A 115,343-nucleotide genomic window follows, 5' to 3' on the forward strand; every position below is an offset into this window, starting at 1 on the left:
TAAGATGCTTTTTAAATACAGCGAATTTTTAATAGCTGCTATTCCCCAGGTATTATTGAAGAAAATAAATGAGGTTTGCGTGGTATTTTTAATCTTTTCAGCCAATGCATCCATAAAATCTTTACGATATTCTGATTTGTAAAGAACAGGTTTTCCATGAAGTCTATAATAAAGTATCTCCGAATGATTAATAATAAGGTCTTCGGGAAGATTGCCAGGAAAACTTACACCTGAGAAGACAATATTGTGCTTTTTTAAAAGATTAAATACTTCTTTTTGCCACCATGAGTTGTGTCGGAATTCAATGACATTCAGAAGTCTATGATCAATATTGTTGATGATTCGTTCTGTGTTCTCTGCGGAATTTGTAAAGGAAGGAGGAAGTTGATATAGAAATCCGGAAAGTTTATCCTTCAGATTACTTTGAATGTGATTACAGAATAGAGCAATTTCATCCTTGGAATTTTCAAGCCGGTTTTGATGGGTGATGGCTTTGGGAATTTTAATGAAGAATCTGAAATCATCAGGGGTTTCATCATACCACTTCAACAATGTTTTTGAGGTTGGTTTCCTATAAAAAGTAGAATTGATTTCTACGGCATTGAACGTTGTTGAATATAAAGAAAGAAAATCTTTACTTTGGGCATTCTCAGGATATAAAGACCCTTTCCAGTCATTATTGTAAAATCCCGAACATCCTATGTAAAGATTTTCTTTTGTCATGATATTATTTTATATCCAGATCCACGGAGTTGAGTCTCAATGAATTCAGTATCACAGACAGGGAACTGAAACTCATTGCTGCAGCTGCAATCATTGGTGATAAAAGAATTCCAAAGAATGGATACAATAATCCTGCCGCAACCGGAACTCCTAAAACATTATAAATGAAAGCAAAGAACAGGTTCTCTTTAATGTTTTTGAGAAGCTTTTCACTCAATAGTTTTGCTTTTGCAACACCTAAGATATCTCCTTTTAATAAAGTAATTTCAGCACTTTCAATCGCAACATCTGTTCCTGTTCCCATGGCAATTCCCACATCAGATTGGGCAAGGGCAGGAGAGTCATTGATCCCGTCTCCGGTCATCGCTACAATTTTACCTTGCTGTTGGAGTTTCTTTACCTCATTCAGCTTATCTTCAGGAAGACAGTTGGCTTTGAAATGTTTAATTCCTAATTCATCAGCAACAGCTTTGGCAGTATGTTCATTATCTCCTGTCATCATGATGATGTCTATTCCTTCACTCATCAACTGTTTAACAGCTTTTTTGGAGCTTTCTTTGATTTTATCTGTAAAACTTACGAATCCCAGCACCTGCTGATCCTGTGCGATATAGGAAATCGTATGGGCTTTAGACTGAACTTCTACTGCTTTCTGTTTTAAGCTGTCAGGAATCATAATCTGATGAGAGGTCAGGAGACTTTCATTTCCAAGATAAGTTGTCTTTCCGTTGATATTTCCTTTCACTCCTTTTCCTGAGATATTCTCAAACTGATCTACTTTTTCCGCCGTCAGATTCTCTTCTTTTGCTCTTTTTATTACGGCATTGGAAAGTGGGTGTTCAGAATTTTGATTCAAAGAAAAAGCCAGTTTTAAAATCTGATGCTGATCTCCGTTTATTGTTTCAATATGCTCTACTGAAGGTTTTCCTTCTGTTAAAGTTCCTGTTTTATCGGTAATCAAAACATTTACTTTATTCATCTGCTCAAGTGCTTCTGCATTTTTGATAAGGATTCCGTTTTTAGCACCTTTCCCGATTCCTACCATTAAGGACATCGGAGTTGCCAGCCCAAGAGCACAAGGACAAGCCACAATTAAAACGGCAACCGCATTTACGAAAGCAAATAAAGTTCTTTTTCCTTCCGGACCGAAAAACTGCCACAGTACAAAAGTAAGTACTGCAATAACAATTACCACAGGGACAAATACTTTTGATACTTTATCTGTAAGTTTCTGGATTGGAGCTTTGCTGCGGCTGGCTTCATTAACCATTTTAATAATTTGGGAAAGCAAGGTTTCATCACCTACCTTTTCTGCCTTCATAATAAATACCTGATTACCATTGATTGTGCCGGAAGATACTTTATCGTCTACATTTTTTTCAACAGGAATGGGTTCTCCGGTGATCATGCTTTCGTCAACAATAGAATTACCTTCGGTGATTTTTCCATCTACGGGAATTTTTTCACCAGGTTTTACTTTTAATAAGTCGCCTATTTTTACCTGAGAAAGCAGAACTTTCTTTTCTTCACCATTTACCATAAGGTTGGCTTCATCCGGTGAAAGGTTCATTAATTCTTTGATGGCATTTCCTGTTTTTTTATGAGCCGCTGCTTCCATCAGCTGACCTAAAATGACAAGGGTTAAAATCACACAGACTGCTTCAAAATACAACGGGATTTCATGATTATGTCCACGAATTTCATGTGGAATAATGTCTGGAAATATCAGAGCTACAATACTGAAAATAAAGGCTGCAGCCACTCCCAGTGCAATAAGACTGAACATATTGAGGTTCCATGTTTTAAAGGAAACCCAGCCTCTTTTCAATAGAAACCATCCTGAATAAAACATCACCGGAAGTGTTAAAGCAAGTTCGATAAATCCTTGAATCTGATGAGAGAAAGGGAAGTTGATCAACATTCCTCCCATTGAAAGAATGAAAACCGGAATAGTAAACGCCAGTGAAGTAATGAATTTTCTTTTTAATATAGTGTAGGTTTCATCTTCATCATCATCACTGCTGTCGGGCATTCTTATGAGATCCATTCCGCAGATCGGACAGTCTCCCGGTTCGTCACGAATGATTTCCGGGTGCATAGGACAGGTATATTTTGCGGTTTTCTTTTCAGGATATTTTACAAGATCCATTCCGCAAACCGGACATCCTACATTGGAGTCATAGGTTTTATCACCTTCACAATACATCGGACAGTAATATCTGCCTGCCATTTCATCAGTTACTTTAGGGGTTTCATGACTATGGCTGTGGTGGTGATCATGATGACTGTGAGAATGAGAATGATGCTGGTGAGAATTTGCTTTTTGGGCAAGTTCTTCCGTAATCGGTTCTAAATCCATATGACAAACAGGGCAACTGCCTTTTTCATCATATACTTTATCCCCTTCGCAAAACATCGGACAATAATGCTTCCCGGTACTATCTTTAAAGTTTTCAGGAAGGTTGGTTGATGAATAGGTTGGTTGATGATTAGGATCTTTAGCAAGCTTTTCTTCAATAGGAACCAGATACATTTTGCAGACAGGACATCTTTCGCCCTGTTTGAAATATACTTTATCTCCTTCACATTCCATTGGACAATAGTATACCGAAGACGGAGATACACGGTCCTGAGGTTTTATGAATGCTGTCTCAGGATGATTGGGATCTTCAAGTCTGTATTTTCCTATTTCTGCCAGGGCATCATTTAATGCCGAAAGTGTCACACCATAATCAGAAGTGATGGTTGCGGTATGAGTTTCCAGATTAACATCGGCTTTAACACCATCAACACTGTTCAGTTGATTGGAAATTTTTTTCTGGCAGCCGGAACAGGTCATTCCGAGTATTTTATACTGTTGTTCCATGATTCTTAAATTTATAGTACAAATTTCCAAAATGGAAACCTAAGGTTGTTATAAATTTAAGGATAATAGTTATAAAATTAGGTGGAGTGAAAGAGTTTGAGAGTAGGAGAGTATAAGAGTAAGAGGGTTTGAGAGTTGTAGGGTGGGAGCGTTTGAGCGTTTGTAAGTGAAATAGGAATGTTTAACTTCTTCACCCCTAAACGCTCAAACACTCAAACTTATAGATTGTCAAGCGCTTTGCGATTGTGTTCTTTGAGTTTTTTGAATTCAGTAGGAGTGAATCCGGTTATATTCCTGAACTGGGAAGAAAGATGCTGTACACTTTTATAACCAAGCTTTCCTGCAATTTCAGTAAGATTGAATTCGTTGTATAAAAGAAGTTCTTTTACCTTTTCTATTTTCTGAAGAATGAAGAATTGCTCTAATGTGATATTTTCGTTTTGAGAAAATGTTTTGGAAAGAGCACTGTAATCCTTGTGAAGTTTTGAACTTAAAAATTCGGAAAGCAGGAAGTCTTCCGAGATATCAAGGTCGCTTATTTTTACAATAATCAGGTTTTTGATTTTTTCCACAGTCTGATGAGCAGAATCCATAATCCTTTCAAAACCTGTATCAAGCAGTTCTTTTTCTATGATCTGCATTTTTTCAGGAGAAACATCAGCTTCCGTTTCTACTTCTCCCAGTAAGATATTAGCTGTTTTTATATCTGCATTACGGAAAATATTTTCTACTGCAGCAATGCATCTGTTGCAGACCATATTCTTTATGAAAATCTTCATAGGCTGTTGTTTAACCTGTCTTTTACGAATTCTATCTGGGTTTTGCCATGAGGAGCAGGATTGCCTTCTTCGTTAAGGTTTACCATAACAATTCTTTCTACAGTAATGATGGTTTGATGAGTCATTTTATTTCTTACATCACATCTTAAAGTAATAGAAGAGGATCCGAAATGAGTAGCTTCAATTCCTATTTCTATAATATCTCCTTGTTTGGCTGAGCTGACAAAGTTGATTTCAGAAATAAATTTTGTGACTACTTTTGTGTTTTCTAATTGAATAATAGCATAAAGTGCAGCTTCTTCATCAATCCATTGAAGAAGTCTTCCTCCGAAAAGTGAATGATTGGGGTTTAAGTCTTCGGGTTTCACCCATTTTCTGGTATGGTAGTTCATATCTTTTAATAATTTGCAGTACAAATTTAGTGTTAAAAGCTGATCTTTTCAAAAGAATAGTATTTATTGATCTGAAAAGAATCATTCATTTTCTCAATCATTTTCTTTTGGAACGCATGGCTTTCGTTTTTGCTATGGAAGAATCATTCAGCAATATTTGATATTCTTCACTTTCTATGGTAATCAGGGCGACTTTTCCTTCCTGATTATGATGAAATCCAAATCCATATTTTTTCGCCAAAGGAGAACACCGCAGACAAGGTTGGCCTTTGGAAAAGAACTTTTCCCTTTCATCCTCTTTCTCGTTTTCTGAAATTTCATTTTTAATGGCATAGCATTCAAAAATTAGATCATCAGAAGAATATTGATAAGGACTTTTTATAAGTTTCTCATATTGGAGATTAGCGAGTGTTTTTTCCTTTTTTTCCGGAGGAATCTGTGCACGGAAAACAGGACAATCTTCGGCAGCTTCAATGAGTGTGTTGGTATAATTTGTGGTGTATAGTTTCATATTTAGGTTCAGGTTTTAAAATTTTATTAAGAATAGGGCGGTAAGGAAACTGATAAATAGAATGTTGTATGTCATATTAACTTGATTTTGAGGGCTCAACGTTAGTATTTGTTTTAAATCTTTAACTAATTTTATAATAAAATTTATTTTTATCTAATTAATTGATTTTTAATTAATTACGCTTGTTTTGTATGCTTTTTTTGTTTTTAGATTCAACATAATGTGAGAAATATTTAAAAAAAGCTTTGATTTGAAATTTTTAATTGTATCTTGCATACGTTTATATTTGGAATCAATATTTGTTCATTAATTTATGTTGTTTTTCTTTTATATACCAAATTTTTATTAATTTTTTAATTTATTTAAAATGAACATTTTTGTTTCAAACATCAATTACGCAACTAAAGAGTATGAGTTGCACGATCTATTCGCAGAATTTGGTGATGTATCATCAGCTAAAATCGTTACAGACAGAGAAACTGGTCGTTCCAGAGGTTTCGGTTTCGTAGAAATGGGTGATGAAGAAGGAAAGCAAGCTATTGAAGCTCTTAACCAAAAAGAATTTAACGGAAAAACTCTAAACGTATCTGAAGCTAAGCCAAGAGAAGAGAAGCCAAGAAGAAGCTTCGATAACAACAGAGGTGGAGGTTATGGTAACAACAACAATAGAGGCGGAGGCTATGGTAACAACCGTGGCGGAGGCGGAAATCGTTGGTAAAAATATGAAGCGGCTTTTAAGCCGCTTTTTTTATGGAATTTAATTTCCAGTAAATCATTTAATTATAACTTGGGTTGAAATATTATGATGTTTTGGCATAATTTTAGAAAATTATCAATCAATCAAAAAGTAATTATAATGAAAAAACATTTATTAGTCGTAATGATGGTGTTTGGTGGATTATTAATTAATGCACAAAACATTTATACTGGGCAGAACATAGAACAAAACAGAAAATACTGGGCAAGTAACAACCGATACTATTTGACCTTTCAGAATGATGGTAATCTGGTTTTATATAACAGAGCCGGAGTTGCAATGTGGGATACAGGAACAAATAATAGAGGAGTGAGAGCTGTTTTTCAGGATGACGGGAACTTAGTAGTTTATACTCCCGGAAATGGGGTGGCTTTTAGTTCTAATACTAATGGAAGAAGAGCTGAAAGATTAACTATTCAGGATGACGGGAATCTTGTCATTTATAATGGTTCCAATCCGCTATGGGCCTCAAAAAGCGATTTGAAAAATAGTGGAAGAGACAATGGCTTTGGCCGTGGAAATGGGAATATAAGTACTGGGTACAAATTCCGTAAAGGAACAAAAGTATTCTCTCCTAATGGCAGCTATTATTTGACTTTCCAAAATGACGGAAATCTGGTTTTATCCTATGATAACGGAGATTCTATCTGGGCATCCGGAACAGATAATAAAGGAAGCAGAGCGGAGTTCCAGGCAGATGGAAATCTTGTTGTTTATGATTCTTACAATAAAGCAGTATGGAGCTCAAATACTTCCCGCAGAGGAGCCAACAAGCTTTCTGTGCAAAATGACGGAAACTTAGTAGTTTATAACGATTATACTCCATTGTGGAGTTCAGGAACTAATAGATAACAAACTATTTAGATAAAATAAAAAGAGACTATCCACAAGGTAGTCTCTTTTTTTATTTTAATGCTTATTTTAATTTGATAAGGATGTAAACATTTTCGTAATAAATACTGGCAGTGTCATTGTCAGAATACTTTTCTCTTGTAATTTCACTGAAAATAAGTTTAACGTGATACTTTCCTAAATCAGATTCCATAGCAATTTCGGGGATTACTACATTTCCTTTCTTGTTTTTATTTTTCTCAAATAATTTAATAATCTGTGGTCCGAAGTCTACTTCTTCTTTAGAATTTAAACTTAATTTTAACGAGGATTCTTCTGTCAGCTGATCTGTCAGCTCAAACTGGTCATCATTCAGTTTTTGAGGATCTCTGCTATAACGATGGAAAGAAATTAAATACTGATAATTCCCGAGTTCTACAGCCTGTTCTTCACGAACAAGAACGATTCTGTTCATTTCATATGCTCTGTTTTTTGCGGTGACATTCACATCTGAGAACTTACTCTGAATGTCGTAATTGATACTATAAAATGTACCTTTTTCAATATTATCTGCTAATTCAGCCTGATCTTTTTCGTTCAGGAGAGCTGATAGGAATTCACTTTGCCTTCTTTCAGCCAGAAATTCAAATTTATCAGCAATTTCATTACGAACAGTATCAGTAACTTTTTTCTGAAAATTTATCTTGCCGGCACTCATTAGCTGATGCTGGTTTAAAATATTCATCAATTCTGTTTTCTGACTTCTCTTAGCTACACTGAATGCATTAAGGTAAGGGAAAATCAATGCAAAAGCGCCAAATAAAAATAAGCTGACAGGAATGAACTTTATCGTAGCTTTTTTGTTGAAAATAAAGTAGACAACAATGCTTAACAGCCATAGAGCAAGCAGGAGAACGAAATACCTAGGTTCTGTATATCCATATTCTAAAATTCTGGTAAAAATAGCCGTGAAAAGCAGAATAATCAAAGGAACAATGGTATAATAGAATGCTTTTGAAAATATTCTGACCCAGGATTTTGCGTTTTCTTCTTTTAACGGGTGAACCAGAAGTAATGCAAGGATACCCACAATGCTATAGGCTAAAACAAGGTAAGAAACCCAGCCTCTTGGAAGCTGCCAGTTGATTAATATTTTAACAGAATAGAAATAAAGAATTGTTACATAGATAAGGAGTAACGGAATTAAAATAAACTGAGTGAAAAACTTCAAAACAACAGGGTAGGTGCCGTCTTTTTCAAGGTTATTTAATCCTTTATCATTAAATAAAAGGAAAATAAAACTGCTTCCAAAAATAGAGAGAACAAAGAATGTATCTCTGTAAATTCTGTCATGGAAGTTAAAGTCAAAAAGTTTGTCAACGGCTAAGATTGCTAATTCCATACCGCCTGTCAGAACTCCAGTAAATACGGCAGTGAGAAAGATATTGATAAAAAGATTTTTGTTGTACTGCCAGAATCTTAGCTCTCTGTCTTTCTCCAGAAACGGAACAAATGATACCAGTAGATGGGAGAGAAGAGCTGTAACAGCAATGATATAAGCATAGACTTCTGTAAAACTGTTTTTTTTATCAGGCAGAATGTAATAAAAACCTATAAGGAAAATTATACCGGATACGTGTAGTAGTAATTCTTTCCCGATTCTCTGTGACAACATTTTTAGTGCAAACATCAGAGAAATTCCGAGGCAGGAACAAATGGTGAACTTAATATAAGAAGTAATTTCACTACGCTCCGTTTCCACAATGCATATGGTGCCAATAGCAGCTAATAAAGCCATTGCCAAAATCATTGGATATCGAAAAATGACTTCATTGGCCCGGCTTAGAGTTTCCTGGAATTTTGTTTTCATGATTTGGTGTTTTTAAGGTTTAGATTAATCTTTTTTCTTTTTTTTCTTTTTATCCTTATCCTTGTCTTTTTCTTTTCCTTTGGTCTTCTTTTCTTTTTTAGGATTCAGGATTTCTTCAGCTACTTCAAACTTAGGTTCTTCGATTTTGGCTGGCTTTATCTCGATTTTAAGATCAAAATAACCTTTCATATCTTCCTGGGAGATTAATTTTTCACTTAACAGGAGCTCCAGAATTTCCTTCCCTGAATTATTAAAAAAGTTATGTGAAAGCTCTTTTAACAGGAATTTTTTATATTCTTCTAAAGGAACAAGCACGCTGTATTTGAAGATTCTTCCTTCTTTTACAGTGGAGAGATAACCTTTTTCAACTAATATTTTCAAATAAGTGGAAACCGTGTTCTGGTGTGGTTTCGGTTCCGGATGCTGCTCCATAACGTCCTTCAGATAGAAAGATTCCATTCTCCAAAACAGCTTCATAAAGTTTTCTTCTGCGGCAGTAAGATGATTTATTTTCATAGAGTATTCTAATGTTGAAATTGAATATTGCAATAAAGATAGATAAAAGATACCAGAAAAGCTATTCCAGCCCCCATAAATACTTCTTTTACGGTATGTCTTTTTAAAATAATACGGGTGATTCCGACTAAAATAGCGATTCCCAGCCACGCAAGACCCATTTTACAGTCAAGTGAGAAAAAGAGCGCTGCTACAAATACATTGAACGCTGTATGCATTGAGCTTTTTATAAAAAGATTGCTGATCTGAAGAGCGAAAAGAAGCACCAGGATAAATAGCATGACAAGATCTATATATCCGTTTCTGATATAATTAAAAAGAAGATAGGCGATCACACAGACTGCAATAAATATATATAACGTTTTCCTTTGGACACGGTTGGAAACATCCATATTGGTATATCTTCCCGTCTTTACATTCCACACCAGCCATATCACAACCGGGATAATGATCATTAATAATACAGGAAGAAAATAAAGGATAGAATCTTTAAGGGAATATTCTCTGATGCTCATATAGATAAAGAAAATGATCAGAGAGACCAAAGGATTAAAAAAATCAGAGATGACTTTTGAAATTTTGTGTAATAATGAAGATTGTTTTTCTTCCATAATCAAGTTTAAAAACCAAATATACTATTATAACCTCAAAAATCAAATGAAAACCATGAGATGGAATAGTTGATTTAATGGGTAAGTTGTTTGATTACCAGTTGATTTTAATGGAGTGAAATATTTTTGCGTCTTTAAATTAGTATTAAGTTTTGCAAGAAATGTTTAATTTTAATTGATCTGTTTTAATCATTATTATCATGAAATATCTATTCACATACTTATTTATATTATCAGGTTATTTAGTTTTTGGACAAAAGGTTTCAGGGGAAAATATTTCTACACCACAACCTGTCCATCAATTAAGAATCTATGAAATTCCAAAAGAAAATAAACAGGTTTTTCTGGATCGCTTCAGAGATCATGCCTTGAGAATCATGAAGAAATATGGATTTACCATTGTGTCGATCTGGGAATCGGAATTCAATGAAAAAACAGAATTTGTTTACCTGCTTGAGTGGAAAGATGAACATGCAATGAAAATGGCGTGGGAAGGATTTATGACAGATAAAGAATGGAAGGAAATTAAAGCCAGAACGGCAAAACAATATGGTAATTTCGTCAATGAAATTGAAGACAGAAGCCTGAAACTTACAGATTTTTCCCCCGAAAAGAAGTTGTTGAAATAACCAAAATATATATTAACAATAATTAAAGAGGAATGAAATAGGAGAACGAAATATAAAGAATCCTAATGTTTCCGAATTATATGTTGTTTCGGGAAAGTCTTATGGATAGGATGATTTCTAAGATTTGACGAAAAGAATGTAACGGATAAAACGTAGCTTTATCACTCTTCCAGGGGGTCGGAAATTAAGAATAATCCATACAGCCCGCAAATAGATTTTGCAGAAAAATCGAAAAGTTATCTATGTATAGAATAAAAACAAAGTTTTTTTCATAATTTTGCTCAACTATTTCATCATAAAAAAGCAAGAGCTAACACATGAAAGAATTTTCTAAAGAGGTATACCTGAAGTGGTATGAAGATATGACAATGTGGAGAAGGTTTGAAGACAAATGCCGTTCTCTTTACCTAAAACAAAAGATCAGAGGATTTTTACATTTGTATAACGGTCAGGAAGCTATCCCTGCCGGGTTTACACATGCAATGGATCTTACAAAGGATAGCATGATTACTGCTTACAGATGTCACATCCATCCAATGGCGATGGGAGTAGATCCTAAAAGAATCATGGCGGAACTTTGTGGTAAAGCTACCGGAACATCCGGAGGTATGGGTGGATCTATGCACATTTTCAGTAAAGAACACCGTTTTTACGGAGGACATGGTATCGTTGGAGGACAAATTCCATTAGGTGCAGGTATTGCTTTTGCAGATAAATATTTCGACAGAAAAGCAGTAAACATCTGTTTCTTTGGTGATGGTGCTGCAAGACAAGGTTCTTTACATGAGACCTTCAACATGGCAATGAACTGGAAACTTCCTGTAGTATTTGTTGTAGAAAACAACCAATATGCAATGGGTACTTCTGTAAAAAGAACAGCCAACCACGAAGATATCTATAAATTAGGATTAGGATACGAAATGCCTTGTCTTGCTGTAGATGCAATGGATCCTGAAAAAGTGGCAGAAGCGGCTTACGAAGCTATTGAAAGAGCAAGAAGAGGAGACGGACCTACTTTCATTGAAGCAAGAACTTACCGTTACAGAGGACATTCTATGTCTGATGCCGAGCCATATAGATCTAAAGAAGAAGTAGCTCTTCATAAAAATGATGACCCAATCGAATTGATAAAACATAGAATTTTAGAAAACGGATGGGCTACAGAAGCAGAACTGGAAGTTATGGATAACAAGTCCAGAGACTTTGTTGAAGAGTGTATCGAATTTATGGAAAACTCTCCGTATCCGGATGCAGAAAAAATCTATGAGTATGTATATGCTCAGGAAGATTATCCATTCTTAGACAAATTAGAAAACTAAAAGATAATGAGTTAATTTGACAATTTGAGAACTTGAAAATGTGATAGATTATGTCCTTTTTTAATTTTCAAATTTTCAGATTGCTAAATTTTCAAATTAAAATAAATTATGGCAGAAGTAATTACGATGCCCCGCCTGTCCGACACAATGACGGAAGGTAAGGTGGCAAAATGGCATAAAAAAGTAGGAGATAAAGTAAAAGAAGGAGATATTTTAGCTGAAATTGAAACTGATAAAGCAGTTCAGGATTTCGAATCTGAAATAGAAGGTACCCTTTTATACGTAGGTGTAGAAGAAGGAGGTGCTGCTGCTGTAGACTCTGTTTTAGCTATTATCGGGAATGAAGGAGAAGATATTTCAGGATTGACAGGTGGGGCTGCTGCTCCCGCTGCAGAAGCTGAAGAAAAAAAATCAGAAGAACAGCCTAAAGCAGAAACTGCTGCGCCTGCTGCAGAAGTTCCGGCAGGAGTAGAAATTATTACAATGCCAAGACTTTCTGATACAATGACAGAAGGTAAGGTTGCTAAATGGCACAAAAACGTAGGAGATACAGTAAAAGAAGGAGATCTTCTTGCTGAGATCGAAACAGATAAAGCAGTACAGGATTTCGAATCTGAATTCAATGGAGTATTATTGAAGCAAGGTGTAGAAGAAGGAGGTGCTGCTCCGGTAGATTCCGTATTGGCAATTATTGGCCCTGCAGGAACAGATGTTTCCGCTGTAGGTGCTCCAAAAGCAGCGGGTCAGTCAACTGAAAAACCAGCTGAACAAAAAGCAGAAGCAAAGGTTGAAGAAAAAGCTGCTCCGGCTGCCAGTTCTTCATCTTCTGACAGAGTAGCAATCTCTCCGCTGGCTAAGAAAATGGCTCAGGATAAAGGAGTTGATATCAACAGTGTTCAGGGATCTGGTGAAAACGGAAGAATCGTTAAAAAAGACATTGAAAATTATCAGCCAGCTGCAAAACCGGCTGCTTCAGCTCCGGCAGCAAGCGCTGCTCCGGTTGCAGTAAGCTTTGTACAGGGTGAAGATACAGAGACTCCAAACTCTCAGGTAAGAAATATCATTGCAAAACGTCTTTCTGAAAGTAAGTTCTCTGCACCTCACTATTATCTGATGGTTGAGATCAATATGGATAAAGCGATCGAGGCTAGAAAAGAAATCAATTCTCTTCCGGATACTAAAATCTCTTTCAACGATATGATTATTAAAGCGACTGCAATTGCTTTAAGAAAACACCCTCAGGTAAATTCAAGCTGGGCAGGGGACAAGATCATTCACAGAGGAAATATCAACATCGGTGTAGCTGTAGCTATTCCAGACGGATTGGTAGTTCCAGTATTGAAAAATACAGATCAGATGACATATACTCAGATTTCTGCATCTGTAAAAGATATGGCTTCAAGAGCTAAGAGCAAAGGTCTTAAAGCTAACGAAATGGAAGGATCTACATTCTCTATTTCAAACTTAGGAATGTTCGGAATCGAAACGTTTACAAGTATTATCAACCAGCCAAACTCTGCAATCCTTTCAGTAGGAGCAATTATCGAGAAACCAATCGTTAAAGATGGTCAGATCGTAGTTGGAAACACCATGAAACTTTCATTGGCTTGTGACCACAGAGTGGTAGACGGTGCTACAGGTGCTCAGTTCCTACAGACATTAAGAACATATTTGGAAAGTCCATTAACTTTGTTACTGTAATTTTCTGAATTGAAAATAGTAAAACCTCCCAAATCGGGAGGTTTTTTTGGTTTTTGGTAAATAGAAATGGAGACTCCTAACAAAACCCCTAAGGTTTCAAAAACCTTATGGGTTTAGAAAAAAGTTTATATTACAAAAGTTTTTACAAAAAAAATAAGACAGAAATAATTAAAAAAATTAATAGAAAAGTCCCTTATAAATGGATTAAAGAAATTTGATATCTTTAAAAACAAAATAAAATATAAACCGCTTCAAAAAGCGGTTTTTTATTTGCAGGCAATTCACTACTTTTGAATCATGATTAAAGCAAGAAATATCCATAAATCTTATGGGAATTTAGAAGTACTGAAAGGAGTTGATATTCATATCAAAACAGGAGAGGTGGTTTCTATTGTGGGAGAATCAGGAGCAGGTAAATCTACACTGCTGCAGATTTTAGGAACGCTGGATCATCCAACCCAATCTGGTAAGTATGATACGGAGATTGAAATAGCAGGAGAGTCGTTTATTAATATGAATGATAAGCAGCTGTCGAAGTTCAGGAATCAGAATATCGGTTTCGTATTTCAGTTTCATCAGCTACTTCCAGAATTTACAGCGCTGGAAAATGTCTTGCTTCCGACAAAAATAGCAGGAGCCAACGAAAGAGAAGCTCTTGAAAAGGCTTATGCTTTATTTGAAGACCTAAAGATTGAACAAAGACTGAATCATAAACCCAACCAGCTTTCAGGTGGAGAGGCACAAAGGGTAGCTGTAGCAAGAGCTTTAATTAATTCTCCGAAAATCATTTTTGCGGATGAACCTACCGGTAACCTTGATTCCAAGAATGCAGATGATCTTCACCGATTGTTCTTTGATCTTAGAGATAAATACAATCAAACTTTTGTTATTGTAACGCATAACCCGAATCTTGCAGAAATTACAGACCGCAAGCTCGTTATGAAAGACGGAATGATTATAGAGTAGTATACACAACCGGATGATGAAACACTTTATTTTTCTTTTTTTAATTATAATTTCCTGTTCAAAAGCTGAATCCCAGCAGTTGAACCCATTGGGTATTCCTGAGACAAGAATTTCAGAGATTAAAAATTATATTAAAGGAAAAGAGTACAATCAGGAACTGGCTGTTTTTATCAACTTTAAAATCCCTTCCGGGAAGTATCGTTATTTTATCTACAACCTGAAAAATAATACAATTCTGCAGCAGGCTGTCGTTTCTCATGGTTCAGGCTCTGTCATAGCAAAATCGGATGCTTTGAAATTCAGCAATATTGAAGGCTCTTATCAGTCGTCTCTTGGAAAATATGTCATTGGAGAAAGCTATATAGGAAAGTTCGGTAAAGCTTATCGCCTGGCAGGGCTGGATGCTACCAATAGCAACGCCTTGCAAAGAGCAATAGTTCTTCATTCTTACGGATGTATTCCTGACACAGAATCACAAACTCCTGCATGTCTGAGCTTAGGATGCCCGATGCTTTCAGTAAATGCACTTAAAGAAACAGCAAAATATATTGATAAGTCTACAAAACCTGTCATTTTATATGCTTTTTATTAATTGATACTATTCATCTATACTATTTTTCCATGGCCATAAAACTCCTTGCCGAAGATGACAGACCCAGAGAAAAGTTTTTGCAAAAAGGCAAAAGCTCACTTTCTGATTCTGAACTCTTAGCAATTATTATGGGCAGCGGAAATAGAGAGGAAGATGCTTTGGAATTAGCAAGAAAAATTTTAGCCTCTGTCAATAACAGTTGGCATGAATTGAGTTTGCTTTCTGCCAAAGATCTGATGAAATTCAAAGGTATCGGAGAATCAAAAGCCATTTCAATTATTTCAGCTTTAGAAATTGGGAGAAGAAGGGCAGTACAGGAAATTCCTGAAAAAACAATTATCGGAAACAGTCATGATGCCTATGTCATTCTGAGAAATCAGCTTTCCGATCTGAGAACAGAAGAGTTTTGGGCGATTTTCCTTAATAATAGTAATAAAGTGATTCATGTGTCTCAACTCACGCAGGGAGGCATCAGCCAGTCTATTGTAGATGTGAGAACTCTTTATAAGTTAGCATTGGATCATTTTTCAACCGGCATTATCATTGCTCACAATCATCCTTCCGGAAGCTTAAAACCAAGTCGGGAAGATATCAATATCACACAGAAAATAAAAGAAGCAGGAAATACATTAAGTATTCAGCTTTTAGACCATATTATTGTCACACAGGATTCTTATTTTAGTTTCTCAGACGCAGGATTATTATGATTAGAAGATTGAAATATCATGAAATTGATTTTGTAAAATACGCTCAATGTTTAGAAAATTCCGAACAAAGAAAATATTCTGCTACAAAATACTTTTTAGACACTACTTCTACAATGCCTTGGGAAATTCTTGTTTATAAGGATTATGAAGCGGTAATGCCTATCCCTTTTGTAAGAAAATATGGGATGAAAATTGTACACAATCCTAAACTTTGTCAGCAGCTTGGTGTTTTTTCCGGCAAAGATGATTTAGATCTAAATGAGGCTTTTTTAGAATATCTGGAAAAAAATTACATGATCAGGGCGTATCCTTTTAACGATGTCAATCAGCTTCGTACAAAGATCAGAATCAAGAAAAACTTTTTATTATATCCTGAGGCCTATGAGAAAGTCTATTCGAAATATTCACCCAAAAGAAAAAGAAAACTTCGGTTAGATGAAGCTGTTTTAAAAGAATCAGAAATTAAAATGATTTCTTATGAAAAAGCAAAAACTTTTATTGAATCCAATACTATAGGTTTGAATAAAGACCATGATCTGTCTGAATTCATGAGGATTTTTGAAAGCTTTTATAAGTCCGGATATCTGAAATTTACAGCTTTTTACTATCAGCATAAAATTGTTAACGTAATTGCTACTTATTCGGATAGTAATATGGTAGCGCTTTTAGGAAATTTTAATGATAAAGATTATGTCAAATTATCAGGAGCATCCGTATTGATCGATCATCTCATTAAAGAAAATATAGAAACTCATGTTTTTGATTTTGAAGGGGGAGAACTACCCAATATTGAAGAGTTTTTCAGAGGATTTCGTCCCGAATTAAGACCTTATGGAATTATTGAGAATTCAAAAAAGAACCTCTTCAAAAAGTTAGGATATCTTGTATTAAGAGGAAAGTCTTTTTTATGATGAAAAGCATTGTTTAGATTGGTTCTAATTAACTAATATTCCGTAACTTTATAAAATCCTTAGTAAAACAGTTATGTTACAGCAGATTCGTCAGTACAAATTATCATACATGCTTTATAACTTATTTAAAAAGAATAAATTAAAGCATAATATTCCATTATATAAAAAATACGGAATCAATAAGAACTATTTTTCAAGTATTTCGAGTAAAGATTTTGCGCACCTTCCGGCTAGCGAAAGAACACTAGATGATACCAAACTCAAGGAAACTCCTTTTTTTAAAAAGCTTTCCGAAGAAAATAAAGAAAGTGCTCTTCAGTATGATGAAAATGGTTATATGATACTGAGAAATTTCCTTACTCCGGAAACGGCGGATCAAATCAATACTGAAATTGATAAATTAATGGAAGATGGGACTTTGAAATTCATATACGGCGGTAAGCTGATGTTTGCAATTCATCATTCAGAAATCATTAAAAATATTGGAAGTGATAAAGAACTGTTAGATTTTTTATCTATTCTGTTAGACGGAAAATCAAAACTTTTCCAAAGTATCAATTTTATTAACGGTAGCCAGCAGAAAACCCATTCTGACAGTATTCACATGACCACATATCCATTGGGAGGATTGCTGGGAGTATGGATTGCCCTGGAGGATGTGGATGAAAATAACGGAGCATTGCATTATATTCCTAAAAGCCACAAACTTCCTTACTTCCTGAATTCTGATTACGATAATGAAGGGACATCTTTGAAAATTGGTAAGAAAAGCTACAGAGCCTACGAAACATTTCTTGAAGATAAAGTAAAAGAATTAGGTTTAAAGAAAGAAGTTTTTAAAGCAAAAAAAGGAGACTTATTAATCTGGCATGCCAATATTCTTCACGGCGGAGAACCTCACACAGATAAAAACAGAACGAGAAAAAGTCTTGTCTACCATTTCTTTGATGAAAATAGTGTTTGTTACCATGAAGTGACACAGAGACCGGCTCTGTTTGAACTTTAATATAAAAAATCCTATTCGTAAAGCCTTTTATAGGAATTCGGATTTAAAAAGATAGTTTTTTTACATTTGTATTCTTATAATATCAGTGTATGGAAAAAAAGAAGAATATTCTTGTTTTTATATTTTCAATCTATGTATGCATGATGTCATACTACCTGTATACCCATCATTATTACAACACGGATATGGAAGCTTATATGGGATTGATTTATAGAACGGAATATCCTGAAATGAAAATTGAAGAAATTCATCAGAAGGTATATGACGAACTGAGAGAAAAGAATCCCGACTTTGCAGGACTTGGCCCTGTTAATCCAATAGTTGAGGAAGTGGCAAAAGGGGAGAGTACTTACTATAAAATAATCTCACAAAATCCCAAAGCCTACGAAGAAGAGTTACAGCTTTTTGTGGTAAAACCTTTTTATAATTTTATCGGCTGGTCATTGTTTAAACTTGGTTTCAGTGCTTCTACATCTATTTCTTTGATTTCAGTTATTTCTTACGTATTGATTCTTATCCTGATTTTCAGCTTCTTGATAAAAATTCTGAAAAATTATCCTCTTGCGCTCCTGATCACCATTTTAATTTCTTTATTTAAGCCTTTGCCAGAGGCAGCACGACATGTTTCAGCAGATTCTTTATCATGTCTGCTTCTTCTTTCGAGCTTCTATATATTTTTAGTGAGGAAAAATTTATTTTTTGCAGGCATATTGGCTATGTTATGTGTGCTCACAAGACCGGAATATTTTATATTGTATTCATTCCTGTATGCCTTTATTTATTTTTACAGGAATAATCTTCAGATTAAAACAGGTTCATTATTGATATCATACGGCTTTATATTTCTTTCCTTCTTTTTAATACAGGCCTTTAATCAGGTTTCGTGGTCTACACTTTTTATGAATCAGTTTACCAAAGTGCAGATTTATCCTGTGTCGCAGCCTGATCCATTTTCCTTTGCAGATTATTTTCAATTTATTAAAAGTAATATAATGCTACAGTTCAATGCTTCCTATTTTCCAGTCCTGTTGATTTTTATTGTAGTTATTTTGGCGAATCGTTTTTCATTTCATAATAAAAAGAACCAGTCCCAGACCTTGTTTTTTGCAATTATTTATGGGACTGTTTTGCTGAGATTCTTAGTTTTCCCGTCTCTGGTAAATAGGATGATGCTCGGCTTTTATATTATAATTATCCTTGCATTGGTCTATATACAAATTTCTAAAGTGGATATCTTTAAAAACTCTTTAGAAGACGGAAAATAATTAGTAATTTTGCAGTCTAAAATTATGACGAGTCTTTCAGGATATTTACCCTATGCATTTGCATTGATTATTGCAATTCCTTTTCTGGTTTTGCTCAGACAATTTGTACACTCATACATCACGCTTAAGAACCAGGAAATCAAACTACTCACCGTGAAATCAAATTCAGAGAACAAAGCACATTCCTATGAAAGAATGACATTGTTTCTGGACAGAATGAAACCTTCAAACCTTATCCAAAGGTTCGACAGGGGACTGGCTGTTCACGAGTTTATTTTTCTGACGGAAAAAGCAATTAATGAAGAATTTGAGTATAACTCTTCACAACAGTTATACATTACAAAAAATTCATGGAAGAATATCGTTGACTCAAAGAATGCGATTATAGAACTCCTTCACAAAACGTATGACGGGTTGAAAGGAGAAGTTCAACTGGATGAATTCAAAACGATTTTCATCATGAACTATATGGAAAGCAACGATTATATTGCTGAAACCATAGAAGATTTAAGAAAAGAAATTTTAATAATAACTTAAAAAATAACAGATAAATAATGATTCCAAATTTTAAAGCACATCCATGGCACGGAATTTCTGCAGGAGAAGATGCGCCAAATGTTGTCAACGTATTTGTGGAAATTGTTCCTTCAGATACTATTAAATATGAAGTAGATAAAGAAACAGGATACTTAAAGGTAGACAGACCACAGAAATTCTCTAACATTATCCCTGCTTTATATGGTTTTGTTCCAAGAACATACTGTGATAAAGAAGTGATGAGACTTGCTGTAGAATCAGGAGCTACTGACGTTACTATGGGTGATCATGACCCTCTTGATATTTGTGTTTTAAGTTCTCACAACATCCATGCTGGAGGTTTATTGATGGAAGCTATTCCAATCGGAGGTTTCAAAATGATCGACGGAGGTGAAGCGGATGATAAAATTGTTGCAGTAATGATTAACGACCATGCTTTCGGACACTTCAGAGATATTTCTGAATTACCAGAAGCAGAAGTAAAAAGATTAATGCACTACTTTCTGACGTATAAAAACTTACCGGATGAGCCTGCAAAATGCAGAATCCAGGAAGTTTACGGAGCTGAACACGCAAGAAAAGTGATCAAAGCTTCTCAAACAGACTATGCAGATAAATTCGGAGGATAAGATTTTCTTCCCTAGAATACAAAAAAAGCAGATGAAAAAATCATCTGCTTTTTTTGTGAATATTTTACTCTATATCAACAGATTTAGTTTCTTTTGTATACAGAATTTCCTTCTTTTATTGTTTCCAGAACCTTCATGTTTCTGAGGTTTTCAGGAGCTATGGTTAAAGGATTCTGATCAAGAATAACAAAATCAGCTATTTTACCAACTTTAATAGATCCTTTTCTGTTTTCTTCCTGCAATTGATAAGCTCCGTTAATGGTGATTGCTTTCAAAGCTTCAAGCGTGGGGATTCTTTCATTGGGGCCTAAAATCATTCCAGACCGTGTCTTTCTATTCACTGCTGCGTACACTGCCGTAATCAGATCGGGTGGTGTAACCGGAGCATCATGATGAATGGTAAATGTAATTCCTGCTTTCAATGCAGAATTTGCAGGACTTATAAAAGAAGCTCTTTCAGGGCCGAAAACACTTGAATAATGCCAATCTCCCCATAAATAAGCATGAGTAGAAAAATAAGAAGGGATTACTCCTAATTCTTTTATCTTTTGAATATGATCAGGTCGGCTGTTCTGTACATGAATTAATGTTGCCCGCAATTCCGGCTTGTAAATGTTTTCATTTTTTAATCTTTGAATAACACGTATAGCCTGGTCAATTGCTGCATCTCCATTTACATGAAGCTGGGCAGTGATGTGATTTTGAAAAAGGACTTTCAGATCGTTATATAAAGTTTCATCCGTAAAAATAGGGAACCCTTTATAATCTTTGGACTGACCTTCAGGTGGAACTAAGTAAGGCTGAGTGAGCCAGGCCGTTTTTCCTTGCGGAGAACCGTCATCAGAAAATTTGAACCCGGCTAGTTTCAAACGATTTTCATATTTCATATACTTTGGTTTGAAACGGTTTAAATCCTTTTTGAAATATTCATAATCAGGAAAGTAAACAACATCAGCTTTAAGAAGATGCTGAGACGCTGCTTTTTCCAGTAGAGCAACACTTTCTCCCATCGTTCTCCCGTCACAAATCGTAGTCTGTCCATAGCTGAGCCATTCATCCTGGGCTTTCATCAGATTTTCCATAGCATGAGCTTCGGTATTTTTACCCTTATCCATTTTTTCTGTTAAGGTCAATAAAGCAGTGAAACTTGCATTCTCTTCTAATTTTCCATTCAACTTTCCTGTTTTTTTATCTCTGCCAATGTGCCCTCCTTCAGGATCTTTTGATGATTCCGTTATTCCCAGAAGCTTTAGCATGGCACTGTTAGCTACGCTGGCATGGCCTGAAGCATGAATCACTATAATAGGGTTGGTCTTGCTGATAGCATCCAGTTCGGTTTTTGTAGGATGACGATGTTCTGCGATAATCGCATCATCATACCCGTTTCCGATAACGGGTATATTATCTGTGATTTTTTTGTCTTTAATATAGTTTTTAATTCTAGTCTGTAAATCTTTAATTGAATTTACTGTACCATAAGGTTCAGGAGATAAATCTACAACATCCATCATCCCGGCTCTTGAAGTAAGATGTCCATGAACATCTATAAACCCGGGAAGAAGAGTATTTCCATTAAGATTAATCATTTTGGTCGCTGGTTCTGAAAAACGTTCTGCATCCGATTTTGTTCCCGCAAAAAGTATTTTTCCGTCTTTTACTGCTACAGCTTCAATTTGTGGAGAAGAGTCTTCCATAGTTATAATAGGACCTCCGAAATAAAGTATTTCAGCTTTTTCTTGGGGAATCTTATTTTGACAACTGCTTATGATTACAGGCAAAAAAAGAGTATATAATATCCTTTTCATAAATAATTAATTCAAATCATGGTGAGAAACAAATTTACAAAATAATAGATTATTATTAGTGAATTTTATTACGTGTTTATAATTTCATTATATTTATAAGACTAATCTCAATTTTTTAATATAAAATAATAAACTATGGATCTATTTGTGTTAGTGCCAATTTTTGGTGTCATAGCTTTGCTTTATACATTTCTTCAGAGCAACTGGGTAAACAAACAGAATGCGGGAAATGAAAAAATGAAAATAATCAGCGGCCACATTGCAGACGGTGCAATGGCTTTTCTAAAGGCTGAATACAAAATCTTAACCTACTTTGTTGTAGTTGTCGCCATTCTATTAGCAGTGATGGGATCAACGAATGCCAATTCACACTGGAGTATCGGTATCGCCTTTGCAGTAGGTGCCATCTTTTCAGCATGTGCAGGCTTTATCGGGATGAAAATTGCGACCAAAGCTAATGTCAGAACGGCGGAAGCAGCAAGAACTTCACTGTCAAAAGCCCTTAAAGTATCTTTTACAGGAGGCTCAGTGATGGGAATGGGAGTTGCCGGGCTTGCTGTCTTAGGTTTAGGAGCTTTATTTCTTATTATTAAACAGATTTTTGCCCCCGAAGCTACAGTAGATTCTCATGAAATGGAGAAAACCATCGAAATTCTTACCGGATTTTCTCTGGGCGCTGAATCTATTGCGCTTTTTGCAAGAGTAGGAGGCGGTATTTATACAAAAGCTGCAGACGTAGGAGCGGACCTTGTAGGAAAAGTAGAAGCCGGAATTCCTGAAGATGATCCCCGAAATCCTGCAACAATTGCAGATAATGTAGGAGATAACGTAGGTGATGTTGCGGGAATGGGAGCCGACCTTTTTGGTTCTTATGTAGCGACAGTTCTGGCCACCATGGTATTAGGCAGAGAAACTGTTTCTGATGATGCGTTCGGAGGTTTTGCCCCGATTCTTTTACCCATGCTGATTGCAGGAACAGGAATTATATTTTCAATGATCGGAACTTTATTTGTGAAAATTAATGATAATGAAGGTTCATCCACTTCCAGCGTACAGAATGCATTGAATCTTGGAAACTGGGGAAGTATCGTAATTACTGCCATCGCTTCCTATTTCCTGGTAACTTATATCCTTCCTGAAAAAATGGTTCTGAGAGGACATGAGTTTACGAAGATGGGAGTATTCGGAGCGATAATGGTAGGATTAGTGGTAGGAACTTTAATGAGTATTATTACAGAATATTACACTGCTATGGGGAAAAGACCGGTTTCCAGTATTGTGAGACAGTCTTCTACAGGCCATGCAACCAATATTATCGGTGGACTTTCCGTTGGGATGGAATCTACCTTACTTCCAATTATTGTACTAGCGGGAGGAATTTATGGTTCTTATCTGTGTGCCGGACTTTATGGTGTAGCTATTGCAGCTGCCGGAATGATGGCCACTACAGCAATGCAGCTTGCTATCGATGCTTTCGGACCTATTGCAGATAATGCCGGAGGTATCGCTGAAATGAGTGAACTTCCCAAAGAAGTACGTGAAAAAACAGATATTCTGGATGCTGTAGGAAATACAACTGCAGCTACCGGAAAAGGATTTGCCATTGCTTCAGCTGCTTTAACGGCATTGGCTTTATTTGCTGCTTTTGTAGGGATTGCAGGAATTGATGGGATCGATATTTACAGAGCAGATGTTCTTGCCGGACTTTTTGTAGGTGGGATGATTCCGTTTATCTTTTCATCACTGGCCATTACCGCAGTGGGACAGGCTGCAATGGCGATGGTAGAAGAAGTAAGAAGACAGTTCCGCGAAATTCCGGGAATTCTGGAAGGTAAAGCACAACCGGAATATGAAAAATGTGTAGCCATTTCTACAGATGCATCCATCAGAAAAATGATGCTGCCTGGTGCTATTGCCATTGTCTCTCCTTTATTAATCGGATTTATTTTTGGACCTGAAGTATTAGGAGGATTTTTGGCTGGTGCAACCGTATGTGGTGTTTTAATGGGAATGTTTCAGAACAACGCAGGAGGAGCTTGGGACAATGCAAAGAAATCCTTTGAAAAAGGAGTTGATATCAATGGACAGACCTATTATAAAGGTTCAGAACCGCACAAAGCATCTGTAACAGGTGATACGGTGGGAGATCCTTTTAAAGATACATCAGGACCTTCGATGAACATCCTGATTAAATTAATGTCAATCGTTTCTTTGGTGATTGCACCTACTTTGGCTGTTTTACATAAAGATAAAATTGAGGCGAACAGAAAAGCAAAAATTGAAAGTCTTACAGGAATTTCCAGTAGTGCAGTAACTGTAAATGGAGATTCTAAAATAATTACGTTTATTCCGGGAGAAATTAAAGGACACCTTAATGAAAACGGAGACTTTGTATATGAAACAGGAAATATTCAGAAAATAAAACTGGACGGAGGAAAAACGATTGCTATTGGTGACGGAAGCCAGCTTTACCAACTTTATAATGTGGTAAAACAAAAAGATAAATCTGCATTAGATCCAAATAAGTGGTATACCATTGAAAACCTTTATTTTGAAACAGGTTCAAGTGATCTGAAAGCAGAATCCGTACTTCAACTGAATACTTTGTCAGAAATCTTAAATGCTTATCCGGATCTGAAAATAAAACTAGGTGGATATACAGACAACAGCGGTAATGAAGATAGTAACCTTAAGTTATCTAATCTGAGAGCACAGACTGCCAAACTTAAATTGCTTGAGCTAGGTATTTCTGGAGACAGAATAGAAGCAGAAGGATATGGATCTCAACATCCGGTATGCGAAGCTAATGATACTGATGAATGCAAAGCAAAAAACAGAAGAATTGATGTAAGAGTACTGGCTCTTTAAATTCACTGAAAAAATAGAAAAAGCATCGCTATGGCGGTGCTTTTTTTATTGATTACTCTTAAAAATAAAACTTACACAAATAAAATATTCAAAATTATCAATGAAAATCTGCGCGATTTGCGGGAAAAACAACTGCAGAAACATCAAAGATTCCTTTTCAAATGCTCCAGCGCCTGAATAATCAGCTCATCTTTTTTTGCAAAACTAAACCTGATATAATCAGAATTCTGTCTTGAATTATAGAAAGCAGAAAGTGGAAGACAGGAAACCTTCTTCTCAATGGTAAGCCACTTCGAAAATTCCACATCCGTCATACTTTTAGAGATATTCCTGAAATTAACCACCTGAAAAACACTTCCTTCCGATTTTTGTTCAATCTGAAAAGGAGTTTCCTGTATCATTTCATTAAAAATATTTCTTTTCGTCTGCATGAGTTTTTTATTAATATCCGGATCAAATACATCGAGATATTTTGCGATAGCATATTGTGCAGGAGCATTCGCGCTATAAGAAATATACTGCTGATGACACTGGAATCTTGCTGTTAAAGCTTCTGAAGAGAGCATATAACTCACTTTCCATCCGGAAGTATGAAACATTTTACCAAAAGAAAAAATACAGAAAGTCTTTTCCCTAAGCCCCGGATGGATGAAAGAACTGTAATGTTCAGTTTCATCATAACAATAAGTATCATATATTTCTTCTGAAATCAAAAAAATGTCGTGGTCTTTAATCATTTCATACAGCTGGTTCCAATCTTCCTTTTTCCATACTTTTCCGGTGGGATTCTGTGGAGAGTTGACAATGACTGCTTTTGTCTTTTCAGTAATACAATCTTTAAACAGATTCCAATCGATGGTAAAATCACCATCAAGATCATAGTAAACAGGAATTCCGCCATTCATAACAACAGCCGGCCCATAGGTATAGTAAGATGGCTGGATAATGATGACTTCATCACCTTGATTCAGAATTGATTTCAGGGAAGTATATAAAGCAAAGGTTGCGCAGGGAACAATAGTAACTTCCTTACTCGTGACTGATATGCTGTGAGCCCGTTTTGTGTTGAAACGAATAATACTTTCAATCAGCAGAGGGTTGCCCGCAAGAGGTTCATAATGATAAGTGCTTTTTTGAGCAGCTTCTTTTAAAAATTCCGTAAGGCGTTCATCAATATCAAAATCGGGGAGCCCTAAAGAAAGATCAAAACTTCCATGTCTGTTGGCCAGCTTGGACATCTCCGTAAAAAAGGAATAATGAGTAAATCCGTAAATTTTATCCACCTATTTTGTATTTTATTCAAATATAATAAAATTTTAATATCAAAATTATACTTAAAGTCTATGTGTTGTTCTATTTATAATGAACTGCATATTATTTTGTCCTCGTGATTATTGATGCTGGGATTCAATAAAAATTGTTATTTTTAAGAAATTTATCTTCTATGAGAAAAATACTTATTCCGTTAATAGCAGTGGCTGTAGTAACCAGTTGTGGAACGGCAAAAATATCTGACGGGAATGCTTCACATCCTGTTTCAACAAAACATAACAAAGCATTTAACAATGCCTATAAAGAGATTAATGCAGAGGATTTAAAGAAAAACCTGTACGTCATTGCAGCAGACGATATGGAAGGGCGTGACACCGGAAGCAAAGGACAGAAAAAGGCGGGTGAGTATATGATTAATTACTATAAAAATCTGGGTATTGCAGCGCCAAAAGCATTAGGTTCTTACTATCAGAAAGTACCGTCCGAATTCATGAAGAAAAGAGGAGGAGGGAACCTTCCGGATTCTGAAAATATTTTAGCTTTTATTGAAGGAAGTGAAAAACCGGACGAGATTGTAGTAGTTTCTGCACATTATGATCACGTAGGAACAAAAAATGGAGTAGTATACAATGGAGCAGACGATGACGGTAGTGGAACTGTAGCTGTAATGGAAATTGCTAAGGCATTCCAACAGGCTAAAAAAGCAGGTAAAGGACCTAAAAGATCCATTCTGTTTCTACATGTTACAGGAGAGGAACACGGGCTGTTTGGTTCAGAATATTATTCCGAAAATCCTGTTTTCCCATTAGCGAATACGGTGGTTGACCTTAATATTGATATGATCGGACGTGACGATCCTGCCAACAGAGGAAAGCAATATGTGTATGTGATTGGCTCTGAAATGTTAAGTTCTCAGCTTAAAGTCATTAATGAAGCAGCTAACAAAAGAACCAACAACCTGGAATTGAATTACAAATACGATGATTTGAATGATCCTGAACAACTGTATTACCGTTCAGATCATTATAATTTTGCCAAGCATAATATTCCTGTAGCATTTTTCTTTGATGGTATTCATGAAGATTATCACAAACCGGGAGATGATCCTGAAAAGATTGATTATCAGTTGTTGGAGAAAAGAACCCAGCTTATTTTTACTACAGCCTGGGATATTGCCAACAGAGAAGAAAGAATTGTCGTTGACAGAAAATAATTATTAATTTTAGAGCACACTGAAATACATTGTTAAGCCCAAAGGCATAAAGTATCTTTTATTTACAGCGCTTTGAACATAATCAATTTTATCGTAGATAAAATCCTGCGCCTTAAAAATTTCATCATAAAATATTTTACGCCTTTGCGTTTATCAACAAACCATCAACATGAAAAACATAATCCGAGAAGCAAAGCCAGAAGACATTCCACAGATTCAGAAGGTAAGAAATGCTGTGAAAGAAAACACGCTGTCAGATCCTGGATTGGTTACCGATAAAGATTGTGAAGAGTTTCTGTTTCAAAGAGGAAAAGGCTGGGTTTGTGAAGTAGAAGATCAGGTTGTTGGGTTTTCCATTGCAGATCTGAAAGAAAACAATATCTGGGCACTTTTTGTACATCCAGATTTTGAAAATCACGGAATCGGCAGAAAACTCCATGATATTATGCTGGACTGGTATTTTGAGCAAAATAAAGATTTCGTATGGCTGGGTACTTCACCTGAAACAAGGGCTGAAATCTTCTACAGGAAATCTGGATGGAAGGAAGCCGGAACTCACGGAAACGGAGAAATGAGGTTTGAAATGACTTTTGAAAACTGGAAAAATAAAAATACGATGACCCTAAAACTAAAATCCATCAGACCTTTTATCGGAGCACAAAACTTTGAGATCAGCAGAAATTTTTATAAAGATCTGGGTTTTGAAGAAGTGATCCTGGAGCCAAAATTATCACTTTTTATACGTGAAGAAATTAGTTTTTATCTTCAGGATTATTACGCAAAAGACTGGGTGGACAATACCATGATTTTTATGGAAGTTGCCAATACCGATGAATTCTGGAACGAACTGCTGTCTTTAGGACTTACAGACAAATATCAACATGTAAAATTGACTCCTGTAAGAACAATGGATTGGGGAAAAGAATGTTTTGTTCACGATCCGTCAGGGATATTGTGGCATTTTGGTGAGTTTTTTTAAGGAAGAGAAAAATATGATTTACGCATTCGACACCTACTATTATGAGGATTATGCCAATACAGTGTGTATTGCATTTGAAGACTGGACTTCTGAAAAAGAAGTGGAAACTTTCATAGAACAGACTCCTGTGAGTTCAGAATATGAAAGCGGAGCCTTTTACAAAAGAGAATTACCCTGTATTTTAAGTCTGTTGAAGAAAATAACATTAAGAGCGGAGGACATTATCATTGTCGATGGATATGTCACTTTGGATAATGATGGAAAAATTGGTCTGGGTGGACACCTTTACGAAGAATTGGAAGAAAAGTATCCTATTGTTGGGATTGCAAAAAATGAATTTACAACGCCGGATTCCCAGCGAAGAAGTGTTTTCCGTGGAGAAAGTAAAACACCTCTTTTTGTAACTTCCAGAGGAATAGATGTGGATGATATTCAATTTAAAGTAGAGCAGATGCATGGAGATTACAGAATGCCTACGCTGTTGAAAAAATTAGATCAGCTAAGCAGAGCATAAATAATAAAGTCTTACAAAAAAGTAAGATTTTTTCTTATTTATAAATATACCGATTAGTATATTTTGGTTATCTTTGTTGTAATTCCCTAATCAAAAATAAAAGGGATTTTTTTAATTAAAAATATACTGATCGGTATATTATAAAAAATAAAATCTATGAAAGAAGTATTTATAGTAGCAGCAAAACGAACCCCGATAGGTGGTTTTATGGGAAGCCTGTCCGGATTTACTGCGCCTCAACTAGGTGCCTTGGCCATTCAGAATGCTTATGAAAGTATTGGACTTTCTCCTGAGCACATTGATAGTGTGTATTTGGGAAATGTACTAAGTGCCGGATTGGGACAGTCGCCCGCCAGGCAAGCTGCAATTTTTGCTGAAATTCCCGTTGATAAAGATGCTGCCACGATTAATAAAGTCTGTGCTTCCGGAATGAAATCATCGATGATTGGAGCTCAGCAGATTCAGCTTGGACTGGATCATATTGTTATGACAGGAGGAATGGAAAGTATGAGCAATGTTCCGCATTATATCAAAATCCGACAGGGAACAAAGCTGGGAGATACTAATCTTACTGACGGATTGATTAAAGATGGGCTGTGGGACGTCTACAATGATTTTCACATGGGAAGTGCAGCCGAACTGGGCGTTAAGAAATATGAACTCACCAGACATGAGCTTGATGAGTATGCGTTGTTTTCCTATCATAGAGCTCAGGAAGCGGCTAAAAATGGCAAGTTCGCAAATGAATTGATCCCAATATCGATTGAAGGCAAAAAAGGAACTACAATCGTTGATAAAGACGAAGATATTGATAAACTGATCCCAGAGAAAATTTCTTTGTTGAAACCAGCATTTGAAGCAGACGGAACACTTACAGCAGCCAATTCAAGCAATCTGAATGATGGTGCAGCAGCTATCATTTTAGCATCTTCTGAAGCTTTAGAACGATATCATCTGAAACCATTAGCAAGAATAATTGCCTATGCAGATGCCGCACAGGCACCGGAATGGTTTACCACTTCACCTTCCATTGCTATTCAGAAACTGTTGAAACAAACCGGTCTTAGTCTCTCTGATATCGACTTTTTCGAGATTAATGAAGCCTATTCATCAGTCATTTTATCCAATCAAAAAATTCTGGATTATGATATCAGTAAAGTAAATGTTTATGGAGGAGCAGTGGCATTGGGGCATCCGATCGGTGCTTCAGGAGCAAGAATTATGACTACTTTAGTAAATGTTTTACGTCAGGAAAAAGGAAGATATGGGATTGCTGCCATCTGTAATGGTGGAGGAGGAGCTTCCGCGGTTCTTATTGAAAATATAGACTAAAGCAGTAAAATATCATAAATTTTTATCCTTGCTATTAAAAAGATCTTTCTTGAAGTAAAATTGAGAAAGATCTTTTCGGATGGATAACAGATTGATTATCCATTGGTAAATCAAGTTATTAAATGTATATAGATAGAACACCGATAGGTTATTTTTACTAAACTGACAAATATCATTACGTTGTTATTTTTATTCATTCTAAATAAATATAAATTTGTGCCAAGAAATTTAACGAAGAAAATGAAAAAAATAACTACTCTTTCTGGTATTGTACTTGCCTCGCTGATGAATGCGCAGCTGCAATATTGTATGCCAACCTTTCAGTATGGAGCTGACAGCAATATGATCAGTAATGTGACTTTCGGAATGATTAATAATTCATCACCCGTTCAGTCCTCAAATGCACAAATTTATGAGAACTTTACGGCAATCTCTACAGATTTGCAGTCAGGAAGCTCTTACCCAATATCCGTGAAAGGTCCTTCCAGTACATTTCCGAGCGATGTAGTCGTTTTTATAGACTTTAACCAGAATGGTAATTTTGATGATGCCGGAGAAAGTTTCTATATTGGAAGACTTGAAGCAGCCAATCCTGCGAATGCGTTTACCATCAACAATACAATAACGATTCCTGCCACTGCAGCCAACGGAAGTACAAGAATGAGGGTTCTTAAAAATACCAATGTTCAGGCTTATTCAAATCCGGCAGCAGCTAATTCTATAAGTTCAGCTTGTGACAGCAGCTTAAGAGCAGGGCAGACGGAAGATTATACGGTTAATATCATAGGAAATACAGTCAGTTTCCCTGCTCCTTATTGTGGAACTGAAAATATTACAAGCTTAACAGTTAGTGAGATCAGTACAGTAGAATTTGCCGGAGTTGTTAGAAACAGTGCGCTCGACGGGAATTCTGATGTTCTTGAAAATTTCACAGCAACAGTTTTCAATGTGAACCGTGGAAATACCTATCCAATAACAGTTACAGGAGGTACACATGGCCAGACTACCGTATCAGCTTATGCTTATATTGATTTTAATCATAATAATCAGTTTGATGCTGATGAGCAATTTAATCTGGGCTATCTGGATAATTCCAATCCGGTTTCCGGTCATGAGTCTGGAGTTACAACAGGTAATATCGCCATTCCGGCAGGAGCGCAGTTGGGAGAAACGCGTTTCAGACTGGTAAAAGCATACGAATCCAATTCATGGATGGGAGCTTTAAAGAATCTTCCTTGTCCTTCAGGTTGGTTTATCGGTCAGGCAGAGGATTATACTTTAAATATTCAGCCTGAGAGTCTTTCAACCATTGAAGTTTCTAAAGAGGCATCAGCCCAAGTGAAAATATATCCAAATCCTACCGCAAATTCTGTAACAATTAAGATGAAGGAAGGATTGGAGAAATACCAGATTTACAATATGTCCGGACAAAAGATGCTGGAAGGTAACTCGATGACGGTTTCTATGGACAGTTTTGTTCCAGGAATTTATTTGATTAAAATTCAGACAAAAAATCAGAAAACAGTCACAGAAAAGATTATTAAAAAATAGACACATCATATCTAAATCATATCCATATCAATTTTTGTTTTTTAATCGACAGGTCCTTTACCTGTCGGTTTTTTATTTGTCAGGTTTTAAGTTCAATATTATGAACCAGATCCCAGTAAATCCATCAAATCCTGCTTAGAAAGTCCCTGAAGTTTCTTTCCATCGGTGGTCAACAGATTCTGGGCCAATTGTTTTTTCTTTTTCTGAAGCGTAAGAATTTTTTCTTCCACAGTATTGGAGCAGATCATCCGTACAGCAATTACATTTTTGGTCTGTCCTATACGGTAACTACGGTCAATAGCCTGGTTTTCTGCTGCAGGATTCCACCATGGATCTACAAGATAAATATAATCTGCCTGGGTAAGATTGAGACCAACGCCTCCGGCCTTTAAGCTGATCAAAAATACACGGATATCTTCATTGTTTTGAAAATGAGCTACTTTTTCACCTCTGTCTTTCGTTTGACCCGTTAAATATTCAAACTGAATGTTATGACGTTCCAACTCAATTTTGATCAAATCAAGCATGCCTACAAACTGTGAGAAAACAAGGATTTTATGATCTTTTGACTTCCCAAGGATTTGCTCCATCAAAATTTCGATTTTAACAGCATTTTCACCGGAGTATCCCTCTTTCATCAGAACAGGGGAATTACAGATCTGTCTGAGCCTCGTAAGGCCTGTAAGAACATGCATACTGTTCTTGTTCAGATCATCGTCATCATTGGCTGCAATAAACTCACGAAGTTCTTTTTCATAAGCATCATAGATCTTGCGCTGTTCCGTATTCATTTCACAGTAGATGACTGTTTCTGTTTTATCCGGAAGTTCTTTAGCAACCTGTTTCTTTGTTCTTCTGAGGATAAATGGCTTTATCTTTTGCTGAAGTTCCGCTGCACGTTTACTGTACTCAAATTTATCAATAGGAATGGCATAAATATCTTTAAAATGCTGTTTGCTTCCCAACAATCCTGGACAGGCAAAAGAAAGTTGGCTGTAAAGGTCAAATGTACTGTTTTCGACAGGAGTTCCGGTCAGTACAATCCTGTTTCTCGACTGAAGCAGACGTGCTGCTTTGTATCTTTCTGAATTAGGGTTTTTAATCACCTGTGATTCATCAAGAAATACATAACTGAAATTAAAATTTTTCAAAAATTTAATGTCTGAAAGAAGCATTCCATAGGTGGTAAGGACTACTTCATAATCAGGCATATGAGCCGTTGTTTTTGGCCGTTCAGCACCATAATGAAGCAGAACTTTTATAGAAGGCGCAAATTTGCTCATCTCTTCCTGCCAGTTGAAAAGAAGGGAAGTAGGAACCACAATCAGATTGGTGGTATGGCCTCGTTTTTCCCGCTGTGAAAGAATAAAAGCAATGATCTGGATCGTTTTTCCTAATCCCATATCGTCCGCTAAACATCCACCGAAGTTGAACTCGTCAAGAAAATTGAGCCAGTTCAGTCCATCATGCTGATAATCCCTCAGTTCAGCATTTAGCTCAGCAGGAATAGCTACTTCCGGAATGTCTTTTACTTTTGAAAATTTCGTGGAATATGAAGTAAGTTCTTCCTGAACCTCTTTACTCAGGACTTCTTTTTCAAACAATGAGGTAACTTCCGTAAAATTGATTTTCGGAATCTTTAAGAGTTCTTCATCAATTTCTCCTGCCCGAAAATAAGCGGATATTTTTTCCATCCATTCTTCAGGGAGAATTCCCATGCTGCCATCATCCAGCTGGACAAATTTACTCTTGTTCCGAATGGCACGGTGAAGTTGTTTTAAAGAAGCTTCTTTAGGCCCAAATCTCACTTTTAATTTGGCATTAAACCAATCCAGTCCGCTGGTGATTTGAATATTGATTTTAGCCCGATGAGGGTTTAATTTGTTGTTTTTTAATTCGTTAAAACCAAGTATGATGATTCCTTCATTTCTCCAGGTCTCAAACGCTTCAATAAACCAGTTGTTATCCAGGAACTTGTCTCTGTGAAGATAAAAATACTGATAGCCATCGATCTGTTCTTCAAAATCAGGATGCTGTTGCATCACCAATGAAGTAAAGCGGGCTTCGGCTGATTCATTTCTTTCTATTTTAAAAGGATTTCCATTCTGGTCGGTATCAAAAATCTGCTTTCTGGAATACACCGGAACTTCTACATCACCATATTTCATAACGGGAGTAATTCCGATATAATTTTCCTGCTGACGGAGATAAATGACTTTTTCAGTCTGATAATTTTTATCTTCAAGCTGTACTTCTGTTGCAGGCTGTATGTAGCTGTAATTAATATGAATACGCTCTTCTATAGAGGAAAGGGTGTTGTGCATAAACGCTTCATATTTCGAAGAATGAACCAGTAAAATTTCATTATTAGCCTTAAAGAACCTGATGATTTTAAGCATGTCCGGATCATCTACGAAGCTGAAAACGTTACGGTTATAGACAAAATATTCATTTCTTAGAACAATATTTTTAAATGGGAGAGCAATATCGTTAAACAGTAATTCTCCGCTGATTTCAAAAAACGGATCTTTCTTAAAAACAGATAGTTGAATCTCTGCATCTAAAGTATTTAATTCAATATGAGAAAGTGACTTTGCGGAAACGGTTTCTGCGATTTCCCGGTCATGATAATAGACTTCCAGCTCCAGAGGATTCTGTACAATGAGCTTTAAAGCTTCCAGTTCTGACGGATTGTAATCTTCATTATAATTATTCTGAAAAGAAGTGATAGCAGTGTAAAATTTAATGTCTGCCGGTTTCTCTGCTTTCCATATCAGCTGCATGGCATCTATTGGAGTGACCGGATTTTTGATTTTTCCTGTCTGCGTCACCTCTGCCTCCATCAGAGAGAAGGTCATATGATTGTAATAACGGTGTTTACCGATAACCAATATTTGCTTTTTACCCGATTCCAATACTGCCAGTTCATCCAGTTTAGAAAGATGCTGAGGAAGTAGATCTCTTGCCAGCATTACATCATCTACAGGAAGCATTTCCTTGATCTTGGGCAATATCCCAATTTGGCCATCTTTGTATTCCAGTTCAAAATACTGATCCAGATCCGGCTCGTTTTCCAGACCATATCCTCTAGCTTTAGGGAGAAATATTTTCTTGCGTAGCGTTTCATCAAAAAACAATCGATAATTTTTATCTTCAATAATGCAGTGAATAATCTCTGCCTGATGAGCACAAAGCTGGTTTTTCTCGTGGTCACAGGTACAGGAACAAAGTAAGGAGTTGCCTATTTTACTGATAGTAATCACTGGAAAATCCTGTAATGAAGAAGATTGTTTTGTAAATATTCCTGTATTGTTTTCAATAGCCACCGGATAGATTTCACGAAAATCCCTGATCCCGATAAATGCGCTGTCTGAGGTATGTTTCAGCAGGTCATACACGGAAAGTGTACTGATATTGATGTTGTCAAGAATATATTCTGCCATAAAAATAGATGGGGACAAACTTACAAAAAACAAATGTATTGAAGAATCCGTTTTGGCTACAGCTTACCCCATTTTGGCAACTCCTGCGTTTCTTCTAATGCTGAACTTTGTCCTGTAATTTTAAACCAAGAAAAATGAAAACAATTTTTATAACAGGTGCTTCTACAGGATTAGGAAAAGCAACTGCCCAATTATTTCAAAACAAAGGATGGAAAGTAATCGCAACGATGAGAAATCCTGAAGCAGCAGCTGATCTTGCCACTTTGGAAAACGTAACTGTACTTCCTCTTGATGTAACCAACTTCGACCAAATACAGTCTACAGTGAAACAAACCTTGGAACTCACTGATGTAGATCTGGTTTTTAATAATGCAGGGTATGGTCTTATGGGGCCTCTGGAAGCATTATCGGACGACCAGATTGCAAGACAGTTAAACACCAATTTATTAGGAGTTATTCGCGTAACGCAGGCCTTCATCCCATATTTCAGAGAGAAAAACAACGGAATGTTTATTTCTACTACTTCCATTGGTGGCTTGATAGCTTTCCCTTTAAATTCTATTTACCATGCTACAAAATGGGCGTTGGAAGGCTGGAGCGAAAGTATGGCTTTTGAGCTGAATCAGTTTGGAATTGATATTAAAACCGTTTCTCCCGGAGGAATTAAGACTGACTTTGTAAGTCGTTCTTTAGATTCCGCTTCAAGTCCTGCCTATGAAGAAATGATAGATTCCTTGTTTTCCAAAATGGGAGGAATGATGGAAGTGGCTTCTACTCCTGAACAAATTGCAGAAGTAGTGTATGAAGCAGCTACTGATGGCAAAAGAAATCTGAGATATGTAGCCGGAGAAGATGCTAAAGCTTTGTATGCTCAGCGTCTTGAATTGGGTGATGAAATATTCAGAGACCAGTTAGGAAAACAGTTTCTTTAATCCGGATTTTTTTTAAGGTAGCATAAAGTAAATCTTCTTTATGCTGCCTTTTCCACCAAATAATTTATAATTTTATATCATGGAAAAGAAAGATAATGCTCCTTTGAAAATTTCATCCATATCAGAACTGCACAGCATGCTGCAGCTCCCAAAACCCCTTCATCCCTTGGTAAGCCTTGTTGATAATACAAAGATGAGTATCAAAAAGGATATGCTGAAGCGAAGTTTTATCCTGAATTTTTATAAAATCTCTTATAAATATTCTACCAACGGAAAAATGGGCTATGGACAGGGATATTATGATTTTAATGAGGGAGGAATGATGTTCACGGCTCCCGGACAGGTTCTTTCTACTGATGAGAATGCGGAATATTGTGGATACACCTTGATGGTACATCCGGATTTTATCAGAAGTTATCCTTTGGCAAAGAATATCAAAAACTTTGGTTTCTTTTCTTATGATACGAATGAAGCACTGCACTTGTCTGATCAGGAAAAGACAATCATTACAGGGTTACTTGACAATATTGGAAATGAACTGAATACCGCTATTGATGAAGTAAGTCAGGACGTTATTGTTTCTTATATGGATGTTCTTCTCAATTACAGCAACCGTTTTTATAAAAGACAGTTTATCACCAGAAAGGCGGTTAATAATGATTTATTGACCAAAATGGATGTTGTGCTGGAAAACTATTTCAATCAGCAGGAAACATTAAATAAAGGACTTCCTACAGTAGAATTTCTGGCCTCTACACTCAATTTGTCACCTCATTATCTGAGTGATATGCTTCGTAATCTTACAGGATTGAATGCTCAGCAGCATATTCATGAAAAACTGATTGAGAAGGCGAAAGAATATCTTACTACCACAGGTTTTTCTGTATCTGAAGTAGCGTATGCTCTTGGATTTGAACATCCGCAGTCCTTCAACAAACTGTTTAAAAAGAAAACCGATAAAACACCGTTGAGCTACAGACAGTCTTTTAACTAAATAAATTAAAAACACTTGGTTCAAATATCAGGTGTTTTTTATTGTATGCTTTTTAGCCAACACGTTGCTTTTCTTTGATTAAAGCTTCAATTTTACATTTTGCAGTGGTCCATTCATCATCCAAAATACTGTAATAAGCTGCATTTCTTGTACTACCATCGCTGAGAACTTTGTCTTTACGTAAAATACCTTCAAATACACCACCAATTTTTTCGATGGCTTTTCTTGATCTGAGGTTATTATCTTTTGTTTTTAATTGTACTCTGTTGGTTTTCAGTACGTCAAAGCAAAAGGTGAGGAGCAGGAGTTTGCATTCAAGGTTGATGGTTGTTCCCCAGAATTCTTTGGTGACCCAGGTCCATCCGATTTCCAGTTTCCGGTCTGCAGGGTAAATTTCAAAAAAGCGTGTGGAACCAATCAGCTTTCCGGTTTCTTTATGGCGTATAACAAATGGGTACTGATTTCCAGCTTCTCTTTCTGATAAGGCAAATTCATAGGTTCTATAAAACACTGTTTCGTCTGAGCAGTCTGTAGGAATTAGTTCCCAGAGTTCTTTATCTGAAGCAGCAGTATATAATTCTTCAAAATGCTGTTTTTCAAGAGGAATTAATTCAATTGTTTCTCCTTTCAAAATAGTCGGATAGGCAATCCATTTTTCTTTCATGGTTCATTTTTATAGATCGAAAATAAAAAAAAATGAATATCTGTTTTCAAAAAATAAAGTGATTTTCTACCATGATAAGGTCTGAATTTCTGTTATTGGTTAAAATGGAACATAAAAATGACAAAAATGAACTAGATTTTAATGGAGTTGGGTGTCTAAATTTGCAAAAGGAATTTTTATCACCCTGTTATAATGAACGAGAGAGAATCTTTTAATGCCAAAATGCCAACAGCCTGTTTTTTACTTTTCTTTGCCCATGGGCTTGTTTTTTCTTCCTGGGCGAGCCGTATTCCTATCATTAAAACAGCGCTTTCCATTAATGAAGCACAATTGGGAACACTTTTGCTTCTTATGCCGATAGGACAGCTTTCAACAATGGTTTTGGCTGGAAAACTCATCAGTATCTACGGAAGCAGCGGAATTATTAAAAGATGCTTTATGCTGTATCCTTTTTTCTTGTTATTAATTGGTTTATCACCTTCATACTGGACATTAGGTGCTGTACTTTTCTTTTTTGGAGTTTCCGGAAACATGTGCAATATTGCCATTAATACTCAGGCTATAGAAATAGAATCTATCACGAAAAGAACACTTCTTTCTTCATATCACGGTGCCTGGTGTTTTGCCGGTCTTACAGGGGCAGTCATAGGTTTGTTGATGATTAATCTCCATGTGGGAACTTTTTATCATTTTGTTATTATTTTCATTCTGGTCGGTATACTTTGGTTTTACAGTACAAAAAATCTGACCAATATTATCCATAAAGCGGAACCTCAAACCAGGTCAATTTTTAAAGCAGTGAATCCTACACTAGTTGGTTTGGGAATGATAGGCTTTCTGAGTATGGCGATTGAAGGAGCTATGTTCGACTGGAGCGGGGTTTATTTTCAGACTATAGTTAAAGCACCTGAAAACCTTGTTATTCTAGGATATACAAGTTTTATCTTAATGATGACTTTAGGTCGTTTTATCGGGAATAAAATCATTGAAAAATATGGAAAAAAGATCGTTCTGCAATGTTGCGGCATATTGATGAGCAGCGGACTTTTTCTAAGTGTTTTCTTTCCGGAGCTATGGATCTGCATTATTGCTTTTATGATCATTGGCCTTGGAAGTTCCCTGAGTGTGCCTTCCGTTTACAGTACAGTAGGAAAGGTGAGTACGGTGGCTCCGAGTATTGCTTTATCATTTGTTTCCAGCATATCATTTTTAGGATTTCTGATGGGGCCACCTCTTATCGGATATATTGCAGAAAGTTTTGATCTTAGGTATTCATACAGTCTTTTTGCCTGCTTTGGAATTTTGCTGGCGATTATGGCGGGTCAGATGAAAGTCTTCAGGAAATCATAATCAATTTCTTTTTAAGGGATTTTTGACATCTTTTAAGCGTTTTTTGGCATGTTCTGGTTCATGGTCTTTGTCTAATCTTACATTTTAAAATACTTTTTATCTTTATTAAAAATTTCCTTTTATGAAACCAGTCTCAGGAATTGTATCAGAATCTGTTATTGACCATTCTTTTTCTGTAAAACGATTGGAAGATGATCTACCGTATTTAGTGGATTTTGTGAGACTTAATTATCATCATATTGTAATCATTGAAAAGGGTAAAGGAGTACTGGTGATTGATGAGCATTCTTTTGATATTGCAGATCATGAAATTTTTTTACTCTCCAAAGGTCAGATCTGCAGATTTGAAAATGATTCTGAAGTCTGTGGTTATCATATTTCCTTCGGAGACTGTTTCTGGGAAAGAGTCCCTTCCAGTGCCAGCAATTGCAAGGCAGTTTTGTTTAATAATGCTGCTGCGAATCAAAAACTGATCCCGGATCAAACCGAAACAGATGAATTTTTAAGCTTATTTAAAAGCTTACTAACGGAATATAAAACGGAATCTTATACCAACCAGATGGATGTTCTGGCTGCCTACCTAAAAATTATAATGATCAAGCTGGCGAATGTAAAAATGATAAGAGAAGAAACTTTTGACAGCCAGGATTATATCATTTACCGCAAGTTTATGGAATTATTGAGTAGTCAGTATCACAGCCTTCATGCTGTGAATGACTATTCAGAGAGGTTGAATATTACACCAAGAAGGTTGAGTGAATTGTGTAAGCGTTGTTCTGATAAAAGTGCCAAAGAAATCATCAACGGGCAGATTATCGCGGAAGCCAAAAGACTTCTTCAGTTCAGTTCCCATTCTGTTAAAGAGATTGCTTATCAGCTTCATTTCGGTACATCAGAACAGTTCAGCCATTTCTTTAAAAAAAGTACGGAAATATCTCCTGCCAACTATCGCAGTAAGTTCATGCATATTGGAGTATAGTTTCGACAGAAATTTTGACATCTCATCGGTATTTATTGCTATTCTCAGACCTCTCCAATCAGGATATCTTTGGATAAAAATATATAAAGATATGTCAGTACATCGTATAAAAGAAGTTGCGGGAATCATCATCCCGGACAGTAAAATTGCAACCGAAGCCACAGAACTTCTCCTGGAACACGGAACGGAGTTTATTTACAATCACTCTCTGCGTGTTTTCCTTTTTTCATCATTAAATGCTAAGCGTGAAAACAAAGCTCATGACTCGGAATTATTGTATGTAGCATCTGTGTTTCATGATCTGGGACTTGTTTCTCATTACAGCAGCACTGATCTGAGATTTGAGGTAGACGGAGCCAATGCAGCCAGAGACTTTTTGAAAGGCCATGGTATTGCTCAGGATAAACTTCAGCTCGTTTGGGATGCCATTGCACTTCACACTACCATTGGAATTGCAGAACATAAAGAAAATGAGGTTGCTTTAATGTATTCAGGAGTGGGATTGGATGTGATGGGAGAAGGATATGAAAACCTGAGTGCAGAACATCGGGAAGAGATTATCAGAGCATTTCCGAGAAATGATTTCAAAAAGAAGATTATTCCTACATTTTTCGGTGGTTTTGAACATAAAACAGAAACTACTTTCGGAAATATAAAAGCAGATGTCTGCGCCTTCATGATCCCGAATTTTGAAAGAAAAAACTTCTGCGACTGTATTTTACATTCTCCTTGGTCTGAATAGGTAAACAGTTCTTTCAAAAAATATAAAGCCCCGGCCTTTCTAAGAGGGTCAGGGCTGTTATATACTGTTTATATCCAGTTTTCAATAAGATGAAGCCACAGCGCTTTTTCCTTATCGAGCAGAAAGACCGCTGATGATTTTCTTTTAGTTATGATTTCTCCTGTGACTTGTGTTTCAATATAGGTCGCAAGTCCGTGATCGTCAGAATGGCTGACTTCAATATTTTCCACCTGAATACTTCGCTCTGGAAATTTCCCAAATACGGTGGGAAGCCAGTCTCCAAGCATAGAAAAGGCAACAGTATCTCCGTTTCCATTAATCATTTTAAAGTCTTGTGAAAATCCGGCTAATAACTCTTGATAAAGGCTTTCCTGATTTTTGATTTTCCCCTGAAACCATTTTTCGATATTTCGGTGAAATTCTTCTATTTCCCAAATGATCTTTTCTGTATTGCTCATTGTTAAATGTATTATATTTTTTGATTTAAACTTATCTTTCAGTCAATAATTTTCCTTAATCTGTTTCCTGCCCAAAGCCCAGCCAGCTGAAAAAGACCTATCATTCCTATAGCGGCTGCAAATGCTTCTGTGAATCCCAGAATTGGGATCAGATTAAAAAACAGTGTACCAATAATAGCTCCTCCGGTTACACTCCCAATTTGAATTCCTATGCTTACCAACCCTGAGGCTTGTCCAGCTTTATCTTTAGAAACCAAAGAAATAGCCGTCCGCATCATGACCGGCATAATGGTACCATGTCCAAATCCTGCAATAAACAGGGTCAGAAATGTGAGAAAAGAGGGTTTCTGCTGAAAATAAAAAGTAACCGCACTCATCAGAAAGCCTGTCGTCAATAGACCTAATCCTAAGTAGATCATTTTGGATGCTGTCAGTTGTAATCTGGAAGTAATTAAGGGTGCCAGAAAAAAAGCAAGACCATAAGGAATGATGGCAAATCCTGTCTGCATTGTATTTTGATGAAGAAACTCCTGAAGGTAATAAGGATAGCAAATAAACAAACCTGCCGTGAAATTATAAAAGAAAATAATCAGAAGACTTAATGCAAAAGGTTTCTGCAGCAACAAAGCCGGATCTATAAGGATCGGACGATTATCTTGAAGCTGTACAGTTTCATATTTTAAAAATGAAATTAATAATACAATTCCGGCAATAAGAATTCCGAAAATCCACCATGCCCATCCGAATTTCTGACCAAAAATAAGAGGGCAGATGAGCATGAGTAATGCAAGGATTAATAACAAAGCTCCCACAAAATCTATCTCTGTTTGCTCTTTCTTAGTACCGTTATCCATTGTAAAATGGATCCCGAGAATGCAGATCATCGTAATCGGTACATTCACAAGAAATACCATTTCCCAGGAAAAATTTCCCCAATGCATGCTTAAAAGAATTCCCCCAAATAACTGTCCGATCACCGAAGCAAGGCCAAATACCGAACTAAAGAGACTGACAGCTTTAGGTTGTTCCTGACTGTTGAAAAGGTCTTTTATCGAAGCTAATACCTGTGGAGCAAGCAATGATGCGCCAATACCCTGAAAAAGTCTGAAAATAATCAACCATTTAACATCCGGAGAAAAAGCGCAGGCAAGAGATGAAAACAGGAAAGTGTATAGTCCTGATATAAAAACTTTTTTGCGACCGTAAATATCACCCAGACGTCCGCCACAAACAACAAGTGCCGCATAAGTGAGTCCATAAATGGCTATAACCATCTGAAGCTGATGATCACTGGCATTCAATGCTTTTTTGATGGAAGGCAGAGCCATATTGACAATAAAATAATCCAGTGGTGAAAGAAAAGCACCCGCAATCAAAAAATTGAGTGCGTGCCACCGTTTCGGATGTACATTCATATTTTTTTATGCAAAATTACCCGCTTTGTGTTCTGTTAAAATTGTACTTTTGGAGGAAAATACAGTGTATCATGAAAGGATTACCTCTTGAAGAGATTAATGTAAGAGAATTAGAGCTGAAAGAAGAGATTGTATTTAAAACAAACACTTTTCTTTCATTCATTTATATTGTCAAAGGAAAAGGAACGCTTACTTATGATGGGCGAAACATTAATTTTTCTCAGGGTAAGCTTTTCATTATTCCACAGCAGGAAGTGTATCGTTTTGAAAGTGATGCTGCTCGGCTCATCAACATTCAGTGTCCGGTGGAATTTATTGATAAAATCCGTCTGGAAGCAGACCGTATTGAAAGTTGTGAGAATTTGTATAAGTTACAATATATCAGCCATAATTATCATGCAAGAGCAGGGTGCGTTTTCAGAAATAACAATGATGAACATTTTGCAGAAACCCTTATTCTGCAAATTGCGAATGAATTCAAAAATAAGGCGGAAGATTATCTGATTATCAGAAATTGCATGTCGATCCTTCTGAACCTGATTGCCCGGAATATCATTCGGAGTGAAACTTCAGATCTGCAGGAAAACCGGAAAGCTTTTTCCATCATGAAGATCATAGCTTATATTCAACAACATATAAAGGATCGGGATAAGACAGGAATTCAGACCATTGCCGATCATTTTGGAATTTCCGGGAATTATTTCGGAGAATATTTTAAACAACAGACTGGAATTTCTTATCAGGATTATCTGCTGGACTATAGATTGAAACTGGTCGAAACCTATTTAAAATACAGCAGTGTCAGGTTAAGTGAGATTGCTTATGAACTCCAGTTCAGTGATGAAAGCCACCTTTCCAAACTTTTCAAAAAATATAGAGGAGTAACTCCCGGAGAATACAGGAAAAGTTTCAAATAGATCAATTTTGAAGTAAAGTTTTTTACTAAGGTTTAATTAAACTCATAAAAATATAAAGTTAACTATATAGTTAACTTTATATTTTTATATATTTGCTGTAAATATATTTCAGATGGATTTTGACTTTATTAAAGAACTAGGCTATAAAGCTTTGGATAGCAGGTTGAAAAGGATCAGTGACCGAATGTCTCACGATGTCCGGAAATTTTATAAAGAATTTGGAATTGATGTGGAACCCAATTGGTATCTGGTTTTTATGCTGTTGCAAAAAAAGGGTGAAATTTCAATTACGGATATTGCTGAGCCTTTGGGATATTCGCATCCATCCGTTGTGGTTATCGTTAAAAAAATGAACGAAAGCGGTTATGTTATCATCAAAAAAGACCGTATGGATAAACGGAAACAGATCATTTCATTATCTCCCAAAGCTATTGAAATGCTTCCTCAGCTTGAGCAGATCTGGGACAGTTGTGAAAAAGCAATTCTGAAGGTATTATCAGAAGATCTTTCGATTTTCGCTTATCTGGATCATATTGATCAGGAATTAAAAAATGAATCTTTTCACCACAGGTTTAAACAGGAATATTTAAAATCAATTCAATCATGAAAGCATTAATTCTCGTTACAGCATTTCTTTTTTCCACGAATCTGATTTCGGCAACGGAAACGAAAATCATGATCAGAGCCAAAGCAAGAGATGCGAAGTTTATCGGAACTTCATTGGGTGGAGCTCATATTATCATCAGAAACAAGCTTAATCAAAGAATTCTGGCAGAAGGAAATACCGCTGGAAGCACAGGAAATACCGATCTGATTATGAAAATACCCAAAATCAGAGGAAACACCATTGCAGACGAACAGACAGGAGGTTTTATGGCTGCCATAGATATTGATGAACCTACATTTGTGAATATAGAAGTGATTTCTCCTTTGAATAGCAAGCAGGCTCAGGCAGTGGTAAGTACAGAACTATGGCTAATTCCCGGGAAACATATTCTTGGGGAAGGAATAATCCTTGAGATTCCTGGGTATATTATTGATATTCTGAAACCAAGAACCCATCAGTATATTGCCCTGAAAAGTATTAAAGATAAGCCTTTCCTATTTCAGGCAAATATTGTGATGATGTGCGGATGTGTCATTGATAAAGGAGGAGTATGGAATTCCGATGAAATAGAAGTGAAAGGAATTCTGAAGAAAGACGGAAAATGGGTAAAGAATATTGATATGTCTTTAGTTTCAACCAATCTTTTTGAAGGAAATCACATAATCAATTCTCCGGGAAATTATGAGTTTGTTCTGTATGCCTATCATGAAAAAACCGGAAATACCGGCGTAGATAAGGTCAATTATGTAGTTTTTGAATAAACGAATTAAATGAAAAAGATTATCTCCAAGGTGTCATTCTGAATGAAATGAAATGAAATGTAATTAAGAATCTCATATGTTTGGTTATTAATGAGATTCTTCCTTCGTCAGAATGACAGAAACCAAATTGTTCGACTTTTGAGACGACTTTTTATGCAGAACGTATTATAAAACCTGAAGTTCTTTAAAAACCTCAATAATGGCTTCAATAAGTCCTTTATCTATATTTTTTTCTGCAGCAGCATCCGGCAGAAGAGCCCTTAAATCTCCGTGATCATCACGTTCAATAACGACTTCGGTTCCATCTACATCTACATACAGTTTATATCCATAAGAGAATGTGGCCAGCTTTCCGTTGAAAAGCAGTTCTTTACCCTTATACGTTACCGGTACTTCAAATTCTTCCATTGATGTAAGTTTCTATTCAATTAAATTCGGGCAAATGTCGGAAAATTTTAATTCATATCATCATAGAAACTGTAATGGTAAAGCCAAATATTGTAAATCACCGAAATTATTTATAAGTTAAAATCTGTATCTTTATCCTTAGTTATGAAGTCATTCCCAAGCAGGAATGATCAATGAAATTGAAAAGAACTTCTATGAAAAATACAATCACCCTTTTCTGGTTCAGACGTGATTTGAGATTGGAGGATAATGTAGGGCTTCATCATGCACTCCAGTCTGATGCTCCGGTAATACCCATTTTTATATTTGATACCGATATTCTGGAAAAGCTTGAAGATAAAGAGGACCGCAGAGTAGATTATATTCATCAGGCTTTGACGGGTATTAATATTTCATTAAAAGAATACCACTCAAAAGTCAATACCTATTATGGGAAACCTATAGAAATATTCCAAAAACTATCTGAAGAATATACTATTGAAGGGGTTTCCTGTAATCGGGATTATGAACCTCAGGCGATTGAGAGAGATAAGGAAGTCTATTATTTTTTTAAGGAAAAGAATATTCCTTTTAGAGCCTATAAAGATCAGGTGATTTTTGATAAAGACCAGATCATTAAAAAAGACGGGTCTCCTTATACCGTTTACACTCCTTTTGCCAAGAAATGGCGGGAAGCGTTAACACCTGAATATTATCAATCTCTTAAATTAAATTTTAAAAACCTTTTTCCACAGAAATATTCTGAGATTCTGACTTTAAAGGAGATTGGTTTCAAAAAAACGGATTTTGATTTTAAAAAACCCATTTTGGAAGCTTCTATTATAGATAATTATGATAAGTTTCGTGATTATCCGGCATTACAACATACTACACAACTCGGCATTGCTCTACGGTTCGGAACTATCAGCATCCGGAAGTGTGTTGATTTTGCGCTGAAACATAATGCGGTATGGCTTTCGGAGCTGATCTGGCGAGAATTTTTTATGCAGATTTTATATCATTTCCCTCAGGTGGTTCATCAGTCATTCAAAAAACAGTATGACAATATCCATTGGCGGAATAATGAAGATGAGTTTAAACACTGGTGCGAAGGAACTACAGGGTATCCAATCGTAGATGCCGGAATGAGAGAATTGAATCAGACTGGTTTTATGCATAACCGTGTGAGAATGATCGTGGCGAGTTTTTTATGTAAGCATCTGCTGATCGACTGGCGTTGGGGGGAAGCTTATTTTGCCTTAAAACTGAACGACTACGATCTTTCCGCAAACAATGGAAACTGGCAGTGGGCGGCAGGCTCAGGTTGTGATGCAGCTCCTTATTTCAGGGTTTTTAATCCAACGGCCCAGACAGAAAAATTTGATAAAGATTTACTGTACATCAAAAAATGGCTTCCGGAATGGAATACACCAGCATATCCTTCTCCAATCGTAGAGCATACTTTTGCCCGTGAAAGAGCTTTATCAGAATACAAGAAAGCGTTAACATAAATAATATAGTATGAAAAATGCCCGGTAACGAAAACGTCACCGGGCATCAACCAATTGATATTTAATATGAAAAGTTACTTACTGAAGTAACGGAGTCATCAGATTGTTTGCAGATACAGCTCCTGTAATTCCTGTGCTGTAAATGCTTTGGAAGGTAAATTCTGTACCAGTTCTCCCTGTCTCATAATGCCAATATTGGTGGCTACACTCACTGCGTTGAAGATATCGTGAGTAGCCATTAAAACAGTTCTTCCTTCTTTACCCAGCTGACGTACAATTTCTGTAAATTCTGCTGTAGCAATGGGATCCAGTCCGCTGGTAGGCTCATCTAAAAGAAGTACTTTTGCATCTTTGGCCAAAGCAATGGCAATTCCTACTTTCTGGCGCATTCCTTTGGAGTATCCTCCCAAAGCTTTATGATGTGCGATTTCCTGCAATCCTGTACGTTTGAGTAATGCAGCCAGTTCATCTTTCTGATAATCAAAACCTGCGATTTTGGAGAAAAAATCAAGGTTCTCTATTCCGGTAAGGTTAGGATATAAAAGCACTGTTTCAGGAATGTACGCAAGGTGTTTCTTAATCTTTTGAGGTTCTTCTTTTACCGAAATATCATTAATGAAAGCATCTCCGGAGGTCGCTTTAATGAGTCCCAGAAGAATATTGATGGTTGTACTTTTTCCTGCTCCGTTTTGCCCGAGTAGCGCAAAAATTTCTCCTTTCTTTACTTCCAGATTGAGAGAATGAAGGGCAGTAAAATCGTTGTATTTTTTATGTAAGTTGATCGTTTTTAACATAGTTTTCTGTATTTGTATTGTGAAAGGATGATGAATAAAGCAATGAAGATAAGGTAGGGAAGAAGGATCTGTATCCATTTAATAGAGGAAGAGAATTTGAAGACCTCTATCGTTTGTTGTGCCCAGTTGATAGATTCAGCATTCTTTCCGGAAAAAATAAGAGGATAGAAGAACAATCGTTTTTTCTCATGGAATTTCTTGAGGGATGAAGCATACTGCAAATGATTCTGCATATCAGATTTTGCCAGATGGCTTTCTACAAGCTGAGTATGAAGATTCGGAAGGAGATAGCCTAAATAGTTTGCTGCCTGATTCCGTTTCTGCATTTTTTCCGTATACTGTTCTGAAGATTTTGCCGATTCAAGATCTCCCATATGCTGCATGGCATAATACCATGTCCAGGTGAACGCATCATTTTCTTCCACAGTGAAATTGCTGTATTGTGGATAGGTTTTGTAAAACTTTTCCATGGTAGGACGTTTGGCTTCATCCCATTTGTTGTGATAACCTTCTCTTTGTTCCATTACTGCTTTAAGGGATTCATGAACAGGGTAGATCTTTTGTATCAGAATATTACTGCTCATCGGAATAATAAAATTGATTGCCACCCATACGATCAGAAGGATTAATGCATTCTGAGCTGATGATTTCCGGAAAGAAACAATCCATCTGCAAAGGGCAAACCAGAACAGAATATACAACCAACCGCTGATCACAAAAACAATATAGGAAGAGTCTAAGGGTATTTTAATCCAAACCGAAGCGATGATAATTAATGCAAGATAAACAGCCGTCATAGCCAAAAGACGGATGAACATCTTTTGATCCAGAAGCTTTTGCAAATTACCACTTTGAACGGAAAGCAGTTTCCAGGTTCCTCTTTCTTCTTCTTCAGAAATCAAATTATAACAGAATGCCACAATCACCAGTGGAAAAAGGAAAACAATGACAAAACTAAAGTCAAAATTTCCAACCGCTGCATTGGCGGGATTATAAAAGTCAGCATTGTAGCGTTGTTCTTCCAGATTTCGGATGGTTACTCCTTGAATAGAAGGATTTAAATCACGCATTCCGATATTTAAAGCAGCCAATTTAGGTGTTTCATCCACCAGATTGAATTTAATATAGTAAAGAACCAGTCCCAGATCATCCTTATGAAATTTTGTATTCCTTTCTATACTTTCTTTTTGAAATGCTCCACTTTTGGAGATAGTATCTTCGTTTCTGTCTAAAAATTTTTTCCCTGTATAAATAGCCATCAGTCCGGCTATCAATAAAAACAGCAGTGAGATAATATAGGCTTTGTTACGGTAAAATTGGGTATATAAATAACGATTCATTTAGATTAATTTTAATTTTCTTCCACTTATTTCAATCGCAATAATGCAGACAGCCATCCAGAGAACTAATGCAGCTGCAGGTATGGGTTGTTTTTTCAGACTTTCCAGAACGGGAGTATACCGGTACTGAAAATCCGGAAACTTTTCCCAGTTGTGTTTGTCGATGACAGCAGGCGGCCCTCCATTTTCCGGTTTAATATTACTGATCTTCTCAATCTGCAAATCATTTAGATGCTGAGCCATCTGATAACGATATTCTTCTGCCTGCTTCTGAAACTGGTTATAAGAGAAGAAATCTGTGCCTGTAGCAATCATGGAAAAATTTTTGATTGCAATGGCAGGATTAATCAACCCTGAAAAATCTGTCAGATCTTGCTGTTTGTTGTAAATGGTCTGCAATTCCTTTTGATGTCTGATGTAAATCTGTGAACTTATCTTTTCTCCTTCCTTCATGACGAATCCACCGTAGTTAAAAGGAAGTTCATTGGTTGTTTTCACTTGATACTTTGCCAGTAAAGAATCTTTAATCTTTTTGAAATGCGGATCATCAGGATTATGGCTGTCTCCCGATTTTAAAATATCCTTTTCCAGAGTGGTTTCGAAAGCAATCCGGGAAGGTGCAGGATATAAATTCTGTGCTGCAAACTGAATTCCTTTAGGCAAAACAATGATGAAAAGAAGCCAGAAACCAATAAGGCTGATCAACGCAGATGAGGTACTTTTACTATTCGCAGAAACCACAACAGTCAATGTACAGATAAAAAAGTAGTAGATCATATAAGCAGGTAACAGAAATGATAATCGTAATACAATATCCGCTGTATTGGTAGTCTCCGACATGAAGGCAGCCATGAAAACAATAGGAATGACCGGAATCAGGAAACATAAAGAAAACAGCCAGAGTCCCAGGATTTTACCCCAGATAATATCCCTTCCGGAAGTTCCCTGCACACTAATGATCTTTAAAGTGGCATTTTCCCGTTCCTGAACAATTAATCCAAATCCCAGAAAAAGAATAATCAATGGAACAATACTCTGCAGAATAAAGGCACTGCTAAACGCCCCAAATCGGACTAAAGTTCCGGAACTTCCTGCTTCCGAAAGGTTGGCAGTATTTTGTTTATGAGCCTCCAGAAATATGACATTTCCTAAATAATCATCCAGTCCGTTGTCAAAAATATTTAAGGGATGCCCGATTCTGAAAACCAGATAACCATAATGGGCCATACGATGTGGATGCTTATCAGGCCTGAGCTCCCAGCTTTCCCGGACTTCTTTCCGGTATTCTTTTATTTTCGAAAAAGAATCCGTGTATTTTGTATATCCTATGCCAATACTCAGCATACAGAACAGGAGTACGGCAACAGTGGTGAGCAGATTTTGTTTTCCTTTAAACAAATCCTGCCAGGTTTTTCTTACCATCAATTGTAAGTTTGAAATAGCCATAGTTTAAAATTTATAAGTAGCAGTTAGTAAATAATTTCTTGGAGTTCCCGGGAACAGCCTCAAGTAGTTCTGAGCCCCGATCCAGTAGACTTTGTTGGTAATATTATTCAGATTAAAAGAGAGCTGAACAGTTTTTGCCGGTGTATAATATAAAGCGGCATCTATTGTAGTATAGGCGGGAAGTTCAAAACTCCTTGTGAACCACGGAACTTTAGAACTCTGATAAAGCATTCCGGCCCCAATTCCAAAGTCTTTTAGGAATTCAATAGTTGAAAAATTGTAACGGGTCCAGATATTCACCGAATTTTTAGAAGTGTTTTCTTTCCTTTTTCCTACAAGATCACGATTGGTGTCATCCAGTATTTTAGCATCAATATAGCTGTAGCCTCCGTAAATATGCCACTGAGGAAGAATATGTCCCGAAAACTCAGCTTCAAATCCACGGCTTCGGTCAGCACCACGCTGTACAAGTTCGTCAGGTTCCGAAGGATTATTGGCATTGATTAGAATATTTCTCTGGTTGATTTCATACACCGCAAGATTCAGGGAAATTCTTCCAAAAAGTTGTGCTTTGATTCCCAATTCTTTGAGATCAGAAGTTAAAGGTTTAAATCTGGCTGCAGATCCTGTAAGACTGGAGGTATTAGGCATCAACGTTACGGTATTGGATTGAGGCTGATAGCCTGTTAAATAAGTCCCATACACATTGATATGATCCGTTACACTATAAGTAATACCGAATCTGTACAGCAGTTTGTTATTGGTAAAAGAGGTTTCATTGGCTTCTTTGAAATTGGTAATATCCTGAAACCACTCCTGACGGATTCCCGATAAGATTTTAAACTTTTTCCAGGTCAAAAGATGCTGGATATAAGCTGCATGTGTTGTGGTAAGAGCAGAAGGTAAAGGCGTAATCACATTAAGTGTATTAAAATCCACACCCTGATAATTTACAGCTCCCGGATTCAGATCAAATGGTGTGACATTAGGCATTGGAATGATTGTTCCATTATAATTAACGGTTTGGTACTCCGAAGCTTTTGCTGGATTGTAAGAAGAAGCTACAGAACCGTTCTTCAAAAGAAATCCTCTTGCCGCATTCTGTTGTCCGCTTTTGCTTTTTTCCCAGATCTGACTGTCATAGCCTATCAAAGCCTGATGTTGCACAGATCCTGTTTTGAATTTAAAATTAAAATAAGCATTAATGTTATCTGTAGCCCAGTTTTGCTTTCTCTGTACAAACTGCATCATGGCAAGGCTGGAAACCGGTTTGTTCTCCATATCAGGCACAAAAGAGTTGGTTGTTCTGTGCTCCTGCAGGTTTTCTCTCCAATATTGCTTCATATAGGAAGCATTGAAACTGATGGATTGGTTAAAATGATGGGCAACTGTTCCCATTATTATGAGTTCTCTGGTTTTAAAAAAATCATCCGGAGCTCCTAAATTCAGATTTCTTGGAGTGCTGTATAAATCTGTTTTTCCTGCAACTGCTCCGAAAATCGGCTGTCCTCTGTCAAGGTTTCCATAAAGATCATTGAAAATCATTTCTACATTCACGGATGTTTTTTCATTTGGAACAAAAGTGATAGAAGGTGAAATCAGAATACCGCTGTTTTTAACATGATCCCTGAATGAATGAGCATTCTGATACGCTCCGTTAAAACGATATAATAAAGTTTTACTCTTATTTAAAGGACCTGTAAGATCCGTAGTGACACGATAAGTTTCAAAACTGCCTCCCGATAAGCTGATTTCGTGACGTGGATTTGATAATGGTTTTTTCGTGACCATATTAATTGTTCCTCCAGGATCTACGCTGGACATGGTAATGCTTGCCGGACCTTTGAAAACTTCTACACGTTCTATATTGGCTGTCATAGGCTGTAGGAAATAATATTGTCTTGTCCGCATTCCATTAATGATCTGACCTTCCTCATTCTGGCTGATTCCCCGAATGTTATATTGGTTATAATAGCTGGAAGGAGAGACTCCGTTCACATTTTTCATTACATCTCCGAGCTGGAAAGCCTGACGGTCGGTGATGAGCTCTTTGGTAATGGTATTAAGCGTTAAAGGCAGATCTTTATTTTTCATAGCTATCTTGGTGGCTGCAAAAGAGTAGTCGGACGTATAATCTTTAGACTTTCTTCCGATGACCTCAACGGTTTGAACCACTGTAGATAAAGAATCTTCAGAACGGGACTGAGCATACAGAAATGACGATGCGGTGATGAAACTTAGACTGAAAAGTTTCACAGAATTTGGGGAAATACAATGAATTATTCCCGAATAATTAAAATTACTGGTAGTCATGAATAGGGATGTACGGACATCGAAAATGCCCATTAATAAACGGATATCCTTACTAATGTGAAGACACAGGTATCCACGGAATTACAGTACAGACTCAAAAATCTGTAAACGAAATATTAGGGCAGCATAGATTAAGCTACCGTAGAAAATGTGGATGGGGGAGCTCTGGAGCTGAAAAAATCAAGAAGACAACGATATGAAATGGCTTTCGGCTGCGGCATCTCGTTATCATTAGTAGTGTCGATAGCAAAATCCAAATTCAAGGGTTCGGGAAGAAGAATATTAGTCATATGCATATGAAGAGCACACTGACATTCGTCGTCCTGGGAAAAGGTAGGAATTTTCTCTTCTTTTGAACCTTTTTTATAGATTACTTTACTTTTGGCGTGCCTGGCATGATCAAGACATGTCGTTACCCCGCTGACATTCGAAACAAATATCAGAAGTAAAGAAAAAACAAAAAAGACTCTGAGAAATTTTTGCATAATAGAAAGACAAATGTACAATTTAATTTGATAAAAATTGAATGATGAATAAAAAGTAGCGAATATTTTTAGCTTTTACTTGAAATCAGCAGATTGAAATTTACTGTATGGAGCACGATCGTTATTATAAATTTAATCTTAAAAGTTTAAATGAATTTCAGTGAAATATTAGCAAATTATTTATATTTTTGGTCAATTAACTAATTGATTAAATTTATGTTGATATCAAAAACTGCCTTTCGGGGCTTAAATTGCGCAATCGGTTGCATTGTTTTCGGGTTTTTATCTGCTCAAAGTATTGTTCAGGTTACAAACCCTTCGGGTTTTGCCAGAAATGAAGTGGTAACTATTCCCAATACTTTATTGAAATCATTTTTAAGTAAGCATACTGAAAAAGACCTTAGAATAAAAGATGTAAAAGGAAACTGGATTCCCATTCAGTGGATTGATTATAATGGTGACGGAAAGGGTGAAGAATTACTTTTTCAGGTGAATATTGATGCAGGGAAAACAAATACTTTTACTATTGTAACAGACGGAAAGAGACAGATTCCGGAAAGCAGGATTTCTACTTATTCCAGGCTGGTTCCTGAAAGAGTAGATGATTATGCCTGGGAAAATGATAAGGTTGCCTTCAGGGTATACGGTCCGAAGGGTCAGCAGGAAGCTTTACAAGGAATAAAAAGCAGCACCCTTTCAAGCGGTGTAGACATCTGGCTGAAAAGAACAGATCTGCCTGTTATCAACAAATGGTACAAAGGTTATCTTACAGATCCTATGTATTATCATAAAGATACAAGAGGTGAGGGTTACGATCCTTATCATGTAGGAAACAGCCGTGGAACGGGCGGAATCGGGATATGGGAAAATGAAAAACTTCAGACCTCCCAAAACTTTATATCATCCAAAACAATTGCAGAAGGTCCTTTAAGAACTGTTTTTGAACTTACTTACCAGCCATGGAGTGAATATGGAGTGAAAGAAACAAAAAGAATTTCTTTAGATCTGGATTCTAATTTCTCAAAATTTGAATCCACTTTTGAAACGGAAAAACCTGTTCCGAATTTTACTGTAGGAATTACTTTGCATAAAAACGAAGGAACAACTCAGCTGAATAATCAACAAGGCTATTATCTTCACTGGGAAAAAATAGATGATGCATTTGTAGGAGAAGGAATTGTAATAGATCCCAGAATTGTTGAAAAATCACTTGCCTTCACCTCTGAAATTCCAGATGAAAGCAATTTGTATGTTGTCACCAAGCCTTCAAAAGTTTTAACCTATTATGCCGGATTTGCGTGGCAGAAAAGCGGACAGGTTCAGACACAGAAAGATTGGGAGAATTTGCTTCAGAAACAGTCGGAAATTATTGCGAAACCATTGGTGGTGAAAGTTATTAGGTGAGAGAGTGGGAGAGTTGTAGGTTGGAAGTGTTTTAGGGTGAAATGCTCAGCTTAATTTTAAATATTAGAAAATGAATTTAAAGATATATACATTGGCATTAGGAATACTGGCGGTTAACTGTTCAGCCCAGGTGAAAGATACATTAGCGGAGAAAATGCTGGTGTATCAGCTTCCGAATGGCGGTTGGGGAAAACAGCTTCAGGATAAATCGGTGGTCAACTATAATCAGCCGATTGATAAAGCTCTTTTAAAAAAAATAAAATCAACAGGTGATGATCATGCTACGATTGATAACAATGCTACTTCAAGAGAGATCAATGCGTTGATTAGAGCATATTCAACAACCAAAAATCCGGATTATTTAAAAGCAGCGGAAAAAGGAATCAGTTACCTCATTCTTATGCAGTATGAAAACGGAGGTTTTCCTCAGTATTACCCTAATTCAGGGCTCTACAGAAAGCAGGTGACCTATAATGATAATGCGATGATCAATGCTTTGACAGTTCTTTTTAACGCAGCGGAAGGAAAGAATAATTTTGATGTGGCTTCCTCGTTATTAAAAGAAAAATCAAAAATTGCCGTACAAAAAGGAATTGGGTGTATTTTAAAAACTCAGGTTCTTCAGAAAGGAATTCCTTCCATTTGGGCAGATCAGTATCATGAAATTACACTGCAGCCGGATAAAGCAAGAGCTTTTGAGCCCATTTCATTAGCCACCGGAGAATCTGTCGGAATTGTAAGGTTTTTAATGATGCAACCGGTAACTCCTGAGATTGAAAAATCAATCAAAGCCGCCATACAATGGTTCAAAGAGAATAAAATAGAAGGGTACAGCTACAATGTTACCAAACAGAATGGAAAAGCTGTAAGAGTATTGGCTGAAGATAAAAATTCCGTGATCTGGGCAAGATTTTATGATATTCATACCAATAAACCTTTGTTTGGAGACCGTGATGGAAGTGTAAAATATAACTACAATGAAGTCTCAGAAGAAAGAAGAAACGGTTACAGTTGGTTTGGTGATTTTGCAGAAAAGCTTTTAGTCAAAGAATACCCGAAATGGCTGGAGAAAAATAAATTAAATGAATAATTGGTATTCAATAAGAGCGGGTTTTACCCGCTTATTTTTTTCAAATAAAAAAGAGCATCTCATTTCTGAGACGCCCTCTTCCTTTTATGACTACTATTACTGAAGTCTTGTGCTAAAACTGATCACAAACATTTCCTCCCAAAGTAGCTCCCGCATTAGCTGTTACATCTGCCTTTACATCTGCTACATTAAGTTTTGTGATACTGTATGGCGGAGTGAATGCTGTTCCGCTTCCTGCTGTATTTCCGGTAACATTGATGAAACTGCTTCCGGATTGGGTTACCGCTGTAAATCCACTCATTAGGTTGATAGGCTCTTTTACATTTTCAAAAACATTTCTTTCTACCAGAATATTAGCCTGAACCCCTGCTGCAATACATTTGTTGCTTACAGAACTGTTGAAATAGCTGTTCAGAATATGAATTTTACCAAATCTTACTCTTGGCATACGTTCCCTGCACCCAGGTGCCCACCAACATCTGACAAAAGTTACATTCAGCTTTCCGGCATCAGCAGTGGCGCCGTCGCTGGATCCGATAAGGTTCGAGAACCTGTGATCATCTGTTCCTCCTGAGCCTCCAGGTTTTGGGGCTTTCAGGTAATGGAATTTCGTATAAGAAACAGTAATATAATCGGATTTATTCTTAATGTCGAAATTTCCATCCACTCCATCTCTGAATTCGCAGTGATCTATCCATACATTTCGGCAGTCGTCCAGAATGGCATTATCCCAACCATCGGTGTCATAAGCGCCAGGACCTTCAAAAATAAGGTTACGGATAATGATATTATTACATCTTTTAATATTGATAATACCTGAACCGTCTTTCGTCTGGTCAGTAGAAACGAGTTTGGCTCCGGTTGTTCCGTAAATTGTTTTTCCTGTCTGGTCCTGAAGAGATAAACGGGTAGTGATGGTAATAGTTCCGGTTACTTTGATCACTTTTACGGCTGTATTTTCAATAGCTGCTTTTAATTGTGCGTAAGTAGAAACGGTTGTTTCTGCTGCTGTTCCGCCACCGGTAGTTCCACCGTTTTGAGAAGCCCATCCCGGAGCGACACAATTGGCCAGAGGAACAATCTTTTGTGATAAAGAGTTTTTGATGTTGAGTTCGCTTTGTGTAAGGTCATTGTTCATTTCTTCCTGACCACATCCGGTTAAGGTAAAAGCAGAGCTTAGAGCGACTGTTAATAAGGCCGCCTTGAACGTTGTTTTCATAGTTTATATTTTGTGATTTGTTCTTGGTGTAAAATTATATTATTAATATTAAATTATTTTATATTTTACTATATTAATATTTATATAATTACAATATTAAATATTTTATTTGATCAATCGATTGCATTTTATGTTTTATTTAAAATTTATTTATTGCTTTAAACGAGTCACTAAAAATGGCAGTATTTTATATTTTTAATGCTTTGTTTTTTTGTTGGATTATCGCAAAGAACATTTGACTTTGCCCATATGAGATTTTCAGCAAAGGATGCAGTTTACAATTTTATCGGAGATAAAATCTTTGCGCCTTAAAAACGAATGGTATTAAAAAAAAACTTAGTGCCTTTGCGTTTTCCAACATTCTTTTAATTAAATAAGAAAATCCTCCCGGAAAGGCGTAAAAGCATCAATGAGCTTTCCTTCTTCAAGACATTTCACCCCATGAAAAATATTAGGCTGTGCAAAAAATCCATCTCCTTCCTTTAAAACTTTTGTTTCACCATCTATTGTAACTTCAAACTTTCCTGAAGCAACATACGTGATCTGAGAATGAAAATGCTGATGTAATGCTCCTACAGCATCTTTCTCAAATTTTACAATAACCATCATTATCTGGGAATTATATCCAACAAACTGCCTGGAAATACCATTTCCTAAATCTTCCCAAGCAGTGTTCCTATCGAAGAAAGGTTCTTTTTTGAAATCCATTTTATATTTTTAATTAAAATTTCGTGCGATCTGTACAATTCGTGTTATTTAATATACTTCTCCAAGCCGATTTTCAAGGCTTTTAAAGAGGTAGCTGCCAGCCATGCAACAGATTCGGCTCCTAGTTTTGACAAATGAGTATCGTCATCTTTTCCTTCCGGATAATAAGGTTCATCACCTTTTTTATAATGCAGATGCAGTTTTTTTGAGTTTTCCGGACCATAGGAAATTTCCAGCTGCTCTGACAATAATTGTAAATCCACAAAAGGAACTTTAAGATCATTGGCAACCATTCTGACCACCAAAGGATATTCTTTATGTGTATCCACCAAAACACCGTTCTCATTAAAATTCCTTCTTACAATTGAAGTCATGAGGATCGGAATAGCACCTTTAGCTCTGGCTTCGCCGACATATCTTTCAAGATTGGCTCTGTATTGAGTGTATGGATTGGTAAAACGCGTGGAGTCATTTATTTTCTGGTCATTATGTCCAAACTGGATGATCACAAAATCCCCTTTCTTAAGCTGATTCATCACTTTATTCCATCTTCCTTCCGTTCTGAAGCTTTTTGAACTTCTCCCGTTAGTTGCATGATTCTGAATGGAAATTCCAGAGGTAAAAAGAGATGGAAGCATTTGTCCCCAGCCATGCTCAGGGTTTTTGTCCGGATTTTCTTTATTGGCCATGGTAGAATCACCAATGAGGAATAGCGTAGGTTGCTGTGCATAGGTGATGATGGAAAGGAAGAAGATAAGAAGGGTAAGTTTTTTTTTCATGTTTATTTTATTTAGTATAATTCTTTTGTCTTGAAACAAAAGAATCAAAAATTCAAGACTGGGAATCTTCCGCTAAAAATTAATTCTATTCTCTAAAAATTCTAAACTCGTGCGAATTCGATTTTTCTTCTTCTGGTCATTACTGGTGTCGCGCTCAAACAATAGAATTTTCTTAACGTTCACAGAAATAATTTTTTTAACGCTTCATATTCCAATGTCAATGGGATAGAAAAATTGGTCATTATTTTTCATTTGCTTTTTTATTTAAGTATCTTCTGTATATTGGATATTACTTATTGCTTATTATTTATGTTAGGGTTCCAGCCGTCAAATATTTTCTCTAAGTTGTAATTTTTAAGATCTTTTGTTGTCAGTTGATGAGACCAGCTTACCCGTTTTGAAGGATTTCCACCATCGCCTTTGCTTCTGTATTCTGCGTAATAAGCGGTTTTTTCTTTATCGGGAAACATTTTGTCTCCTTTCCAGGGATTCCAGCCTTCAGGGAGAATATGTTTTCCCATTTCCGTATTGATAAAAACTGTTTTAGCATACGGTCTCCAAGGCCTTCCGAGATACACTTTAGACACCTCATCTTTAGCAATAAGCTTACAATCGAAAAAAACAAATCCATATTTTCTGTCAATTTCCGTGGCAGCAGCAGTGATGTAAGAATCGGCTAAGCTTTTAATCGTACAGTTTTTAAAAACAACGGTTGCCTGTCCGAAAATAAAATCGGTAGTTCCTTCTATATAGCAGTTTTCAAAATACTGTCTGCTGTGGTTGGTTGCAGCATAAAAAGTATCCTGACAACCAATAATATCAGCGTTTTTCATTACAAAACGGTCTCCTTCTACATGAAGCGAAACCGCCTGTCCTTCATTGCATGAACTGTTTTGAACGGTCAGGTTGCTGATTTTGATATCATCACCCATTACCAGAAGAGTATAGGAATTGAAAGTCGTCATCTTTTCATGGAAAGAATCTGTTTTTCCTGAGAAATCATTGTTGGTAATTATCGTATTGTTTCTGTTTTCCCCTTCCAGTGTGATCTTATGTTTCGAAGAAGGAATGACCACTTTCTCATGATAGATTCCCGGTTTGATTCTTATGAATGCTTCTGCCGGACCAAGATCTCTTACAGAATTGATTGCTTTCTGAATGGTGGCAAAATCTCCGCTTCCATCCTGAGCAACTGTAAGGGTGATATAAGGTTTGCTTTGCGCCCAAATATATTGAGAAACTGCCAGCAATAGTATTACAAATAATTTTTTCATAAGATCTGGTTAAAAATTATTTCAAAACTTTATTTAAAAAATCAACGGTATAGTTCAACGTTTCTGTAAACCATGGCTCTGCAGACCAGAATGAGTGTGGAGAATCTTTAATTTCATGAAATTCACAAGGAATATTGTAAGCCTTTAGTTTTTTCATCATATCATCTCTTCCGGCATGAAACCTGGGTTGAGAACTGTTGATAAAAAGAATAGGCGGAGTATTTTTATCAACATATTCCAGCGGTGAAGCTTCTGTCCAGTTTTTTAGATTGGTATTTCTGTCTCCATCCAGCCAATAGGAAGCGTAAGTACTTTCCTCTGCTTCAGGATGAATGAAGGATACAATTCCATCAATATTGATGATCGCTTTTATATTATTTTTCTTTTGTACTCCTACTAATGTTGCCATCTGAGCTCCGGCAGATTCGCCCAAAACAGTTATTTTCTTTTTGTTTAAAGAATATTTTTTGTGATGAGCCTGCAACCATTGAATAGCAGTTTCTATGTCTTCAATGCCGGCAGGATATTTTGCAGCATCCGCAAGACGGTAGCCAACAGCGATAACAACAAATCCCTTTGAAGCTAATTCCATTGCCATATATTTTTCATTATCCTTACTTCCGGAAATCCATCCGCCACCGTGAACCATTGCAATTCCTGCATGCTTTTTTGAATCATCAAGAGGGTAGTATACATCGGCTTTTAATGATGTTCCGTTGATGTTTTTGTATTCAATATCCTTGTCGATTTTAATATTTGGCGGAACCGGGCGATCAATTGGAGTTATGAAAGAGTATTTTTTCTTTAATTTTTCAAAAGTTCCTTCATTGGTGTAAGGAGAAGCATTCGGTCTGCTTACCTGCCCGAATGCCATCGTCCCTACGAAGAAAATAGAAATATAAGTATGTCTTTTGGTGAAAATCATCTGATAAAGCGATTTCTTTAATTTATAAATGTTGGAATACGCAAAGGCACAAAATTTTTATCCTTTCTTTTGTTTTATAAGTCGCGAGAAAATCAAAGATTTTCAGCAAAATGAGAAGCTTTCAATTTTATCGAAGATAAAATCTTTGCGTCTTAAAAGCACTGTTAATTCAATCTTTTACGTCTTTGCGATAATCAACTATTTTACTGAGTTTCTAGCTACCTCTGTTCCTATGGAAACTGTGCTTTTATCAGAGAGTAAATTTTTAGGTAAAGCTACAGCTCCGGTTTTGTTTCCTAAGATTTTGATATAAGGTTTGATTGGTGATTCAAATTTCACAGTAGACAGGTTAATGTTTTTACTGTTATAAACCGTTGCTCCCGTTCCTTCCGTGTATTTCAGGGTTACATTCTTCAACTGAATTCCGTCTGCATCAACAATAGTCAACCCTTTTTTTGTATCGAATTTTGAATCTTCAATCACAATGTTTTTAAGATTCATTTCGGAAAGCCCAAATAACGTAATGGCTTCATACGAATTAACCGCATTGATGTTTTTAAAGAATATATTTCTGAAAATCGGAGTTTCCTCTGTTACGGGATATACTTTTTCCGGGGTTTTATTGCCTTCCTGTTTCTGTCCGTCTTCTAAAACAGGGGAAGAGCCTTCATAGAACATATTGAAACCAATCGTTTGGGTAGGAATATTAATCATATCAATATTTTTAATATAAATATTTTCTACAATTCCGCCTCTTCCACGGGTTGTTTTGAAACGAAGCCCAATATCTGTTCCGATAAAAGTACAGTCGGAAACATGAATATTTCTGGCACCTCCGGACATTTCACTTCCTACGACAAATCCTCCATGTCCATGATATACGATATTGTTTTTGATGATGACATTTTCAGTAGGCATTCCTCTTTTTCTGCCGTCTTCATTTTTCCCTGATTTAATACAGATGGCATCATCACCTACATCAAATGTATTGTCGTAGATCAGTACATTTTTACAGGATTCAAGATCTACACCGTCACCATTTTGCGAAAACCATGGGTTTCTTACGGTAAGATTTCTTAAAATCAGATTGGAGCACATCAGAGGATGAAGATTCCACGCCGGGGAATTCTGGAAGGTAGGACCATCTAACAATACTTTGTCACAACCCACCAGACTCACCATCACCGGACGCAGAAAGTCTTTTACTGTGTTCAGTTCGTCTTTTGATATTTTATCGGGAACATTGAAGCTTGAGCTGCTTTCAAATCCTTTTTTATAGCTTTCTGAAGGATACCATGTTTTGCCATCGGAAGATAATATTCCACCGGATTTTACGATTTCTTTCCATTCAGATTCTGCCACTTTGCTTTTCTTAATGGCTCTCCAGGCATCTCCGCTTCCATCAATGACTCCTTTGCCTGTAATGGCGATATTAGTTGCATTTTTTGCTGAAATAGGAGATTGGCAACGTGTCGTGTTTAACCCTTCAAAACTTACATCTACCAATGGATAATCATTTTTATCTTTGCTGAAAATAATGAAAGCGCCTTCTTCCACATAAAGATTGATATTGCTTTTTAATTCAATAGGTCCCGTGAGCCACATTCCTCTCGGAACAATCAGTTTTCCACCTCCTTTTTTGCTAAGGTCATCGATTGCTTTTTTGAATGCCTGTGTATTTTTTACATTTCCGCCTGAAACTCCACCAAATTGGATAATGGAAACCGTATTGGCTGGAAAAGATGTTTCCGCAACCTGAGGCATTGTAAACTCAATGTTTTTATAAATATCCAGATTCTGAGCATAGGCATGCCCGGAAAACATCATGGTTACTGCTAAACTGATAATGGTAAGTGACTTCTTCATGTTATTTTTTTTGAGTTTTAATTATATTTTTAAATTCCTGATAGACCAGAGCGGCAACTATCTTTGCTCCCTCAGGCTGAAAGTGAGTATTGTCTTTTTGCCCTTTAGGATAAGCTACGTAAGTATTTTCCGGAAAATTCATAAAATAATAATTCGTTGTAAAATCCTGTCCTTTTTTAGTAAAATACTCCATGGATAGTTTGTTTAAATCAATATAAGGAACGTTCATTTCTTTAGCGACATCCATAGGAGCCTGCCAGTATTCACCGTGTACATTTTCAAGTTTTCCGTCTTTCCACGGATAATTTCTTGCTACAGGAGTTACAATAACAGGACTTCCTCCTTTTTCTCTTGTCTGAGAAACGAATAACCGTAAAAATTCTTTATATCCCTGAATATTCACATAGCGCTCAGGATGCTTTTCTGAACCATCATTGTGTCCGAACTGCATGATCACATAATCATTGGGCTGAAGATGCTCATACACATAACGCCATCTTCCTTCCTGGAAAAAAGTTCGTGTACTTCTTCCGCCATGAGCTCTGTCAACTACGACTACGGAATCAGTTGTGAAAGCTGGTCTCAGAGTTTCAATGCTGTCTTTTGCAAAGAAAGGCTGAAAAACCTGCCCCCAACCTGTAATGGGATACCGCACTTTCATATAGTCTTTTCCGGGATCATAATCTCCGGTGTAATCGGCCATGGTGGAATCTCCGATGAGGTAGATATGGGTAACTTTTTTATGCTGTTTTGTAATCGTTTTTTGTGCTTTATCCTGAGACTGGCATGCTGATAAGAGAATTAGACTGAACAAAAAGTAAACGGTTTTATGTAGATTTTTCTTCATGACTTTTTATTTTTTTGTAATTCTGAACCATTCGAAATCTGCATATCCTCCACGAGGTGCTTTTGCTGTACTGATGCTGTACAGGCCTACTTTTGCTCCAATCCATTTGCCTGGTTTTGCCTGAAAAATATCACCAGCTTTGATGAAATTTTTACCATTTTCACTGTAACTGAACTGGCATAGACCATTAGGTTCATTTACATTGACTTTCAAATAGACTTCGTTACTTTTTAATGGAGTTTCAAATAGTATTTTTTCTTCTCCGCCTTTATCTGCTTTTTCCGCTTTTCTGAATTGGAGATAATACCCATCAGGTTTGTTGGTGATGACCAATGATGCATGATCTAGTCCCATTATCAATAATCCAGAGGTCTTGCCTTCCTTAGCTTCTTCGGGAACTAATTTTACCTTTGTTGTGGCGGCAAAATTCGGGGCCGGAAATTTTTGGGTTAAGAGATTAGGGATATTCCAGAGGTTTTTTTCTCCTTCCGGAACTTTGATGGAGAAGAGTCTTAAAAATTTTTGTCCGGGAAGTTTTGATGACCATACAATATTTTCATTAGCACTCCATTGCCATTGTAATCCTAGTTTTTCACCATCAAATTCATCAGTTTCAGGAGGTGTTGAAGCAGGGTAGTATTGCCCAGCATCAGGCTTTTTATAGGTTGAAACAGGTTCGCCAATTCCGTTTTTATTATGATCATTTCCCATTACCGGCCAGTCTTTTTCCCATTTCATCGGCTGCAGGTGAGTGATTCTTCCTCCAGCATCCACATCCTGAAAATGATAAAACCAGTCTTCACCGGAAGGAGTATCTACCCATGCTCCCTGATGAGGTCCGTTAATGGCTGTTGAGCCCTGTTCCAATACTGTTTTTTCTTCATAAGGACCATAAATGTTTTTTGATCTCAATACCAACTGCCATCCTGTTGCAACGCCGCCTGCCGGAGCAAAAATATAATAGTAGCCGTTTCTTTTATATAGTTTAGGCCCTTCAACGGTAGGATGAGCGTCATGCCCATCAAATACATGAACACCTTTATCCAGAACTTTTGTTCCTTCAGGATTCATTTTATTAAGGGTTAATATACTCTTTACTCCGGCACGGCTTCCCGCCCAACCATGAATAAGATAAGCGTTTCCGTCTTCATCCCAGAACGGACAGGAATCTATTAATCCTTTTCCTTCCATCACCAAAACCGGTTTTTCCCAAATTCCCAGAGGATCTTTAGTTTTTACCATATAAATTCCAAAATCCGGATCTCCCCAATAAATATAAAATTCTCCTTTGTGGAATCTTATGCTTGGAGCCCAAACTCCGTCACCTCTTTTCGGGGTGGAGAAATGTTCAAGAGGAAGGATGTCCTGAATGGCATAATTAACCAATTTCCAGTTGATCATATCTTTAGAATGAAGGATAGGAAGCCCTGGAGTTTCATTGAAACTGGATGCGGTCATATAATAATCGTTGTCCACACGGATAACATCCGGATCAGAGTAGTCTGCGTATAAAATCGGGTTTCGGTAGTTCTTTCCCTGATCGGCAGTCCAGACATCGGAGACATAGTTCTTTTCCTGAGCCTGAAGATAGGGTGAAGCCACTGAACATGCTGTAATCGCAATGATATTTAAAATACTTTTTGTCTTCATACAATCATTAAACATTAAAGTTATCTTGACAAGGATGAGGGTTTCCCAATCTTTTTTTATTTTTCAAATTCTAAACTTGCCAGGATAAAAGGACCTGTTCCTTTCGGATCATTGGAACGGACTTCTTCATTCACGTAATATTCATAAGAGCCGCTTCTGTATGGTGTTCCGCCTAGTCCAGCCACTGCACAGCATTTATTTAAGCTTACTACACCGTTTTCATCTACTGTAATAAGGTTTTTGATAATGCCGTCGTATCCTTTTTTCGCAGATGCTTTATACGATTTGGGTAGATATCCTTTGTTGACAGATTTTATCATGGTGTACACAAACATAGATGAGCCTGTAGCTTCCAGATAGTTTCCTTTTTCTCCGCCTTTATCCAGTACCTGATACCAAAGTCCTGTTTTGGAATCCTGTACTTTGATGACTGCATCACAATATGATTTTAAATAGGAAAGTAATTTTGCTCTTCCGGGATGATTCTGAGGCAAATAGTCTAAAACATCTACGATAGCCATTCCGTACCAGCCCATTGCTCTCGACCAGAAATTAGGTGAAAGACCTGTTTCTTTGTTGGCCCATTGCTGTTGACGGCTTTCGTCCCAGGCGTGATAGAGTAACCCTGTTTTTTTGTCTAAAAGATGCTTTTGAATCAGGTCAAACTGGTTGATGATATCACTGTATGCCTTTTCAGCCTCTTCACCTTTTGAAAAATAATGAGTGTAGTGTGCGTAAAATGGTTCACCCATATATAATCCGTCCAGCCACATCTGGTTAGGGTAAATTTTCTTATGCCAGAATCCGCCTTCTGAAGTTCTTGGCTGACCATCTATCTGAGAACGCAGGGTTTGTAAAGCTTTTAAATATTTATCTTTTTTTTCCTGTTGGTAAAGGTAGAGAAGGACATTTCCACAATTCAGCATATCAATGTTGTATTTGGAGAGATCATAAGAAACGATGCTTCCATCTTCTTTCACCATTGTATCACCGAAAGTTGTGATATACTGATAATATTCTTTGTTTCCGGTTTTTTCGTACAATCTTTCTGCGCCTTCCAGGACAATTGCTGTGGGATAGCTCCATTTCGGGGCTTTGTTATAATCCAGCATCCACGCTTGCGGAAATCTTTTTATTTCAGAAAGAAGCATTCTCTGAGACCATGGAAGTTTAGCTGAAATTTTGCTGTTGGCTTCTGATTGTATTTCTGTTGAAGTGTTTTGCAATGGCTTTTGTGCGCAGGAAGAAAAGAATCCGGAGCATACAGCTGCCAGCGCATAGATTTTAATAGAGCTATTGATAAAGTTCATGATTGTAAACCTTAAAGTTGGTGAGTTTGATCGAGAATATCCAGTTTTTGATCCAGATCCTGGTAAAAAGATTCTTCGGTTGTTAAGCCGTTAGGTTCCTGAGACCATGCTCCCATAAAATAATAGGATACATTTTTAGTTTTTTTGAAAATGATGGTATGGGTAGATTTTGTTTTCACATATTTATCAAAGCTTTCAAGCGGATAGAAGACTGCCATTCCCAGATTGTCTTCTTTTTTGGCCAGAGTCTGTTGCCCATAAGTCGCAATATAACCCCATTTTTTATTTTTACTGACTCCTTGTTTCAAGGGAATATCTTTGAAAGCGACGATTCCGGTACAAAGACCTGAAAGGCTGCTGCTCAGATTTAATTCTACTTTTACAAAACGGTCTTTTCGAAAAATTGTTAGTTTTGATTGCAGGTCTACGGGATTGCCCCAGGTTTTCCAACCTTTGTAAGCAATAAGGGCATAAGACTGATCTTTTTCATTGACTACTTTTGCATTCGTATTTTTTACGATTTTAAAGGTTTCAACATAATCATTCTGCTCATCATATCTTCCGTAAGAGCCTATTCCTATGGTACGTCCGGATTTCAAAATATCCTGTCCCCACGGAGCATCGTGATGATAAGATTCAAAACCGTCCTGGCCTACTTCAGGCAATACGAGTCCCGTTACTTTTTTACCGAAAATATCAGTAGCATTTCTCCAGTCCAGATAGAGTCTGTAGCCAACCTGATTATTTTCAAGACCAATTCCTTCGTATCTGATATAAGAAGAATGATCTGTATGGGCTTCCGGAAGCGTGAGTTCCTGAACATTTTTGAAAGTCCCTCCAATGTATTGATTCCCTTCCCATTTTCCGCCTTCTTTTACAGACAGTTCAGCATAAGAAAATGCAGCTTTTGGGGTTTTCTTAATGGCTTCAATCACAGAAGTCTGCGCTGAAAGATTTGTGCTGATAAAAGCACCTGCTATAATTATTTTAAATAAACTGAATTTCATACTTCTTCCTGTTGGGTTACCGATTTCTGTTGATGAGTTTTCATGGTTATTAGTTTTGTTCATCAGTTATTCTACGGACAATATCATTTATGTAGACTTCTATATTGTCATAGTTTTTATCAAGATCCCTTCCGTTGGCATTGGCTGATTTTGGGTCTAAATGATGTTTTATTTCCCATTCATCCGGCATTCCGTCGTTGTCCGAATCGAGGAGAGGTTTTGCCTGTTTTAAATGGGGAAATCCTCCTGTATCATTTTGTGAATCAATGATGCCGTTTTTACTTCCTTTTGAGCCTGTGTAAGTAAAGCTTCCGGTTTTAATGTCTTTTAAAACATGAAGATCAACAGCATCTCTTACCAGACTTGCTCCACTGGATTTGAGCATTTTACTGTAAGCTTCCTCCGCAGAATGGGTTTTGATGTTATTTTCAATATCATGAGGCTGATTGATTTTAATAGAATTTCTATCCTTTTCCGTTAAATTGTAGCTGGGTTTCATCTGGCTGAAAACACCTTCTGTCCAATTATCTTTGGTAATTTCCGGACTTCCTTCCATTACATTTCCATTGATGTAGTATTTCCCCCAGATATGATAAACTTCTGTTTCCTGGTTTTCATTTTTATCGATGGCGACAATCCGTTGTCTGGTTAGGGTTGCAGGGCCCGGTTTGTAATAATTATTAACGAGATTTACGTTCATTGCTTCACCTCCATAGATACTGTTGTGTCCCCAGTTGTAGATCAGATTATTTCTGAAATCGGTAAGATCCGTCAGCGCAAATTGACTTCCTGCGTATTCCCCCAGTCTTGGATTTCTGCTGTCGTGATGTGCATAGATATTATGATGGAAGGATGCCCATTTACCTCCTGCAATTCCGCCATAGCCATGAGCCCCTTTCTGATGAACTGAATTTCTAAGGCTTTCCGTAATGAGACACCATTGAAGAGTCGTTTTTTCATTGGCGTAAATGGAAACTGTTTCGTCTGTAGACCAGTTCATAGAACAATGATCTACCATAAGGTTTTTAATAAATCTAGCTCCCAAAGCATCGCCTTCAAATTTTTTCTGATCTCCCATTCTGAATCTCAGATAACGGATAATAACGTTGTCAGCTGCTACAAATGTTTCATAATTGGCAATGGTAATTCCGTCTCCGGGAGCGGTTTGTCCGGCAATGGTGATATCGCCTTCTTTTATTTTTAAAGGAGACTGTAAGTAAATTGTTCCACTGGTTTTAAATACAATATACCTCGGACCTTTTTGATCTAAAGCGTATCTTAAACTTCCTTCAGAGCTATCGTCTCTCAGATGGGTTACAAAATATACTTTTCCGCTGCGTCCGCCTGTGGTGAACCTTCCAAAGCCTTCAGCACCAGGGAAACTCAATATTTCCTGTGCACTAACCAGCGTAGAAATACTGCATAAAAGGCTTGTGGTGAGTAGTTTGATGAAGTTTTTTGTCATAATTGAAGATGCTCGTATGAATTATTGTAGGCTCTTTTTTATATTCCACTGATCATTTCCTTTAAGAATGTTCTCAGGAGTGTATTTTTTTCTTTCTTCTTTATTTAATTGATGTGACCAAGGAACTCTTTGAGTACTATTAGCTCCAGCTCCTTTTGAGTTGCCTTCTGCATACAATGTAGTCTTTTCTGCTTCCGTTTTGTTCCAGTTGTGCCATCCTTCAGGCTTTATCGTTGAGTTAAGCTCACAGTCAATATAAGCGGTCCTGGCAAAAGGTCTCCACGGTCTTCCCAGATAGACGGAATGGTCTTTTGCATTTCCAATAATCTTTGAATTGATAAAAACGAACCCAAATTCATTTCCCTGTGGAGTAGAAGCGGCTGTAATATAACTTGCTGTTTCTTTGGAGTAGATCATACAATTTTCAAAAACGGCAGTTCCTGCTCCAAAAATATAATCCGTTGTTCCTTCTATATAACAGTTTTTAAAATAATTTCTTGACGGTTTTGTCTTGTCTTCAAGATCCTGTGCTCCTTTTAAATATAAAGTATCCTGATTCCCTAAAAAGTGGCAGTTTTCAAAGGCGATTCTGTCACCTGAGGTTAATACGGCAACTGCCTGTCCGACTCTTCCGGAACTGTTTTTAAATGAAATATTTTTCGCTGTAAAATCATTCGAATAAATAAATATTGTGGATGAACCTGTCGTTCCGATCTCTTTTCCTTCAGGATTCTTTTTTGAGGCATAATCATCGTAAGTAATGATTGTTTTTTCTGGATTTTCACCTTCCAGCAATATAGCTCCTTTTGTTTCCGGGATGGTAATCTTTTCTTTATAAATTCCGTTTTTAATAAAAACTTTTGTTCTTACTAAAGAACTGTTTTCAATAGCATCAATTGCCTGCTGAACGGTTGTAAAATCACCTTTCCCGTCTTTCGAAACCACGATGGTTTTATCCTTGGTTTTGAATGAAAGAAGGCTGAATAAAGCGATCAGAGCAACAGAAAATAGAGCTGTGTTTTTAAAAAAGATGGAATGTTTCATAAAGCAGTTTTGAGGTAAAATACAGACTGATCTTGGTGGAAGACAGCCTGTATTTTGATATGAATGTTGAACTATCTAGTATCCGTAATCCTGAGTAAGGTTATAATTTGAATTGATCACATCCAGTGCAATAGGAAGAAGTTCCCTTTTATTGGGCTGGAAATAATAGGCATAACTTTTCACCGGATCTCCACTAATGTATGGCTGTGTCATAGCCAGTCTCCAGTTTACTTTTGTATACCCTGAAGGAGTGGCAACACTTTGATTTGGATTATAAAAAACATCAGCCTTGTTGATTCCGTTCACATAAATGTCCATATCCAGTACATTTTGCTGAGCAGTTTTTGTCGGAACATAATTGACAACAGTGGAAGCCGGTTTTTTGTAAAAAATATACTCGGGAACGTTCGCATAAGCTCCGGTACCGTTCATGAAATCTGTAAGCTTTTGTCTGGTTTCATTGATCTTTGTTTCCAGAAGATTCCAGCGGATCAGATCATATTTTCTCAACCCTTCGCCCCCGAATTCCAATAATCTTTCCTGAACAATATATTTGAAAAAGTCATTCTTGGAAGTAGGAATGGTTCCTATCTGACCCAAATTACCTGTATAGGCTCTTTGTCTTACAGCCATTACAGCATCAATGGCTTCCTGAGAAGGAGCACTGTGAAGTTCATTGTCTGCTTCGGCAAACATTAATAAAATATCGGCATATCTTAGCAACGGCCAGTCGATTCCCAGATTTTGTGAAGTTCCTGTAATACTCGTCCACGACTTTCTGAATTTTCCGTCATTCCAGTTGATGGAAGTCTGAAGATCCTCCTGTTTTAATGTGCTCACCCTGAAAATAGCAATATTAACATCTCTTCTCAAATCATATTTGCTAAATTCATAGAAATAAGTTGGAATAGCACTGATTCCTCCGGCTGATTTCCAGTCAGAATCATCATGTCTTAACCCATTATAATATCCGATTTTTGAATCTGTTCTTGAGTTTCCGCCAAAAGCTCCGACAGCAAAAATAATTTCATTCGTTGTATCCGGAGTGTTGGTGTGCAAAGATCTGAAAAGTCCTTCGTAGCTTGGGTTCAGCTTGTGCTGTCCGGAAGTGATGATGTCTTTACATTCATCATAAGCAATCTGATAATATTTCTGAGGATTTGTACCCTGTACCATCAGTTGTGGACTTCTTCTTAAAGAATATCCGGCTCTTGCCAGTGCGATTCTGGCTCTTAATCCTTTTACTGCTGCTTTGGAAAGTCTTTGTGCAGTAGTTCCTCCTTCAGATTTCCATGGTACCAGCGCTGATGCTTTTGCCAGATCATCAAGGAGTTTTTCATAGATGACATCGCGGTCTGTTTTCGGAATATAAACGGATGGGAGATCAGCAGAAGGGACATCCTGAAAAGGAACATCACCCCAATTTTTAATAAGATCATAATAAAACAATGCTCTCAGTGTTAATGCTTCTCCCAGATAGCGGTCCATCAGCTTTTTATCAGCTGCAGATCCGGTTTGATAAACTGGAGAAAGAGGAATATTTTTGATTACAAGATTAGCTCTTTCAATCCCTGTGTAAGTATCCAGGAAAGGTCTTAATAATTCCGTATTGGTAGGAACTGCTCCAAAGCAGCTTATTCCTCTTCTGTCATTGGCGTTATAATCTCCGGAGGTTCTGAGATCGTCTCCGGATTGGGAAAGAATGAGATTCATTCTCTGTCCATAAGTATTGTCACCCATGGCACTGTTATAAACCCCGACAAGGGCAGCAAAAGTGTCCGGAGCTGAGTCGAACTGTTGCTTTTCAGCAGTATTGGAAAGATTTTCTACCTCTAAGTAATCGCTGCAGGAGTTAAGAGTAACCACGCAGGCAAGAGATAAGAAAAGACTTGAAAATTTATTTTTGTTCATAGCGTTCGTTTTAGAAAGTGATATCTACTCCTGATAAGATAAATCGGCTTCTTGGATAAGCTGAATAATCAACTCCCGGAGTTAATGGATTTCTTCTGGTATTGGCTTCCGGATCAAATCCCGAATAACCGGTAATTGTAAATAAATTATTCACGGTAGCATACAGTCTCAGGTTTTTCACTCCAATGGCTTCAAGAGATCCTTTTGGAAGACTGTATCCGATGGTCAGGTTATTCAGTCTTAAGAAAGAGCCGTCTTCAATAGCATAAGAATGTAGGAAGTAAGCTCCTGCGGGAGGAGTCCACATCGTTGTATTGGCGTTAAGAGCAGCAAGAGCGGTAGGATCTGTCACCTTATTTCCAGCATTGTCAAACCATCTCCAGCGGTCTGCCACTTCAGCAAGCATGTTATTATCCTTATACAGATATTGAGTCGTGTATTCTATTTTGTTGGCATTGTATACTTTATTTCCTATGGAGAAATTGAAAAGTAAGCTCATATCCCAGTTCTTATAACGGAATGTTTGAGTAAAACCACCATAGAATTTAGGCTGTGCGCTTCCAAGGTCGGTCATGTCTTTATTATCAATCACTCCGTCACCATTGAGATCCTGAAGTTTAAGATCTCCCGGCTGTACAGCTTTTGCCCCGTTAGCCACAGCAGCCGAGCTTGCTATTCCGTTTTTTAAAGTATAGATCTGAGTGGCTGCATCATAATTAAAATCACTCACTTCATACCTTCCGGCCGTTACATATCCCCAATAAGTTCCTACCGGTTTTCCTACCTGTACAAGGAAATCAAACAGGTTATTCTGCCATCCGGAAGGGTAGTAGTAGGAATTGGAACTTGCAGAAGCATTATTTCCTAAACTTTTGATCGTATTTCTGTTGGATGAGATATTGGCATCAATTTTCCATGAAAAGTTTTCTTTACTGATGATGGTACTTCCCATTGATAATTCTATCCCTTTATTTTCGCTGCTTCCTGAGTTTTGGTATTGATACTCGTACCCGGAAGTCTGTGGTATTTTGGCTAATAATAAAAGATCTTTGGTATCTGTTTTATAAACATCCAGAGTTCCATAAAGCCTTCCATTAAACAATCCGAAATCAATTCCCGCATTGTATGAAGTAGCTGTTTCCCATTTTACATTAGGATTGGCCATGATATTTCCGGTGGTAGCCCCTGGCGTAACACTGGTTCCGAAAGCGTAGCCGTAATCTGACGAAGATGTAAAGAAGGTATCATATAAAAAAGCTCCGATTCTGTTATTTCCTGATTTTCCATATCCTAAACGAAGTTTTAGTTCATTGACAAAATTGCTTTGTTTTAAGAAATTTTCTTCCTTGATTTTCCATGCCAGAGAGGCTGCAGGAAAGTATCCCCACTGATTGGGACCAGGTTTGAAAACACTCGAGCCATCAGCTCTCATGGAAACCGTTGCAATATATTTGTTGTTGTAGATATAATTTACCCTTCCAAAGAAAGACGCCAGACGGTCTACTTCTCTTGCGGTTTTAGGAGCATCCTGAACCATTCCTGAAGGTGGTGATGCCAGCTGCGAATTGGCAAAGGCTTCCTGTGCTGAAGAAGATTTCGGGAACCACTTGATATTGATGGAGGTAGATTCACCATCGGTTCTTACCGTTTCCTGCCCTGCCAGGAGATCAAACTTATGATTACCGAATGTTCTTCTATAATTCAATGTGTTGGTATTGGTGATTCTTCTGGTTTGAGAATTACTCATAAATACCACTGGCTGATCATTATTCTGTCTGGCAAGACTGGTAACCGGACCGGAAAACTGATTCACAATCTGATCCCTCTGTACATAACCGATAACACTGCGGAAGGTAAAATCTTTGCTGATTTTATACTCAATTGTTCCGTTCAGTAATAAATCGTTTCTACCACTTTCCTTCACTTCATCGTTAGCCAATAAAACGGGATTGACAAGATTGGTCTGGTCTGCGAACAACGGATCAAAATCATCAACATCTACCGTAGAACCACCCTCAAAAGGTTGATATCTGATGGCATTTCTCAATCGGTTGGTGGTTTGCGAACCTGAAGCTGATGTTCCCGCTCCATAGATCATCTGACGGCTGTAACGAGCGTTCAGGCCAATACTCAGTTTTTTTGAAATATCATAATCATATCTGAAGTTGGCCATATTACGTTTGAATCCGGATCCAATCATCACTCCGTCTTCCTCCACATTATTAAGGGTCAATGAAAATGCAGAATTCTCAGATCCTCCGGACAATGCCACATTATGGGTAAAATTGAATGCTTCTCTCCCGAAAAGTTTATCCTGCCAGTTTACATTTTTGACAGATTTATACTTATCCAGCTGATCAAAAGTTCCGTAGCGTGTGTTAAAAGTTTCAATATCTTTTGCATCTCCATTCTTATAATATTGTTCATACTGATAAAGAACATACTGGTAAGGATCAAGTACATTGATCTTATTCTGAATGCTTCTTACCCCTACAAAACCATTATAGTTAATTGTTGTTTTTCCTTTTTTGCGGCCGCCCTTTGTAGTGATCAGAACTACACCGTTAGCTCCTCTTGATCCGAAAATAGAAGTGGAAGAGGCATCTTTTAATACTTCAATAGATTCTATTTCTTTGGGAGATAAGATGGTAAGGGCATTATCCATTTGTATCCCATCCACAATATAGAGTGGGGCATTACTCTGGGTAATGGAGTTCCCTCCGCGCACTACAATGTCTACATCTGCACCGGGAGATCCTTCACTCAGGGAAACCTGTACACCGGCAAGTCTTCCCTGGATGGCTTCAGCAGCATTAGTAGAAGGCATATCTTTAAGAGCTTCTCCTTTTACGGAAGAAACAGCGTTGGTAACATCTTTTTTGGAAACTTTTGTATAGCCTACCAAAACCACATCATCCAGTTTGGTTTCTTTATCTTTTTTTGTTTCTTTTTCCTGAGCCATGGAAAGGACAGGAAGCAGAAAAACAGTTAAATATAACCACTTTATTGATTGTACTCTTTTATCCATTATGTATCCTTATAGTTTTAATTCTTGGTTGAAAGTTTTTTCAATCGTTTTTTGATTAGGATTTTTAAGTATTCTGCGGATTTTAGTGGCCATTACGTATTTTAATCATTTTCTTACGCTGTTGTGCAATCGATTGCGTAATTATTTGTAATAAATTAATCTGGCTTCTAAACTAATATTATTTTTTAATACGCAAAGAAAAAAATGTTATTTTTTCATTAATTTATGTGTTTAATACAATGTGTTTAGCCTTACATATATTTGTTTTTTAAATTTAAAGCATTGTAAATCAGTCGTATATACATGTTTTGTTCTTTTCTAAATCTTCACAATAAAAATGTGTTTAGGAAGTGTTTAATGTTTATAAAACTTAAATTTTGATTAAAACTATGTCTGTTTTCGGATATAAAAAATCCCAAAATTAATGTCCGGGAAGAAAAATTTTAATCATTTTCTGATTTTTGTCATCTTTTTGAAATTATCAGCACTTCTATATTTTGTACTTTTCATTAATATTTACGAGTATATATCATATGTGTATTAATTTGATGATATTTTAATCAATATTTCACTGCTTGTTTTCTGTATTATTTTGGCATTATTTTATATTTTAAGTCCGGTTAGTTTCTAATTTTGGGAAATTTATTTTAGATTTCCCTTCTCTTTTTTATCTGTTTTTTAATCTGTTCTTAATTTTATTTATCTGACAATCAGATTTTTTTAAAATAAAATTAATTTTTTGTTAACTACTTAAAGAATAATTATATATTTAACCCCACAAGTATTTCTGCAATTTTAGTGTAATTTTATGCAATCGATTACATTGAGTTTAACAGGTTTGCGAAAACCGTAAAAAGAAAAAGTAAAAATAGTAGTATGGCACAATCAGAATTTCGTTACGCCCATCATCCTGAAGATGTGAAAAAATATACCACAGAAGATCTCAGGAGGGAGTTTCTAATCGATGATTTATTCAATGAGGATAAAATAAAACTGGTCTATTCTATGTATGACAGGCTTATTGTAGGAGGTATAATGCCTTCTTCCAAAGCTTTGAAACTGGAGCCTACCGGTGATCTGAAAGCTGAAAACTTTCTGGACAGAAGAGAGCTGGGCATTATCAATGTAGGAGCAGCAGGAAAAGTAACAGTAGACGGAAAAGTATATGAGCTTGAAAACAAGGAAGCTCTATACATCGGAAAAGGAGCTCAGGAAGTGATCTTTGAAAAGACAGGCGAAGAACAGCCTTATTTCTATATCAATTCAGCTCCGGCACATCATGAATATCCCACAAAGAAAATTACCAGAAACGAAGCCGAAATTGTGGAACTGGGTGAGGAAAAATATGCGAATAAGCGTACCATCAACAAACTGATTGTCAATTCTGTGGTAGAAACCTGTCAGCTTCAGATGGGAATGACTGAACTCCATCCCGGAAGTGTCTGGAACACGATGCCTGCACATACCCACACCAGACGAATGGAAGCTTATTTCTATTTTGACCTGGAAGAAGGGCAGACGGTAAGTCATTTTATGGGACAGCCTCACGAAACCCGTCACCTGTTTATGACGAACAGGCAAGCGGTATTGTCTCCGGAATGGTCTATCCACTCTGGTGTAGGAACTACAAATTATACTTTTATATGGGGCATGGCCGGAGAAAACATGGACTACGGAGATATGGACGGTATTAAAACAAACGAACTAAAGTAATTTTTCCAATGAATTTATTTGATTTATCGGGTAAGGTAGCAGTCGTTACCGGAGGTACTCACGGATTAGGAATGGCAATGGCAGAAGGATTTGCTGCAGCAGGGGCTGAACTGGCTATTACCAGTACAACATCTTCAAAACTGGAAGAAGCATTGCATTATTACCACGAAAAAGGGTATAAGGCAACAGGCTATATTTTTGATGTGACGGATGAACTGGAAGCTGCCCAAAAAGTAGCGTTAATGGAAGCCACTCATGGGAAAGTAGATATTCTTGTCAACAATGCAGGAATCATCAAACGTATTCCGGCTATTGATATGGAAGTGGAAGACTTTAGAAAAGTAATTGATGTAGATCTGACCGGACCTTTTATCATGTCGAAATTAATCGGGAAATATATGATTAAAAGGAAATCCGGAAAGATTATCAATATCTGCTCGATGATGAGTGAGCTGGGACGTGATAATGTAATAGCCTATGCTTCAGCAAAAGGCGGCCTTAAAATGCTTACCAAAAATTTAGCAACAGAATGGGCAAAACACAATATTCAGGTGAACGGAATCGGTCCCGGATATTTTGCAACCTCCCAAACAGAACCCATCCGTGTGGATGGAAACCCTTTCAATGATTTTATCATCAGCAGAACACCCGAAGGAAGATGGGGAAATCCGGAAGACTTGGCCGGAACGGCTATTTTCCTTGCTTCTGATGCAAGCAGATTCATCAACGGACAGATTATTTACGTAGATGGAGGAATTCTTGCCACTATTGGAAAACCTGCTAATGAATAACAACAGATTAGACAAAAAATGAAACCTTTTATCACAGACCAATTCTTATTACAAAATAAATACGCTGAAGAACTTTACTTCAGATTCGCAGAAAAACAGCCCATCATCGATTATCATAATCATTTGATTCCTAAAGATATTGCAGAAGACACTGTTTTTGACAATATCTCCAAAGTCTGGATTGCAGGTGACCATTACAAATGGAGAGCTATGAGAACGATGGGAGTCAATGAAAAATTTATCACGGGAGATGCTTCAGACAAAGAAAAATTCGAGGCCTGGGCAAAAACAGTTCCGTATACTTTGAGAAACCCTCTGTATCACTGGACTCATCTGGAATTGAAAAGATATTTCGGAATTGATGAACTGTTGAATGGAGATAATGCATCGGAAATCTATGAAAACATCACCACTCAGCTTCAAACCCCTGAAAAATCTACGAGAGGTCTTTTGAAAATGATGAATGTGGAATCTCTATGTACTACAGAAGATCCTACAGACACTTTGAATTACCATCATGATCTGGCGAAAAGTGATTTCAATATCAAAGTAAGTACTGCATTCCGTCCGGATAAAGCTATTCTGATTGAAAACCACAACTTCGCAGATTATATTGCAAAACTGGGAGCATCAGCAGGGATTGAAATCAATTCTTACCAGACTTTATGTGATGCTTTGCTTAAAAGAATCGAATATTTCCACGAAAATGGGTGCAGACTGTGTGATCACGGCTTAAATAATATTTCTTTTGAAGAATCTACAGAAGCGGAAGTGAATGCTATTTTCAATGATAAACTAGCCGGAAAAGTGATTGCTGAAAAGCAGGTGAATCAATTCAAAACAACCATTTTATTATTCTTAGGGGAAGCTTATCATCAATACGGATGGGTTCAGCAGTTCCATTTAGGAGCTTTGAGAAATAATAATGAAAGAATGCACAGAATTCTAGGACCGGATACCGGCTGGGATTCCATCGGAGACTTTGTGCAGGCAGAAACGTTGTCCCGATTTTTGAACACTTTAGACGGAAAAGATAAACTCACCAAAACCATTTTATACAATTTAAACCCGGCTGATAACGAAATTTTTGCAACAATGATCGGGAATTTCAATGATGGAAGCATCAAAGGGAAAGTACAGTTTGGCTCAGGATGGTGGTTTCTCGATCAGAAAGACGGAATGATCAAGCAGATGAATGCCCTTTCCAATATGGGGTTAATAAGCTGTTTTGTAGGAATGCTTACTGATTCCAGAAGTTTTCTTTCTTATCCGAGACACGAATATTTCAGAAGAGTATTGTGCAATCTTTTCGGTGAAGAAATGAAAAACGGTGAATTGCCGGATGATATAGAGCTGATAGGGAAAACCATTTCAGATATCTGCTACCATAATGCGAAAAACTATTTTGATTTTTAAATGAAAAGCTATGGGCAAAATAGTCACATTCGGTGAAGTGATCATGAGACTTTCCCCACCCGGAAACAGAATGATGAAACAAAGCCACGAAATGGAGTTCTTTTTTGGAGGAACTGAACTGAATGTTGCTTCTTCATTAGCAACAATGGGTTGTGAAGTAAGACATATCAGCTGTGTTTCGGATGATTTTGTAGGCGAATCTGCAGTTTCTTTCATTCAAAGCTTTGGAATTGAGACCACTTTCATTCATCAAAATGAACATCCTTTAGGGCTGTATTTTCTTGAAGTGGGATCATCTGTTCGTGCCAGCAGAATTGCGTATAACAGGTTGAATGGTTCTTTTGCCAATATCAATGCAGAAAATATAGACTGGGAAAAAGCACTTGAAGGCTGTGAGTGTTTTCATTGGACAGGCATTAGCCCTGGTATTTCAGAATCTGCTTATAAAGCATTGAAAGAAGGTCTGAAAACTGCACAGAATAAAGGAATTGAGATTTCCACAGATCCTGCTTACCGTTCCAATCTCTGGAAGTATGGAAGAAAAGGACATGAAGTACTTAAAGAACTGGTTTCTTATTCCACTATTTTTATTGGAGGTGTAAACGAAATTAATGAAATTCTCGGAACTCAGTTTTCTTCAGATAAAGAAGGCTTCATTGATGCCTGTAAAGAATTAAAACAACAAATTCCTTCTGTTCAAAGGATTTTTGATAAAATAAGAATTGGGGTTACAGCAAGTACACAGCAAACACAGGGAAGAGCTTGGGCAGATGAAACTTATTTTGAAACCGATCTCCTTGAAATTAATCCTGTTGTTGACAGAATTGGAACCGGAGATGCTTTTGCGGCTGGGCTGATCTATGGTTTAAAGCATTTTGATCATCAGAAAGCCTTGAGTTTTGCTAATGCAGCCAGTGCAATCAAACACACGATTCCCGGAGATATTAACTACGCAAGTGCAGAAGATATTCTGGAAGTAATGAACGGAAATTCAGGGGGAAGAATAAAAAGATAACTATGGCAAGATTTAATAGAATAGAAGTTGCCTTGATGGCAAAGCAGACAGGGATTGTTCCTGTATTTTATCACGAAGATATAGATGTATGCAAAAAAATTGTGAAAGCTTGTTTTGATGGCGGTGCCCGTGTTTTTGAATTTACCAACAGGGGAGACTTTGCCCATGAAGTTTTTGCTGAGCTGGTAAAATACGTAGTCAAAGAGATTCCTGAAATGATCTTGGGAATTGGCTCCATACTTGATCCGGCAACCGCCTCTTTGTACATTCAGAATGGCGCGAACTTTATTGTATCTCCCATTTTAAATCCTGAAGTGGCCAAGGTTTGCAACCGGAGAAAAATTGCATGGATACCTGGCTGTGGCTCTGTTTCTGAAATTTCTTATGCTGAAGAACTGGGAGCAGAGATTGTAAAAATCTTCCCAGCAACACAAGTAGGTGGACCGGAATTTATCAAAGCAGTGAAAGGTCCGATGCCATGGTCCAATATAATGCCTACGGGTGGAGTCATTCCAACAAAAGAAAGCATAAGTGAATGGATTTCTGCAGGGGCATATTGCTTAGGATTGGGTTCGCAGTTGTTTGTGAAAAATGAAAATGGGGAATATGACTATGGAAAAATCACAGAAGCTGTAGCTCATTCTATACAGATTATTAAAGAACTAACATAATTGTTCTTATCATTTTAAAGCCATAAAGGGAACTCGGACAAATTAATTAGAGGTCAAACAGGATTATGACATTCAATCTAATTAATATCAATCCCTTAATTAAATTCAAATGGTTTGAAAAAATCAATCATTTCCGTGCTAAAGCAGTATGGATAAGGAGTTTTTTGCCCCATTTTGTTGTCAAAATCAATAAAAATCAATACTATTAACGATTGATATGAATAAAGAAATATCCCCGAAACCGACTCACTTCAGATGGACGATCTGCGTGCTTCTTTTTATTGCAACGACCATCAATTATATGGATCGGCAGGTGCTGTCACTTACCTGGAAAGATTTTATTGCTCCTGAGTTTCACTGGAACAATAATGATTACGGGAACATCACTGCATTATTTTCTATTTTCTATGCCGTAAGTATGCTTTTTGCCGGAAAGTTTGTAGACTGGATGGATACCAAAAAAGGTTTTCTCTGGGCTATAGGAATCTGGTCTGTAGGAGCTGTTATTCACGCCTTTTGTGGAATTGCCACTTCAGGAGTTCTTACAGGAAACTGGTGGGTAGGTTTTCAGGAATCTAAAGAGATTATCGGAGGAGTTGATAATGTGGGTGCCATTATCAGTACCAGTGTTACCTTGTTTATTTTTGCCCGTTTCGTCCTGGCAGTAGGGGAAGCCGGAAACTTTCCTGCTGCGATAAAAACTACGGCAGAATATTTTCCTAAAAAAGACAGAGCACTGGCAACCAGTATTTTTAATGCAGGAGCAACAGTAGGAGCTTTGGCTGCACCAGTAACCATTCCTTTTATTGCAAAATCTATGGGTTGGGAATGGGCATTTATCATCATTGGAGCTTTAGGTTTTGTTTGGATGGGACTTTGGGTATTCTATTACAAAAAACCTCACGAACATCATAAAGTCAATGAACATGAGCTTACTTATATTCAGCAGGATCAGGACGATTTGGCTGTAGGAGATTCATCAGCATCAGAGAAGAAATTCTCTTTCAAAGAATGTTTCAGTCACAGGCAGACGTGGGCTTTTGCTTTCGGAAAATTTATGACAGACGGGATCTGGTGGTTTTTCTTGTTCTGGACACCTGCCTATCTGAGTTCTGTTTATAAAATGGATTCTACCCAAAGTGCCTTACCGTTATTTGTTCTCTATATGATTACGTTATTTTCCATCATTGGAGGATGGCTTCCGAAGTATTTCGTAGAGAAAAAAGGAATGGATGCGTATTCTGGAAGGATGAAAGCGATGTTGATCTTTGCTTTTTTCCCTTTGCTGGCATTATTGGCACAGCCATTGGGCTCTGTTTCATATTGGATTCCGGTATTAATCATTGGAGTGGCAGGAGCCGCTCATCAGGCTTGGTCAGCAAATATCTTCTCAACGGTAGGCGATATGTTTCCCAAAAAAGCCATTGCAACCATTACAGGAATTGGTGGAATGGCAGGAGGAATCGGTTCTTTTTTAATCAATAAATCATCAGGTGTGTTATTTGATCATGCTCATAAAGCATGGACTACTATTGATGGAATGCCTTTGCTGGAGAAATATCCGCAATACATCAATGAGCGTTTGCCGGAGAATTTTCTTCACGATCTGGAAAAATCGGGCGCTATTATTTCTGATGGAATTGATAAAGGATACATGATCATTTTCTCTGTGTGTGCAGTCGCTTACCTGATTGCCTGGAATGTCATGAAGACTTTGGTTCCTAAATACAAAGTAATTAAGTAGAAATAAAAACTATCAAACCTAAAGATAGTTTCATTCAAATTAGAAAAAAATGGAAAATCAGATAAAACAAAAACTAAATCGTGAATTCTATGGTTTTCAGGAAAAACTTCCTATTAAAATAGTACAGTTTGGAGGCGGGAATTTCATGAGAGGATTTACAGATTATGTCATTGATCAGCTTAATAAAAAAGCAGCGTTCAATGCAGGAATTGTAAATGTACAGCCTACACCGGGAGGTTCTGTTCATAAGCTTGAAGAGCAGGATAATCTGTACACCCTTTTTACAAGAGGAATAAAGAAAGATGAAATTATTGATGAAAAACAGGTGATTTCTTCCATTCAGAAGTCCATCAATCCTTATACACATTATGACGAATTTCTGGCTTTAGCAAAAGAAGAAGAATTGGAATTTATCTTTTCCAATACAACAGAAACCGGGATCGCCTATGATGAAACCGAAGAATATCATGCAGGACCACATAAAAACTTTCCTGCGAAACTCACGGTTTTATTGTATGAAAGATTTAAATATTTCAAAGGAGCACCAGAAAAAGGATTAAGAATTATCCCTTGTGAACTGATTGAAGATAATGCTTTGGCTTTAAAAGATATCATTATTAAATATGCCAGATTATGGAATTTAAAAGAAGATTTTGTGCAATGGATTGAACAATGTAATTGTTTTCACAATACTTTGGTAGACAGAATTGTTCCGGGATATCCTAAAGATGATGCAGAATCCTACGAAGAACAGTTGGATTACGAAGACCGGATGATGGTCGTTTCTGAAGTCTTTTTACTATTTGTCATTCAGGAAGTTAAAAATTTAAAAGAAAGAATTCCTTTTGACCAAATTAATGAGCAGATTCTGGTGGTAGATGATATTCTGCCGTACCGTCTTAGAAAAGTAAGAATTCTGAATGGTGGACATACTTTGATGCTGGCTCCAACCATTTTATCAGGAAAAGAAACGGTAAAAGAATCCATTGATAATCCGTTCATTGGGCAGTTTTTAAAAGACACCATTTTCAATGAAGTCAATCCAACTTTAGGATTGGATGAAAATGAATTGAAAGATTTTGCAGAAGAAGTTTTCGACAGATTTAGAAATCCTTTTATTAAACATCATCTGGCAAGTATCGCTTTATATTTTGTATCTAAATTTAAAGTGAGAGTGCTTCCAAGCTTATTGAAATATGTTGAAATCAATCAAAAATTACCACTTAATTTAACTTTCTCTTTAGCTGCTCTCATCAGATTCTATCAGGGAAATTTCGGGGATAAAGCCCTTCCGTTAAATGATGAACAGACAATTATTGATCGTTTCAAAGAAATATGGTCCACCAGTGATTATGAAAAGGTAGCGGAATTTGCCTTAAGTGAAATTTCTTTCTGGGATACAGATCTCACAGAAGCGGAAGGCTTGAAAGATGCTGTAGCAAAAGCTTTGTGGGAAATTGATCATCACGATGTAGAAACAGCATATCACCATTTTGTTCAATTCTATTCTTAAAAATCATGCAGAAGAAAGTATTGAAAGTAAATCCCAAAGATAATGTTGCTGTAGCTCTCGTTGATCTTCATCAGGGCGAAACTGTTATTTTGGATCATTTTACCTATGAAATTATAAAAGACACGAATGCCAAGCATAAATTTGTCACGGAAGATCTTTCTGAGGGGGATGCTGTCATCATGTATGGAGTTTTGGTGGGAAAAGCCAGCCAAACGATTCAAAAAGGAGAAGTCATCACGACTGAAAATGTAAAACATCAAAGTGCAAAAGTACAAGCTAAAACAGAAACAACTGCCTGGAAAGCTCCAAATGTAGAGGAGTGGAAAGATAAAACATTCATGGGATATCACAGAGAAGACGGACAGGTAGGAACAGAAAATGTATGGTTGTTTTTTCCTTTGGTTTTTTGTGAAAACAGAAATGTTGAGATTTTAAAAGAGGTTTTTGAAAAAGAACTCTTATTCGAAAAAGTAACAAAACATCAGCTTTTGCTGAGATCTCTGATCAATAATTCAGATACGGAAACCATTGCGGAAGAAGATCAGGATGAAAGAATTTTTAAAAATATTGACGTTAAATTCATCACTCATCAGGGCGGTTGCGGTGGAATTCGTCAGGATGCAGAAGCTTTGGGGCGTTTGCTGGCAGGATATGTTAATAACCCAAATGTTGCCGGAGCAACCGTTTTGAGTCTGGGATGTCAGAATCTTCAGGTACAGATTTTCAAAGATGCTCTGGACAAGATCAGTCCTGAGAATAAAAAACCGATTATTGTGTATGAGCAGCAAAAATCCGGAACAGTAGATGAAATGCTGAGTGGAATTATCAAAGATTCTTATGAAGCGATTAAAAAAGCCAATGAGATTCAAAGAAAACCGGCACCTATTTCAAAACTGGTATTAGGATTAGAATGTGGCGGTTCAGACGGTTTTTCCGGAATTTCTGCCAATCCGGTTTTAGGGCAGTTGTCAGATTTAATGGCCGGAATTGGTGGCGCAACTATTCTTTCAGAATTCCCGGAATTGTGTGGAGTAGAGCAGCAGCTGGTGAACCGTTGTGTGAATGAAAAAGATGCAGAAAGATTTTTACAGTTGATGAAAGATTTTGAAGAATCAGTCGTTGCTGCAGGATCTGGTTTTGATATGAATCCGTCACCGGGGAATATTAAAGACGGATTGATCACTGATGCCATGAAATCTGCAGGAGCGGCTAAAAAAGGAGGCTCATCGCCTATTAATGATGTTCTTGACTTTACAGAATATATTAAGAAACCGGGATTGAATTTATTGTGCACACCAGGAAACGATGTAGAATGTACAACAGCTCTGGTAGGCTCAGGCTCTAATATTGTACTGTTTACAACCGGCCTTGGAACTCCTACCGGAAATCCTGTCGTTCCCGTAGTGAAAATATCCTCCAATACTTCACTTTCCGAAAGAATGCCTGATATCATCGACTTCAACACAGGTGATGTGATTACAGGGGAAAAGACAATTGACGAAAAAGCAGAAGAACTGCTGGAATACATCATCAAAGTAGCCAGCGGAGAAGTAAAAACCAAGGCTGCTATTTTAAATCAAAACGACTTTATTCCCTGGAAAAGAGGGGTTAGTTTATAAAATGTTTTTTGACTATAAATATTAATTAGGGATGAAAATGCTTTCTACTTTGTAGGAGGCATTTTCTTTTTATATATTTTATTGAAATAATAAAGTTGTTAAAAACGGTAAAAAAAGAGTTGATACTGTGAAAATAGCATCTCCTATATGTAATTTTCGATATTCTCCCTGTTCCCAACTGGATTGCATATAACCTGTCATTAAAGGTTCATTCCCAAAAATGATAAGAAATAAATTTCTAAATATCCAGTAATAAATCATATAAAGCAAAGGGAAAAATGCCCAAGTCGCTGCATTGCCGTTTGGCATTTTCAATGATTCTCTGTTCAAGTTGAAGTAACCAAGTAAGGCTATCAAAATAGTGAAAAATAATACAATCAAATATGTTGTTCTGTTCTTCAATTTTTTATAAGATAACCATAAAATGATTTGACCAAAGCCACCAAGAAAAATATAAAGAGATTGATTATCCAATACGATTGTTATATGTAGTTAAACTAAGATTATTTTCTCTTAGAAGATTTCCTTATATAAAGTTGCGGCGTAAGTACCACTTTTTTCTCAATAGAAACCCCGGAACCGTTTTCTTTTACACTTTCTAAAAATACCTGTCCGGACATTTTTCCCATCAATACAGGAGTCTGATCCACAGAACTGATTGGAAGTTCCATGAATTGGGTAAAAGGCTCATTAGAAAACCCGATGATAGCCACTTCCTGAGGAATTTTGATATTTCGTTTCTTTAATTCCTGGCAGGCACCTAATGCGGCAAAATCACTGGAAGAAAATATAGCATCAGGAACAGATTTTTTACTCCAAAGTTTTTTAATGGCTTCTGTACCTTCCTCAATAGAACTGCCTGTGAAGATAACATTATCCTCTTTTACAGGAAGGTGATGATCCGCCAAAGCCTGTTTATATCCGTTGAGACGGTTTTGATAAATTTCAAGGTTAAGATCTCCTGCAAAATGGCATATATTCTTATAACCTTCTTTGATAAGATGTTCTGTAGCCATATAGCCCCCACGATAATCATCAATAGTCACCGTGCTGATCCCTGAAATATCTTTTTTACGGTCAAAAAAGATAACCGGGGTATTGGAAGTATCTATAATGCTTTGAATATGACTGATATCTGTTGTCGTTTTAGAAACAGACATAAAAATGCCATCTACCTGTGCATTCAGCAACGTATTAAGCTGTCTTTTTTCAATATTGACATCTTCGTGGCTCTGACAGATGATCACATGATAGCCGAGTGGGGAAAGCTCTTCCTCAATTCCTCTGATCACAGATGAAAAGAAATTGGTATTGATATACGGAACAATGATCCCTACGTTTTTGGTTTCACCACTTTTTAAAGCTTTGGCAAGGTTGTTCTGCTTATAGTTCATTTCCTTGGCCGTTTTACGAACCAGCTCTTTGGTTGCCTCACTTATTCGCGGATGGTCATTCAGTGCTCTTGAAACAGTTGCCACACTTACGTTAAGCTTATTGGAAATATCATAGATGGTGGCACTTTTCTTATTCATACTGATTTTTTCTGAGCAATTTTATGAAGTCTGAACAGCAGACGTTATTGACGTAAATTTAATCAAATTATAGCTATTTGAAAGCAAAAAGATGCATTTTAAGTAGGCCTTCTGCAGATTTTGGACATATTTTATTTTTATCAAATTTAAACCTCTGATTTCATGATGGATAGATAATAAAAAAACCGAAAGCAAAACTACTTCCGGCTGTATATTCTATTTTCATTTTATTATGGAATCAAAACAGCTCTGCCTTTGATCTTTCCGTTTCTCATTCTATCATAAACTTCATTGGCCTCATCCAGATTATATTTTTCAATTTCGATATGAATTTTTTTCTGTCTTGCCAATCCTACCACTTCCATAAGTTCAACTCTTGATCCCCAGTAAGGATTTGTCATACTTACCCCAAATGGAAGTCCAGACATGCTGTATTGATAATGACCGCCACCCAATCCTACAATGGTAAGATCTCCATCCAGACTCACAATTTTAGTTCCAAGTTCAATGGTTGATGTAGTGCCTACAAAATCAATAACCACTTTAGCTTTTTTAATTCCTGTGATTTTCTGAATCTGTTCTGCAGTATCAGCATCTTTTGAGTTCACAGTGAACGTTGCTCCAAGTTCTTTGGCGAATGCCAGTTTTTCTTCTGTCACATCACAGGCAATGACCGTACTGCCGCTAACTTCTCTAAGAATCTGCAGAGCAACATGCCCAAGTCCTCCAACGCCAATCACTACAACATACTCATCGGGTGTTAGTTTAGACAATGATCTTTTAATTGCGGAATAAGGAGTCAATGCTGCATCAGTAAGCGGAGCGGCAATCACGGGATCCAGATCATAAATAGGAACTAATAATCTTGAAGAAGGAACAAGCATATACTCAGCCATTCCTCCATCTAGTCCCAAACCGCCTCCATAAGCCATTTCTGACTGATGATCACAATAATTTTCTTTGGATTGCTGACAGGGTTTACAATGGCCACATCCCCAAGGACCATAGACCAGAACGGCATCTCCTTTTTTATAACCTTTAACGTCAGGGCCAATTTCTTCGATCCAACCTGCATTTTCATGGCCTAATGTGAATACTGAACCTCCTACAGTTCCCTCGTCAATAATATGAAGATCAGAGTGGCATACACCTGCTCCTCCGATTTTTAACAAGACTTCATCTCCTTTAGGAGTCGGTTTCTCCATATTATTTACAACACGGACATCTTTGTGCCCGAAAAAACGTACTGCTTTCATAACTTAATATTTTAAAACTTATACCTTAAATATACGAAAATTGATCTTGAATAACGAGTGATTTAATTGATATTAAACTAATATATGTCAGTAAATTATGGGGAAATTTCCCTGATAGTCTGCTTGTAAATCATTATATTAAACTACATGTCAAATGGTTTTGGGGGCAGTATGATTCAGATCATATTAGAGGGAGTAAGCAGTTGATTATATTTGAGCATTGAAAATTTCATATTTCTGACAAATTACAGTATAACCTCTCGTTGTTTCGGGAGGTTTTTTTGTGGAAAAATTTCAATATAAAATTAGAAATACTGATTTACAGGATACATGTAGCCCCAACGGATGATTTTTCAAAATTTTTTAAAGAATATTTATTTCAGATAGAAAGTATATATGAATATTTTGATTTCAAAATTTATAAAAATATGATCAAGTACATTTAAGTATATTGTCATCTAAATTTAATTCGTTTCAGTCAAATTAGATAATAATTAACAATCAGGAAAGCATACAAAATAAACTTTTAAATTGGGCATCTCTATCTTTAAACGACTTGGATTGTACTCATATTCCCCTATCTGCTGACAAATTTCTAAATTAATTTGTTAATATTATAAAATGATCTATTTTTAGTATTTTATTACAAAAATACTATTTAATGCCAAAAAAAATTATAAGAAATCTTCAAATTGGAGTAGTGATTTCTTTAATACTTCTGATTACTAGTTCCGTAGCATCTTATATAAGCATACATAAGCAGATGGAGAATAGGAAAGACTTATTAAAAAATAAGGAATCTATAAGCTTAGCAAAAGATATCTTAAATACTCTTTTAAATGCTGAAACAGGAAATAGGGGATACCAGCTTACCGGAAGAGAAAATTTTCTTGAACCTTTCAATAAAAGTAGGAGTGAATATCCGTTGCTTGTTTCTAACAAAGGTAAACTTCATCTTAGAGATAAAGATCAGATTAATATCCTAAATGAATTGCTGCATACTTCAGAGATAGTGATGAAAGAATATGTATTGCTTATTGAGAAACGTAAAAAAGGGATATTAATGAGTCCGGAAGAACTTGTACAAAACAAGGAAGCTATGGACAGATGCCGCATGCTCGCTCAGAAATTTGTAAAAAAGGAGGAAGTTCAACTTGCCATAAAAAATGAAGAACTGAACAAGTCTTCCGAGTTGACCGTTTTGTTCATCGTCTTTTCTGCCATGGCCGCCATTGGTGTAACTATTTTTGTTTATATACAACTAAAATCTGACCTTATCCGCCGTGGGAAGTTAGAAAAAGATCTGTTTTATACTAAGGAAATGCTTGAGGAAACAGGCTTAGTAGCCCAAGTGGGAGGTTGGGAAGCCAATATGAAGACCGGGAAGCTCTTCTGGTCTCAAAGTACAAGAGAAATTCACAAACTAAAAGATGATTTCAAGCCTACTTTCGAAAGTGCCTTTGAATTTTACAAAGGAAAAAGTAGGGAGAGAATAAAATATCTTTTTAACAGGGCAATACAACAAGGAATTACTTTTGATGAGGAGTTTCAGCTTTTGCGTAATGATGGCATTACGATCTGGGTAAGAGTAAAAGGGATTCCTGAATTTGAAGGTGACAGCTGCAAAAGAGTTTTCGGAATCATTCAGGATATTGATGCCTTCAAAAAGATGTTTCTGGAGGTTACCCGGAAGGAGGCTATAATGCAGTCTTTTGCCACTGATGTTCCTGTTCCTTTGGCTATGTTTGATAAAGACCTTAACTATGTTGCTGTAAGCAACAGATGGAAAGAGGAATTTAGTATGAATAATGTAGATCTTATTGGTAATAATCTTTTTACTATATCACCTAATATTCCCAAAGAAAGAAAAGAGATTTATGACAATGCGCTGTTGGGAAAAACCTATATCAACAGTGACTATACACTAAAGGTAGAAGGAAAAGAAGAAATTCAGCATTATGACCTTAAAGTCGGACCTTGGTATCTTACAAAAGATGAAGTAGGAGGGGTAATTATTTCCATACAGAATATTACAAATGCTGTAAAGATAAATGAAGAACTGAAAAATGCCAAGGAAACAGCAGATATAGCCAGCAAAGCAAAATCCGAATTTCTTGCCAATATGAGTCATGAGATCAGGACTCCTTTAAACGGAGTTATTGGTTTTTCAGACCTTCTCCTTACGACACCGTTGAATGAAACACAGATGCAATATCTGAATTATATCAATGAGTCCGGGGAAAACCTGCTTAGCATCATCAATGATATATTGGATTTTTCTAAAATAGAATCCGGGAAAATGGAGCTTTTGATTGAAAAATGTGATGTTTATGATATGTTGAGCCAGGTTATAAATGTTATTATTTATCAATCCCAGAAAAAAAACATCGAACTTCTTCTCAATATAGAGCCGGGTCTTCCAAAAATACTTTTTATGGATGAAGCAAGGTTAAAACAGATCTTGATCAATCTTCTTGGGAATGCTGTGAAATTTACAGAAAAGGGAGAGATCGAGCTAAAAGTAGAGAAATTACGCATGGATGATAGTACTATTGCTTTGCGTTTCTCGGTTAGAGATACGGGGATCGGTATCCCTGTTGAAAAACAGAAATACATTTTTGATGCCTTTACTCAGGAAAATAGCTCCATCAGTAAACAATATGGAGGCACGGGTCTAGGGCTTACTATTTCGAACAATATCCTGGGATATATGGGAAGCCATTTGTCGCTGAGCAGCGCAAAGGAAAGTGGTTCTGTATTTTTCTTTGACATTGAGATTCCTTACGAGATCTCTCAATTTAGAGAGGAAGATGAAATAACTATTAAAACGGCTCTGGTGGTTGATGATAATGAAACCAACAGGATCATTCTTGAGCACATGCTTAGCTATAAAAATATAAAATCCACCCTGGCTTCTAATGGGATGGAAGCATTAGAGATCTTGTTGAAAGGTGAACGGTTCGATGTGATCCTGATGGATTATCATATGCCTCTTATGTCCGGATTGGAAACGATTGATAAAATGACAGGGCTATTCAATCAGCGAAAAGAGACTTCTCCATTTATAATTCTTTCTTCTTCTTCTGAAGAACTGGGCATATTTGCCTCGGTTAGGAAAATACAAAATGCACATTTACTGTTGAAGCCTATCAAATCACATGAACTATACAAAACCTTAAAAAAAGTAGATCGAAGTTATACGGTAGAAATTAGTAAGGATCAGTCTGAAAAAGTTTCGCATTTATTTGCCCCGGAATTAGAAGTGCTTTTGGTGGATGATAACGTTGTGAATATGGTCCTGAATAATAGAATGATGAAGTCTCTAGCTCCCAGTATACACTTAACAGAAGCGGTCAACGGGCTGCAGGCTGTGGAGGAATGCAAGAAAAAGCAGTTTTCCATTATCATGATGGATGTACAGATGCCGATAATGAGTGGTATTGAGGCAACACAAAATATTAGAATGCTGCCGGGATATGAACATGTACCTATCATAGGCGTTACAGCCGGAAATGTGCTGGGCGAAAAAGAAAAGTGTCTTGAAGCCGGAATGAATGATTTCCTTCCCAAACCTGTAAGAAAGGCAGACCTTCTTGAAGTACTCAAAAAATATATTAGTGTTTAGAATTATGAAAATGGTGCTCGATTTCTTCTACTAAGTTACTTTTTACTTAGAATTACTTTTACAAAAAAGATTTTACACAATCTATAAAAAAGAGGCTATCTTAAAAAGGTAGCCTCTTTTAATAGTATTATTTTCTTGTAATGGTTCAAAACTTAATTGTCAAATTAGATAATTTATGATCAAGAACATTTAGTCTTCTTAGATTCTTCAACAAAGAGTTCAAGTTTTGTAGCCGCACCAGGAATCGAACCTGGATCTAAAGTTTAGGAAACTTCTATTCTATCCATTGAACTATGAGGCCTTGCTAAGATCATAAAATTACAAATTATTTGCCGGAGTAGCGTAATGATCAGGATGTTGATTCAAGAGAAAAACTTTAACAATAAATGCTCAAGTAGGTTTTAGGACTTTTATAATCCGGCTTTCTCTGAAATTATAGAATTTTTTTTAAATGGGATGAGCTCCCTTAATCCTCATTTTATTCCTATTTAAAGCATAAAATGTGGTATGAATTAGTTATTCATAATACTTTAAAAATTGCTATGTTTTGAAATATTGTAAGTATTTTTGAGGTTTAAATATCTGTAACTAATTATTGATTTTAACTTCTATGATTTTAATTGTTGATGACAATCAAAGTAATCTTTATTCACTGCAAAAATTACTAGAGTCCAAAGATTTTCAGGTGGAAACAGCCAATTCCGGTGAAGAGGCTCTGGGTAAAGCCCTTAAAAACGACTATGCCCTCATTATTCTGGATGTTCAGATGCCTGATATGGACGGCTTTGAAGTAGCAGAAACACTTGCAGATTACAGTAAAACAAAAGAAGTTCCCATTATATTTTTATCTGCTGTTAATACAGACAAGAAATTTATAACGAAAGGCTATGCTTCTGGTGCTAAAGACTATGTCACCAAACCTGTAGATCCTGAAATTCTTTTACTGAAAGTAAAAACATTCTATAATCTTCAGGAGCAGAATATAGCGATGAAGAAGGCCCAACAGAATCTTGAGCTGGAGGTTAAAGGAAGACGTGAATCACAAGTGACGATGAAATCGCAGATTGACCATTTTCACTTAATGCTGGAATCACTTCCACAAATTGCATTTACCCTTAATGAAGCCGGAACGGTGGATTTTGTGAATGGTAAATGGTATGAATATTCAGATTCTGAACAGAATTTTCCTGAAATATATCCCGATGACCCTGATATAACAGAGGAGTTTGAGAGATGCAGAAAAAAAGGAAAAGCTCTTGAGCTGGAAGTTAGAATTAAAAATGTGGTTTCAGGTAATTACCGTTATCATTTGCTTAGAGTAACGCCGGTATATGATGAAGGCCGTATTAAAAACTGGGTGGGAACTTTTACCGATATTGATGATCAGAAGAAAGTTGAAAAAGAAAAAGATGAATTTTTAAGCATTGCAAGCCATGAGCTGAAAACTCCTTTAACGAGTATTAAAGCCTATGTTCAGTTATTAGAAAGAAAATTGAAACTCGACAAAGAAAGTTCTGAAGCAGGATTTGTAACGAAAGTTCAGGGACAGATTGAAAAGCTGAATACATTGATCACTGATCTGCTGGATGTTTCTAAAATAGAAAATGGCAAGCTAAAAATTAATAAAAAGCCGGTGAATCTGGAAAATTTGATCAGTAATGCGATTGAAACAATCATACAAACTCACGATCAGCGTGAAGTGAAAATTGAGCGTCACGGAACAAAACCTGATATTTTAATTCCTTTAGACGAAATCCGTATAGAACAGGTACTCATCAACTTTCTGACCAATGCTATAAAATATTCACCAGATAATAATCAGGTTATTGTTACCACTTTTGTAGATGAAGAAGCTGAAGAAGTAAGAGTGAACGTAACCGACTTTGGAATTGGTATCCCTGATTTTAAACAGGATGCTGTATTCAAAAAATTCTACCGTGTAGAAGAATCTTCACTGCAGTTCCAGGGAATGGGAATCGGATTGTTTATCTGTTCCGAGATCATCAAACAGCACCATGGAAACGTTGGAGTTTCCAGTATAGTAGATGAAGGCTCTACTTTTTATTTCACATTACCACTAAACTAATTTTAATGCCGAAAAAAATAATAAGAAATCTTCAGTTTGGAGTAGGTCTTTCACTTTTGATTTTAATAGCCAGTTCACTGGCCTCTTATTGGAGTATCCAAAATCAAATGAACCACCGCGAAAGTCTTTCCAAAAGCAGACGTTCTGTAACAGCGGTGAAAGATGTGCTGGTTGCATTACTGGATGCAGAAACAGGAAACAGAGGGTATCAGCTTACCGGAAGGGAAGATTTTCTTGAACCTTATAAACGAGGGTTAAGAGAATACCCTAAAGCTTTGGTACGTGCTGAATCTTTGGATATCAATGATCAGAATCAAATTCAAAGACTTGCAGGCTTAAAAGCAGCAGTTGATCAGGTAATGCAGAACCTGAAACATTTGGTTGAGAACAGACGAAGAGGCATTATCATGACGCAACAGGAGATTACTGAGGGTAAAACCTATATGGATCAATGCCGGAAAATTGTCAATGATTTTGTACAATATGAAGAAAGTCAGGTTGAAATTAAAAATAACGATCTCAACCGTTCGTCCGGTACAACCGTTCTTTTTATCCTTTTTTCTGCCATTGCCGCAGTTGTTGTCACGGTGTTTTTCTATATAAAAATGCGTGCAGATCTTATCCGAAGAGATAAGCTTGAGAAAATGCTTAAGGCAAAAGATGAAGAAATGACACGTCGTGTAAGTGCTATTCAAAAGATTGCCAACAGAGTAGCGAATGGGGATTACAGTGAAAAAGCAGTGGATAATGCTCAGGATGATCTTGGAGATTTGGTAGAATCTCTTAATCACATGACGGAATCTCTCAAAATCTCTTTTGATACCATTAATAAGAGCGATTGGCGTCAGAAAGGGCTTGCGCTACTTAATGAATCCCTGGTAGGGAATAAGACTGTACAGGAAGTTTCCAATAAATCTTTAATGCAGTTGATTGAATACGGAAAATGTATTAATGGCTCTCTATATTTATATGATGAAGGCATTTTAAAACTTAATAAAGCATTTGGACTGGAATCCAATATGAAAAAAGCTTTTGAGCCCGGAGAAGGAATGGTGGGACAGGCTTTTGTTAATGCTAAGACACAGGTTTATAATAATCTTCATGAAGAAGACTTTGTAGTCACTTTTGCCAGCAGTACGATTAAAATTTACGGGATTATATTGCTTCCGCTTTTTGCAGACGGCCATATAATAGGAGTGTTGGAGCTTGGTTCCACGTCTAATTTTGAGGAAGACAGAATACACTATTTTGAAGAATGCTGTACCAATATAGGAATCGCCCTGAGTGCTGCAAAAAGCAGAGAAAAAGAGCAGCAATTATTGGAAGAAACGCAGGCACAGTCAGAAGAATTACAGGTTCAGCACTCTGAGCTTGAAAATCTGAATACTGAACTGGAAGCACAAACCCAGAAGCTTCAGGCATCTGAAGAAGAGCTTAAAGTGCAGCAGGAAGAGCTTATGCAGGCTAATGCAGAGTTGGAAGAACGCTCCAGATTGCTGGAAGAAAAAAATCATTTGATTGCTGAACGTAATAATGAAATTCAGAAAAAAGTAGAAGAACTGGCATTAAGCACCAAATACAAATCTGAGTTTTTAGCCAATATGTCTCATGAATTACGTACTCCGCTGAATTCGATTCTTCTTTTATCCCGATTAATGACGGAAAATCCTGATGAAAATCTTAACGAAGATCAGATGGAATCTGCCAAAGTAATTCATAGTTCGGGTACAAGCTTATTAACCCTTATTGATGAAATTCTGGATCTTGCCAAAATAGAATCCGGTAAAATGACTCTTGAATATCAGGACGTAAATCTTGAAGAAGTGGTAAAAGATCTGAAAAGTCTTTTCAATCCGGTATTTCAGGAAAAGAATCTTCCGTTTAATATCGAGATTGATGCAAATGTGCAGAAAGTGATCGAAAGTGACCGTCTAAGAATTGATCAGGTATTGAGAAATTTATTGTCAAATGCGTTAAAATTTACCACAAAAGGAAGCATCGGGTTACATATCAAAAAATATTCTGAAAAGCCTGATTTTATTATATTCTCAGTGAAAGATACAGGCGTTGGAATTGCTGAGGATAAGCAAAAAATTATCTTTGAAGCATTCCAGCAAGCGGACGGATCTACCAAAAGAAAATTTGGAGGAACAGGTTTAGGTCTGTCCATAAGCCGAGAAATTGCAAGACTTCTGGGAGGTGAGCTGGTTCTGAAAAGTGAAATAGACAAAGGAAGTGAATTCAGTTTTATCATTCCTGTACATGCAGCGACAGAGATTATCCATTCAGAAACAGATCAGGATCTTGTAGAGGTGATCCGTGAAGATGTGGAAGAAATTCAGAATATTCTTGATGAAGGAGAAACAAAAGTAATTCCCGTAAATACCCTTGAAATTCCTGAAGATGTTGCAGACGATAGAGAAAATATTCAGGAAGGAGATAAAGTCATTCTGATCATTGAAGATGATATCAATTTTGCAAAAGCTTTATTGAAATATGCCCACCTGCAGAGCTATAAAGGAGTGGTTGTGGTAAGAGGAGATTATGCTCTTTCAGCGGCTCAAAAGTATCATCCGCATGCCATTTTACTGGATGTTCAGCTTCCTGTAAAAGATGGCTGGGAGGTCATGGATGAACTGAAATCTGATTCTTATATCAAACATGTTCCGGTTCATATGATGTCTGTTCTTCATCTTAAAAAAGAAAGTCTGATGAAAGGTGCTGTAGACTTTATTAATAAGCCGGTAGCACTGGATAAAATGACTGACGTTTTCAGAAAGATTGAAGAAGCCTTAGAAAAAGGATCTCAAAAAGTCCTGATTGTAGAAGAAAATGCCAAACATGCCAGTGCATTATCTTATTTCCTGAGCAATTTTAATATCTCTTTATCCGTAGAACATACGGTGGAAGATAGTGTAAAAGCTCTGACTTCCGATTTTGTAGACTGCGTTATTCTGGATATTGGAAGCGCAAAAGGAAATGATTATCATGTAATAGAATCCATCAAAAGCCATGAAGGGCTGGAAAACCTTCCCATCATTATCTTTACAGAACACCATTTATCTAAAGAAGAAGAACTTAAAATAAAGCAATACGCAGATTCAATTGTTGTAAAAACAGCACACTCGTACCAAAGGATTTTAGATGAAGTAGGACTGTTCCTGCATCTGGTGGAAGAAAAAAACAATTCCGCAGAAAGTAGTACAGGGAGAATGCTGGGATCTTTAACGGAGGTTCTGAGTGGCAAAAAAGTACTGATTACCGATGATGATGTACGCAATATTTTTTCTTTAACCAAAGCACTGGAAAAATATAAAGTTGAGGTTATCGTAGCCATGGACGGAAAGCATGCTCTGGAACAAATTCACCACAATCCTGATATAGATGTGATTTTAATGGATATGATGATGCCGGAAATGGATGGCTATGAAACCATAAAGCAGATCAGAAAAATGCCGGCATTTAAAAGGCTGCCTATTATAGCGGTAACTGCAAAATCAATGATTGGAGACCGTGAGAAATGCATTACAGCAGGAGCTTCGGATTATATCTCAAAACCTGTAGATATTGATCAGCTGTTGTCGCTGCTTCGCGTTTGGTTGTATGAAAGTTAAACAGATAAAACTCTGATGAAAAAGAAAATTTTAATTGTGGATGATGATCCACGCAATATATTTGCATTGAAACTCACCCTTAAGGCCCGTGGATATGCAGTAGAAACCTCTACAATGGCTCAGGAAGCTCTGGATATGCTACAAGCTAATCCTGATTTTTCAATGGTGCTTATGGATATGATGATGCCGGGAATAGACGGCTATGAAGCAGTGAGAATCATAAGAAATACACCTGAAATCAAAGATATTCCAGTTATTGCAGTAACCGCACAGGCTATGCCTGAAGATCGTCAGAAATGCATTGAGGTAGGTGCTAATGATTATGTTTCAAAGCCTATTGATGTAGACCTTTTACTAATGGCAATAGAAAAAATTTCATAGATGCTGGAACCAAGTATCGTAAAAGATGAAGAAATAGAATATCTGATCAACGATGTCTATGAAATGTATGGTTATGACTTTTCCGGTTATAGCAGGGCTTCGTTTAAAAGAAGGGTAAATAGGATATGCCTTTTGGACAGATTTACCAGCTTTGCGGAACTTAGATATACCCTTATGAATGATGCGGAATATTTAAAACGCTTTGTAGAAGAAGTTACGGTAAACGTCACAGAAATGTTTCGGGATCCTTCTTTTTTTAAAGCATTACGGGAAAAAGTTTTGCCCCAATTAGGCACTTATCCGCTGATCAGGATCTGGATTGCTGGTTGCTCTACGGGAGAAGAAGCCTATTCTATCGCTATTTTATTGAAAGAAGCAGGGCTGTATGATAAATCCCTGATTTATGGTACAGATTTGAATCCTGCGGTTCTTGAGACAGCCAGAGCCGGTGTTTTCCCGTTATACCAGATGAAATTATATTCTGAAAACTATATGCTTTCAGGAGGGAAACGTGATTTTTCAGATTACTATACAGCCAATTATGATAGTGTAAAGTTTGATAAAAGCTTACAGGAAAAACTTATTTTATCTACCCACAACCTGGTTTCAGACAGTTCTTTCAATAGTTTTCAGCTGATTATATGCAGAAATGTTCTGATTTATTTTGATAGAGAACTCCAGGAAAGAGTTTTTAAACTTTTTGACAACAGCCTGGAAAATTTAGGCTTTCTGGCTTTGGGAGCAAAAGAAACACTTAGGTTTTCCACCATTGAAAAGAATTATCATCAGATTGAAGACCAGAAAATCTGGAAAAAGCTTGATCATCATTAATAAACAATGCTATGGAATCACAGAGAAACATTGAATTAATTGTTATAGGAGGATCAGCAGGCAGTTTACAGGTCATTATTGAAATGATCAAAAACCTGAATAATATCCTGAAAATCCCAATTGTAGTGGTGGTTCACCGTAAAGCTCAATCAGGAGACATTCTGAGAACTTTATTACAGCAGTTTACGAAGATACCGGTGATAGAAGTAGAAGATAAAACTGAAATGGACAATAATGCCATTTATATTGTTCCGGCAGATTATCATTTGCTGTTTGAGAATAAGAAAAATATGTCATTGGACAGCTCAGAAAAAATGAATTATTCCCGTCCTTCAATAGATGTTACCTTCAGGTCTGCAGCCGAAATTTATGGAGAGAATATGATTGGAATTCTTCTGTCCGGAGCTAATGCAGATGGAGTAGAAGGGCTGTCTTATATTAAAAAAAATAACGGTCAGGTATGGATTCAGGATCCTGAAACGGCAGAAGTGGAATATATGCCCAAACATGCAGTAGAAGAAATAGATTATGACCAAATTATCAAACCGGATAATCTGGCAGATTATATCAATCAGTTGTAATAGAATAACCTAAATAATATGAACAAAAAGAAAATTTTAATTTTTGATGATGACGCTGCTATTTTGGAAGTGATCACCATCATATTTGAAGAGAATGGCTACGAGGTCAGAATCTCAGAAACCTCACATGATATTCTGGAGAAAGTGGCAGAATACCATCCCGATGTTATTCTGATGGATAACTGGATTCCGAGAATCGGAGGAGTGGAAGCCACAAAACTTCTGAAAAACAGTGATGAATTTAATCACATTCCTGTAATTTATGTTACGGCAAACAATGATATTGCTGCTTTAGCTTCTGAAGCACAGGCAGATGATTATGTTTCAAAACCTTTTAATCTGGATGATCTTGAAGAAATGGTGGCAAAGCATATAAAAGAGCAGGTGTAAATCTTTCGACTTTCCAAATAAAAAATCTCTCAAACTTTGAGAGATTTTTTTATGTATTGTTCAGATCAGAAATCATTTGATTTTTCGTTACGTGATAACTGTTGATGTTATGAATTAAAGAACGTAATAAAAGATAAAGCTGGGGATTTTCTATAATGACATGAGAAAATGTCTGCACAAGGATTAATTTTTTTGAAACTATGTTATGTGCAGTTATATATTCAGAGCTAAGATCAATGTCAATATTTAATTCCTTATTCACCTTAAGTTTAAAATATTCATCTATTAAATACTTATCATTAATCAGGTCTAAAGATTCTATTTTCGTTTCGTCCATAATGTTGATAATTAAACATTAAAATACAAATGTTATACCGTACATAGGAAAAAACAGATGAAATTATAACATAATAAAGAACAATCTGATAGGCTCAATAATTCAGTTTAGAATGAATAGGTTTTCAAGAATTCTAAAAACCTTTTTATGAAAGGGTATATGAATAAAAGAATCTGCCCTTTAGGGGCAGACTCAGTAGATAAATACATCTCATTTTTTTAATTAGACAACAATAAAAAGCACAGCCGACAATGCTGTGCTTAAATTTTTATTTCAAATTTAATTGCAATTTCAAGAGTAGTAAGAAAAGCAAATAAAGTTTCCACTTCGATGTTTATTACATAGTAAATGTAGTAATAATTTTAATACGAAATATGAATTTAATGTTAAAATTCACAAGTTATCCACATTTTTTTGTGGATAAGTCTGAAGCTAATTTAAAATCCAGGTTTTTGCGGTCTCAATATCCATATCCTGACCCTCTTTATATTCCACAGGAACGTCCGGATCAATTTTCCCGTAATAGACTTTCCCGTTTCGGTCCATTTCATAAGAAGAAGCCAGAGCAAAGCTTTTACCGTCGCTTAACGGATAAACACTGTTGGCTGAAGTATAACCTGCCGATGGTTTTCCAAAGAGTTTTACATTGCTTTTTCCAATAAATGCAATTGTTGTAGCTTCTCCGGAACTGGCTGTGCTAGGGCCTATCAGAACTGCAATTTTAGTATGTCCGCTTTTAAGGTCATAAGGTTCTGCAATTTTGTTATCACCAAACTTTCTGTTCTTATAAATCCATGGAGATTTTTTGTCTTTGTAAACAAAATATCCCAATGTACCTTCTCCAATCAGGCTTCCGAGACCTGAAATCATAGGGTACATATTTCCTCCTGTATTGCCTCTCAGATCTACAATCCAGCCTTTAATCGTATTTTCAGAGTCCAGTTTTTTAATCATATTGTGGATCTGTAAGGCAAAATCATTTCCAACCTCTGTGTTTAAGGAACCAAAACCGGGAACTGAAATATAACCAATATGCTGGTCTATCAGTCTGGAATCGGGTTTTGCTTCATTTGTATTGCTTTTCTTTTGCTTTTCAGAACGCTCTTTTCCGGAAATAAATGAATGATTATCACCAGCCTGTCTTAGATTTTGTATAATATAACCCAATGCAGGATCGGTATCATCAATAGTTTTCATTCCTTTTGAAAGATGTTGAAGATTGGTATCAATATTTTTCCAATCTAATTGATCTGAAAAAATTGAATTCTTTTTTACAATATTTTTAAAGTCCTGAATGTATTTTGAAGATACTTTTGAAGGTTCTTCATTTGAAAATGAAATTGTATTCAGCTCAAAATGATCGAACCAAACAGTTCCGCTTCCTGAGAATACTCCTCCAAGAAGAAGACTTTTTACATTTTTATCAACAGTGAAAATCAAAGAATATTTCGTCCAGTCTTTATTGACGGCTATAGCCTTTTGCTGTGATTCTGAATTTCCAAAGTCAATCATCTTTCCATTTTCGTCCTTCACTTGAGTCCATAGATTGATTTTCCCATTGATGTTCTCGGATTTTATATAAGCACTGATTTCTATTTTCTGTAATTGCTGAATATTAAGAGGAACTTTTTGAGAAAAAGATTGGAAATTTTTGGAATTATCAGATTTTCCTGTCAGCTGCATAGAAGCTTTTCCCCCGAAATATTGGGTGTAATCTATTTTCCCTTCGTATGAATCTGTTTTTTTTATATTCCAATGGTTGGGTAATCCATCGGTCATGTTTTCAAAACCGGCATTTTGTATTTGAGCTTCCACCGAACAGACCAAAAATGCTGCTACAATAGTGCAGGTCAATTTTTTCATAAGTTATTAATTTCAGCTAAAATAAAAGAACTCGCCAAAAAAATCATACTTTGTTAACAAATTTTAGTAATGGTTTAGAAGGATTAACAGTTTATCATCAAAAGGAAGCTGCTAAAAGGTAGGATCGATTGTACTTCATCAATCGTTTATCTGACAGTATAAAAGAATGACCTTAACTCATCTGCAAATAGATAAGGTAATTCCAATGCAGCAAAGTGACCTCCTTCATTCATCTTTTTAAAGCTGGTTACGTTCACAAAACGTTCTGCCCATTCTTTCGGAAACTGAGCCTCACGGGGAAATACAAGTACTCCTGCAGGAACATTGCTTTTTTGATGAACTTGTGCGCCGCTCCATAAAGCCGCTGCATCTTCTTTGTACATTCTGGCAGAAGATCCTATGGTTTGTGTTACCCAATAGATCATAATATTAGTAAGCAATTCATCTTTTCCTCCGAATGCTGCTTCAATCAATTCCGGTGGTGCGCCTGCGTTGGTAAAGCTTATGATCCATGCTGCCAGCCCGACAGGAGAGTCATTGAGACCATAAGCAAGAGACTGAGGCTTGGTAGACTGTACCATGGCATAAGCACCTTCACTATACCACCATTGCTGGACAAACTGTGCGAATTGCTGTTCCTCTTCACTCATTGTGGTGAAATCTTCCTGACCGGTAGGATAGCCTACATCTGTGAGGTGAACGGATTCCAGTACTTCAGGATATTTCGAAGTCAGTGCTTTTACTACGCCCATTCCTATATCTCCTCCGGCAGCACAGAATTTTTCATAGCCAAGCACTTCAGTCATCAGTTTTTTCCAGAGATCTGCCACTCTTTCGCTGCTGACTGCTGTTTTATCAGAAAAGCCAAATCCCGGAATGGAAGGAATAACAAGATCAAAGCTCTGTTCACCTTCGGTAAGCAATGGAATAATTTTATGAAAACGGTAATAGCTATCCGGCCAGCCATGAGTAAGAATCAATGGTTTGGGATGAGGACCTTTTCCTCTTATGTATTGAAAATGGATCAGAATTCCGTCGATCAGGGCGATATACTGAGGATGTTGATTCAATTGCTGTTCTTGCATTCTCCAGTCGTAATGATTGATCCAATAGTCGGTAAGTTCTTTCAGGTAAGCTTCGTTGGTGCCGTAGTTCCAGCCAGAATTTTCGGGTTCTCCCGGCCAGCGGGTATTTTGTAAACGGTTTTTAAGATCGGTTATTACTGATTCGGGAATGTTTACTGTAAAGGGTTCCATATTATTATATTTTATTGGTGTAAAGTGGATTTGGTGGAATAAGTTGATATTAAGATGGTTATCAAAGTTAAAAACTTTCTCTTTTAATAAATGTTGTCAAAATCATAAATTTTAAATTTTTTAATAAAGAAAAAATGTAACTTTAATTCATTAAAATCTCGTAATACATATTACTGTGAGTCAGGTTCTTTTTAACCTGAACATCTTAGGTTCAATTTTCTGAACCCAATATCTTTATTATATCATATCTAAAAGCAAAGACAATATGTCATTTGTATTATCAGCGGTCATTAGCGGTTAATCTGCTTCTGATTATTGATGTTTAATAATTAAAAAAATCATTATGAAAACCTATAAAATTGCCGTGATCGGCGGAACCGGAAAATCCGGACAATATCTGGTACAAAACCTTCTTGAAAAAGGATATTCTCTTAAACTTTTATTAAGGCATCCTGAGAGTTTCACCCTCCAAAATCCATTAATTGAAGTGGTAAAAGGAGATGCAAGGGATGAAAGAGCTATCCATACTTTGATTGAAGGAACCAATCTTGTCATAAGTACTTTAGGACAACCAAAAGGAGAGAAGTCTATATTCAGCGATGCTGCAAAAAATATCATTTCTGCAATGAATCATCATGGAATCAGGCGATATATTGTAACTACGGGTTTGAGTGTAAATACACCGTTCGATTATAAAAATGAAAGGGTAGAAATGGCGACAGACTGGATGTACCAAAACTATCCCGAGACTACAGCAGATAAACAGCGAGAATATGAATTTCTTCTGGATAGCAACCTAGATTGGACATTGGTAAGACTCCCTCTGATTCATCTTACAGAGGACAATTTTCCAACGGAAACAAGCCTTACAGATTGTAAAGGAGAAGGAATCAGTGCTGCAGATCTTGCGGAGTTTTTGGTTTCTCAGATTGGCAATTCTGAATATATCAGGCAAAGTCCGTTCTTGTATAATCTGAGAGAGTAAAAAATATATAAAGAAGAAACTGCCACATAAGTGTGGCAGTTTTTTATTAGTATCAAGATTTTCTATTTCTTACGTCCATACATCAGAATGCGTTTAAATGCATAGATAGCAGGGTATTTTGTAAACCTTTTTGCAATACGCGATTTAAATTCAGAGATGAATTTTTCTTTATGTTCTCCTTCAAGACGCTCTAAATAAGGCAATAATGCAGTTCCTGAAATAAACTCATATAAGGCTTCGTGATCATGTGCAATGATAGGATAAACCTTCTGAAATATTTCTATATCCTGAATTCCGTTATCAAATAATATCTGGGCATAATCATCCATTGAAAGCACCGGAGAATCACGGTTAAAATGATTTAATTGGGATGAATAAGGCTCCTCATCTGCCATTTCCGTTAGAATCTGGTTCAGAATATTTTCTTTCTGAACGGGCATTTGTATGGCTAATTGTCCATTTTGTGAAAGCAGTCCAATGATTTTAGGAAATAAAGTTTCATGATCATCAGCCCACTGTAAAGCGGCATTACTGAACACAAGATCCCATTTCTGGTCAGATTGTGCTGTTTCTTCAATAGTCTGAAGTTTAAAATGAAGATTATTATTTTCAAATTTTTTAGATTTTTCAAGCATTTCTGCTGATGAATCTATTCCTAAGAATGTAGAACCTGTCAGTTTTTCCGTAAGAATAGAGGTTTGTTCTCCGGTTCCACAGCCTAAGTCAATGGCTTTTATATTATTTTCAGGCTTGATTAATGCTGTTAAATCATAAAAAGGTTTGTAACGTACATCTTTGTATTGATCATATAATTCGGGATTCCAGGGCATAAAGAATAATTTTGTAATGGGTTAATAAGTTGAATAAAGATAGAGAATCTAAATAAAAAATCGGCTGTTTTAAAACAGCCGATTGTATTTATTGTTCCAATTTTTCTTTGATGTATTTTGCCGTATAGGACTTTTTATTTTTAGTCAGATCTTCCGGTGTTCCTGCAAATACAACTTCACCACCATGTTTTCCGGCTTCCGGACCGATATCGATAATATAATCGGCACATTTGATGATATCAGGCTGATGTTCAATAACAATCACCGAATGTCCAAGATCAATCAATGCCTGCAATGATTTAAGTAATTTCTGAATATCATGGAAGTGAAGTCCTGTAGAAGGTTCATCAAAAATGAATAACGTTTTATCTGTTGTTACGCCTTTTACAAGGAATGAAGCCAGTTTCACACGTTGTGCCTCACCACCGGAAAGGGTGGAGGAGCTTTGCCCCAGCTGCAGATAGCCTAAACCTACTTCCTGCAAAGGTCTCAACTTCGTTACGATCTTTTCTTCATTATTATCTTTAAAGAATGCCAATGCTTCATCTACCGTCATATGAAGGATATCAGAGATGTTTTTCTCATCAAATCTTACTTCAAGAATTTCATTTTTGAATCGTGTTCCTTTACAAACTTCACATTCGAGCTCAATGTCTGCCATAAACTGCATGGAAACATTGATCACACCTTCTCCTTTACATTCATCACATCTTCCGCCATCCACGTTGAAAGAGAAATGTTTAGGTTTATAGCCCATCATTTTGGCTACTTTCTGCTTGGCAAAAAGATCACGGATATCATCGTAAGCTTTTAAGTATGTTACAGGGTTTGAACGGGATGATTTTCCGATTGGGTTTTGATCAATCAATTCAATATTTTTGATCAGTTTCTTAGGGAATTCTACAGAATCATAGTCTCCTTTTTTACCACCCATTCCAAGCTGGATCTGAATGTCATTGGTAAGGATTTCTTTCATCAAAGTAGATTTTCCGCTTCCTGAAACTCCGGAAATGACTACCAGACTTTCCAAAGGAACGTCTACATCTATATTTTTAAGATTATTCTGACGGGCTCCTTTAATATGAATCCATTCTTTTCCTTTTCTTCTTTTCTTCGGAACTTCAATTTCAAGTCTTCCGGTAAGATATTCTGAAGTAAGGGTGTTGGCTTTTTTCAGGTCTTTATAATCCCCTGCAAATACCAGTTCACCACCAAGATAACCCGCTTCCGGACCGATATCAATAATATAATCCGCAGCTCTCATCACATCTTCATCGTGCTCTACTACAATAACGGTATTTCCAAGATCACGAAGGTTTTTCAATACTTCGATCAGGTTTTCGGTGTCTTTAGAGTGCAGCCCGATAGAAGGCTCATCCAGAATATAAATAGAACCTACCAAAGAACTTCCTAAACTGGTTGCTAAGTTAATTCTCTGGCTTTCTCCTCCTGAAAGGGTATTGGACGTTCTGTTTAAGGTTAAATATCCTAAACCTACCTTTAATAAGAATTCCAGGCGGGTGGTGATTTCATAGATCAGTCTTTTAGCGACTTCTTTGTCGTGATCTGAAAGCTTTAATCCATTAATGACCGGAGCCAGCTCATCCAAAGGAAGTTCAATCATTGATTGAATATTATGTCCGTCTACTTTTACCCAGCTTGTTTCTTCACGAAGTCTCAATCCTTCACATGTTGGACAAAGGGTTTTTCCTCTATAACGGGAAAGCATTACTCTGTACTGGATTTTGTATAGATTTTCTTCAAGCATTTTGAAGAAATTATTGATGCAAGGGAAATTACTCTTTCCGTCACCTTTCCAAAGGAAATTTTTCTGTTCTTTTGTTAGCTGATGATAAGGTTTGTGGATAGGGAAGTCACCTGCTTTTTTGATGAAATCTTTTTTCCATTCGCTCATCGTTTCTCCTCTCCAGCAGACAACGGCATCTTCGTAGATGGATAATGTTTTATTAGGAACTACAAGATCCTCGTCAATTCCGATTACTTTTCCGTATCCTTCACATGCCGGACATGCTCCGTATGGGTTATTAAAGCTGAAAAAATGAACATTGGGTTCAAGGAACTCCATGCCGTCCAGCTCAAATTTATTAGAGAATTCCTTTATTTTTTCCGTTTCTGTGTTCTTTAGTGAACAATAGCCGCGTCCTTCATAGAACGCCATTTGAATAGAGTCTGCAAGTCTTTGTAAAAAACTTTCGTCCTCTTCGTACGAGAAACGGTCGATCACAAGATTGATGATCATACCTTTTTCAGGAGTAAAACCAAAACTTTCCAAATCTTCAATTCCGGCAAGATTTCCATTGATTTCAAGCCTTGTGAAACCTGCCAGTTTTAAAATATTTAAGGTTTCCTTAAAATTATCAACATCATATTCCAAAGGAGCGGTCAGGAGAAAAGAAGTATCCTTTTTAGAAGCTTTAATAAAGTCTACCACATCAGACACTGAATCTTTTTTTACTTCTTCTCCGGAAACCGGTGAAAAGGTTTTCCCGATTCTTGCAAATAAAAGCTTCATATAATCGTAGATTTCCGTAGAAGTTCCTACCGTAGAACGAGGATTGGAAGAAATTACTTTCTGCTGGATGGCAATAGAAGGCGCAAGTCCTTTGATATCATCCACTTTTGGTTTTTCTAATTTTCCCAAAAACTGACGGGCATAAGAACTTAAACTTTCTACATATCTTCTCTGTCCTTCAGCATAAATAGTATCAAAGGCCAAAGAGGATTTTCCACTTCCTGAAACTCCTGTAATAACAATAAGTTTATTTTTCGGAATCAGGACGTCTATATGTTTCAGATTGTTAAGATGTGCATTCTTAACGAAAATCTGTTTTTTTATGTCTATTTCTGTTGTGTTAGCCATATTTTGTTTATTCATAAAAGTAACTGTAAAGCATTAAAACTTTCAGTATAATGGTGTTTTGCCTTAGAATTTTCCTAGGCTGTCATCAATTGAACTTTTACATGTATTCCCTAATTCATCTGATATTCTGCAGCTATATTTTTTTAGATTGCCGACAGAATTACCATTGAAAAAAGAATAATTTCATCGTAAAATTAAGACCCACAAAATTACGAAATTTTAGCGAAAAATTTACGCTTATCTTATTGTTAAAAATTGTTATTATCAACATGAAATAAGAAGTCGAAAAAGGAAATAGATCTGTTGGTGAATGATAAAAATGAATATTTTTTGTGGACTTAATTTTGTTTTACGGTTTATTTTACAGTGTTTTATATAATTTTTAAAAATATATTGTGTTTTTTTATTTAACTATTGTTTTATGTTGTAAAATTATTTAAAATTGTAGCCGTAAATATGTAATATAGAAATGAGAAAATTATTCAGAGATCTAGTTACACATTTAATGAGAAAAAGATAAAATTACTCCCTCACACAGATGCAGCATTATGTTGCATCTTTTTTTATGACAACTATCATTTGCCTGTCTTGGTGAACTCCCTTACTTTTGGACTCTGTTAAAAAACGACGAAAACGATTATGATCAAAAAGATAGGAAGTGCTTTTTTTCTGGGATCTTTACTTTGGGTACATGCACAGGAAAAGACAACAGATATTGAAAGCATCGAATTTCAGGGAAAATTTATCTCTACACCTTATAAAAGTGCCAATCAGAACATCAGTGTTATCACCAGAGAAGACATTGTAAATTCTCCGGCTAAAAGTATAGACGAAATCCTTCAACAGGTACCAGGAATGGATATCAGAAGGAGAGGTGCTAATGGCGTGCAGAGTGATATCGGTTTTCGTGGTAGTTCTTTTGAGCAGGTTTTGCTGCTTCTGAACGGAATCAGAATGAATGATTCCCAGACCGGACATAATAATATGAATATTCCGGTAGATCTGGATGAAGTAGAAAAGATAGAGATTATTAAAGGCCCTGCAGCACGACGTTTCGGACAGAATGCTTATGCCGGTGTGATTAATATCGTTACCAAAACTACCCCAGGGAAGAAAGTGAAAATCAGTGCGGAAGGAGGTGATTATGGTTCTTATGGTCTTGGATTCAATGCACAGATTGGAAATGAGAAATTTACCAACTCTCTTCAAGCCAATTCTGCTTCTTCGGAAGGGTATATGTTCAATACGGATTATGAAATCAGAAATGTATTTTATCAGGGAAAGCTGAATATTAAAAACGGAGATGTGAGAGTACAGGCGGGGTTTTCGGAAAAGAAATTCGGGGCCAATGGTTTTTATGCTTCCAGTGCTGCCACCAAACAGTATGAAGAAACACAAGCGTCTATCGTAAGTGTGGCTCACCAGCAGACTTTTGGAAAGCTGAAGCTTAATTCTAACGTATACTGGAGAAGAGGACAGGATATGTACCTTTATGACCGATGGAATCCGGATTTTTACCGAAATATGCACATCGGAAATAATGTGGGTGGAGAAGTGAATTCCAGCTATCAGTGGGGATTGGGAACAACCGGAATTGGGGTTGAATTGAGAAAAGAATTTTTAGTAAGCAGTAATTTGGGTGATCGAAACCGTTTTGTATCTCAGGTTTTCTTTGAACATCATTTTTCATTACTGGATAAAAAACTGAACATCAGTCCGGGAATTTCATGGGCTAATTATTCTAAGGAAGGAAATTTCTTTTATCCGGGGCTTGATGTAGGCTATAACTTTAGTGCCAATTCTAAAATCTATGGAAACATCGCAAAAGTACACCGTGTACCCACTTTTACCGAACTTTATTATGTAAGCAAAACGGAACAGGGAAACCCGGATTTACAGCCTGAAAATGCTTTGTCATCAGAAGTAGGATATCAATATCAAAATAATAGAATTTTGGCAAAAATCAGCGGGTTTTTAAGAAATTCCAGCAACTCTATTGACTGGATAAAAAAAGACCTGAGTGATAAAGTATGGTATGCTCAGAATGTAGGAGATATTAAAACCAAAGGAATCGAGGCAGAGTGGAGTCATAGACCGACAGACTGGTTAAAATATACAGTTGGCTACACATATATTGACAGCAAATATGAAGAAAAAGCTGGTGTGGTTTCAAGATATATTCTGGACAATCTGAAACATCAGTTTGTTTCCAAGCTAGAGGTGAAATTCCTGAAAAACTTTACCAATGAGCTTGTTTACCGCTACAATGAAAGAGTCAATCTGGGTACATATAATCTTGTAGATGAGAAGCTGAGCTTTGCTAAAAAAGATTACTCAGTATATGTGTTGATTAACAATTTGACCAACACAAAATATACCGAAGCATTTGGGGTGGGAATGCCGCAAAGATGGTTCCATATTGGTTTTTCTTATACAATCAATATTAAGTAATTGTTAATTTGAACATGAATAAAAGTTAATATTAACAAATTGTTAAAAAATATACATTTGCAAAAATTTTTTATGAAACGTCTTATAGGCTTAGGTTTATTACTTGGAATATCTTTTTTTAAAGCACAGGAACACATTTCCAGCTTCAATGCAGTGACTCTGACCTATAAGTTTCATCCGAAATTTTTCCTTTATGCTGAAGGGCAGATGCGTGGTAACGAAGATTATACCTACCCTGATTATTATGAAATAAAAGGGGGATTAGGGTATAATCTTACCAAAAACCACAAACCTTTTGTGGGGCTTGGAAGATATGTTAACTATAAAGAACATAGTCTGAGCAGAGAAGAGTTCAGGGTATGGCTTCAGGACGTTATTGATATCAAGAAAGGTATTGTAAAGTTTGAAAACCGTTTCCGTGCTGAAAAGAGCTGGTTTTACGAGCCAAAAACAGATCAGACTTCCCAGAGAATGCGTTACAGATACCGTCTGAACGTAAGTGTTCCTTTAAATGCAAAAACCATCAAAAAAGGAACTGTTTTCGCCAATGCTTATGACGAGGTGTTCTTTGTCTCTCCGATGAAGCCTACTTTCGCCAGAAATAGAGTCTATGGCGGTTTCGGCTATCAGATCGATGATTATTTCGGTATTGTGAGCGGATATCTGTGGCAGCGTGAATTTGAAGCAAAAGGAAACAAAAATTTACATTTCGTTTACCTTGCGTTAAACATCAATATTGACGGAACAAACCACCATACGAAAACTTACGATTTCCCGGGTGCGGATTAATACTTCTCTATCAGATAACGATAAGCTTTCAGATATTTATTAAATCTTTTGATATCCTTAGGAGTAAGCTCTCTGTTTACTCTTCTAAGGTCCATATTATCACGAAGATCATTCAGTTTTACAGCTACAGAAAGGAGAGATCGTTCCGTCCTTTTGATGAATTCATCATAGTCTTCTTCCGGATCAAGCTTTGTAAGGCAGCTGATGGCAAAAATAATATATTCAGGGAATCCTTCCGATCTTAAATAATCCAGGCTGAATTCCAGTGGGTGATCCTCCACAACATCGTGCAGAACCCCTACAATCTTTTCATCCAGTGTTTTACCATAATTCATTACACGCATTACATGGGCAATGTATGGAGCATGGTATTTATCGGTTTGTCCTTTATGAGCCTTATCGGCGATTTTGATTGCTTTATTCAGTAATTCTTCTTTTGTCATTTCTAATGAAAAATAGAGTACAAAAATAAAAAATGCCTTAAAAAAATAAGGCATTTTATGAAGAATATTTTATATGATTTTAAAAGTTTGTTTCATCCTCTATATGAGCATGTGGAGCATTGTTTTTTACGGATTCTATTCCGTTTTCCATGCCATTGTCAGATTCATACATCTGACTGGTTCCTATGATTTGTCCGTTTCCTGCCTTTAGATTAAAATAGCACCTGCCGTCATTGGCCGTATTTCTTTCAAATTTTGCATCTTCCTGTGCATTGGTCTTTACAGATCCGATTCCACTTTCGCAGGATGGTTTGGTACTGTATCCCTGGCTGGTTAAAATAACCTGCCCGTTTCCAGCTTTGAGGTTGAACTGAAAGTCTCCGTTTGTTCTTTTAGAGATAATAAATTTTCCCATGGTAATAGTTTTTAGTTTGTGTTAGGTTATTTGGATGGTAGTATTTTTTTCCGATTGACCTGAAACCTATCAGGAGTAATTGTATTTAAAATTTTATATTGTGAATAATCCTTTGAAGGTTCTTTTAAAGCCAGATAAAGAGTAGTGTCATTGGGCTTAACCGTTAATATTTTGTAAAGTTCTTTTTGAGGTTGATCCGGTTTCAGAGCAAAATATCCCGGGAATTTTCCTTTAGCAACAATTTTTGTGGTATCCATCTTGGGTACAGGAAGTAAATTATCTTTTTTTTGTGCTGAAAAAGTAACGGAAATAAGGAGTATTGGAAATAATAAAATTTTCATGTGTTATGTAATTTAAAATAAAAATAATGATTTTTTTTGAATAACATTGCTAAATACCGTTAATTTCAATGGATGTCATAATTAATAAAGATCAAAAAAGCGCCTCAAAAATTGAGGCGCTGAATCAAATTTATGTTATTAAGACTAATAAGCTCCTTTCTCTATATAGTGAGCTGCTACTTTTTCAGTAAGCGCTACTACATTCGGATGGTTGGTATATTTAGTGAATCTTCTTAATCCTGAAAGCATCATTCTCTGCTCATCTCCTTCAGCGAAAGAAACAATTCCTTCTTTAGCTGCAGTAATGATTTTCTCAACCGCTTTGTAAAGATTTAACTGAGCCATAGCTGCTTCTACAGATTCAGGAGAAAAGTGTTTTTCTGCTCTTAATACTGCAGATTCTGCCATGTAGATCTGGTTAAGGATTTCAGAAGCATTCAATAATAAATGCTGTTGTTTTTCAATATCCATCATGTATTTCTGAAGAGCTGCTCCGGAAACCATTAAGAATACTTTCTTAAGGTTTGCTATAATCGCTTTTTCTTCACTCATAAATTCTGAATAGTCAGGAACTTCAAATGAAGGAATACCCATTAATTCTTTACTGATAGCCATTGCAGGAGATAAAAGATCCAATTCACCTTTCATTGCTCTCTTGATCAGCATTCCTACTGCTAATAATCTGTTGATTTCATTGGTCCCTTCATAGATTCTTGAAATTCTTGAATCTCTCCAAGCTGCTTCCATAGGAGTGTCTTCAGAGAATCCCATCCCTCCGTATACCTGGATCCCTTCATCTGCTGTATGCTGAGCAAGGTCAGAAACGAATACTTTAAGGATTGAACATTCTACAGCGAATTCTTCAACACCTTTCAGCTCTGCTTCCTGATGGCTTAATCCACTTGCTACTAATTCATCAATTTTATCCTGCACGTTTTTAGCAGCTCTGTAAGAACCAGCTTCACTTACGAAAACTCCGGTTGCCATTTCAGCAATTTTCTTTCTGATCGCTCCGAAAGTTGCAATAGAAACCCCAAATTGTTTTCTTTCGTTAGAATACTGGATAGAGTGGTTTAAGATTCTTCTCTGTGCATCAAGACATGCTGCAGCCAGTTTGATACGGCCTACGTTCAATGCATTTAAAGCGATTTTGAAACCATTGTTTCTTTCTCCTAAAAGATTTTCCACAGGGATCTTCATATCATTGAAGAAAACCTGACGGGTAGAAGAAGCACGGATACCTAATTTGTGTTCTTCCTCTCCGAACGTTAAGCTTCCAGGGTTTTCAAGTTCAGATCTGTTGATTACAAACCCTGTGATATTTTTATCATCATCAATTTTAGCGAATAATGTAAATGTATCTGCAAATCCTGCATTAGAGATCCACATTTTCTGTCCGTTGATGATATAATGTTTTCCGTCTTCGGAAAGTTTTGCTTTTGTTTTTCCTGAATTGGCATCAGAACCAGCATCCGGCTCTGTCAGACAGTAAGCCCCGAATTTTGTTCCTGTTGCTAAATCCGGAAGGTATTTTTTCTTTTGTTCTTCAGTTCCGTAAAGAACGATTGGCAACGTTCCAATTCCGGTGTGTGCTCCATAAGCCGTAGCCAATGAACCTGTAGTTCCGGAAATATAATCACAAGCAAGCATTGTTGTCACAAAGCCCATTCCAAGACCTCCGTATTCTTCAGGAACAGCGATTCCCAGCATTCCCATTTCGCCCAGTTTACGCATTGTTTCTTCAGTGAATGCATAATCTTTCTTTTCGAAACGCTCTCTTTGGGGAACAACCTCTCTATCTATAAATTCCTTCGCAGAATCACGAAGCATTTTTTGTTCTTCATTCAGTTCTTCAATACTGAAAATTTCGTTTGCAGGAATTTGTTTGATTAGGAATTCCCCGCCTTTAAGTATATTGCTCATTTGTTATTATTTTAAATTTTAGATTATAAATTTTAAATTAGATTTTGTTATTATAAATTTTCAGATGATGTTTTAATGATTTTAGTCAATATATTAATGATCATTTCAATATCTATTAAATATGAATTGATCTCAATTTGAACGAGATTTGAAGAATGATAAAGTTTTAACCAATATCTTGTTTCTCTTGCCTCTTTATTTGCAATTGAAAGCTTTGAAATAAAATCCTTTTTAGATTGAGCGGCTATAGCTTCTTCTACATTTGCTCCAATTGAGGTTCCTGAACGAAGAATCTGCTTTGATAAAATAAACTTCTTTTGAGATTTACATTCAGTATAAAATTGAATTATTCTTAAAGCAAAATCAAAAGTTTTTATTTGAATCAAATTATCTTCTTTGAAACTCATTACATCTAAAATTTATAATTTAAAATCTATAATTGATTAAAGTAGTTCAAAAATAGAAGCCGCACCTTGACCTGTTCCTACGCACATAGAAACCATTCCGTATTTGTTGCCACGTCTTCTCATTTCGTCAAGAAGCTGAACGGTAAGTTTCGTTCCTGTGCATCCAAGCGGGTGTCCAAGGGCAATAGCTCCTCCGTTTACGTTTAAGATATCAGGGTTTAGTCCTAATTCTTTTTTGATAGCAACTGATTGAGAGGCAAAAGCTTCATTAAGTTCAATCAAATCAATATCTTTTAATTCTAAACCTGCTTGTTTCAATGCTTTTGGAATAGCATAGATAGGTCCCATTCCCATGATTCTTGGTTCTAATCCGGCAGCTGCGTAAGCTACTAATCTTGCCTCAGGCTCCAGTCCTAATTCTTTTACCATTTCCTCACTCATTACCATTACAAAAGCGGCTCCGTCACTCATTTGAGAAGAGTTTCCGGCAGTTACGCTTCCTCCGTTGGCGAATACAGGTCTTAGTTTTGCTAATCCAGCTAAAGAAGTATCAGCTCTAGGCCCTTCATCTACTGAGAAATCAAACTTTTTAGTCTGCAGTTTCTGATTTTCGTCAAGGAAATTATATTCTACGGGAATTGAAACAATCTGGTTGGCAAATTTTCCTTCCTGATTGGCTTTTAAAGCTTTCATATGAGATTCAAAAGCAAACTGATCCTGTTCTTCTCTTGTAATATTATATTGTTTGGCTACTTCTTCCGCTGTGTAACCCATTCCCCAGTAATAATCAGGGTTTGTTTTTGCGATATCTGTTTCAGGAACCGGCTTGTAACCTCCCATCGGGATATATGACATAGATTCAGTACCACCGGCAATGATACAGTCTGCCATACCAGCCTGGATTTTTGCAGAAGCAATAGCAATTGC

At 36.7% G+C, this 115,343-nt stretch carries 96 protein-coding genes and 1 tRNA gene (2 of these 97 running past the window's edge); 48 read left to right on the top strand and 49 right to left on the bottom strand.

The annotated features are described in order from the left end of the window. From BUE84_RS09645 to BUE84_RS09665, 5 genes are all read right to left on the bottom strand, one after another. A protein-coding gene (locus BUE84_RS09645; protein WP_079241444.1) for a DUF72 domain-containing protein crosses the window boundary here: on the bottom strand, positions 1 to 723 show its 5' portion. The gene continues 6 nt to the left of window position 1, outside the view; 723 of the gene's 729 nt are visible here — the first part of the coding sequence; its start codon is at positions 721 to 723; its stop codon lies off the left edge, out of view. 4 nt (positions 724 to 727) lie between these two features. Next, the gene (locus BUE84_RS09650) at positions 728 to 3,589 is read right to left on the bottom strand and encodes a heavy metal translocating P-type ATPase (RefSeq protein WP_079241445.1); all 2,862 of its coding nucleotides are present in this window, start codon (positions 3,587 to 3,589) and stop codon (positions 728 to 730) included. A 218-nt stretch (positions 3,590 to 3,807) separates the two neighbouring features. Then, positions 3,808 to 4,368 carry a helix-turn-helix domain-containing protein gene (locus BUE84_RS09655; RefSeq protein ID WP_079241446.1) on the bottom strand — a complete coding sequence of 187 codons (561 nt, stop codon included), beginning with the start codon at positions 4,366 to 4,368 and terminating at the stop codon, positions 3,808 to 3,810. Then, entirely contained in the window at positions 4,365 to 4,760 is a 396-nt protein-coding gene (locus BUE84_RS09660) for an acyl-CoA thioesterase (protein ID WP_034696721.1), read from the bottom strand. Before BUE84_RS09660 ends, BUE84_RS09655 begins: the two co-directional genes overlap by 4 nt. Before the next feature lie 97 nt (positions 4,761 to 4,857). Beyond that, on the bottom strand, positions 4,858 to 5,271 hold the full coding sequence (locus BUE84_RS09665) for a DUF6157 family protein (protein WP_079241447.1): 414 nt from the start codon (positions 5,269 to 5,271) through the stop codon (positions 4,858 to 4,860). A 367-nt stretch (positions 5,272 to 5,638) separates the two neighbouring features. Between BUE84_RS09665 and BUE84_RS09670 the strand changes: the two genes are divergently transcribed. Both BUE84_RS09670 and BUE84_RS09675 read left to right on the top strand, forming a co-directional pair. Next, on the top strand, positions 5,639 to 5,989 hold the full coding sequence (locus BUE84_RS09670; protein ID WP_034696719.1) for an RNA recognition motif domain-containing protein: 351 nt from the start codon (positions 5,639 to 5,641) through the stop codon (positions 5,987 to 5,989). A gap of 138 nt (positions 5,990 to 6,127) precedes the next feature. Continuing rightward, complete coding sequence (locus BUE84_RS09675) at positions 6,128 to 6,880, top strand: hypothetical protein (protein ID WP_158521352.1); 753 nt, start codon at positions 6,128 to 6,130, stop codon at positions 6,878 to 6,880. 64 nt (positions 6,881 to 6,944) lie between these two features. On the opposite strand, the gene BUE84_RS09680 is transcribed toward BUE84_RS09675, so the two are convergent. Genes BUE84_RS09680 through BUE84_RS09690 form a run of 3 tightly spaced genes read right to left on the bottom strand, consistent with a single transcriptional unit; the run spans position 6,945 to position 9,856 of the window. Beyond that, positions 6,945 to 8,729: a DUF4153 domain-containing protein gene (locus BUE84_RS09680; RefSeq protein WP_079241449.1), complete on the bottom strand. Its 1,785-nt coding sequence runs from the start codon at positions 8,727 to 8,729 to the stop codon at positions 6,945 to 6,947. A gap of 24 nt (positions 8,730 to 8,753) precedes the next feature. Continuing rightward, positions 8,754 to 9,245 carry a BlaI/MecI/CopY family transcriptional regulator gene (locus tag BUE84_RS09685; protein WP_079241450.1) on the bottom strand — a complete coding sequence of 164 codons (492 nt, stop codon included), beginning with the start codon at positions 9,243 to 9,245 and terminating at the stop codon, positions 8,754 to 8,756. 8 nt (positions 9,246 to 9,253) lie between these two features. Further along, complete coding sequence (locus BUE84_RS09690; RefSeq protein WP_079241451.1) at positions 9,254 to 9,856, bottom strand: phosphatase PAP2 family protein; 603 nt, start codon at positions 9,854 to 9,856, stop codon at positions 9,254 to 9,256. A gap of 200 nt (positions 9,857 to 10,056) precedes the next feature. Between BUE84_RS09690 and BUE84_RS09695 the strand changes: the two genes are divergently transcribed. The 11 genes from BUE84_RS09695 (at position 10,057) to BUE84_RS09745 (ending at position 20,118) form a co-directional block, all read left to right on the top strand. Next, the gene (locus BUE84_RS09695; RefSeq protein WP_079241452.1) at positions 10,057 to 10,485 is read left to right on the top strand and encodes an NIPSNAP family protein; all 429 of its coding nucleotides are present in this window, start codon (positions 10,057 to 10,059) and stop codon (positions 10,483 to 10,485) included. Positions 10,486 to 10,802: 317 nt separating this feature from the next. Continuing rightward, positions 10,803 to 11,804: a pyruvate dehydrogenase (acetyl-transferring) E1 component subunit alpha gene (pdhA, locus tag BUE84_RS09700; protein ID WP_034696713.1), complete on the top strand. Its 1,002-nt coding sequence runs from the start codon at positions 10,803 to 10,805 to the stop codon at positions 11,802 to 11,804. A 108-nt stretch (positions 11,805 to 11,912) separates the two neighbouring features. After that, the gene (locus tag BUE84_RS09705) at positions 11,913 to 13,505 is read left to right on the top strand and encodes a pyruvate dehydrogenase complex dihydrolipoamide acetyltransferase (RefSeq protein WP_079241453.1); all 1,593 of its coding nucleotides are present in this window, start codon (positions 11,913 to 11,915) and stop codon (positions 13,503 to 13,505) included. Positions 13,506 to 13,802: 297 nt separating this feature from the next. After that, positions 13,803 to 14,471 (top strand): ABC transporter ATP-binding protein, encoded by a 669-nt coding sequence (locus tag BUE84_RS09710; protein WP_047431228.1) that lies wholly within the window; start codon positions 13,803 to 13,805, stop codon positions 14,469 to 14,471. A gap of 13 nt (positions 14,472 to 14,484) precedes the next feature. Then, positions 14,485 to 15,063: a murein L,D-transpeptidase catalytic domain-containing protein gene (locus BUE84_RS09715; protein ID WP_079241454.1), complete on the top strand. Its 579-nt coding sequence runs from the start codon at positions 14,485 to 14,487 to the stop codon at positions 15,061 to 15,063. 29 nt (positions 15,064 to 15,092) lie between these two features. Further along, positions 15,093 to 15,770 carry a RadC family protein gene (gene radC / locus BUE84_RS09720; RefSeq protein WP_079241455.1) on the top strand — a complete coding sequence of 226 codons (678 nt, stop codon included), beginning with the start codon at positions 15,093 to 15,095 and terminating at the stop codon, positions 15,768 to 15,770. Next, positions 15,767 to 16,681, top strand: coding sequence for a hypothetical protein (locus BUE84_RS09725; protein ID WP_079241456.1), 915 nt, complete (start codon positions 15,767 to 15,769; stop codon positions 16,679 to 16,681). Before radC ends, BUE84_RS09725 begins: the two co-directional genes overlap by 4 nt. 73 nt (positions 16,682 to 16,754) lie before the next feature. Continuing rightward, positions 16,755 to 17,687 (top strand): phytanoyl-CoA dioxygenase family protein, encoded by a 933-nt coding sequence (locus BUE84_RS09730; RefSeq protein WP_079241457.1) that lies wholly within the window; start codon positions 16,755 to 16,757, stop codon positions 17,685 to 17,687. Positions 17,688 to 17,776: 89 nt separating this feature from the next. Next, positions 17,777 to 18,952: a hypothetical protein gene (locus tag BUE84_RS09735; RefSeq protein ID WP_079241458.1), complete on the top strand. Its 1,176-nt coding sequence runs from the start codon at positions 17,777 to 17,779 to the stop codon at positions 18,950 to 18,952. A 24-nt stretch (positions 18,953 to 18,976) separates the two neighbouring features. Next, positions 18,977 to 19,489 (top strand): hypothetical protein, encoded by a 513-nt coding sequence (locus BUE84_RS09740; RefSeq protein ID WP_062670185.1) that lies wholly within the window; start codon positions 18,977 to 18,979, stop codon positions 19,487 to 19,489. Positions 19,490 to 19,506: 17 nt separating this feature from the next. Then, positions 19,507 to 20,118 (top strand): inorganic pyrophosphatase, encoded by a 612-nt coding sequence (locus BUE84_RS09745; protein WP_047375226.1) that lies wholly within the window; start codon positions 19,507 to 19,509, stop codon positions 20,116 to 20,118. A gap of 83 nt (positions 20,119 to 20,201) precedes the next feature. On the opposite strand, the gene BUE84_RS09750 is transcribed toward BUE84_RS09745, so the two are convergent. Next, a complete protein-coding gene (locus tag BUE84_RS09750) occupies positions 20,202 to 21,923 on the bottom strand; it encodes an amidohydrolase (protein ID WP_079241459.1) in 1,722 nt (573 codons plus the stop codon). Positions 21,924 to 22,058: 135 nt separating this feature from the next. On the opposite strand from BUE84_RS09750, the gene BUE84_RS09755 reads away from it, so the two are divergent. Continuing rightward, positions 22,059 to 24,791: a sodium-translocating pyrophosphatase gene (locus tag BUE84_RS09755; protein ID WP_079241460.1), complete on the top strand. Its 2,733-nt coding sequence runs from the start codon at positions 22,059 to 22,061 to the stop codon at positions 24,789 to 24,791. A 143-nt stretch (positions 24,792 to 24,934) separates the two neighbouring features. Here the strand turns inward: BUE84_RS09755 and BUE84_RS09760 are convergent, their stop codons facing one another. Continuing rightward, positions 24,935 to 26,074, bottom strand: coding sequence for an aminotransferase class I/II-fold pyridoxal phosphate-dependent enzyme (locus BUE84_RS09760; protein ID WP_079241461.1), 1,140 nt, complete (start codon positions 26,072 to 26,074; stop codon positions 24,935 to 24,937). 161 nt (positions 26,075 to 26,235) lie between these two features. Here BUE84_RS09760 and BUE84_RS09765 point away from each other — a divergent pair, with 161 nt between their 5' ends. The 5 genes from BUE84_RS09765 (at position 26,236) to BUE84_RS09790 (ending at position 31,652) form a co-directional block, all read left to right on the top strand. Continuing rightward, the gene (locus BUE84_RS09765) at positions 26,236 to 27,276 is read left to right on the top strand and encodes a M28 family metallopeptidase (protein WP_079241462.1); all 1,041 of its coding nucleotides are present in this window, start codon (positions 26,236 to 26,238) and stop codon (positions 27,274 to 27,276) included. 169 nt (positions 27,277 to 27,445) lie between these two features. Then, a complete protein-coding gene (locus BUE84_RS25010) occupies positions 27,446 to 28,255 on the top strand; it encodes a GNAT family N-acetyltransferase (RefSeq protein WP_317047298.1) in 810 nt (269 codons plus the stop codon). Positions 28,256 to 28,268: 13 nt separating this feature from the next. Next, entirely contained in the window at positions 28,269 to 28,769 is a 501-nt protein-coding gene (locus tag BUE84_RS09780; RefSeq protein ID WP_079243904.1) for an endonuclease V, read from the top strand. A 156-nt stretch (positions 28,770 to 28,925) separates the two neighbouring features. After that, positions 28,926 to 30,101 carry an acetyl-CoA C-acyltransferase gene (locus tag BUE84_RS09785; protein WP_079241463.1) on the top strand — a complete coding sequence of 392 codons (1,176 nt, stop codon included), beginning with the start codon at positions 28,926 to 28,928 and terminating at the stop codon, positions 30,099 to 30,101. Positions 30,102 to 30,341: 240 nt separating this feature from the next. Continuing rightward, entirely contained in the window at positions 30,342 to 31,652 is a 1,311-nt protein-coding gene (locus BUE84_RS09790; RefSeq protein ID WP_079241464.1) for a T9SS type A sorting domain-containing protein, read from the top strand. Positions 31,653 to 31,750: 98 nt separating this feature from the next. Here BUE84_RS09790 and BUE84_RS09795 read toward each other — a convergent pair whose 3' ends face one another. Continuing rightward, positions 31,751 to 35,095 (bottom strand): DEAD/DEAH box helicase, encoded by a 3,345-nt coding sequence (locus BUE84_RS09795; RefSeq protein ID WP_079241465.1) that lies wholly within the window; start codon positions 35,093 to 35,095, stop codon positions 31,751 to 31,753. Positions 35,096 to 35,229: 134 nt separating this feature from the next. Between BUE84_RS09795 and BUE84_RS09800 the strand changes: the two genes are divergently transcribed. Both BUE84_RS09800 and BUE84_RS09805 read left to right on the top strand, forming a co-directional pair. After that, positions 35,230 to 36,027, top strand: a complete 798-nt coding sequence (locus tag BUE84_RS09800) for an SDR family oxidoreductase (protein WP_079241466.1) — start codon at positions 35,230 to 35,232, stop codon at positions 36,025 to 36,027. A gap of 79 nt (positions 36,028 to 36,106) precedes the next feature. Then, positions 36,107 to 37,021 carry a helix-turn-helix domain-containing protein gene (locus tag BUE84_RS09805; RefSeq protein WP_079241467.1) on the top strand — a complete coding sequence of 305 codons (915 nt, stop codon included), beginning with the start codon at positions 36,107 to 36,109 and terminating at the stop codon, positions 37,019 to 37,021. A 52-nt stretch (positions 37,022 to 37,073) separates the two neighbouring features. On the opposite strand, the gene BUE84_RS09810 is transcribed toward BUE84_RS09805, so the two are convergent. Then, a complete protein-coding gene (locus BUE84_RS09810) occupies positions 37,074 to 37,685 on the bottom strand; it encodes a GNAT family N-acetyltransferase (RefSeq protein WP_079241468.1) in 612 nt (203 codons plus the stop codon). Positions 37,686 to 37,877: 192 nt separating this feature from the next. On the opposite strand from BUE84_RS09810, the gene BUE84_RS09815 reads away from it, so the two are divergent. The 3 genes from BUE84_RS09815 to BUE84_RS09825 all read left to right on the top strand — a co-directional run bounded on the left by BUE84_RS09815 (position 37,878) and on the right by BUE84_RS09825 (position 40,756). Further along, on the top strand, positions 37,878 to 39,035 hold the full coding sequence (locus BUE84_RS09815) for an MFS transporter (protein WP_079241469.1): 1,158 nt from the start codon (positions 37,878 to 37,880) through the stop codon (positions 39,033 to 39,035). 121 nt (positions 39,036 to 39,156) lie between these two features. Next, positions 39,157 to 40,014, top strand: a complete 858-nt coding sequence (locus BUE84_RS09820; RefSeq protein ID WP_079241470.1) for a helix-turn-helix domain-containing protein — start codon at positions 39,157 to 39,159, stop codon at positions 40,012 to 40,014. 91 nt (positions 40,015 to 40,105) lie between these two features. Further along, positions 40,106 to 40,756: an HD domain-containing protein gene (locus tag BUE84_RS09825; RefSeq protein ID WP_079241471.1), complete on the top strand. Its 651-nt coding sequence runs from the start codon at positions 40,106 to 40,108 to the stop codon at positions 40,754 to 40,756. Between the two features lie 68 nt (positions 40,757 to 40,824). Here the strand turns inward: BUE84_RS09825 and BUE84_RS09830 are convergent, their stop codons facing one another. After that, the gene (locus BUE84_RS09830; protein ID WP_079241472.1) at positions 40,825 to 41,214 is read right to left on the bottom strand and encodes a hypothetical protein; all 390 of its coding nucleotides are present in this window, start codon (positions 41,212 to 41,214) and stop codon (positions 40,825 to 40,827) included. 38 nt (positions 41,215 to 41,252) lie between these two features. Further along, complete coding sequence (locus BUE84_RS09835) at positions 41,253 to 42,629, bottom strand: MFS transporter (RefSeq protein WP_079241473.1); 1,377 nt, start codon at positions 42,627 to 42,629, stop codon at positions 41,253 to 41,255. Between the two features lie 71 nt (positions 42,630 to 42,700). Here BUE84_RS09835 and BUE84_RS09840 point away from each other — a divergent pair, with 71 nt between their 5' ends. From BUE84_RS09840 to BUE84_RS09850, 3 genes are all read left to right on the top strand, one after another. Next, on the top strand, positions 42,701 to 43,546 hold the full coding sequence (locus BUE84_RS09840) for an AraC family transcriptional regulator (RefSeq protein WP_079241474.1): 846 nt from the start codon (positions 42,701 to 42,703) through the stop codon (positions 43,544 to 43,546). 112 nt (positions 43,547 to 43,658) lie between these two features. Beyond that, positions 43,659 to 44,153: a MarR family winged helix-turn-helix transcriptional regulator gene (locus BUE84_RS09845; protein WP_079241475.1), complete on the top strand. Its 495-nt coding sequence runs from the start codon at positions 43,659 to 43,661 to the stop codon at positions 44,151 to 44,153. Further along, complete coding sequence (locus BUE84_RS09850; RefSeq protein ID WP_079241476.1) at positions 44,150 to 44,914, top strand: hypothetical protein; 765 nt, start codon at positions 44,150 to 44,152, stop codon at positions 44,912 to 44,914. Before BUE84_RS09845 ends, BUE84_RS09850 begins: the two co-directional genes overlap by 4 nt. A gap of 165 nt (positions 44,915 to 45,079) precedes the next feature. Here BUE84_RS09850 and BUE84_RS09855 read toward each other — a convergent pair whose 3' ends face one another. Next, the gene (locus tag BUE84_RS09855; RefSeq protein WP_079241477.1) at positions 45,080 to 45,322 is read right to left on the bottom strand and encodes a hypothetical protein; all 243 of its coding nucleotides are present in this window, start codon (positions 45,320 to 45,322) and stop codon (positions 45,080 to 45,082) included. A gap of 194 nt (positions 45,323 to 45,516) precedes the next feature. Here BUE84_RS09855 and BUE84_RS09860 point away from each other — a divergent pair, with 194 nt between their 5' ends. Further along, positions 45,517 to 46,812, top strand: coding sequence for a cryptochrome/photolyase family protein (locus BUE84_RS09860; RefSeq protein WP_079243905.1), 1,296 nt, complete (start codon positions 45,517 to 45,519; stop codon positions 46,810 to 46,812). Between the two features lie 98 nt (positions 46,813 to 46,910). Here BUE84_RS09860 and BUE84_RS09865 read toward each other — a convergent pair whose 3' ends face one another. The 5 genes from BUE84_RS09865 to BUE84_RS09885 all read right to left on the bottom strand — a co-directional run bounded on the left by BUE84_RS09865 (position 46,911) and on the right by BUE84_RS09885 (position 53,190). Next, the gene (locus BUE84_RS09865; RefSeq protein WP_079241478.1) at positions 46,911 to 47,606 is read right to left on the bottom strand and encodes an ABC transporter ATP-binding protein; all 696 of its coding nucleotides are present in this window, start codon (positions 47,604 to 47,606) and stop codon (positions 46,911 to 46,913) included. Continuing rightward, entirely contained in the window at positions 47,600 to 48,946 is a 1,347-nt protein-coding gene (locus BUE84_RS09870; RefSeq protein ID WP_079241479.1) for a DUF3526 domain-containing protein, read from the bottom strand. The genes BUE84_RS09865 and BUE84_RS09870 overlap by 7 nt, the downstream gene beginning before the upstream one ends. Further along, entirely contained in the window at positions 48,947 to 50,392 is a 1,446-nt protein-coding gene (locus BUE84_RS09875; protein ID WP_079241480.1) for an ABC transporter permease, read from the bottom strand. It abuts the gene before it with no gap. Positions 50,393 to 50,395: 3 nt separating this feature from the next. Further along, positions 50,396 to 52,648: a TonB-dependent siderophore receptor gene (locus BUE84_RS09880; RefSeq protein ID WP_238594398.1), complete on the bottom strand. Its 2,253-nt coding sequence runs from the start codon at positions 52,646 to 52,648 to the stop codon at positions 50,396 to 50,398. A gap of 188 nt (positions 52,649 to 52,836) precedes the next feature. Beyond that, positions 52,837 to 53,190, bottom strand: coding sequence for a hypothetical protein (locus BUE84_RS09885; RefSeq protein ID WP_079241482.1), 354 nt, complete (start codon positions 53,188 to 53,190; stop codon positions 52,837 to 52,839). A 216-nt stretch (positions 53,191 to 53,406) separates the two neighbouring features. Between BUE84_RS09885 and BUE84_RS09890 the strand changes: the two genes are divergently transcribed. Both BUE84_RS09890 and pelA read left to right on the top strand, forming a co-directional pair. After that, a complete protein-coding gene (locus BUE84_RS09890; protein WP_238594399.1) occupies positions 53,407 to 54,594 on the top strand; it encodes a DUF4861 domain-containing protein in 1,188 nt (395 codons plus the stop codon). Positions 54,595 to 54,664: 70 nt separating this feature from the next. Next, positions 54,665 to 55,684, top strand: coding sequence for a pectate lyase (gene pelA, locus BUE84_RS09895; RefSeq protein WP_079241483.1), 1,020 nt, complete (start codon positions 54,665 to 54,667; stop codon positions 55,682 to 55,684). A gap of 112 nt (positions 55,685 to 55,796) precedes the next feature. Here pelA and BUE84_RS09900 read toward each other — a convergent pair whose 3' ends face one another. From BUE84_RS09900 to BUE84_RS09965, 14 genes are all read right to left on the bottom strand, one after another. Next, the gene (locus BUE84_RS09900; RefSeq protein ID WP_079241484.1) at positions 55,797 to 56,903 is read right to left on the bottom strand and encodes a polysaccharide lyase family 1 protein; all 1,107 of its coding nucleotides are present in this window, start codon (positions 56,901 to 56,903) and stop codon (positions 55,797 to 55,799) included. A 369-nt stretch (positions 56,904 to 57,272) separates the two neighbouring features. Continuing rightward, positions 57,273 to 57,611, bottom strand: a complete 339-nt coding sequence (locus tag BUE84_RS09905) for a cupin domain-containing protein (protein ID WP_079241485.1) — start codon at positions 57,609 to 57,611, stop codon at positions 57,273 to 57,275. Positions 57,612 to 57,655: 44 nt separating this feature from the next. Further along, positions 57,656 to 58,390 carry a rhamnogalacturonan acetylesterase gene (locus tag BUE84_RS09910; RefSeq protein WP_079241486.1) on the bottom strand — a complete coding sequence of 245 codons (735 nt, stop codon included), beginning with the start codon at positions 58,388 to 58,390 and terminating at the stop codon, positions 57,656 to 57,658. A 293-nt stretch (positions 58,391 to 58,683) separates the two neighbouring features. Further along, entirely contained in the window at positions 58,684 to 59,664 is a 981-nt protein-coding gene (locus BUE84_RS09915; RefSeq protein ID WP_079241487.1) for a pectinesterase family protein, read from the bottom strand. A gap of 16 nt (positions 59,665 to 59,680) precedes the next feature. Next, a complete protein-coding gene (locus BUE84_RS09920) occupies positions 59,681 to 60,589 on the bottom strand; it encodes an alpha/beta hydrolase (RefSeq protein WP_079241488.1) in 909 nt (302 codons plus the stop codon). 198 nt (positions 60,590 to 60,787) lie between these two features. Continuing rightward, on the bottom strand, positions 60,788 to 62,455 hold the full coding sequence (locus tag BUE84_RS09925) for a glycoside hydrolase family 28 protein (RefSeq protein WP_079241489.1): 1,668 nt from the start codon (positions 62,453 to 62,455) through the stop codon (positions 60,788 to 60,790). Position 62,456: 1 nt separating this feature from the next. Then, the gene (locus BUE84_RS09930; RefSeq protein ID WP_079241490.1) at positions 62,457 to 63,302 is read right to left on the bottom strand and encodes a rhamnogalacturonan acetylesterase; all 846 of its coding nucleotides are present in this window, start codon (positions 63,300 to 63,302) and stop codon (positions 62,457 to 62,459) included. 6 nt (positions 63,303 to 63,308) lie between these two features. Next, positions 63,309 to 64,952: a glycoside hydrolase 43 family protein gene (locus tag BUE84_RS09935; protein WP_079241491.1), complete on the bottom strand. Its 1,644-nt coding sequence runs from the start codon at positions 64,950 to 64,952 to the stop codon at positions 63,309 to 63,311. Positions 64,953 to 65,008: 56 nt separating this feature from the next. Then, positions 65,009 to 66,262, bottom strand: coding sequence for a glycoside hydrolase family 105 protein (locus BUE84_RS09940; RefSeq protein ID WP_079241492.1), 1,254 nt, complete (start codon positions 66,260 to 66,262; stop codon positions 65,009 to 65,011). An 11-nt stretch (positions 66,263 to 66,273) separates the two neighbouring features. Next, positions 66,274 to 67,332: a DUF4861 family protein gene (locus tag BUE84_RS09945; protein WP_238594400.1), complete on the bottom strand. Its 1,059-nt coding sequence runs from the start codon at positions 67,330 to 67,332 to the stop codon at positions 66,274 to 66,276. Then, positions 67,319 to 68,734 carry a pectate lyase gene (locus tag BUE84_RS09950; protein WP_079241493.1) on the bottom strand — a complete coding sequence of 472 codons (1,416 nt, stop codon included), beginning with the start codon at positions 68,732 to 68,734 and terminating at the stop codon, positions 67,319 to 67,321. The genes BUE84_RS09945 and BUE84_RS09950 overlap by 14 nt, the downstream gene beginning before the upstream one ends. 21 nt (positions 68,735 to 68,755) lie before the next feature. Further along, a complete protein-coding gene (locus tag BUE84_RS09955) occupies positions 68,756 to 69,778 on the bottom strand; it encodes a pectinesterase family protein (protein ID WP_079241494.1) in 1,023 nt (340 codons plus the stop codon). Positions 69,779 to 69,853: 75 nt separating this feature from the next. Beyond that, positions 69,854 to 71,689 (bottom strand): RagB/SusD family nutrient uptake outer membrane protein, encoded by a 1,836-nt coding sequence (locus BUE84_RS09960; protein WP_079241495.1) that lies wholly within the window; start codon positions 71,687 to 71,689, stop codon positions 69,854 to 69,856. A gap of 10 nt (positions 71,690 to 71,699) precedes the next feature. Continuing rightward, on the bottom strand, positions 71,700 to 74,717 hold the full coding sequence (locus BUE84_RS09965) for a SusC/RagA family TonB-linked outer membrane protein (RefSeq protein WP_079241496.1): 3,018 nt from the start codon (positions 74,715 to 74,717) through the stop codon (positions 71,700 to 71,702). Positions 74,718 to 75,593: 876 nt separating this feature from the next. On the opposite strand from BUE84_RS09965, the gene kduI reads away from it, so the two are divergent. The 8 genes from kduI to BUE84_RS10005 all read left to right on the top strand — a co-directional run bounded on the left by kduI (position 75,594) and on the right by BUE84_RS10005 (position 85,199). Continuing rightward, on the top strand, positions 75,594 to 76,430 hold the full coding sequence (gene kduI / locus BUE84_RS09970; protein WP_079241497.1) for a 5-dehydro-4-deoxy-D-glucuronate isomerase: 837 nt from the start codon (positions 75,594 to 75,596) through the stop codon (positions 76,428 to 76,430). A gap of 8 nt (positions 76,431 to 76,438) precedes the next feature. Further along, positions 76,439 to 77,221 (top strand): gluconate 5-dehydrogenase, encoded by a 783-nt coding sequence (locus tag BUE84_RS09975; RefSeq protein WP_079241498.1) that lies wholly within the window; start codon positions 76,439 to 76,441, stop codon positions 77,219 to 77,221. A gap of 18 nt (positions 77,222 to 77,239) precedes the next feature. Next, entirely contained in the window at positions 77,240 to 78,637 is a 1,398-nt protein-coding gene (gene uxaC / locus BUE84_RS09980; RefSeq protein ID WP_079241499.1) for a glucuronate isomerase, read from the top strand. Positions 78,638 to 78,647: 10 nt separating this feature from the next. Next, positions 78,648 to 79,652 carry a sugar kinase gene (locus BUE84_RS09985; protein WP_079241500.1) on the top strand — a complete coding sequence of 335 codons (1,005 nt, stop codon included), beginning with the start codon at positions 78,648 to 78,650 and terminating at the stop codon, positions 79,650 to 79,652. Between the two features lie 2 nt (positions 79,653 to 79,654). Then, positions 79,655 to 80,323, top strand: coding sequence for a bifunctional 4-hydroxy-2-oxoglutarate aldolase/2-dehydro-3-deoxy-phosphogluconate aldolase (locus tag BUE84_RS09990; RefSeq protein WP_079241501.1), 669 nt, complete (start codon positions 79,655 to 79,657; stop codon positions 80,321 to 80,323). A gap of 217 nt (positions 80,324 to 80,540) precedes the next feature. After that, a complete protein-coding gene (locus BUE84_RS09995; protein ID WP_079241502.1) occupies positions 80,541 to 82,067 on the top strand; it encodes an MFS transporter in 1,527 nt (508 codons plus the stop codon). A 49-nt stretch (positions 82,068 to 82,116) separates the two neighbouring features. Next, positions 82,117 to 83,580: a tagaturonate reductase gene (locus tag BUE84_RS10000; protein WP_079241503.1), complete on the top strand. Its 1,464-nt coding sequence runs from the start codon at positions 82,117 to 82,119 to the stop codon at positions 83,578 to 83,580. A 5-nt stretch (positions 83,581 to 83,585) separates the two neighbouring features. Next, positions 83,586 to 85,199, top strand: a complete 1,614-nt coding sequence (locus tag BUE84_RS10005; RefSeq protein WP_079241504.1) for a UxaA family hydrolase — start codon at positions 83,586 to 83,588, stop codon at positions 85,197 to 85,199. Between the two features lie 78 nt (positions 85,200 to 85,277). Here BUE84_RS10005 and BUE84_RS10010 read toward each other — a convergent pair whose 3' ends face one another. From BUE84_RS10010 to BUE84_RS10020, 3 genes are all read right to left on the bottom strand, one after another. Then, positions 85,278 to 85,673, bottom strand: a complete 396-nt coding sequence (locus tag BUE84_RS10010) for a hypothetical protein (RefSeq protein WP_079241505.1) — start codon at positions 85,671 to 85,673, stop codon at positions 85,278 to 85,280. A gap of 29 nt (positions 85,674 to 85,702) precedes the next feature. Continuing rightward, positions 85,703 to 86,731: a LacI family DNA-binding transcriptional regulator gene (locus tag BUE84_RS10015; RefSeq protein ID WP_079241506.1), complete on the bottom strand. Its 1,029-nt coding sequence runs from the start codon at positions 86,729 to 86,731 to the stop codon at positions 85,703 to 85,705. A gap of 230 nt (positions 86,732 to 86,961) precedes the next feature. Then, positions 86,962 to 87,987 carry an NAD(P)-dependent alcohol dehydrogenase gene (locus tag BUE84_RS10020; protein ID WP_079241507.1) on the bottom strand — a complete coding sequence of 342 codons (1,026 nt, stop codon included), beginning with the start codon at positions 87,985 to 87,987 and terminating at the stop codon, positions 86,962 to 86,964. 661 nt (positions 87,988 to 88,648) lie between these two features. On the opposite strand from BUE84_RS10020, the gene BUE84_RS10025 reads away from it, so the two are divergent. Beyond that, complete coding sequence (locus BUE84_RS10025) at positions 88,649 to 91,612, top strand: response regulator (protein ID WP_079241508.1); 2,964 nt, start codon at positions 88,649 to 88,651, stop codon at positions 91,610 to 91,612. A 229-nt stretch (positions 91,613 to 91,841) separates the two neighbouring features. Here the strand turns inward: BUE84_RS10025 and BUE84_RS10030 are convergent. Next, a tRNA-Arg gene (locus tag BUE84_RS10030) sits at positions 91,842 to 91,913 on the bottom strand. Between the two features lie 309 nt (positions 91,914 to 92,222). On the opposite strand from BUE84_RS10030, the gene BUE84_RS10035 reads away from it, so the two are divergent. Genes BUE84_RS10035 through BUE84_RS10060 form a run of 6 tightly spaced genes read left to right on the top strand, consistent with a single transcriptional unit; the run spans position 92,223 to position 99,495 of the window. After that, positions 92,223 to 93,698 (top strand): response regulator, encoded by a 1,476-nt coding sequence (locus BUE84_RS10035; RefSeq protein WP_079241509.1) that lies wholly within the window; start codon positions 92,223 to 92,225, stop codon positions 93,696 to 93,698. Between the two features lie 5 nt (positions 93,699 to 93,703). After that, positions 93,704 to 97,312: a response regulator gene (locus BUE84_RS10040; protein ID WP_079241510.1), complete on the top strand. Its 3,609-nt coding sequence runs from the start codon at positions 93,704 to 93,706 to the stop codon at positions 97,310 to 97,312. Between the two features lie 15 nt (positions 97,313 to 97,327). Further along, complete coding sequence (locus tag BUE84_RS10045) at positions 97,328 to 97,693, top strand: response regulator (protein ID WP_185117019.1); 366 nt, start codon at positions 97,328 to 97,330, stop codon at positions 97,691 to 97,693. Next, entirely contained in the window at positions 97,694 to 98,524 is an 831-nt protein-coding gene (locus BUE84_RS10050) for a CheR family methyltransferase (RefSeq protein ID WP_079241512.1), read from the top strand. 11 nt (positions 98,525 to 98,535) lie between these two features. Beyond that, complete coding sequence (locus BUE84_RS10055; RefSeq protein ID WP_079241513.1) at positions 98,536 to 99,105, top strand: chemotaxis protein CheB; 570 nt, start codon at positions 98,536 to 98,538, stop codon at positions 99,103 to 99,105. A gap of 18 nt (positions 99,106 to 99,123) precedes the next feature. Beyond that, on the top strand, positions 99,124 to 99,495 hold the full coding sequence (locus BUE84_RS10060) for a response regulator (protein ID WP_079241514.1): 372 nt from the start codon (positions 99,124 to 99,126) through the stop codon (positions 99,493 to 99,495). 49 nt (positions 99,496 to 99,544) lie between these two features. Here the strand turns inward: BUE84_RS10060 and BUE84_RS10065 are convergent, their stop codons facing one another. The 3 genes from BUE84_RS10065 to BUE84_RS10075 all read right to left on the bottom strand — a co-directional run bounded on the left by BUE84_RS10065 (position 99,545) and on the right by BUE84_RS10075 (position 102,951). Further along, positions 99,545 to 99,832: a hypothetical protein gene (locus tag BUE84_RS10065; RefSeq protein ID WP_079241515.1), complete on the bottom strand. Its 288-nt coding sequence runs from the start codon at positions 99,830 to 99,832 to the stop codon at positions 99,545 to 99,547. A gap of 432 nt (positions 99,833 to 100,264) precedes the next feature. Next, positions 100,265 to 101,695, bottom strand: a complete 1,431-nt coding sequence (locus tag BUE84_RS10070) for a S41 family peptidase (protein ID WP_079241516.1) — start codon at positions 101,693 to 101,695, stop codon at positions 100,265 to 100,267. A 146-nt stretch (positions 101,696 to 101,841) separates the two neighbouring features. Then, positions 101,842 to 102,951 (bottom strand): epoxide hydrolase family protein, encoded by a 1,110-nt coding sequence (locus tag BUE84_RS10075; RefSeq protein ID WP_079241517.1) that lies wholly within the window; start codon positions 102,949 to 102,951, stop codon positions 101,842 to 101,844. A gap of 343 nt (positions 102,952 to 103,294) precedes the next feature. Here BUE84_RS10075 and BUE84_RS10080 point away from each other — a divergent pair, with 343 nt between their 5' ends. Next, entirely contained in the window at positions 103,295 to 103,936 is a 642-nt protein-coding gene (locus BUE84_RS10080) for an NAD(P)-dependent oxidoreductase (RefSeq protein WP_079241518.1), read from the top strand. Positions 103,937 to 103,998: 62 nt separating this feature from the next. Here the strand turns inward: BUE84_RS10080 and BUE84_RS10085 are convergent, their stop codons facing one another. Together BUE84_RS10085 and uvrA are read right to left on the bottom strand one after the other, a co-directional pair. Further along, complete coding sequence (locus tag BUE84_RS10085; protein ID WP_079241519.1) at positions 103,999 to 104,766, bottom strand: methyltransferase domain-containing protein; 768 nt, start codon at positions 104,764 to 104,766, stop codon at positions 103,999 to 104,001. Positions 104,767 to 104,854: 88 nt separating this feature from the next. After that, positions 104,855 to 107,647: an excinuclease ABC subunit UvrA gene (uvrA, locus tag BUE84_RS10090; protein ID WP_079243908.1), complete on the bottom strand. Its 2,793-nt coding sequence runs from the start codon at positions 107,645 to 107,647 to the stop codon at positions 104,855 to 104,857. 639 nt (positions 107,648 to 108,286) lie between these two features. Here uvrA and BUE84_RS10095 point away from each other — a divergent pair. Together BUE84_RS10095 and BUE84_RS10100 are read left to right on the top strand one after the other, a co-directional pair. Continuing rightward, entirely contained in the window at positions 108,287 to 110,098 is a 1,812-nt protein-coding gene (locus BUE84_RS10095; protein ID WP_079241520.1) for a TonB-dependent receptor plug domain-containing protein, read from the top strand. A gap of 72 nt (positions 110,099 to 110,170) precedes the next feature. After that, the gene (locus tag BUE84_RS10100) at positions 110,171 to 110,887 is read left to right on the top strand and encodes a DUF2490 domain-containing protein (protein ID WP_079241521.1); all 717 of its coding nucleotides are present in this window, start codon (positions 110,171 to 110,173) and stop codon (positions 110,885 to 110,887) included. On the opposite strand, the gene BUE84_RS10105 is transcribed toward BUE84_RS10100, so the two are convergent. The 6 genes from BUE84_RS10105 to BUE84_RS10130 all read right to left on the bottom strand — a co-directional run. Continuing rightward, entirely contained in the window at positions 110,884 to 111,330 is a 447-nt protein-coding gene (locus BUE84_RS10105) for a phosphohydrolase (protein ID WP_034694511.1), read from the bottom strand. The genes BUE84_RS10100 and BUE84_RS10105 overlap by 4 nt on opposite strands. 79 nt (positions 111,331 to 111,409) lie before the next feature. Further along, positions 111,410 to 111,745, bottom strand: a complete 336-nt coding sequence (locus tag BUE84_RS10110) for a YegP family protein (protein ID WP_079241522.1) — start codon at positions 111,743 to 111,745, stop codon at positions 111,410 to 111,412. A gap of 26 nt (positions 111,746 to 111,771) precedes the next feature. Then, positions 111,772 to 112,086 (bottom strand): hypothetical protein, encoded by a 315-nt coding sequence (locus BUE84_RS10115; RefSeq protein WP_079241523.1) that lies wholly within the window; start codon positions 112,084 to 112,086, stop codon positions 111,772 to 111,774. 144 nt (positions 112,087 to 112,230) lie between these two features. Beyond that, complete coding sequence (locus BUE84_RS10120) at positions 112,231 to 114,009, bottom strand: acyl-CoA dehydrogenase family protein (RefSeq protein WP_079241524.1); 1,779 nt, start codon at positions 114,007 to 114,009, stop codon at positions 112,231 to 112,233. 50 nt (positions 114,010 to 114,059) lie between these two features. After that, on the bottom strand, positions 114,060 to 114,416 hold the full coding sequence (locus BUE84_RS10125) for a four helix bundle protein (RefSeq protein ID WP_079241525.1): 357 nt from the start codon (positions 114,414 to 114,416) through the stop codon (positions 114,060 to 114,062). 36 nt (positions 114,417 to 114,452) lie between these two features. Next, on the bottom strand, positions 114,453 to 115,343 hold the 3' portion of the coding sequence (locus tag BUE84_RS10130; RefSeq protein WP_079241526.1) for an acetyl-CoA C-acyltransferase. Its footprint extends 288 nt past the window's final position; 891 of the gene's 1,179 nt are visible here — the last part of the coding sequence; its start codon lies off the right edge, out of view; its stop codon occupies positions 114,453 to 114,455.

The sequence above is a fragment of the Chryseobacterium indologenes genome, from assembly GCF_002025665.1.
GTDB classification, from domain to species: Bacteria; Bacteroidota; Bacteroidia; order Flavobacteriales; family Weeksellaceae; genus Chryseobacterium; species Chryseobacterium metallicongregator.

What these genes read in the sequence shown, in the direction of transcription:
- BUE84_RS09650 (WP_079241445.1), bottom strand. Translation starts at nt 3,589, where the DNA reads ATGGAACAACAGTATAAAATACTCGGAATGACCTGTTCCGGCTGCCAG.
- BUE84_RS09655 (WP_079241446.1), bottom strand. Translation starts at nt 4,368, where the DNA reads ATGAAGATTTTCATAAAGAATATGGTCTGCAACAGATGCATTGCTGCA.
- BUE84_RS09660 (WP_034696721.1), bottom strand. Translation starts at nt 4,760, where the DNA reads ATGAACTACCATACCAGAAAATGGGTGAAACCCGAAGACTTAAACCCC.
- BUE84_RS09665 (WP_079241447.1), bottom strand. Translation starts at nt 5,271, where the DNA reads ATGAAACTATACACCACAAATTATACCAACACACTCATTGAAGCTGCC.
- BUE84_RS09670 (WP_034696719.1), top strand. Translation starts at nt 5,639, where the DNA reads ATGAACATTTTTGTTTCAAACATCAATTACGCAACTAAAGAGTATGAG.
- BUE84_RS09675 (WP_158521352.1), top strand. Translation starts at nt 6,128, where the DNA reads ATGAAAAAACATTTATTAGTCGTAATGATGGTGTTTGGTGGATTATTA.
- BUE84_RS09680 (WP_079241449.1), bottom strand. Translation starts at nt 8,729, where the DNA reads ATGAAAACAAAATTCCAGGAAACTCTAAGCCGGGCCAATGAAGTCATT.
- BUE84_RS09685 (WP_079241450.1), bottom strand. Translation starts at nt 9,245, where the DNA reads ATGAAAATAAATCATCTTACTGCCGCAGAAGAAAACTTTATGAAGCTG.
- BUE84_RS09690 (WP_079241451.1), bottom strand. Translation starts at nt 9,856, where the DNA reads ATGGAAGAAAAACAATCTTCATTATTACACAAAATTTCAAAAGTCATC.
- BUE84_RS09695 (WP_079241452.1), top strand. Translation starts at nt 10,057, where the DNA reads ATGAAATATCTATTCACATACTTATTTATATTATCAGGTTATTTAGTT.
- pdhA (WP_034696713.1), top strand. Translation starts at nt 10,803, where the DNA reads ATGAAAGAATTTTCTAAAGAGGTATACCTGAAGTGGTATGAAGATATG.
- BUE84_RS09705 (WP_079241453.1), top strand. Translation starts at nt 11,913, where the DNA reads ATGGCAGAAGTAATTACGATGCCCCGCCTGTCCGACACAATGACGGAA.
- BUE84_RS09710 (WP_047431228.1), top strand. Translation starts at nt 13,803, where the DNA reads ATGATTAAAGCAAGAAATATCCATAAATCTTATGGGAATTTAGAAGTA.
- BUE84_RS09715 (WP_079241454.1), top strand. Translation starts at nt 14,485, where the DNA reads ATGATGAAACACTTTATTTTTCTTTTTTTAATTATAATTTCCTGTTCA.
- radC (WP_079241455.1), top strand. Translation starts at nt 15,093, where the DNA reads ATGGCCATAAAACTCCTTGCCGAAGATGACAGACCCAGAGAAAAGTTT.
- BUE84_RS09725 (WP_079241456.1), top strand. Translation starts at nt 15,767, where the DNA reads ATGATTAGAAGATTGAAATATCATGAAATTGATTTTGTAAAATACGCT.
- BUE84_RS09730 (WP_079241457.1), top strand. Translation starts at nt 16,755, where the DNA reads ATGTTACAGCAGATTCGTCAGTACAAATTATCATACATGCTTTATAAC.
- BUE84_RS09735 (WP_079241458.1), top strand. Translation starts at nt 17,777, where the DNA reads ATGGAAAAAAAGAAGAATATTCTTGTTTTTATATTTTCAATCTATGTA.
- BUE84_RS09740 (WP_062670185.1), top strand. Translation starts at nt 18,977, where the DNA reads ATGACGAGTCTTTCAGGATATTTACCCTATGCATTTGCATTGATTATT.
- BUE84_RS09745 (WP_047375226.1), top strand. Translation starts at nt 19,507, where the DNA reads ATGATTCCAAATTTTAAAGCACATCCATGGCACGGAATTTCTGCAGGA.
- BUE84_RS09750 (WP_079241459.1), bottom strand. Translation starts at nt 21,923, where the DNA reads ATGAAAAGGATATTATATACTCTTTTTTTGCCTGTAATCATAAGCAGT.
- BUE84_RS09755 (WP_079241460.1), top strand. Translation starts at nt 22,059, where the DNA reads ATGGATCTATTTGTGTTAGTGCCAATTTTTGGTGTCATAGCTTTGCTT.
- BUE84_RS09765 (WP_079241462.1), top strand. Translation starts at nt 26,236, where the DNA reads ATGAGAAAAATACTTATTCCGTTAATAGCAGTGGCTGTAGTAACCAGT.
- BUE84_RS25010 (WP_317047298.1), top strand. Translation starts at nt 27,446, where the DNA reads ATGAAAAACATAATCCGAGAAGCAAAGCCAGAAGACATTCCACAGATT.
- BUE84_RS09780 (WP_079243904.1), top strand. Translation starts at nt 28,269, where the DNA reads ATGATTTACGCATTCGACACCTACTATTATGAGGATTATGCCAATACA.
- BUE84_RS09785 (WP_079241463.1), top strand. Translation starts at nt 28,926, where the DNA reads ATGAAAGAAGTATTTATAGTAGCAGCAAAACGAACCCCGATAGGTGGT.
- BUE84_RS09790 (WP_079241464.1), top strand. Translation starts at nt 30,342, where the DNA reads ATGAAAAAAATAACTACTCTTTCTGGTATTGTACTTGCCTCGCTGATG.
- BUE84_RS09795 (WP_079241465.1), bottom strand. Translation starts at nt 35,095, where the DNA reads ATGGCAGAATATATTCTTGACAACATCAATATCAGTACACTTTCCGTG.
- BUE84_RS09800 (WP_079241466.1), top strand. Translation starts at nt 35,230, where the DNA reads ATGAAAACAATTTTTATAACAGGTGCTTCTACAGGATTAGGAAAAGCA.
- BUE84_RS09805 (WP_079241467.1), top strand. Translation starts at nt 36,107, where the DNA reads ATGGAAAAGAAAGATAATGCTCCTTTGAAAATTTCATCCATATCAGAA.
- BUE84_RS09810 (WP_079241468.1), bottom strand. Translation starts at nt 37,685, where the DNA reads ATGAAAGAAAAATGGATTGCCTATCCGACTATTTTGAAAGGAGAAACA.
- BUE84_RS09815 (WP_079241469.1), top strand. Translation starts at nt 37,878, where the DNA reads ATGAACGAGAGAGAATCTTTTAATGCCAAAATGCCAACAGCCTGTTTT.
- BUE84_RS09820 (WP_079241470.1), top strand. Translation starts at nt 39,157, where the DNA reads ATGAAACCAGTCTCAGGAATTGTATCAGAATCTGTTATTGACCATTCT.
- BUE84_RS09825 (WP_079241471.1), top strand. Translation starts at nt 40,106, where the DNA reads ATGTCAGTACATCGTATAAAAGAAGTTGCGGGAATCATCATCCCGGAC.
- BUE84_RS09830 (WP_079241472.1), bottom strand. Translation starts at nt 41,214, where the DNA reads ATGAGCAATACAGAAAAGATCATTTGGGAAATAGAAGAATTTCACCGA.
- BUE84_RS09835 (WP_079241473.1), bottom strand. Translation starts at nt 42,629, where the DNA reads ATGAATGTACATCCGAAACGGTGGCACGCACTCAATTTTTTGATTGCG.
- BUE84_RS09840 (WP_079241474.1), top strand. Translation starts at nt 42,701, where the DNA reads ATGAAAGGATTACCTCTTGAAGAGATTAATGTAAGAGAATTAGAGCTG.
- BUE84_RS09845 (WP_079241475.1), top strand. Translation starts at nt 43,659, where the DNA reads ATGGATTTTGACTTTATTAAAGAACTAGGCTATAAAGCTTTGGATAGC.
- BUE84_RS09850 (WP_079241476.1), top strand. Translation starts at nt 44,150, where the DNA reads ATGAAAGCATTAATTCTCGTTACAGCATTTCTTTTTTCCACGAATCTG.
- BUE84_RS09855 (WP_079241477.1), bottom strand. Translation starts at nt 45,322, where the DNA reads ATGGAAGAATTTGAAGTACCGGTAACGTATAAGGGTAAAGAACTGCTT.
- BUE84_RS09860 (WP_079243905.1), top strand. Translation starts at nt 45,517, where the DNA reads ATGAAAAATACAATCACCCTTTTCTGGTTCAGACGTGATTTGAGATTG.
- BUE84_RS09865 (WP_079241478.1), bottom strand. Translation starts at nt 47,606, where the DNA reads ATGTTAAAAACGATCAACTTACATAAAAAATACAACGATTTTACTGCC.
- BUE84_RS09870 (WP_079241479.1), bottom strand. Translation starts at nt 48,946, where the DNA reads ATGAATCGTTATTTATATACCCAATTTTACCGTAACAAAGCCTATATT.
- BUE84_RS09875 (WP_079241480.1), bottom strand. Translation starts at nt 50,392, where the DNA reads ATGGCTATTTCAAACTTACAATTGATGGTAAGAAAAACCTGGCAGGAT.
- BUE84_RS09885 (WP_079241482.1), bottom strand. Translation starts at nt 53,190, where the DNA reads ATGCAAAAATTTCTCAGAGTCTTTTTTGTTTTTTCTTTACTTCTGATA.
- BUE84_RS09890 (WP_238594399.1), top strand. Translation starts at nt 53,407, where the DNA reads ATGTTGATATCAAAAACTGCCTTTCGGGGCTTAAATTGCGCAATCGGT.
- pelA (WP_079241483.1), top strand. Translation starts at nt 54,665, where the DNA reads ATGAATTTAAAGATATATACATTGGCATTAGGAATACTGGCGGTTAAC.
- BUE84_RS09900 (WP_079241484.1), bottom strand. Translation starts at nt 56,903, where the DNA reads ATGAAAACAACGTTCAAGGCGGCCTTATTAACAGTCGCTCTAAGCTCT.
- BUE84_RS09905 (WP_079241485.1), bottom strand. Translation starts at nt 57,611, where the DNA reads ATGGATTTCAAAAAAGAACCTTTCTTCGATAGGAACACTGCTTGGGAA.
- BUE84_RS09910 (WP_079241486.1), bottom strand. Translation starts at nt 58,390, where the DNA reads ATGAAAAAAAAACTTACCCTTCTTATCTTCTTCCTTTCCATCATCACC.
- BUE84_RS09915 (WP_079241487.1), bottom strand. Translation starts at nt 59,664, where the DNA reads ATGAAAAAATTATTTGTAATACTATTGCTGGCAGTTTCTCAATATATT.
- BUE84_RS09920 (WP_079241488.1), bottom strand. Translation starts at nt 60,589, where the DNA reads ATGATTTTCACCAAAAGACATACTTATATTTCTATTTTCTTCGTAGGG.
- BUE84_RS09925 (WP_079241489.1), bottom strand. Translation starts at nt 62,455, where the DNA reads ATGAAGAAGTCACTTACCATTATCAGTTTAGCAGTAACCATGATGTTT.
- BUE84_RS09930 (WP_079241490.1), bottom strand. Translation starts at nt 63,302, where the DNA reads ATGAAGAAAAATCTACATAAAACCGTTTACTTTTTGTTCAGTCTAATT.
- BUE84_RS09935 (WP_079241491.1), bottom strand. Translation starts at nt 64,952, where the DNA reads ATGAAGACAAAAAGTATTTTAAATATCATTGCGATTACAGCATGTTCA.
- BUE84_RS09940 (WP_079241492.1), bottom strand. Translation starts at nt 66,262, where the DNA reads ATGAACTTTATCAATAGCTCTATTAAAATCTATGCGCTGGCAGCTGTA.
- BUE84_RS09945 (WP_238594400.1), bottom strand. Translation starts at nt 67,332, where the DNA reads ATGAACAAAACTAATAACCATGAAAACTCATCAACAGAAATCGGTAAC.
- BUE84_RS09950 (WP_079241493.1), bottom strand. Translation starts at nt 68,734, where the DNA reads ATGACAAAAAACTTCATCAAACTACTCACCACAAGCCTTTTATGCAGT.
- BUE84_RS09955 (WP_079241494.1), bottom strand. Translation starts at nt 69,778, where the DNA reads ATGAAACATTCCATCTTTTTTAAAAACACAGCTCTATTTTCTGTTGCT.
- BUE84_RS09960 (WP_079241495.1), bottom strand. Translation starts at nt 71,689, where the DNA reads ATGAACAAAAATAAATTTTCAAGTCTTTTCTTATCTCTTGCCTGCGTG.
- BUE84_RS09965 (WP_079241496.1), bottom strand. Translation starts at nt 74,717, where the DNA reads ATGGATAAAAGAGTACAATCAATAAAGTGGTTATATTTAACTGTTTTT.
- kduI (WP_079241497.1), top strand. Translation starts at nt 75,594, where the DNA reads ATGGCACAATCAGAATTTCGTTACGCCCATCATCCTGAAGATGTGAAA.
- BUE84_RS09975 (WP_079241498.1), top strand. Translation starts at nt 76,439, where the DNA reads ATGAATTTATTTGATTTATCGGGTAAGGTAGCAGTCGTTACCGGAGGT.
- uxaC (WP_079241499.1), top strand. Translation starts at nt 77,240, where the DNA reads ATGAAACCTTTTATCACAGACCAATTCTTATTACAAAATAAATACGCT.
- BUE84_RS09985 (WP_079241500.1), top strand. Translation starts at nt 78,648, where the DNA reads ATGGGCAAAATAGTCACATTCGGTGAAGTGATCATGAGACTTTCCCCA.
- BUE84_RS09990 (WP_079241501.1), top strand. Translation starts at nt 79,655, where the DNA reads ATGGCAAGATTTAATAGAATAGAAGTTGCCTTGATGGCAAAGCAGACA.
- BUE84_RS09995 (WP_079241502.1), top strand. Translation starts at nt 80,541, where the DNA reads ATGAATAAAGAAATATCCCCGAAACCGACTCACTTCAGATGGACGATC.
- BUE84_RS10000 (WP_079241503.1), top strand. Translation starts at nt 82,117, where the DNA reads ATGGAAAATCAGATAAAACAAAAACTAAATCGTGAATTCTATGGTTTT.
- BUE84_RS10005 (WP_079241504.1), top strand. Translation starts at nt 83,586, where the DNA reads ATGCAGAAGAAAGTATTGAAAGTAAATCCCAAAGATAATGTTGCTGTA.
- BUE84_RS10015 (WP_079241506.1), bottom strand. Translation starts at nt 86,731, where the DNA reads ATGAATAAGAAAAGTGCCACCATCTATGATATTTCCAATAAGCTTAAC.
- BUE84_RS10020 (WP_079241507.1), bottom strand. Translation starts at nt 87,987, where the DNA reads ATGAAAGCAGTACGTTTTTTCGGGCACAAAGATGTCCGTGTTGTAAAT.
- BUE84_RS10025 (WP_079241508.1), top strand. Translation starts at nt 88,649, where the DNA reads ATGCCAAAAAAAATTATAAGAAATCTTCAAATTGGAGTAGTGATTTCT.
- BUE84_RS10035 (WP_079241509.1), top strand. Translation starts at nt 92,223, where the DNA reads ATGATTTTAATTGTTGATGACAATCAAAGTAATCTTTATTCACTGCAA.
- BUE84_RS10040 (WP_079241510.1), top strand. Translation starts at nt 93,704, where the DNA reads ATGCCGAAAAAAATAATAAGAAATCTTCAGTTTGGAGTAGGTCTTTCA.
- BUE84_RS10045 (WP_185117019.1), top strand. Translation starts at nt 97,328, where the DNA reads ATGAAAAAGAAAATTTTAATTGTGGATGATGATCCACGCAATATATTT.
- BUE84_RS10050 (WP_079241512.1), top strand. Translation starts at nt 97,694, where the DNA reads ATGCTGGAACCAAGTATCGTAAAAGATGAAGAAATAGAATATCTGATC.
- BUE84_RS10055 (WP_079241513.1), top strand. Translation starts at nt 98,536, where the DNA reads ATGGAATCACAGAGAAACATTGAATTAATTGTTATAGGAGGATCAGCA.
- BUE84_RS10060 (WP_079241514.1), top strand. Translation starts at nt 99,124, where the DNA reads ATGAACAAAAAGAAAATTTTAATTTTTGATGATGACGCTGCTATTTTG.
- BUE84_RS10065 (WP_079241515.1), bottom strand. Translation starts at nt 99,832, where the DNA reads ATGGACGAAACGAAAATAGAATCTTTAGACCTGATTAATGATAAGTAT.
- BUE84_RS10070 (WP_079241516.1), bottom strand. Translation starts at nt 101,695, where the DNA reads ATGAAAAAATTGACCTGCACTATTGTAGCAGCATTTTTGGTCTGTTCG.
- BUE84_RS10075 (WP_079241517.1), bottom strand. Translation starts at nt 102,951, where the DNA reads ATGGAACCCTTTACAGTAAACATTCCCGAATCAGTAATAACCGATCTT.
- BUE84_RS10080 (WP_079241518.1), top strand. Translation starts at nt 103,295, where the DNA reads ATGAAAACCTATAAAATTGCCGTGATCGGCGGAACCGGAAAATCCGGA.
- BUE84_RS10085 (WP_079241519.1), bottom strand. Translation starts at nt 104,766, where the DNA reads ATGCCCTGGAATCCCGAATTATATGATCAATACAAAGATGTACGTTAC.
- uvrA (WP_079243908.1), bottom strand. Translation starts at nt 107,647, where the DNA reads ATGGCTAACACAACAGAAATAGACATAAAAAAACAGATTTTCGTTAAG.
- BUE84_RS10095 (WP_079241520.1), top strand. Translation starts at nt 108,287, where the DNA reads ATGATCAAAAAGATAGGAAGTGCTTTTTTTCTGGGATCTTTACTTTGG.
- BUE84_RS10100 (WP_079241521.1), top strand. Translation starts at nt 110,171, where the DNA reads ATGAAACGTCTTATAGGCTTAGGTTTATTACTTGGAATATCTTTTTTT.
- BUE84_RS10105 (WP_034694511.1), bottom strand. Translation starts at nt 111,330, where the DNA reads ATGACAAAAGAAGAATTACTGAATAAAGCAATCAAAATCGCCGATAAG.
- BUE84_RS10110 (WP_079241522.1), bottom strand. Translation starts at nt 111,745, where the DNA reads ATGGGAAAATTTATTATCTCTAAAAGAACAAACGGAGACTTTCAGTTC.
- BUE84_RS10115 (WP_079241523.1), bottom strand. Translation starts at nt 112,086, where the DNA reads ATGAAAATTTTATTATTTCCAATACTCCTTATTTCCGTTACTTTTTCA.
- BUE84_RS10120 (WP_079241524.1), bottom strand. Translation starts at nt 114,009, where the DNA reads ATGAGCAATATACTTAAAGGCGGGGAATTCCTAATCAAACAAATTCCT.
- BUE84_RS10125 (WP_079241525.1), bottom strand. Translation starts at nt 114,416, where the DNA reads ATGAGTTTCAAAGAAGATAATTTGATTCAAATAAAAACTTTTGATTTT.